The sequence below is a fragment of the Devosia indica genome (genome assembly GCF_003056405.1).
Taxonomy (GTDB): domain Bacteria; phylum Pseudomonadota; class Alphaproteobacteria; order Rhizobiales; family Devosiaceae; genus Devosia; species Devosia indica.
Window position 1 is genome coordinate 228141 of record NZ_PYVZ01000002.1, and the last position, 102646, is coordinate 330786.

Consider the following 102646-nt stretch of genomic DNA (forward strand, 5'->3'; position numbering starts at 1 on the left):
AGGAAATCGGCCAGGTCGAACATCTGCCCGGCGCGGTCCCAGCTTTGCGGCAAATGCCGCTTGAGCCACATCAGCTTGGGCACTTCCATTTCCGGCGACATGACGCCCCCGGCATAATGCAGCACCTCGTGGCCGGTGCGGGTGCATTCGTCGGCCTCGTCCAGCGCACGGTGATCGAGCCAGACAATGGTGTCCCAGCGGTCCTCGCCGTCGCGCGAGACGGTGACCGGGGCGCCCGATGCGTCCCGCACCACCAGTGAGCAAGTGGCGTCAAAGGCGATGCCGGAGACCTCGGCGGGCTTTGCATCCGCTATAGTCATGGCACCGCGCACGGCCTCACACACGGCCTGCCAGATCTGGCTGCTGTCATGCTCGGCGAAATTGGCATCGGTGCGCCGCATCAGGATGGGCACTTCGTGACGGCCACGAAACTGGCCATCGCGCGTGAAGACACCGGCCCGGGCGCTGCCGGTTCCTACATCCACACCCACCAGGAAGTCTTGCGACACGCCGCCCTCTTATGTTCGGTCCGGGCGGACCATAGCGAATGGGATTGCTAGCGACTAGAGGGGGAAAGGCGGAGGCAAAACCTAGTGCTGATCCGCCAGATACCCCTCGATCGTCCGGGCGGTGCCTTGGGTCCAGAGGGCGTTGAGGGCCTTGGTGAAGGCGGCGATGAAGTCGGGGGCCTTGGCCAGATCGCCGTAGATGTCGGCCATTTCGAGCCAGGCCTTGGGGTTGTCCCTGGCCTTGATGGCCTGGGCGTTGAGGCGGTCCCAGTTGGGGTCGTTCGGCTCGATCACCGCGCCGCTATCGGTGGTGCCGAAGCAGTAGCGGCACCAAAGGGCCGAGACGAGCGCCAGGCCGGTGACGCTCTGGCCATCGCGAATGCGATCAAGCGCCGAGGGGATGATGAATTTGGGCTGCCGGTTGGAGCCGTCCAATGCCAGGCGGCGCACCGTGTCGCCGATCTTGGGATTGGCGAAGCGCTTCTCGCACAGCGCGAAATAGGCGTCGAGGTCGGTATCGGGCACGGGGGGCACGACCGGAATGATCTCTTCGGCTTCGACTTTCTTGAGGAAAGCCGAGACCAGCGGGTGCTCCATGGCCTCGTGCACGAAATGAATGTCGAGCAGCCCGGCCGGATAGGCAATGGTGGCATGGCCGCCATTGAGGATGCGGATCTTCATGTGTTCATAGGGCGCCACGTCGGGCACGAACTGCACGCCGACCTTTTCCAGCGCCGGCCGGCCGGCGGGGAAATTGTCTTCGAGCACCCATTGCTTGAAGCTTTCGCAGAACACCGGCCAGGCATCGTCGATCCCAAACTGATCGGCGAGCAGTGTCTTCTCGCGATCCGAGGTGGCGGGGGTGATGCGGTCCACCATGCCGTTGGGAAAGGCGACCTGGGACTTCACCCATCCGGCCAGTTCCGGGTTGATCAGCGCGGCAAGCCCGGCCACGGCATTTTCGGTAACATGGCCATTGCCCGGAATATTGTCGCAGCTCATCACCGTGAAGGGCACGATGCCCGCCTCGCGCCGACGCACCAGACCAGCCAGGATCAATCCGAACGCGGTTTTCGGCGCGTCGAAGTGGGCTGCGTCATGAACAATGTCGGGATGGGTCGGGTCGAATTTCTGCGACGCAGGGTCGATATAATAGCCGCCCTCGGTGATGGTCAGCGAAACGATGCGAATGGCCGGGTCAGCCAGCTTGGCGATAACCGCCGCGCTGTCGCCGGGCGGCAGGTAGTCGATCATGGCGCCGGTGACATGGGCGGCGCTGGTGTCCGCTTCCTGCTCGACCACAGTGGTGAACCAGTCCTGGCCCATCAGCTTTTGCCGCATGGCCTCATCGGCTGCGCGCACGCCGGCACCCACCAGCGCCCAGTCATGGCCCTCGCCCAGATTGAACAGGGCATCGAGATAGACCGCCTGATGGGCGCGATGGAAATTGCCGACACCGAAATGCACGATGCCGGGGGTGAGGTCGGCGCGGTCATAGGCCGGGGTGGCAGCGGAGTTGATCGCTGGAAGCGCTGCTGCGGAGAGCCTGGTGGTCATGGTCGTTGGTCCTAAAGCGCCAGGCCCGCCGCATCGAAGCGGTAGATGCGGTTGGCATCGGGCGTGAGATAGACCTTGTCGCCATGGCTGAAGGTCTGGTCGCCATCGGTGCGCACGGTCATCAGGCCCAGGCCTTCAACCTCGACATGCAGGAAGGTGTCGGAGCCGAGCTGTTCGGCGACATTGACGGTACCGGCCCATTGCCCGGCTCCGGCGGTGGTCGAAAGGGTGAAGTGCTCGGGGCGCACGCCGATGGCATGGGCCTTGTGCTTTTCGGCCTCGGGGCCATCGACAAAGTTCATCTTGGGCGAGCCGATAAAGCCGGCGACGAAGCGGTTGGCGGGCTTCTTGTAGAGTTCGAGCGGAGAGCCGAACTGTTCGACATTGCCCGCATTGAGCACCACGATACGGTCGGCCATGGTCATGGCTTCGACCTGGTCATGGGTCACGTAGATCATGGTGGTCTTGAGTTGCTGGTGCAGCTCGGTGATCTCGAGCCGCATGTTGACGCGCAGCGCCGCATCGAGATTGGACAGCGGTTCGTCGAACAGGAATGCCTTGGGTTCGCGGACGATGGCACGGCCAATGGCAACGCGCTGGCGCTGGCCACCGGACAGGGCCCGCGGGCGGCGGTCGAGATAGGAGCCCAGATTGAGCGTGCGGGCGGCGTAGTCGACTTTCTGGTCGATGATGGCCTGGGGCGTCTTGGCCATCTTCAATGGGAAGGCGATATTGTCGCGCACGCTCATATGCGGATAAAGCGCATAGGACTGGAACACCATGGCCAGGCCTCGCCGCGCGGGCGGTGCGCCGGTGACGTCCTCGCCATCGAGCTTGATATGCCCCGAGGAGGTGTCTTCCAGCCCGGCGATCAGGCGCAGCAGGGTGGACTTGCCGCAGCCCGAGGGGCCGACAAAGACAACGAACTCGCCGTCTTTGATTTCAAGCGAAATGTCCGGGATGATTTCGACTTCACCGAAGGACTTGTTGACGTGTTCGAGGGTAATCGAGCCCATGATTTTGGTCCTTTATTTGACGGCGCCGAAGGTGAGGCCACGGACGAGCTGCTTCTGGCTGAACCAGCCCAGCAGCAGGATTGGGGCGATGGCCAGGAGCGAGGCGGCCGACAGCTTGGCCAGGAACAGGCCCTGGGGCGATGAGAACGAGGAGATGAAGGCGGTCAGCGTGCCGGCCCGGCCCGAGGTCAGCGTGATGGTCCAGAAGGCTTCGTTCCAGGCCAGGATCACATTGAGCAACAGGGTCGAGGCGATGCCGGGGATGGCCATGGGCACCAGCACATGGACGATCTCGTTCCAGAGTTCGGCGCCATCCATGCGGGCGGCTTCCAGGATATCGACCGGGATTTCCTTGAAATAGGTGTAGAGCATCCAGATGATGATCGGCAGGTTGATCAGCGTCATGATGATGGTCAGGCCATGCACCGTGTCGAGCAGCCGCAGGTCACGGAAGATCAGGTAGATCGGGATCAGCACGCCCACCGCCGGCATCATCTTGGTGGAGAGCATCCACATCAGAATGTCCTTGGTGCGCTTGGTCGGGGCAAAGGCCATCGACCAGGCCGCCGGAATGGCGATGACGAGGCCCAAAAGGGTCGAGCCGACCGATACCAGGATCGAGTTCCAGGCGTGCTTGATATAGTCCGAGCGGTCCTGCACATCGAAGAAATTGTCGAGCGTGAAGGTCAGCGGCAGGAAGGTGGGCGGGGCAGCGATGGCCTCGGCCTCGGTCTTGAAGGCGGTGACAATGGTCCAGAGGATCGGCGAGAACAGCAAGAGGGCCACGGCCCATGCCAGGATTGTGAAGCCGGTCTTGGTCTGGACGGATACGTTGCGGGCCATGATCTCGTCTCCTTACGCGTCCAGGTTCTTGCCGACGGCGCGCATCAGGAAGATGGCGACGATATTGGCGATGATGACCGCGACCACACCACCGGCCGAACCGGCGCCGATATCGTTGCTCAGAATACCGGTGCGGAAGACGAGGAAGGCGATATTGGTCGAGGCATAGCCCGGCCCGCCGCCCGTGGTGACGCGGATTTCCGCGAAGATGCCGAGCAGGAAAATGGTCTGGATCAGGATCACGATGGTGATCGCCCGGGCCATATGCGGCAGGATGATATAGCGGAAGCGGTTCACCGCATTGGCGCCATCCATCTCGGCGGCCTCGCGCTGCTCTTCGGAGAGCGATTGCAGGGCCGTGAGCAGGATGAGCGTCGCAAAGGGCAGCCATTGCCAGGCGACAATCACGATCACCGAAAACAGCGGATATTGCGCAAACCAGTCCACCGGCTCGAGCCCGAGCGCCTCATAAAGATGCCCCAGCATGCCATAGCCGGGATGCATGAAGCCGTTCTTCCAGATCAGCGCGGCCACCGGCGGCATGACGAAGAAGGGCGAGATGACCAGGATGCGCAAAATGCCCTGGCCCCAGACCGGCTGGTCGAGCAGCAATGCGAGGAACGTGCCGCCGATCACGGTGATCAGCAGCACCCCACCGACCAGCAGAAGCGTATTGAGCAGCGCCTGGGTGAAGCTGGGGTCGCCGATGACGTATTCATAATTTCCCCAACCGGCAAAGCCGGTCATCATCGGGTTGATCAGGCTATAATTCTGGAACGAAAACCAGATGGTCATGCCCAGCGGCACGGCCATCCAGATCAGGAGCACGATGACGGCGGGTGCCATCATGGTGCGCGCCAGGGTACGAGTCTGCCGGGTTGCCATCCATTCCTCCCAGGGCCGATCAGGTCTGCCCGATTTTTCCGGGTCCATCGGTCCTCATCGGATGGTCACCAGGGGTGGCCATCGGATCAGGCCCGCCAGCGTGCGGCAAGGCCGCAGTGCCGGGGACGGAGCCGTCCGGCGTCCTGAGGGGACGCGTTTGCCGGGCGGCTCCCGTTCGGGACGCAGATGCAAGGGAGGAACGATCCGTGCATAGGGTCCGGAGGAGGGCGGCCGGAAGAGAGGGTCCGGCCGCCTGAGGCTTTGGAGGAAGCCTTACTGGATATAGCCAGCCCGGGTCATGTCGCGGGTGGTGGCGTCCTGGGCCTGCGCCAAGGCCTCATCAGCCGACATCTGGCCGGCAAGGGCCGCCGAGAACAACTGGCCGACATTGGTGCCGATGCCGGCAAATTCCGGGATCGCCACGAACTGCACACCCACGTACGGCACCGGCTGGACGGTCGGCTGGGTGGGATCAGCCGCGTAGATCGAGCCCATGGTCATTTCCGCAAATGGGGCGGCAGCCTGGTAGTCCGGGTTTTCGTAGAGCGAGATGCGGGTGCCCGGGGGCACGTTGGCCCAGCCTTCTTCGGCCGCAACCAGTTCGAGATAGTCCTTGGAGGTCGCCCAGCCGATGAACTGCTCGGCAGCATCGGCGTTCTGCGAAGAGGCCGGGATGGCCAGCGACCAGGCCCAGAGCCAGTTGCCGCGCTTGCCCAGGCCATTGTCCGGTGCCAGGGCGAAGCCGACCTTGTCAGCCACGGTCGAGTCATCGGGGTTGGTCACAAAGGACGCGGCCACAGTGGCGTCAATCCACATGCCGCATTTGCCCTGCTGGAACAGGGTCAGGTTCTCGTTGAAGCCGTTGGACGAGGCGCCCGCGGGGCCGGCATCGGCCATCAGCGAGAGATAGGTGTCCAGCGTTTCTTTCCATTCGGGGCTGTCGAATTGCGGGTTCCAGTCTTCGTCGAACCAGCGGGCACCAAACGAGTTGGACATGGCCGTCAGGAACGCCATGTTCTCGCCCCAGCCGGCCTTGCCGCGGAGGCAAATGCCGTTGATGTCGTTTTCACGATCGGTCATGGCGCGGGCGGCCTCACCGATGAATTCCCAGGTCGGTGCTTCCGGCATTTCAAGGCCCGCGGCTTCCATCAGATCGGTGCGATACATGATGAAGGAGCTCTCGCCATAGAACGGCGCAGCATAGAGCTTGCCATCGACCGAGAGGCCATCGCGGATCGGCGGCAGCAGGTCGTCAACGTCATATTCGGCATCGGCGCTGAGGCCGTCGAGCGGCTTGAGCCAGCCCTGGCCGGCCCAGATCGGGGCTTCATAGGTACCGATGGTCATGATGTCGTACTGGCCGCCATTGGTGGCGATGTCCGTCGTTACGTTCTGGCGCAGCGTGTTCTCTTCCAGAACCACCCAGTTCAGCTCGATCCCGGTTTCTTCGGTGAAGGCGCTCGACAGGCCCTGCATGCGGATCATGTCGCCATTGTTCACGGTGGCAATGGTGAGCGTCTGCGCAGAAGCGGTGCCGACGAGGGCGAGCGTCAAAACGCCCGCGAAAAGCGGTGTCAGTCTCATAGAAATCCTCCCAGATGCCGAAACGGGCATTTGCCTCGGCTATGAGCAAATGTTCACAAATGCGGCGTGCGAGTCAAGCAGGCTTTTGCGCAGATTTCTGCCGTACGTGCGTCAGATGGCGCGAAGGCGAGGTGCAGCGGGGCTGGAGAAAGTCTTGGGCAATGTGGTGATCAATGGAGCTATTGCCCGAATTTGGGTGCGGGCAGCCGCAGCCATAGGCAAGTGAATGGCCCTCAGCGAAATTACTAGTGGCTGAATTGTCCCGGCGGATGGGGACTGCGCTCGGAGAACGCCTGTTCACCTTGTGACGTTGTGACTCACGACCTAACTTTGCGGAACTTGGAGGATGCCATGCCCGAAGCCCCAATCTTGCCGATTGATGATCCGCTGTTGAAGACTGTCTCGATGCCAGGCACGGTCGTAGATGATGAGGTCCGCGCGCTCGCTAAGCGCATGTTTGTTGTCATGGACCGCGCCAATGGCGCCGGTCTCGCGGCGGTTCAGATCGGCGTGCCCAAGCGGCTCGTGGTGATGGATGTTCGCGATGCTGAAGACAAGCATCACCGCTTGGCACTGATCAATCCGGAGATCATTGAGGCTTCCGAGGACACTGAGACCCAGAACGAAGGGTGCCTGTCTATGCCGGACTATGATATTCCCGTCAGCCGCAGCACGCGGGTCCGTGCCCGATATCTCGATCTCACCGGCCAGGAGCATGTGGTGAGCGCGACGGGCGGCCTGGCTATCTGTCTTCAGCACGAGATCGATCACACCAATGGGATATTGTTCACCGACAGAGTCTCCCGCCTCAGACGTGATCGTGCTCGTTCATACTTCGCCAAGGTGCGTCGGCGCGCCTCGTCCTGATAGGAAAGTGGTGCGGCACGTCACTGAAGCTGCTACGCGTTTGGATCGCTCCCTCGGCCTACTAGGGGCATTGATCCGTCCCGCAAGCCTCGCCCGCTGTCAGGCGCTGTGGGACTCTGCGCCGGGCTATCCTTGCACCAGACAAAGCCGATGCGAGCACGGCACGCATAAAATAATCCCCGCACCCAAAACCTCCCTCATACTCCCACCCATCACTCCCGCGCGGACGGACTGCAGCGAACTTTTGCGGGGGGAGCCGGTTGGGTGCTGGGTCGCTCCAGGGCCTGCCTGCTCGTTGGGTCACCTTGCGACGAGCGATCAATAGGGGCCACGACAGCAGGAGAAACCCGGCGTCCCGAGGCGGCGACGTCTCTATTACTTAGTTTTACCGAGACGCACGCGCCTCGGGACACGTCCAGTTTGAACCTGAAGCCGCAAGGGCCGGCCGGAGTTTCAGCGCGCCCTTTTTGCAAAGGAGTTCAATAGGCCATGAGCGATCATGCCGCTATGCCAGCAGCAATTCGGCCGTCTGTTCGTCGGTGATGATGCCATTGGCAAGGCGCCGCGTGAGCGCGGCGCGAATGGCGGCGGCCTTGGCCGGGCCCATGGCCAGGGCAATGACGCGGCCATTTTCGCGGCTGGGGATGGGGGCGGAGGCGACCCGGTCATTGGTCTGGCCTTCGATCAGCCGGCCCTCGGCATCGAAGACCCAGCCGCAGATTTCGCCCACGGCGCCGGCCTTTTGCAGCGCCTTATGTTCGGTCTCGGAAATGAAGCCGTCGAGCAGCAGCGGGGCATCCGGGCCCAGATGGCCGATACCGACAAAGGTGATGTTGGCGCGGGCCGCCAGATCGAGCGTCGAGGCGATCATGGGCTGGGTGTGGAGCATGGCGCGCTCCTTGGCCGAAGAGGCGATGACGGGCAGGGGCATGGGAAAGCTGCGCGCCTTGACCGTATCGGCCACGTTGAAGATGACGTTGTAGAACGCGGCCGAGCCGTCCGGGGCGATATTGCCGGTCAGCGACACTACGGTGTGGTGCGGACAATCCATGGGCTGGAGTTGTTCGATGGCGGCCTTGAGCGTGCGGCCGGTACCGATGGCGATGATCACCGGGTCCGGACTGCGCAGGCACCGCTCGAGCTCGGCGGCCCCGGCCTCGGCGATGCCGATAATGGTCGAGGAACTGCCCGGATCGGAGGGCACGACTTCGCAATGGTCGAGCGCATAGCGGGTGCGCAGCCGTTCGGCCAGGTCCAGGCAATGGCCGATGGGATGGTCGAGCCTCACCTTGATCAGCCCCTCGCTGACCGAGAGCGAAACCAGCCGCTGCGCCGACTGGCGCGAAATGCCCATCTTGGACGCGATCTCCTCCTGCGTGTTGCCGGCGACATAATACAGCCAGCCCGCCCGCGCGGCATCGTCGAGCCGGGTCGCAGAAGTGTCGTTACGCGCAGCCATTTGCCCTCATCCCTTGTCGCTCACGCGATTATTCCGATGCAGCGATCCACCGCAAGGGGCAATGGCGGAAAGCGGGCAGGCCGATTCGGCAGCTTTGAACAGGTCTTGACCAATCGACTTTATTGTAACAATAAAAGTTACAGATAGAATTGGAGGTGACGATGTCCGATTTCGCCAATGTTGCACAGCGCTATGCGGAGGGGCCGCCCAGGCAGGTGCCGGGGCTCGATGGCCTGCATCGGATGACTGATCTGCTGCTTGCCGAGCGCGTGCCCGAGGCGGGCCGGGTGCTGGTGCTGGGCGCAGGTGGGGGCATGGAATTGCGCAATCTGGCGGACCGCCATGCGGGCTGGCAGTTCGACGGGGTCGATCCGTCGGCGCAGATGCTTGAGACCGCCCGGGCGGCGGCTGAGCCTTTCGCTGATCGAGTGCAATTGCATGAGGGGACCATTGATGCGGCGCCGGACGGGCCGTTCGATGGCGCCACGTGTCTCCTCACCTTTCATTTCATTCCGCTGGACGAGCGGCTCGAAACCCTTGCGCAATTGCGTCGCCGGCTGCGGCCGGGTGCGCCGCTGGTCCTGGCGCATATGAGCTTTCCGCAGGATCCGCAGAGCCGCGACATCTGGATGCGGCGGCATGCCGCCTTTGCGGTGTCCAATGGCGTCGATCCGGCCCATGCGGAAAATGGCCGGCAGGCGATGCTGGAGCGGCTGCATCTGCTGTCGCCCCAAGATGAGGAACGGATGATGGCGGAGGCGGGATTTTCCGGTGTGAGCCTGTTTTATGCCGGGTTCGATTTCCGTGGCTGGGTCGCCTATGCCTGAAAGCGTGTCAGCTTTCCACCTCGGCATCGTCGCGGGCGCCCCATTCGGCCCACGAGCCGTCATAGACGGCAACCTGCTTTGCCCCGGCCTGTTCGAGCGCCAAAGCCAGGGTTACGGCGGTGATGCCGGAGCCGCAGGAGGTGATGATGGGCTGGTCCAGGCGCACACCGCGTTCAGCAAAGATCGCCTGCAGCGTTTCCGGGGATTTGAGGCGGCCGTTTTCCGTAACAAGGCTCACCGGCACATTGGTGCTGTCCGGAATGTGGCCGGCCTTGAGCCCCTTGCGCGGTTCGGGCACTTCGCCATGAAAGCGCGGCGCAGGGCGCGCATCGACCACCTGTGCGGCGTGGCTGCGCAGATTGGCCGAGACGGCCTCGAAATCGACCGCCGCATCGGGGTCGAAATTGGCCTCGAAGCGCCGCTTCTCCCGGTGCTGCAGGCCGGTTTCGGTACCGCGCTTTTCGGCGCGCCATTTCGGTCCGCCCCCTTCGAGCATCACCACATTTTCCGCGCCAAAGCTGCGGAACGTCCACCAGGCGCGTGGGGCGCTGAACAGGCCGACCTCATCATAAACGACGATGGTCATGTCCTGGCTGATGCCCAATGCGCCGACGGCCCGCGCGAATTCCGCCGGGCTGGGCAGCATGTGGGGCAGGTCGCTCGACGTATCGGCAATGCCATCAATGTCGAAGAACACCGCGCCGGGAATGTGGCCGGCCAGGTATTCAGCCTGGGCGTTTCGCGACGCATTGGGCAGGTGCCAGCTCGCATCGACAACGACCACGTCAGGATCTTTCAGGTGCTGGGCCAGCCAGTCGGTGGTGACGAAAGGGGACGTCATGGGGAACTCCGTGCCGCGTGGTGCTGCTAGTGGTAACGCCGCGTGGTGATGCGCTTCAAGCGTCAATCGGGCGATGGGGCAGTGCAGTGGGTCAATGCGGCAGAATCAAGAGGACGCGCCGGCGCCTTGCCGTCAGCTCTTAGGCGCAGGTCCCGAGCTTTCGCGCAACACCAGTTCCACCGGCCAGAGTTCATGGACTTCGGCCAGCGGCTTGCCGGCCAGGATCTGCATAATCAGTTCGGCAATGCGAGTGCCGGCCTGGCGGATCGAGGAGCGCGTCGTCGACATGGTTGGGTACATGTTGTCAGCGTTGAGATAGGGGAACACGTCGTCATGCGCGATCATGGAGACGTCGGACCCCAATTGCAGGCCCGCCTGGCGAATAGCGCGAAAGACGCCCAGGGCGGTCATCATGGAGCCGGCCAGGAAGGCGGTGGGGCGCGGGCGCTGTTCGAGCATGGCCTGGGCCATGCGGAAGGCGATTTCGTCGGTAAAGGCCGAGTTGCCCACAAGAGCCGGATCGACCGGCAGGCCACGCGCGGTCAATGCGGCGCGGTAACCGATTTCCCGGTGCTGGGCAAAAGTGCGGCCCTTGACGCCATTGAGCAGGGCAATCCGGCGGTGCCCCAGATCGAGCAGGTGGCTGGTGGCACGTTCGAGCGCGCTGGTGTTATCGATGTCAAGCCAGGCCACGGGATGGCCGATATTGGTGCGGCCATGCAGCACAAAGGGGATTTTGAGGTCCATCAGCAATTCAGCCCGCTCATCGCTGATGGTGGGAGAATGCAGGATAACCGCATCCACCTTCTGGCTGGCGGCCAGGCGGCGATAGGCGGCCAGTTCCTCTTGATGGCTGGCAACGGTGGAGACCAGCATATCGATCTCCTGGCTGGCCATATAGCTGCCGACGCCGGAGAGAAATTCGGACATGTGCGGGCCCAGCTCGTCGGCGCCGCGCAGCACAAGGCCAACGGCGCCGGCCCGTCCGGTGGCCAGGCGCAAGGCGCTGGCATTGGGGCGATAGCCGAGCAGATTGGCAGCCTCGGCCACACGACGGCGGGTGGCCTCGTTGACTTCAGGATAGCCGTTGAGCGCACGGCTGACCGTGGTTTGCGACAGGCCGAGGTGCTCGGCGAGGTCTTTCAGTCTCATTGCGGCGTTACGGCCCATAGGGTTTTGAGCTCCGGTCGCTTGTCCGCATTGGTGCGAAAAATCCGGTCGCTACAGCCATTAGGGCAGGCGTGTCCCTTTGAACAGGGAACTTTGCCATTCTCCTCCCAAAGCCATTCAAAGCGATTTCAAATTTTGAAGCAAGCCCCGGAAACCGTTTCAGCAAAATGAGGTGCGTACATCAAGGTTTCAAAGCGTGATTTTTGCCGCTGGAAAGAGTTGTCTCTGTTAAGCTTATGAATTTAAATGGTATTTTTTGTCACCCATGGAAAAGTTCCAAAAATCGACCTGGGCGACGCTTGACAGTTTTTCGAGCCTCTGTTTCCTTAACTTCCAAAGCGCTTTCAAACTGAACGGCTAAAACGGTTCGGCGAGGTGCTTTTGAGGGGGAGGAGATTTGGCCCGGCGCTTTGACGCAGGGTCAGTTCAATGCGCCTCTCCCGTAAGTTGTTTTTTCGGGAGGATTTCCAATGAAGATGAATCTGATGCTCGCCGGCCTGCTGACGAGCGTGACCCTGGTGGGTGGTGCGGCCCAGGCCGCCGAGCTGTCCATCGTGTCGGGTGACACCGGCAATGGCCTGGCGTTCCTGCGCAGCCAGCTCGACCGTTTCGAAGCCGAAACCGGCCACACGGTTACTGTGGTGCCAATGCCGTCTTCCACCACTGACCAGTTCGGCCAGTATCGGCTTTGGCTTGCCGCCGGCAACACCGACATCGACGTCTACCAGACCGACGTGATCTGGGCGCCCCAGCTCGCCGACCAGTTCCTCGATCTGACCGAGGCTGCCGCCGACATTGTGGACGATCACTTCCCCTCGATCATCGAGTCGCAGACCGCCGACGGCAAGCTCGTCGCCCTGCCTGCCTTTACTGACGCTCCGGCGCTTTACTACCGTACTGACCTGCTGGAAAAGCACGGCAAGTCGGTCCCGGCCACCTGGACCGAGCTGGAAGCGACTGCCAAGGAAATCATGGATGCCGAACGTGCAGAGGGCAATTCGGAAATCTGGGGTTTCGTGTTCCAGGGCAATGCCTATGAAGGCCTGACCTGTGATGCGCTGGAATGGGTGATGTCCAATGGCGGCGGCCAGATTGTTGAGGCCGACGGCACTATTTCGATCAACAACGAGCAGGCTGCTGCTGCGATTGATCGTGCGGCCGGCTGGGTCGGCACCATCGCGCCGGAAGGCGTGCTGGCCTACATGGAAGAAGAAAGCCGTGGCGTCTGGCAGCTCGGCAATGCCGTGTTCATGCGCAACTGGCCCTATGCATACGCATTGAGCAACGGCGATGACTCGGCAGTGAAGGGCAAGTTTGACGTCGCTCCGCTGCCTGCCGGCGACGGCGAAGGTGCCCGATCGGCTGCGACGCTGGGTGGTTGGAACGTTGCGGTCTCCAAGTACTCGCCCGATCCGGAAGCTGCCATCGAGCTGGCCAAGTTCCTGGCTTCGGAGGAAGTCCAGAAGGAGCGCGCCATTCAGCAGTCCAACCTGCCCACCATTCCGTCGCTCTACGAAGACGCCGACGTGCTGGCCGCATCGCCCTTCATGGCCAATTGGAAGGCCATCTTCGAACAGGCTGTGCCACGCCCGTCCGCTCCGACCAAGACCAACTACAACGAGGTCTCCTCGCTGTTCTGGAGCGCAGTGCATGACACGCTTTCGGGCAATGGCTCGGCTGCGGAAAACCTCGAGATCCTCGAGGCTGATCTGCAGGACCTGAAGGGCGACGCCTGGTAAGTCCTCCCGGCGGCCTTAGCGGGGCGGGCGGTCGGGGTTCACCCGCCGCCCGCCCGGCACTTTCGAAGATAATGTGGGAGGAGAACGAGTATGGCGACCGACGCCATGGCCCCGGTAGGGACGGCGGCCACACCCAAGATCAGGTCGGAGCTTTTGCAGCAACGTGCGCGCGCGGCGCGCTGGTTCCTGGTGCCGATGCTGATCGCCTTGGCGATTGTGGCCGGATGGCCGCTGATGCGCTCGATCTGGTTCTCCTTTACCGATGCGACGCTGAACGATCTGTACGGTGCCGAGTGGATCGGCATCGGCAATTATCTGCGCTGGCAAGTGCTTGAAAGCGGTACGGTGCGCTATCGCGGCGTGCTGGCGGATCCGGACTGGTGGAATGCGGTTTGGAATACCGTGCGCTTTGCCTTTTGGTCCGTGCTCTGGGAAACCGTGCTGGGCATGATTGTGGCGCTGGTGCTCAACGCCGAGTTCCGCGGACGAGGCATCGTTCGCGCTGCCATTCTTATTCCCTGGGCCATTCCGACCATTGTTTCTGCCCGTATGTGGGGCTGGATGCTGAATGACCAGTTCGGCATCATCAACGATCTGGGCATGAAGCTGGGTTTGCTCTCTGCTCCTGTGGCCTGGACGGCCTCGGCGGATACCGCAATGACCGCGGTGCTGATTGTCGATATCTGGAAGACCACCCCGTTCATGGCGCTCCTGATCCTGGCCGGTCTGCAGATGATCCCCAAAGACATCTATGAAGCTGCCGAGATCGACGGGGTGCATCCGGTCAAGCAGTTTTTCAGGATCACGCTGCCGCTGGTGCGACCGGCGCTGATGGTGGCGATCATCTTCCGCGTGCTTGACGCGCTGCGCATCTTCGACCTGATTTATGTGCTGACACCCAACTCGCGCTCGACCAAGACCATGTCGGTGCTGGCGCAGGAGAACCTGTTCCAGTTCAACAATTTCGCTGAAGGGTCGACTCAGTCGACGCTGTTGTTCCTGCTGATCGCGATCTTCACCATCCTGTATATCTGGATCGGCAAGGTGAACTTCGAGGGGGGAGACCGCTAATGGGCGCGACCTTCGATTATTGGAAGCTGACCAAGACCGTGCTGTTCTATGCGCTGGTGTTGGTCATCGTGGTGGTCTCGGTTTTCCCGTTCTACTACGCGATCCTGACCAGCCTCAAATCGGGTACCGACCTGTTCCGCGTGACCTATTGGCCGACCTCGATCAGCTTCGAAAATTTCCGGCAGGTGTTCTCCCAAGGTGCGTTCCCACGCAACCTGCTCAATTCGGTCTTTGTCGCTTCGGTCACTGTGATCCTTGCCCTGTTCCTGGCTGTGACAGCGTCTTTCGCCTTGAGCCGGGTGCGGTTCCGGGGACGCAGCTTGCTGCTGATGACGATCCTGGCCGTTTCCATGTTCCCGCAGATTGCGGTGCTGGCTGGCCTGTTTGAGGTGATCCGGTTCCTGGGCATCTACAATACCCCGTGGGCGCTGATCTTTGCCTATACGATCTTTACGCTGCCATTCACCGTCTGGGTGCTGACCACCTTTATGCGTGACCTGCCGGTTGAGATTGAAGAGGCGGCCATTGTCGATGGGGCTACGCCATGGGTCATCATCACGCAGGTGTTCATGCCATTGATGTGGCCGGCATTGGTCACCACTGGCCTGTTGGCGTTCATAGCGGCCTGGAATGAGTTCCTGTTCGCGCTGACCTTCACGGTCTCAAACGACACCCGCACGGTACCGGTGGCCATCGCGCTGCTTTCGGGCGGCTCACAGTATGAAATTCCGTGGGGTATCATCATGGCTGCATCGGTCGTCGTGACCGTGCCACTGGTGGCCCTGGTGCTGGTGTTCCAGCGCAAGATCGTTTCCGGCCTCACAGCCGGCGGCGTCAAAGGATAAGGAGAAGCCAAAATGGCATCAATCGAACTTCGCAATATCCGTAAGTCCTTTGGCGCTGTGAACGTCATCAAGGGCGTTGACCTGGAAGTGCGCAAAGGCGAGTTCATGGTTTTTGTCGGCCCATCGGGTTGCGGCAAATCCACCTTGTTGCGCTTGATTTCCGGGCTTGAGGACATCACTTCGGGCGAAATGCTGTTCGACGGCAAGGTGGTTAATGCCCTGACGCCTTCCAAGCGCGGCATCGCCATGGTGTTTCAGTCCTATGCGCTCTATCCGCACATGACGGTCTACGAAAACATGGCGTTCGGGCTCAAGCTGGAGAAGGGTCATAGCAAGGAAGCCATCCGGGAGCGTGTGGAGAAAGCGGCGGATATGCTTCAGATCCGGCAGTATCTCGACCGCTTGCCCAAGCAGCTTTCGGGCGGTCAGCGGCAACGCGTCGCCATCGGTCGGGCCATTACCCGGGACCCGAAAGTTTTTCTGTTCGACGAGCCATTGTCAAACCTTGACGCAGCCCTGCGTGTGCAGACCCGCATCGAGATTGCCAAGCTGCATGAGGGCATGCACGATGTCACCATGATCTATGTGACCCATGATCAGGTGGAGGCGATGACGCTGGCCGACCGCATCTGTGTGTTGCGTGATGGTCTGGTCGAGCAGGTGGGAACGCCCATGGAGCTCTACGAGAAGCCCGACAGCATCTTTGTCGCCGGCTTTATCGGTTCGCCCAAGATGAATTTCCTGACCGGTGAGAAAGCCGAAGCCTTCAAGTGCACAACCTTGGGCGTGCGTGGCGAGCATATGCTGGTCAAGCCAGATGGCATCTGGGAAGGCGAAGTGATCCATACCGAAAATCTCGGCGCGGATACCTACGTCTATCTTGAAATGGGCCAGGAGGAGCCGATCGTGGTTCGCCTGGAAGGCGCCATGCAGCATCCGAGCGGCTCGAAGCTGCGCGTTTCCCCGATGGAAGATCGCGTACATCGCTTCGATGAAGCAGGAAAGCCGATTCGATAGGGACAAATTTCAATGCGTGACGGCCCCGTTGCCGTCACCATTTCCAAAAACCGTGTCCCTCCTGGCGGGAACCTCAGTTGAGAAAACAGGGGTTCCCGATTTTGCGGGAATGACGCAGAACCAAGAAACACCCGGCGCCTCCCTGCCGGGCTATTGATATTAGGAGACTGTCATGCCGATCCGTACCCTGGTGTGGGGCGAAAACGTTCACGAACAGAAGAACAAGGTTGTCGCCGAAAACTACCCAAATGGCATGCATAACCAGATTGCTGCGCTGCTGCGGCAGGATGCCAATCTTGAGGTCAAGACCACCACACTACAAGAACCCGAGCATGGCTGCACCGAAGAGGCGTTGGCCAATACCGATGTGTTGTTGTGGTGGGGCCATGCGGCCCATGACAAGGTCGATGACGCCGTGGTCAAGCGCGTCATGGAGCATGTCTGGCAGGGCATGGGGTTGATCGTGCTGCATTCGGGGCACCACTCCAAGGTGTTCAAGGGCCTGATGGGGGCGCCCGCGAATTTGCACTGGCGCGAAGCGGGCGAACGCGAACGCCTGTGGGTGGTCAATCCCGGTCACCCCATTGCCAAGGGACTGCCTGCCTATTTCGAGCTGGAATATGAAGAGATGTATGGTGAGCCCTTCACCGTGCCGGAGCCGCTTGAGACAGTATTCGTTTCCTGGTTCCAGGGTGGCGAAGTGTTCCGCTCGGGCCTGACCTATCGGCGTGGTGCGGGCAATATCTTCTATTTCCGCCCCGGTCATGAAACCTACCCGACCTATCACGACGCCAATGTGGGCCAGGTGCTGCGCAATGCTGTCAACTGGGCCTATCAGGGCGATCGTCACGCGCACCTGATGAAGGCGCCGAACACGCCGGTTGCCGAAGCGATCGAGAAGATCGAGGAACGCGGCGCAAAGCTGAGCGCCGCCGACCATGCGGGTGAAGTGAAGAGCTGACCGACCTGCGGCGCTATTCCGGCCAAGCCAGGATGCGTCGTTTTAGACCTACAGGCACTCCCGCACTGGGCGGGGGTGACCTGCACAGACAACAGACGAGCGGCCGTCGGCGACGGCCAAGGATTTGACATATGCGTATCCTCATCCTGGGTACCGGCGGCATGGCCAATACGCATGCCAAGAATTTTGCGAGCATCGAAGGGGTCACCCTGGCCGGCGGGGTTGATGTCGACCCCTCGCGGGTAGAGGCCTTCTGTGCTGCACACAATATCGAGCGCGGCTTTGGTTCGCTCGACGCGGCCCTGGGCTGGGGGCAGTTCGATGCCGTGGCCAATGTGACGCCCGACAGTGTGCACTATCCTACGACCATGGCTGCCCTGGCGGCGGGCAAGCACGTGTTCTGTGAAAAGCCCTTGGCGACAGATCACGCGAGGGCCATGGAAATGACCGAGACGGCCGAACGGCTGGGTCTGGTCAACATGGTCAACCTGACCTATCGCAATGTTGCCCAGCTTCAGAAGGCCCGTGAAATCGTAAAGTCGGGTCAGGTTGGCACGGTCAAGCATTTCGAGGCCAGCTATTTGCAGAGCTGGTTGGTGTCTCGCGCCTGGGGTGACTGGCGGACGGAGAGCCAGTGGCTCTGGCGCCTGTCCAAGAAGCACGGCTCAAATGGCGTACTCGGCGATATCGGGGTGCACATTCTCGACTTTGCCGCCTATGGCGCGGGAAGCGACTTTTCCAAAGTGTTCTGCCGCCTGGAAACCTTCGACAAGGCACCAGGCAACAAGATTGGCGAATATGACCTGGATGCCAATGACAGCTTCGCCATGACGGCGCAGCTCGAAAATGGTGCGCTCGGTGTGGTCCATGCCTCGCGTTGGGCGACGGGCCATTTCAACGAACTTCGCCTGAGGGTTTATGGCGAACTCGGCTCGATCGAGGTGCAGCATCGCCACGACTGGTCCAAGCTCTATACTTGCCTGGGGCAGGACGCTGAGACCGGGACGTGGACGGAGGTCGAGGTCGATCCGGTGCCCACCAATTACCAGCGCTTCATTGATGCGTGCCGACAGGGTCAGAACCTGGAGCCCAGCTTCCGGCATGCCACCAATATCCAGAAGGTGCTCGATATGGCCACGGTGACAGAGCGGGAACGGGCTGAGCATACCGTCTAGGCGCAAGAGACAGGGGCCCCGGCAATCTGCCGGGGCCCCGTCTTCATTTCGATGGGTTAAGCGCGATCGTCAACATAGACGATTACGGCGCCATCGGCCTTGGTCTTGAGGCTGACGACATCCTCGACAGCATAGCCTTCCGTTTCCAGTTCAGCGGTGATTGCCGCGTTGTCGGAGATGCGGGCATGCAGGCCGGCCTGCGCGTCGGCACTGGCGGTCAGCGCCTCATCGAGAGCGGCACTCTCGGTCTCCGCATTGCCCTGCAGCGATGAGAGCAGCACGATAGAGATATCCGTCTCTTCGGTCACGGCAGACAGATCCAGATTGGCCGAGGTCTGGATGGAAGCCATCACAGAACCATAGGTATCGTCGGCCATCCCGCCGGCTGCTTCGACGTTTGCGTCAGAGCTCACGCCAGCGTTTGCATCGAGGCTGTCTTCAGCGTCGACTTCGGCACCAGCGTCCGCGCCAGCATCGACACTGACGCCGTCTTCGGACGTGTCCACGCCAGCATCCACGCCGGCATCAACACCAGCATCGGTCTGGGCGGTCAGCACATCGCTGTCGAGCGAAATGCCCGCACCGGCGTCAAGGTCAAGAGACGAGTTGGCGGCCATGGCCGGAATGGCGCTGGTGGCCAGAAGGGCGGTAACTGCAGATGCAATAATGGTCTTTTTCATAATTGGCTCCTGTTCGTGGGTTGTGCCCCCCACTTGGACAGCCTCACAACGAGCCTCTCCGCTTTGAGTTGCGACCTCCTCGATCACAAACCGCGATCAAATTTGTCCTCGGCGTTGCAACCAGTTGAGGCGATACCAATTTCTATGGTCAGCAAAAGGAGCGTCGCATGGGTATTGTCTGGGCCATCATCATCGGTTTTCTCGCCGGTCTCATCGCCAAGTGGATCACGCCGGGGAACAACAAGCCCTCCGGGTTCATTCTCACCACCGTGCTGGGCATCGTCGGCTCGGTCCTTGCGACTTGGCTTGGCCAGCAGATCGGCTGGTACAATCAGGGCGATGGCGCGGGTTTCATCGCCTCCATAGTGGGGGCCGTAATCATCCTGCTCGCCTGGGGGCAATTGGCGCGGCGCGCCTGATGAAGACGGCACAAAAAAGGGCGCCCGGAGGCGCCCTTTCACTGTCTGGTCGTTCGAACCTACTCGATTACAGTGATGCGGCCATCGGTATAGGGGGTGTATTCACCACCAAGTTCGGCGATGTAGTCGGCCACGACCTGCTCCAGCGGAGGACCGAAGTCGTAGGCATTGTCGCCTTCCGCGAAGGTACCGTAGCCGTCACCGCCGCCGCGCATATAGTTGTTGGTGACCACGATGTAGGTGGCGTCTTCGTCGATCGGCACCCACTGGTCTCCTTCGCCGGGAACCATCACATCGGAGATGCGCTCACCGGCCGGGTTGGCGAGGGTGTAGCTGTATTTCAGACCAGCAACCTGCGGGAAGCGGCCAGCGCCATTCTCGATATCGGAGACGCCGTTTTCCAGTGCCTCGATAACGTCGGCCCCGGAAATTTCCACCGTTGCCAGCGTGTTCGAGAAGGGCAGGACGGTCAGGACTTCGCCCATAGTGATTTCGCCGGCATCAATGGACGCGCGCAGGCCACCACCGTTCTGAATGGCAATGACATTGCCCTGATCGGCGACGCGGCCGAGGATGGCATCTGCTACCAAGTTCCCCATGGAGCATTCGACGACGCGACAGACTTCGCGTGAGCCTTCAATCGCATCGGTTGCGGTGCCGATCACCTCTTCCATAAGAGCGTTAATCGGCTCCTGGAGTTCGGCAAGACGGGCAACATAGCCTTCGTCCGGCGTGACCGATGCGTCCATGATGATCGGGGCGCCTTCGGCAGAAATCACATTGCCGTCGTCATCCCAGGTAACCGTCAGGTCGCCGAGATATTTTGCATAAGCGCCGGCGGTGACGACAGGCACTTCGTTGCCAGCCGGCCCGTTGACCATTGTGGGGTAGGGGCCGGCAGCGTTCTCGTCCGTGTTGGATAGCAGAGTATGAGAGTGACCGCCGACGACAATGTCGACATTGGGCACGTTGGCAGCGACCTGCAGGTCCTGCGCGTAGCCAATGTGGGTGAGCGCGATGATCTTGTTCACGCCGGCCGAGGTCAGGGCTTCTGCCTGCGTGGTCAGGCTGGTGATGGTGTCTTCAAACTCGACATTGTCGCCGGGGGAAGAGGTTTCATCGGTGTCTTCAGCCAGAGCAGACACGAAACCGATCTGCTCACCGCCGATCTCAAGAACCACTGTACCGGGCACGCGGCCTGCTAACAGGGGTTCGTTTTCGACATTAGTGTTGCCCGAAATGATCGGGAAATTCACAGCGTCGAGCAGCTTGGCCAGTTCCTCTGGCCCATCGTCGAATTCGTGGTTGCCCACGGCCATCACTTCGATGCCCAGGTCGTTGGCGAACTCGGCAATGATCTCGCTGCGATATTGGGTGTAGAAAAGAGAGCCTTGGAACTGGTCGCCTGCATCGACGAGCACGACATTCTCGCCTTCGAGTTCGGCGCGCTTGGCGTCAATGGCTGTCTTCAGGCGCGCAATGCCGCCAAAACACTCGCCAGCGGCATCATCTTCGGCGCTGCAGTTGGAGTCCGTACCAGTGATCGGACCAAAGCGGGAGTGGAAGTCGTTAATGTGCAGAATGTTCAGCGTGAACTCTGCATATGCGGCTGTCGAGAAGCCGGCGCAGAGTGTGAGCGCCGTTGCGCCCAGAAGCAGTTTCTTCATCCCTGATGTCCCTTGTACCTGTTGCAGTCGTCAGTGCATCTGCCAATCAGCCCGACGCCTGAAGGGCTGCCAGCAGTGTCATAAAACAACTAATCAGCTAATTGTGACAGTGGAAAGTGGACCTTTTGGTCAAATTTCCGGTCACAGTTTTCCGGGTGGGGTTCGCGGCGGGCAGCGTAAACGCGGTTGCAAGGGTTTACGCATATTGCTGGGCAAGCAAGCTGCCTACCGAAAGTGCCACCAATGAATGTCGCCCTGGAAAGTCTGATGCACGCGCATCCCGAGCAGGGGGCAACGCGCCCGGTCGGTGGTGGGGTCATGATGTTCTTCGTGATCGGCGCCTGCGCTGCCGCCAGCTTTGTTGTGGTCAGCACGGCTTTGATCTGGGTGCTGCCCATGGTCGAAAGCTGGCTTGTCAGCACGTTTTGCTATGCAGCATTCATCGTCCCGGTCTACCTGCTGCACCGGCGTTTCAGCTTCGGCTCCCAAGCGCCGCATGGGCAGGCGCTCCCGCGATATGTGGCGGTGCAGATGATGGCTCTGGCGCTGGCCACCATGTTCAGTTTCCTGCTCCATGGGACGTTCGCCCTGCCCAGCCTGATGGCGGCAGTCCTGGTGATCGCGCTGACCTCAGGGCTCAACTACGTTGTGCTGCGGGCCTGGGCCTTCAACCGAGACCGGCGGCTTGAAGCCAAGCCGGCATGAGCATGCAGTCCTGGAGCAAGCGCCTGCTCAACACTGTCCACGGTGCTTTGATCTTCAGGCGGCGCGTCGAGTCGCTGGCGGATAGTTTGGCTATTGCCATTCCGAGCGATGCCATCCGGGTGTTGGACCTCGGGTGCGGTGACGGGCAGGTAGCCAAGGCCATTATGCGACGGCGCCCTGAACTTGTGATCGAAGGCGTCGATGTGCTGGTGCGACCGCTGACGCATATCCCTGTCACCGTTTATGACGGGGGCAGGTTGCCATTTGCGGACCGGCAGTTCGATTGCGTCACTATCGTCGATGTCCTGCACCACACTGACGCCCCCGGCCTCGTCCTTGCAGAGGCGGCGCGGGTGGCTTCCGGCAGCGTGGTGATCAAAGACCATGTGCGCGAGGGCATGTTAGCTGGACTTACGTTGCAATTGATGGATTGGGCCGGCAATCGTGGGCACGATGTGCGCCTCAACTACAATTATTTCGATGCCAATCAGTGGACCGAGCTTTTTGCGACGGCGGCGCTCAAAGAGACGTACAGGCAGGCAAAACTGGGACTCTATGGCCCGCCGGTGAGCTGGGCGTTCGAGCGGCGTCTGCACTTCGTGAACAGGCTTGACCACATCAATCGCGCCTGATGGGCTTTCAATACCAGCCCAGTCGGGTATTCTCCGCGCCGTTTGATTTGCAGGGGAAATGCTCATGCGCAGTGCTTTGATTGTCTATGGTGGCTGGGAAGGTCACGACCCGGAGGAATGCGCCACCATCTATCGCCGCTGGCTGCATGAGGACGGCTATTCGGTGCGGACCGCGACCGAGACCAGTGCCTTCGCCGATCCTTCGATCGCCGATCTGTCGCTGATCATTCCGATCTACACGATGAGCAAAATCGAGAAGGAGGAGGCCGAGAACCTTGCCAATGCCGTGCGCGGTGGCGTCGGCCTCGCCGGCCATCACGGGGGGATGTCCGATGCCTTTCGCGACTCCGTGGTCTACCAGTTCATGGTCGGTGGCCAGTGGGTGGCCCATCCGGGCGACATCATCGATTACACTGTCGACGTGACCAAGCCCGACGATCCGATCATGGCGGGGATCAAGCCAAGCTTTCCCTATACCTCCGAGCAGTACTACATGCATGTCGATCCGATGATTGAGGTACTCGCGACCACAACGTTCAGCGGCGAGCACGCGCCATGGATCGAAGGCGCCGTGGTTCCTGTGGTGTGGAAGCATCGATATGGCCAGGGGCGCGTTTTTCACTCGACCCTGGGGCACTCGGCCAAGGAATTCGAAAACCCCAACTTCGCCACCATCATGCGCCGTGGCATCAACTGGGCAGCGCGGGACGAATAGTCCGGCGCTACCAGCGCAACAGGTATCGCCCGATGATCGCGCCCAGGAGTGCAGTCAGGGCGATGCCCAGGGAATACCAGGTCGCCATGAACATCATGCTGGTTTCCCCGCAGTAGAAGGCATAGGCCGCGGCGCCGAAGCCTCCGGCCAGCAGCCCTGCAGCCAGACCCGCCATTGTTGGCGAAGCGGGCGCAAAACGGCGCATCATGCCGAGCAAAACCGCCAGTAGCGGGGCCGCCGTCACGATGATCAGCCAGGGGCAGACAAGGGCGGTTCCGCCCATCAACACCGACATGGCCCAATCTGAACGCATCCAGCCCAAGGTGCCGACAATAAGGGCCAGCACGGCCAGCGCACCGGCAAGCAGCAGCGGCCAGATGCGATATTGGTCGGGACGGGACAGGGCCGGCACAGCGATTAGTCCAAGGGTGCCCAGTCCAATGGTATAGGCCAGCTTTCCCCAGAACATGGAGTTGCCCCAGGCTCCGCCAAACGGGCGGCCGACCAAAACGTCGAGCACTAGCGGGCCAATCAGAATGGTGCCGACAAGGCCAATGGAAAGCGCCAGCCAAAGACGCTTTTCCAACGCCCTTTCTGGTGTTGGCTCAAGTTCTGCGGAAAGGCGATCGATCAGTTCATTGGTCATTTGCTGCCTCCCGCAAACCTGTTCATCAGGGATTTGAGGCCGCGATGGATCGACACCTTAGCAGCGGTTTCACTGATGCCGTGGCGAGCGGCCGCCTCGGCGATGCTGGCGCCCTCGATGCGGGTCTGGCGGATGAGATCGGCAGTTCGTTCGGGCACCTCGGTCAGCACGGCGTCGACATCGCGTCGGTCGGCAGCGTGGGCGCTGTCATCGAACGCAAAAATGGGTGCGTCGTCATCGAGATGGACAGTGGGGCGGATAGCGTGGCGACGGACATGGTCGACGAATTTGTGATGTGCAACAGCATGCAGCCAGGCGGTGAAGGGCCGGCTGCGGTCGTAAGTCGAACGTTTGGTGTGCAAGGCAAGTAGCGTTTCCTGCACAAGATCCTCCGCGTGCGAAGCATGGGACGGGCTCAGGCGTTTCGCGAACCAGGGTCGCAAATAGCGCGTGAGCTCGGCCAGCAGCCGGCGATAGGCGGCTGCGTCGCCGTCGAGTGCGGCGAGCATCAACTCGCGCATCCGTTTCTCGGTCGCATCCGCCTGCATTGGTTCTCCATTCGCGCCGCTTGTACAGGAGGTTACACAGCGGGAACAAAAAAGCGAGCGCCGAACACGGCTGCGTGAACAGGTAACCCGATCTGAGGCTGAAGCGAATATGGTGAAGTCGGCAGTGCTGGCCTACCAGACTGTGCTCGAGACAATAACATCGACGTGATGGCGACGCTTCGCCCGATGCGGTAGCGTTACTGAAGGCAGGAATGCATCATATCCGCCGAGGGGGAAACATGACTGAAGACAAGGGCCTGCCGCCCGCCAAAGGTCCGCTGGTCTATCGCCAGTCCATCTGGACGCGGCTGACCCATTGGGTCTGGGCGATATGCCTGTTCTTTCTGCTGCTGTCCGGTCTGCAGATCTTCAACGCCCATCCGACTCTTTATATCGGCGAGCAATCGGGCTTTGAATTCGACAATGCCGTGCTCAGCATCGGCGCCGTCAACACGCCGAGCGGGCCGCGCGGGCAGACCACCGTATTCGGGCAGACCTTCGACACGACAGGCGTTCTGGGCATGAGCGGACCGGCGGCCAATCCAAGCTTTGTCGGATTTCCTGGCGCGGTGACGATTCCGTCCTTCCGCGATTTGGCGACAGGTCGGGTCGTACATTTCTTCTTCGGCTGGATTTTTGTCGCTGCGTTGTTCATCTGGTTCCTGGCCAGTTTCGTCAATGGCCATTTGCGGCGGGACATCCTGCCCAAAGGCCGCGACATCATCGGATTGCCGCGGGATGCGATCGATCATGTGCGGCTGCGCCTGCACCACGGCCGCAGCTACTCGCCGCTGCAAAAGCTGAGCTATTTCGCGGTCTTCTTTGTGCTGTTTCCGCTGATCATCCTGACGGGTCTGACGATGAGTCCGGGCATGGATGCCGCCTGGCCTTGGCTGCTGGATATTTTCGGGGGGCGGCAGACGGCGCGCACCATCCATTTCGTTGTGATGGTGCTGCTGGTCCTGTTCTTTGTCGTTCACATCATCATGGTGCTGCTGGCAGGACCGCTTAACGAGCTCCGCTCCATGATTACCGGCTGGTATCGCACCAGCCCCGGCACACCGCGTGAACAGGGAGACAAGCCATGAGCCGCCTGATCGTCAATCGCCGCAAGTTTCTGGTCGGCTCGGCGGCGCTGGGGTCGTCTCTGGCCCTTTCGGGATGCAACCAGTTCGACTTTCTCGGCCAGCGCGGCAATCCGGTGCGTCAGGCCCTGGAACAAGCCAATGTGCTGACCTATCAGGCGCAGCGTGCCTTGATCGGCGACCAAGTGCTGGCGCGCGAATACGCCGCGAGCGAGATCCGCCAGGGCCAGCGCCCCAACGGTTCAACTGATCCCACGACCGCGGAATACGTCTCCCTGCGGGAGGCCAATTTCGAGCCTTACCGTCTGACCATCAAAGGCATGGTGGATCGGGAGATCAGCTTTTCGCTGGCCGAGTTGCGCAACATGCCTTCACGCACGCAAATCACCCGGCACGATTGTGTTGAAGGCTGGAGCTGCATTGCCAAGTGGACTGGCACACCCTTGGGGCCGGTGCTTGACCAGGCCGGAGTGAAGCAAGGCGCGCGCTATTGCGTCTATCACTGCTACGACAATATCCAGAGGAGCATTTCTGGCGACATTCTCTATTACACCAGCTCGGATTTGGTGGACGCCTATCACCCCCAGACGATCCTGTCCTACGGGCTCAATGACGAGGTCCTGCCGGTGAGCAATGGCGCACCGGTTCGTCTCAGGATCGAGCGGGCATTGGGCTACAAGCAGCCGAAATATCTGCACACGATCGAGCTGGTCGATGACCTGTCCTCAATCGGCCGCGGCAAGGGCGGCTATTGGGAAGACAATGGCTATGACTGGTATGGCGGGATTTGAGGCCAGCAGCGGCGCAGCACACCACCCATGCGCCCATCGCGCTTGCCTTTTTCCACCAATTCCCCCATATGAACGCGACGTCACGGCGAAATGGCCGTTGATGGACTTCCCTTCTTACTCATGCGGTGAGCGGCGAAGTCGACCCGGATACCCCAGAATGTGCGGTCCGGGTTTGAGCCAGCACCCGCGCGATAATCCCATCGCCCGATTGCAAAGTTGATAGAAGCGCCACCCGCATTGCGGTTTGGCGCATGCGCAGTTTTGCGCAAGTTGAAAGACAAGAGTTTGAACGATTTTACCTCGCTCGGCCTGCCGACACTGATCACTGACAGCCTGACTGCCGGCGGCTTTACCGAGCCCACCAAGATTCAGGCCCAGGCCATCCCCAAGCTGCTTGAGGGCCGGGACATGATGGGCATTGCCCAGACTGGTTCTGGCAAGACTGCGGCATTTGGCCTGCCGATCCTGGCCGGCCTTCTCGAGCTGACCGGTCGCCCCCGGCCGATGACGACGCGCGCGCTGATCTTGGCGCCGACGCGTGAACTGGCCGTGCAGATCGACGAGAATATCCGCAAGTTTGCCGGCTCGAAGATGAAGCTCGATACGGTTCTCGTGCTGGGTGGCGTGTCGCGCTACCATCAGGTGCAGAAGATTGCCAAGGGTGTCGACGTGGTCGTGGCCACACCAGGCCGTCTCAAAGATCTGCTGGACGACAACAAGATCCGCCTCAATGAAACGCGCTGGCTGGTGCTGGACGAGGCCGACCGCATGCTCGATATGGGCTTCATTGCCCCTGTGCGGGCCATTGCCAAGGCAATTGGGCTGCGCCGCCAGACCATGCTGTTCTCTGCCACCATGGCGGCAGAAGTCGAAGATCTGGCAAAATCGTTGCTGAAAGAGCCAATCAAGGTCGAGGCCGCGCCGCAGGGATCTACCGTAGTCAAAATCGACCAGCGGGTGATCATGTCCGGCTCCAAGGCCAAGCGCGGCGTGCTCAACGATCTGCTCGGCGACGAGGCCGAGGGCATGGAGCGGGTTATTGTCTTTGCCCGCACCAAGCATGGCGCCGACCGGGTGGCCAAGAACCTCGCCATCGATGGACATGACGCCGCTGCCATTCACGGCAACAAGAGCCAGAATGCCCGCCAGGCAGCGCTCAAGGGCTTTGCCAGCGGCGGGGTGCGCATTCTGGTGGCGACCGATATCGCGGCGCGCGGCATCGACGTCAAGGACATCACCCATGTGGTCAATTATGACCTGCCGGATGATCCCGAAAACTATGTGCACCGCATTGGCCGCACGGGCCGTAACGGCGCCTCGGGCATTGCCATTACGCTGTGTGATGGTACGGAAAAGTCCAAGCTACGCGATGTCGAACGGCTGATCCGCCGGACACTTCCGGTGTCGGGCGATCTGAACCTGGTCGAAGAAGCCGCCGCGCCACGCCAACAGCGGAGCAATGCGGGCGCACCGGGCGGAGCACGCACGGCCCGCAACCCGAAGTCTAAAAGCCCACGCAAGTTCAATACGCCGCGCCCGGGTGGCGAGCGCAGCAAGACGGGCGAAGGCATGCCACAGTCTGCCCGGCCAGCGGGCAATAAGCCGACTAGTGCCAAACCTGGCAAGCCGCGCTGGAACAAGGGTCAGCGCGATGCAGGCCGTGCCCGGCGCGCTTCAGCCAACGCCTGAATCACATTTTTGGGTTGGATAGATGGGCGGCCTTCGGGCCGCCCATTGCATTTTGAGGGATTGCCATGACTTCCATCGCCATTGTCGGGCCGGGTGCCATCGGGGGAACCCTTGCCGCCTGGCTGGCCCAGAACGCCGATTTTGATGTGTCGGTCTGCGTGCGCACGCCGATCACCGATCTGTTGGTGGAAACGCCGGCAGGTGTAATCACGGCCACGCCGAAAGTTCTGACGGCCCCCTCACAGGCCCGGCCGGTCGACTGGGTGCTGATCACGACCAAAGCCTATAGTGCAGACGCGACCGCGCCATGGCTTGAGGCCTTGTGCGGGCCGAAAACGCGGGTGGCGATCATCCAGAACGGGGTGGAGCATGTGAGCCTGTTTGCGCACTTGGTGTCGGCAGACAAGTTGGTGCCTGTGATGATTAACTTGCCGGCTTCGCGCAGCGCACCTGGTCGTATCGTCCAGAGCCGGCATGGCATCATCGCGGTGCCTGCAGGGCACAATGGCGAAGCGTTGGCGGAGTTATTCGTCGATACGGAGATCGAGGCTGCGGCGCATGGGGATTTTGTGTCCCAGCTCTGGGTCAAGCTAACCGGTAATTGTGCGGCTATTGTTCCGGCGCTGACTTTGCGGGCCACCGGGCCGGTCTGGTCCAATGACATGGAAGCGATCATTCGCGCTCTCGTTGAAGAATGCGCCGCCGTTGGACGGGCAGAGGGCGCAGAAGTGCCCCAATCGGTGGTTGAGGCTGCTGTCGAAAACATGCGCACCATGAAGGAGGGCGCGATAGCCGGGTCGATTCATGCCGACCGGATGGCGGGCAATCCCATGGAAATCGAAGCTCGCAACGGGGTCATCGTGCGGCTGGGCGAGAAACATGGCATTGCCACCCCGGCCAACCGCATGCTGGTTACGCTGCTGGGGGCGTCTGGGACCCCATGGCGTTCGGAGGCGTAGCCAATTCGCTGGCGGAGCCGAGATAAAGCACATCTCGGGTTGCGCTGGGCTTGTCCGGTCCACCCTGGGTCAGGTGGTTGAGGAAGCTCACAGCCCAATCATCGACATTGTGCTTCTGCGCTGACTTCATCAGAGCCGCCCAACGCTGCTTGCGCTCATCGAGTGGCATGTCCAGGGCCATGCGCAGGGCCTCGGAGGTTTCATCCGTATCAAACGGATTGACCAACAGACCCTCGGAGAAGATCTCGGCGGCACCGGCAAAGCGCGACAGGACCAGCACGCCGGGGTCTTCCGGGTTCTGGGACCCGACAAATTCATGCGCTACCAGGTTCATGCCGTCGCGTAGCGGCGTGACCAGGGCCACACGGGCCATGCGGTAAAGCCCGGCCAGGCTTGGCTGGCCATAAGCGCGCTTGACATAGGTCAGGGGCTGCCAGTCGGGTTCGGCGAAATGCCCCATGACCCGGCCGCACATGGCGTCCAACGTATCGCTGGTTTCTTGGTATTCCTTGATGCTGTCACGCGATGGCGGGGCCACCTGCAACATGTGCACAGAACGGCGCAGCCGGGCATTGTTGGCGAGCAGCTTTTCATAGGCCTCGACGCGTTGCGGCAGGCCCTTGGAGTAGTCCAACCGGTCGACCCCAAGGATCAACCGCTGATCGCCCAGAACCCGCTTCATGCGATTCACCATCTTGGTGGCGGCGGGGCTGACGGAGAGTTTGGCGAAGGCATCCGGGTCCGAACCGATGGGGAAGGCCTCTACCTCGGTGCGGCTGAAGTCGATCGCCTGCACCTTGTGGCCGCCAAAGGTGGAGGGCGCCTGGTGCTCGGCAAACTCAGTGAAGGCTGCGACGTCGCGCTTGGCCTGCATGCCGACCAGATCATAGCGCGACAGGTCGCGCATCAGTTCTTCATGGTGCGGGATGGCATAAAGCGCGTCGGTCGTGGGGAACGGAATATGCAGATAGAAGCCGATGCGGTTGCGCGCACCGAGCTGGCGCAACTCGGACGCAAGCGGGATCAGGTGATAATCATGTACCCAGACCACGTCGTCGGGCTTGAGCAGCGGCAACAGCGCCCTGGCAAATTGCTGGTTCACCCGGCGGTAGCCCTCGTACCAGTGGCTTTCAATCGTTGCCAGGTCGAGGCGCAGGTGGAAGCTTGGCCAGAGAATGGAATTAGAGAACCCTGCGTAATAGGCGTGATGATCCTCACGGCTGAGGTCGATCTGGGCGACCTCAAGGCCATCGATGTCTTCGATGCGGGCTTCGCGGGCGGGCTGATCCGTCAGCTTGCCAGACCAGCCGAACCAGAAGCCCTCCCTTTCGCTCAGTACCTTGCGCAGCGCGACGGCAAGCCCACCGGCGGCGGGACCCTTGCCGGGCGTGCGGTTCGATACAATGACGATGCGGCTCATGTGGCTGGTGCCCCCGTGTCTGGTTGAACATAAATGTGTGCCGGCAGGTCCGGCGGTCGTCAGTTCAGTGTGCAGTCGTCTCCGCCAGGATCGGCGTTTCGTCTGCGAGATTGCTGGTTGCCTGTGGCCCAGTAACGATCTGGGTCAGGCCTTCAAGCAGCGCATATACGGACGCAACGTCGGCGATGCGCATGCGCGCAATCGTCTTGCCCGGTCCGAGCTTGATACCGACGCCACCGAGCTCCTGTGCGGCGCGAAAGCCATCCTCATCGGTTGTGTCGTCGCCGATGAAGATCGGTGTGCGGCCGGCAAATGGCTCTTCCTGCATAAAGGCCTTGAGGGCGCTGCCCTTGTCGAAACCCGCAGGTCTCGCCTCGATGACCATCTTGCCTGGAACGAGCGTGAATTCGGGATGCTTGCCAATGGCGGCCTGCATGGCGAGAAGGCAGTCTTCTTCCAGCTCCGGTGCCTGACGATAATGCAGCGCAACGGCACCGTCCTTGGGCTCCAGGATCAGTTCGGAGTGTTCTTCGAGCAATGGCGCCATGGCGCTGGCAATGGATTGAGCGGCCCCTGTAATTTCGGCATCGAGTTCGAGCATCGTGCCATCCGCTTTGCGCCGTTGGGCGCCATGCGCGCCGGCGACCGGCAAATGCAGCGGAGCAAGGAAGCGATCAATATCGGCAATTTCGCGGCCGGTAATGACGGCGAATGCATGATTGAAGTCGCGGGCAGTCCGGTCCAACTGATCCGCCAGATGGGCGGGCACGTCGACGGCGTCAGGTGTTTCGGCGATTTCAACCAGCGTGCCGTCGAAATCGGTGAAGATGGCGAGCAACGGTGCCGCGCCGCCAGACTGTGCAATCAGTTCGGACATGGCTACCCCTTTGGTTGCGTTGATGGTCACAGGTTGCAACGCACGGGGGCGCAAAAAGTTCGGGCCTCATGGCTGGTATGCGCCCGGCGGGATTTATGAATGACACATTAATGGTGCATTGGTCCTGCGTTCAAAGCGACCTGCGTAGAAGGAACCGAGAGCGGAAAGGGGTGAGCCCGGACCGCCGCGAATAAGAATGAGGGTCCTTCACATCATGTCGCAGCTTTTGCTTACCGCGCTGTTTGCCCTGTCGATCAGCTTCCTGACCTTTGCCGCCTCATTCGCCGAGGCCCCGCGAAGCGAGTTCATGCCGGCAGCAGCCGTCAGCCTCGACTAAGCCAGCGGAATGCCTTTGCTGCCCTTGTCCTTCTGATAGTTTTCGGACAATTCGGCATAGAGGGCGTTGAGATCGTCGATGCGCGCCATGAGCGTTTCGCGATTGCTGCGGGCGAGCCCGGCGATCATGTCCTGCAGGCCATGGCTGGTCCAGAAATCGTTGCTGCGGTTGTAGAGGTCGCGCCCCGGCGACACTGTGCCGGTTTCAGGCTCGGGCACCGCATAGACGGATTTGAGAATCTGTATGTCATAGGGAATGGCGAAGCTGTCGCGGCTGTCCTGATGGCTGAACAGATAGTAGAAATTGTCAAAGCCTGACCAGGTTATGCCGGAAAGGCACAGTGAGCAGGGCTCGTGGGTCGCCAGAAACAAGCAGTCCTTGGTGGCCGGCCGCTGGTCCGCTGGCAGTTCGAAGAAGCGCTTGATGGCATGCATTTCACCATGCCAGAGCGGATTTTCGATCTCGTTATTGGTTTCGGCTACAACCACTGATAGATCGGACTTCTTCAGGATTGCTGCACCGAACAGCTTGTTGCCACGCGCAACACCCTTGGCGGTGACGGGGGCAATATCCTTCTCGATCACGTCGAGCAGGCGTGAAATCAGTTCCGCAGTCTCCAAACCAGTCTACTCCGTGGTGCGCACAAGCCCGATGAGCGGCACACCGGCCGCATCGAGCAGCCGCAGTCCCTGACCGTCGAGTTCATAGGATGCCACGGCGGACAGCGCCGTGAAATAGGCGGTCTCTTCATTCATCAAATCAGGTGCGCAGGCCATGCGGGTGGCGGCGGCTGGGCCAAAGGACAACGCCTGAGCTTCGATGCTGGCTTCGGTGAAGTAATTGTTGCACCCGCCGAACCCACCCGCGCGATGGTCGGGCGCAATCGAGAGGGTCGGTGCCCGCGGCGCGGAGACCGGCCGGCCGCCGATGCTGGTGACCGTCCAGAGCGTGTCGAAGAGTTCTGACGGGGTGGCGGGAATAGGCGGTTCCGGGCTGGGTGGCTGGGTTGGCGTGCGATAGACCAAGATTGGCGTCGGCGCGCTATCTCCGATGGAAACGGGCACGGGACTGGGCGTGCGAAAGAGCACCTGTCCGGCGCTGGAAATCTCGGCGAGCAATCCATAGGCGCCATTGGTCTTTTCAACCTGCGAATGCACATTGAGCGCGAAGCCGATCGGCACCTGGCCCTTGGCTGGAATGCCAGCCGAAGCACCCACGACCGGGGCCATCGTTGTCAGATCCACCAGCGTGACACGGAGCCAGGCGTCTGCCGGCAGTGCCATACGCTCGCGATAGGTCACGGTGCCATTGAGCGTGGTCGCGGCCATGGCCGGCGGCGACAGGACCATCAGTATCAGCGCCATGGCCTGGATGAGCCTTGAAAGGTGCATGTCTGCCTCCATCCCTTTGCTGCACAAACTACAGCATGCGCCTGACGGTTGCGAGACAAGGACGCTTTCAGGGTTACTCGGGGCGGTCTGCCACTATGGTCCAGGGATGCTTGAAGTGGTGTTCTTCCAGGTTATCGCCGTCGCCGCCGCGATCAACAACGAGGAATTCGCTGGTCTTCTCGAGAGGCGTAAGCACGCCATGCCAGACATTGATAGCGATATTGACGCCTTGCCCGGCGGCGGGACGAAAGGCACGAAGGCGCGTCGGCTCGCCGCGATTGTCTTGGGCCACGATCACCAGCCAGGGGTGGGCAGAAAGCGGGACAAACGCCTGGCTGCCGAGGGGATGCCGTTCCATCATCAGCAAATCGAGCGGCAATGCGTATGGGCGTCCGCGGAAAATCGAGATCAGGGGCCGGGCCCCCTGGCCTTCCAGTTCAATCCGGGCCAGGTCGTGAAAACGCTCTGTCATGCCCAGATTGATCGGATAGTGATCGGCGTTCTCGGTCTGGATGACCTGGCCGAAAGGCGCAAAGGCTTCTGCGGTCAGCGGCTCGGTGAAGATCGTATTGTCGGCTGGCATGGCTCAAAACGGCAGTTTGGCGTGGCGGTTGACGTCCTTGTAGAGCAGGTAGCGGAACCGCTCGGGACCGGCGTAGCAGGCTTGGGGGCAGAAGGCGCGCAGCCACATGAAATCGCCCGCTTCCACCTCCACCCAGTCGCGGTTGAGACGATAAACCGCCTTGCCTTCGAGCACATAGAGGCCGTGTTCCATGACATGGGTTTCCTCGAAGGGAATGACGGCGCCGGGTTCGAGCGTGACGATATTGACGTGCATGTCGTGGCGGACATCATCCGGTTCGACAAAACGCGTGGTGCCCCAGCGCTCATTGGTATCGGGCATCCAGCGGATCGGCTGGTCGTTGTCGCTGGAGACAAAAGCCTCTGGCGCGGCGAGGCCCTCGACCGCTTCGTAGCGCTTGCGCACCCAATGAAAACGCACAGTTTCGGTGGATTTGTTCACAAGGCTCCAGGCGCAGCCCGGGGGCAGGAATGCATAGCCGCCCACTTCGAGCAAATGGGTCTTGCCTTCGATGGTGACGGTCATCTGTCCTGAGACCACGAACAGGACACCTTCGGCCCCGGGATTGTCTTCTGGTCGCTCACTCCCGCCGCCGGGCGACACTTCCACAATGTACTGCGAGAACGTCTCGGCAAAGCCGCTCATGGGGCGGGCAATGACCCAGAGCCGGGTATCGCGCCAATGGGGCAGGCAGGAGGTGACAATGTCGCGCATCACTCCGCGTGGAATAAGGGCATAGGCCTCGGTGAAGGTGGCGCGGCCTGTGTGCAGGTCCATCTGACCAGGCAGGCCGGCACTGGGAGAGGCGTAGGAAGAGACCATGACTCGTTTCGAATTGTGTCGTGCTGGCTCGAGCTTAGAGGTTTGCGCAGGCCGAGGCTATGGGGTAACGCCTCAGGCGTCGACCCTGTGTTTGAGTTTGCTCAGCATGGCGGCGGCATAGGCCGCATAGGGCCCGATCCAACGCTCGTGAATGGCGTGGACGGGCAGGGCGTCGAGATGATTCCAGCGCTCGCGTCCCCGTTTTTCAGCGACAACCAGCCCAGCCTCTTCGAGGACGCGCAGATGTTGCATCACCGTGCAGCGGTCAATCTCGGGGATGAGATCGCACAGCATGCCGGTGGTGCGGGATTCCGCCTTGAGCAGATCGAGAATGCGCCGGCGGACCCGGTGCCCCAGGGCCTTGAAAACTAGGTCATCTGCATCGTCATTTGACATGTTATAAAATTATAACATAAGGTCTCAATGTCAAGCAGATGGAGGGTCTGATGGCGTATGAATTTACGGTTCGAGGGCGCATTTCACGCCCGGTGCGTGAGGTGTTCGAGGCGGTCGCCGATCCGGCGCAGCTCTCACATTATTTCACGACCGGCGGCGCCAGGGGGCGGCTGGAGACTGGCGCGACGGTAACTTGGGATTTCCACGATTTTCCCGGCGCCTTTCCGGTGAATGTCGTCGAGGTCGTGCCTGATGAGAAGATCGTGCTGACCTGGGATGCGCCGCCGGATGGTGATCCTGCTGGCATCTATCAAACCAAGGTCACGATGGGCTTTGAAGCGCTGGAGGACGGGCGAACCCTGGTCTCTATCCATGAAGCGGGTTGGCGTGAGAACGAGGCCGGGCAAAAAGCGTCCTATGGCAATTGCGAAGGCTGGACTGGCATGCTCTGCGCCATGCGCATGTGGGTGGAGCACGGCATCAATCTGCGCGAGGGCTTCTACAAGTGATCGCCACAAAGATGCCCTCGAAAACAGTACGACGGGGTTGTCGCTTGTAGGGCGGCAGCGCAGAAGATTGAGCATGCGGTTATTGTCCGCGACGACCCAAATGGGTCATTGTCGGAGGTCATGAGAGCCGGGCCATTCTTCGGTCCGGCCAGTATTGTGCATTTGCCGCGACAGGGCGCGACGCGTCAGGGCAGGATGGCCTGCAGACGCAGCAGCGCGATACGCTCGACCTGGGCGCAGGCGGTGGCGAATTCTTCGGCGGCCGTATTGGCGATACGCGTCTCGAAGTTCTCCAAAATGGACTGCTTGCTGTGGTCCCGGACGGCAATGATGAACGGGAAACCGAACTTTTCGACATAGGCGCTGTTGAGCGCTGTGAACCTGTTGCGTTCATCATCGGTCAGCGCGTCGAGGCCGGCCGAGGCCTGCTCGGCGGTCGACTCGGCGGTCAGGCGCTTGGCAGTGGCAAGCTTGCCGGCAAGGTCCGGGTGTGCCTTGAGAACAGCCAGGCGTTCTTCGGGCGTGGCCATCCGGAACTGGTTGCGTAAGACAAAGTGCAGGCCGATTGCGGTGTCATTGGCCGGCCCCATTTCGGCCTCCCAGGCGCGCTCTGCGATCCAGGAAGAATGCTCGAAGATTGAACCATAGCGGGCAACGAATTCGGCGCGCTCAAGTTGGCTGGGGGTCACTTCAGGCGCCCTATAGGGATGTTCCCTTGCCCAGTGCTGGGCAATCTGGAGTCGGGTGGGCACCCAGACCTTGTCGAAACCCTTGATATAGTCGATGAATTTCTTGAGGCCCTGATAGCGGCCGGGTTGACCGACCAGGCGGCAGTGCAGGCCAATCGACATCATCTTGGGTGACCCTGCCTGGCCCTCGGCGTAGAGGCAATCAAAGCTGTCCCTGAGGAAGGTAAAATATTCCTCGCCATTGTCGAAGCCGGGCGCCGTAACAAAGCGCATGTCGTTGGCGCTGAGCGTATAGGGAATGATCAACTGGGGCTTGCCGCCGATCACCTTCCAATAGGGCAGGTCGTCGTCATAGGTGTCCGAGATATAGGCAAAGCCGCCATAGTCAGCAACGAGGTCAACGGTGTTGAGGCTAGAGCGGCCGGTGTACCAGCCGAGCGGGCGTGAGCCGGTGGCGATGGTGTGCAGGCGCACCGCTTCGGCAATCTGGGCGCTTTCTTCGGCGGCCGGCATGTCCTTGTGCTGCACCCATTTCAGGCCATGGCTGGCAATTTCCCAGCCCGCTTCCTGCATGGCTGCAAGCTGAGCCGGCGCGCGCATCAGGGCAGTCGCAACGCCATAAATTGTCACGGGCAGGTTTGCCTCGGTGAAGAGACGGTGCAGCCGCCAGAAACCGGCGCGAGCGCCGTATTCATACATGGATTCTACATTGGCATGGCGCTGGTCCGGCCAGGGGGCCGCGCCCAGCACGTCGACCAGGAAAGCTTCCGACGCGTCGTCGCCATGCAGAATATTGTTCTCACCGCCTTCCTCGTAGTTGAGGACGAACTGCACCGCGATATGAGCGCCGCCGGGCCAGTTGGCATGGGGCGGGGTTTGGCCGTAGCCATGCATGTCGCGGGGATATCGGTTCATGGATGAGTCTCTTCTACGTCAGGCGGGAGACCCAATGGTAAGCAGAAGCGCCGCCCCTGCGCTAGACTGAAGCGGGGCTTGTGTCCATAGAAGGACGTCAGCCGCCGATCGCTGCAACCGTTTCCAGCTTCTCGAGGAATTGCTTCCAGCCGGCATGGGCACCGCCGAAGGCTTGCTTCTGCTCGGGACGGAATCCAGCCTGCTCCACGCGCAGATGCGTGCCGGTGTCGGTTGGAGTCAGGGTGTAGGTGACTACGCTTTTGAGTGCGTAAAGGGGATCCTGATTGTCGTGATCCCAGGCATAGGAAAGAGAGCGTTCCGGCTCGATTGAAAGCACCTCGCAGTCCAGCACGCCACCCCATTCACCGCGTAGCTTGAATTTATGACCAACCCTGAGATCGAAATCATTGGCCATCAGCCATTCCGAGATCAGATGTGACTGGGTCAACGCCTTCCAGATTTTGGCTGGCGGATGCGGGATTTCGCGCTCGACAACGACAGAGCGGGTCTGGGTGGCGATGGTCATTCGGGAGATCCTATTTCCGGGCGCGTTTGGTGGCAATTTCGCCATTGGCCGTCGCAGCGGCCAGGATCAGCGCTTTGAAAGCGGCTTCGTCGATGCTCTCGCCTTCAAAAAAATCGATGGCGCGGCGGACATTGCCTTCTAGGCTGGAATTGAACAGGTGATTGGGATCTTCCAGTGAGGCGCCCTTGGGGAAGGTGGATTTCACTGTGGCCCTGTAGACTTCGCCGGTGCACAGGATTCCGTTGTGGGACCAGACGGGCTTGCCCCACTTCCACTCTTCTTCCACATCGGGCAGGGCCTCATGGATCAGCTTGCGAATCTTGGCCAATTTGTCGCCCCGCCAATCTGGCAGGTCGGCAATGCGCTTGTCGATCAATTCACCCGGCGTTGCGCCGGAGGCAAGGTCTGCGGCGCTGTCCTTGGAAAATGTCACAATCCAACTCCCTACAACTTCTCGCCGGGCAGCTTGCTGGCCTGTCTCACCCAGTCGGCGAACTGGTCTTCGTCCAGAATGTCGTTCTCGTAGATATCGAGATACCGCACCTCGGCCTGTTTCGAAGTGCCTGGAGGCATTGGGCGCAGTTGGGCGCCATTGTGGAAGGCCACTTTCACGTATTTGGTCATGCAGTGGTAGCTGACAATGTAAATGCCCTGTTCTAATCCATAAAACGGCGTGTTCCATTTCACGGCCTTGTGGATACCGGGCACGGTCTTTTCGATGATGGCGTCCAATTTGCGGCCGACCTCGCTCTGCCAGCCGGGCATGGCGGCGATGTATTTCTGAACTACTTCGTTGCCATAGCCCTTGGCGATCTGGGGATTGCCGCCGGAGAGCCGGACAATGCCGTCAGGTCCGGGCTGGAGCGGCGGACGCTCGGGTTTCCCCTCAGACATGGTTGAGGCCCGTGCGGCGGCGCGCGTAGTGCTGGACGAACATGAACAAGCCTGAGAACAGCAGGAGGAAAAGAGGCAGGAGCGGCGAGAAGGTCACAAGCGGGGGTACGCCGGCCTGACCCAGAAAGCCAATTGTGACGAAATTGACGATCACCGTCAGGGTAAAGACGATCGAGGTCCAACGGTGAAAAGCACGAATGAAACGGGTCATTGATCTATCCTTGTGAGCAAATTTTCGAGGGCATCGAGCCGTGCCTCCCAGAAGTTCGTCATTTCCTTGGTCCAGTCCATCAGCGGCGCGAGCGCCTGAACCCGCGCGGAATAGTGGGTCTGCCGGCCTTCGTGGCGATCGCTTACGAGGCCAGCCTGCTTGAGCACGGCCAGATGTTTTGAAACGGTCGGCTGAGCGACACCGGCAAAGCCGGTCAGCGTGCCGACAGTCTGTTCGCCCTGTCTGCAGAGCTGTTCGAATATGGCGCGCCTGGTGGGGTCGGCGAGCGACCGGAACAAGGCATCTTGATGCGTGTTCATCTAGATCCATTCATGAATAGCTATGGATTAAATCAATAGCTCTTCGGCTATGAATGTCAACCCAGCTTGTGTTCAAACAGCGCCGGGAAGCGAAAGGCTCTCAAAAAAAGTCTTGGCGTGTTCAAAGAAGATCGCCGGGGCCAGGTGAAGGGCGCTGCCCGATCGCACCAGAATTCCGAAGCGGTTGGTCGGCAGTCCGCCATCCTGCAGGGGGCGGAAGACGAGGCGGCCTGCCGCGATCTCGTTTTGGGCGCCAATCGGGGTCATGATCGAGGCATAGTGGCCACCCAGCGCCAGTTCGACCAGCAGGCGGATGGAGTTCACCTCGACCAAGGGCGGGGTGATGTTTGCTGGGGAATGGAGGAAGGGTTCAATGACCTCACGGATCGATATTTCCGGCTTACCGACGGCGAGGGGATGCTCAAGGCACTGCGCCATTGTCAGGTTTCGGACGCCCGCCAAGGGATGATCGGGCGCCATCACGGCGCCGATGGAAACATCCCGGCGAAAGGCCACGTCGACCTGCCGGGGCGGTTTGGCGATGAAGCCAAAGCCGATATCGATACGCTCCTCGACCAGGCGCTGGACAACCTCGGCCGAAGAAATGATGGAGACGTCGAGATTGAGACGCGGATAGCGCTTGCCGAAATCGCTGATGAGCTGGGGCAGGAAGGACAGACCAACGCTTTCGGCTGTTGCGATGCGGACCGAGCCGGCCCTGACACCGCGCAGTAATTCGATCTCCGATACGGCCGCTTCCATTGGGGCGGCAAGGCGGCGCGAATGGCGGAACAGAATTTCGCCGGCGGGTGAGAGGCGCAGGCGGCGTTTTTCGCGCAGAAACAGTTCGATGCCCAGCGCATCCTCGAGTTGCGCGACCTGCCGCGTCACGGCCGATGAGGCGATGTTAAGCCGCCGCGCTGCCTCGCGGATGGACAGATGGGTGGCGACGGCGTTGAAGTAAATCAGCGAAGGCTGGTGGAACACCCGCGCCAGCAGGCCTGCCGACAAGGCATGCTCGCGCGGTCTTTCAGGTGGTGTGCGCGGGTCCATGTCATTGTCCTCTTGTTGCCAGATTGGCAGCATAATGCTCCCAATTTGAGAGTATCAAGAGCAAGTGCCCGTGCTATTGTGCCTTTCGGGGAACGAATACGGAGCAGCAAGATGGGCGGAGCCCTGACCACCCATGTCCTGGACACCATGCATGGTAAGCCGGCGCGCGGCATGCGGCTGGAACTGCACTATGTGCACGGGGATCATACGCACCACCTGCTCGACAGCCATACCAATGAAGATGGGCGCGTGGATCAGCCATTGCTGAGCGAGGAGTTCCAGCATGGCGAATATGAGATCCGCTTTCATGTGGGACAGTATTTTGAACGTGTCGGGGTAGAGATCGAAACCCCATTCCTGGATGTGGTGCCGATCCGCTTCACCATTTCCGAGGACAAGCACTATCACGTGCCGCTGCTGGTCAGCCCCTTCGCCTACTCTACCTATCGAGGGAGCTGAGCCATGGTCGAAGTCGCCAATGCCCTGAAATTCCTGCTCAACGGGGAAGAGGTGACGCTGACCGACGTGCCGCCGGACCTGACCCTGCTTGACTGGCTTCGGCTGGAGCGGCGGCTGCGCGGCTCCAAGGAAGGCTGTGCCGAGGGAGATTGCGGCGCCTGCACGGTGCTGGTTGGACGGCTGATGGATGATGAGGTCATCTATGACTCGGTGACTGCCTGCATCCGCTTTGTCGGTAGCCTGCATGGCACTCATGTAGTGACCATCGAGCATCTGCGCGGCGCGAACGGTACGCTCCATCCCGTGCAGCAGGCCATGGTCGATCATCATGGTTCGCAATGCGGCTTCTGCACGCCAGGCTTCGTGATGAGCCTTTACGGACTCTGGATGCGCAATCCCGATCCGTCGCGGGCGGCCATCGAGAAGGCATTGCAGGGTAATCTTTGCCGCTGCACCGGCTATGCACCGATCATCCGCGCTGGCGAAAAGATGGGCACCTACGGCCGGCCGCAGGGCGATCCGCTCTGGGCCGAACGCATTGTGGTCAAGAACAGGCTCAAGGCGATGCAGGATGGCCGTTGCGTCGAAATCGGCGAGGGCAGCAATCGCGTCATCATACCGGCTTCGCTCGATGATTTCGCGGCCGCGTACGAGGCCAATCCGGAAGCACGGATCGTTGCGGGCTCGACCGATGTGGGCTTGTGGGTCACCAAATTCATGCGCGCCATTGGGCCGGTGATCTTCATCGGGCATTTGCAGGAGCTGAAGCGCATCGCCGAGAATGACAGCGAAGTGCGGTTCTATGCCGGCGTATCCTACTCGGAGGCGCAGCCAGTCATCGCGTCAAGATTTCCCGAACTGATCGAATTGTGGGATCGTATTGCGGGCGAACAGATCCGCAATATGGGAACAATTGGTGGCAATATCGCCAATGGTTCACCCATCGGTGACACACCGCCGCCCTTCATTGCGCTGGGTGCCAAGCTGCATTTGCGCAAGGGCGTGCACCGGCGCGAGATTAAGCTCGAGGACTATTTCCTGGCCTATGGGAAACAGGATCGTCAGCCGGGTGAATTCGTCGAGAGCGTAACTTTGCCCTTGTTGCCTACCGGCGAGAAGTTCGCCACCTACAAGATTTCCAAGCGGCGCGAGGAAGATATTTCTGCCCTCTGCGGTGCGTTCCGGGTCTTTGTCAACGATGCTGGCACCGTGGGCATGGCACGCATTGCCTTTGGCGGCATGGCGGCGACGCCCAAGCGCGCCAAGGCGGTTGAGGCGGCGCTGATTGGCCAGCCCTGGTCGATGGAGACTGTCGAGGCGGCCATAGCTTTCATTGCCGAGGATTATCAGCCGATCAGCGACATGCGCGCATCGGCAGATTATCGCCTGCTTGCGGCACAGAACCTGCTCAAGCGTTTCTTCCTGTGGACACAGGAGCGGGGTGAGCGCCTGGCGAGGGAGGTGGCGTGATGAACAAGCAGAGCAATATTTCTCTCGCCACGCTCCATGCGCCCACGCAGCATGACAGCGGCCCCAAGCATGTGACCGGCACGGCCGAATATATCGACGATATGATCGAGCCGGTGGGCACGATGCATGCTTATCTTGGGCTTTCGACCAAGCCGCATGCCGAGATCCTCGGTATGGACTTCTCCGAGGTGTTGGCCGCGCCCGGTGTAATCGGTGTGCTGACCAATGAGGACGTGCCGGGCGAACTCGATATCAGCTCGGCGGATGTGCATGACGAGCCGTTATTTGCCAATGGCAAAGTGCATTTTTGGGGGCAGCCCATATTCGCGGTGATCGCCGAAACGCGTGATCAGGCGCGCCGTGCCGCGCAACTGGCCAAGGTCGACTACAAGGATTTGCCTTTTATTACTGACGTGCGTTCGGCCCAGGCGGCCGGTGGGCAGCAGGTGACCAAGCCGCTCAAACTCGAACGGGGTGATGTCGAGGCCGGCCTGGCCGGTGCGCCGCGCCGTGCCAAGGGTGCCATCACCATTGGCGGGCAGGATCACTTCTATCTGGAAGGCCAGATCGCGCTGGCAGTGCCGGGCGAGGATGAAGACGTTACGGTGCATTCCTCGACCCAGCATCCGAGCGAGGTGCAGTTGATCGTGGCCCATGCGCTGGGCATTCGACAGAACGCGGTGACCATTAATGTGCGCCGCATGGGCGGTGGCTTTGGTGGCAAGGAAACCCAGGGCAATCTGTTTGCCGTGGTGGCTGCATTGGCCGCCAAGAAGTGGAACCGGGCCTGCAAGATCCGTCCTGACCGCGACGACGATATGAGCGCGACCGGCAAGCGGCATGATTTCGTGGTCGACTATGATGTCGGCTATGATGAGGACGGCAAGATTGTTGCCGTCGACGCAGTCTATGGCGCGCGAGGCGGGTTCTCGGCCGATCTGACCGGCCCGGTGACCGATCGGGCGCTATTTCATTGCGACAATGCCTATTGGTATCCGGCGGTGCGGGCGCGCTCCGAGCCGCTTTACACCAACACGGTGTCCAACACCGCCTTTCGCGGCTTTGGCGGCCCGCAGGGCATGGTGGCCGCCGAGCGCTGGGTGGAAGACATCGCCTATGCGCTGGGCAAGGATCCGCTGGAAATCCGCAAGGCCAATTTCTACGGGACCGACAGCAATAATGTGACGCCCTATCATCAGGTGGTGGAGGACAATATTGTCCATCGGGTGGTGGATGAGCTGGAGGTGTCGTCAGACTATCAGGCGCGGCGCCAGGCTGTGCTGGACTTCAACACGTCGAGTGCCGTGCTCAGGAAAGGCATTGCGCTGACGCCGGTGAAGTTCGGGATCTCCTTTACGGCCACCTGGTACAATCAGGCGGGCGCGCTGGTGCATGTCTACAAGGATGGTTCGATCCATTTGAGCCATGGCGGCACCGAGATGGGGCAGGGGCTCTATATCAAGGTGGCGCAGGTGGTGGCCGAGGCCTTCGGGGTCAATCTTGATACCGTCAAGATCATGGCGACCTCGACCGGCAAGGTGCCCAATACGTCGGCCACGGCCGCCTCGTCCGGCTCGGATCTCAACGGCATGGCGGCCTGGGACGCCTGCGAGCAGATCAAGGCACGCATGCTGGCCCATGCGGCCAAGTTGCATGACGCGGATGAGGTCGATTGCCGCTGGGTGACCGGTGGCCTTGATGTCGGCAAAAAGCACATCCCCTTCGCCGAACTGGCCGCCTCGGCCTATATGAACCGGGTGCAGCTGTCGGCCGCCGGCTTTTACAAGACGCCAAAAATCCACTGGGATCGGGCAACCGGGCGCGGCCATCCGTTCTATTACTTTGCCTATGGCGCCTCTGTCAGCGAGGTGACCATCGATACGCTGACCGGCGAGTACACGGTGGACCGCGTCGATATTCTGCATGATGTGGGCAAGTCGCTGAACCCGGCCATCGATATCGGCCAGGTGGAAGGTGGCTTCATCCAGGGCATGGGATGGCTGACAACCGAAGAGCTGGTCTGGGACGACAAGGGCCAATTGCGTACCCATGCGCCCTCGACCTACAAAATCCCGCTGGCCTCCGATGTTCCCCCGATCTTCAATGTGCAACTGGCCGAATGGTCGGTGAATCGTGAGCCGACCATCGGCCGTTCCAAGGCCGTTGGAGAGCCGCCGTTCATGCTGGCGATCAGTGTCGTCGAGGCGTTGAGCATGGCGGTTGCAAGTGTTGCGGATTATGCCATAGCGCCCCAGCTCGATACGCCGGTGACGCCCGAACGGGTGCTGATGGGCGTTGAGCGCCTGAGAAAGGCCCGAATTAGCTGACATGAGTGCATCCGCCGCCTTCGAAGCCTTTTTCGCTGCCAATCCTGATGCGATTGCATGCGAACTGACTTCGGTGCGCGGATCATCTCCTCGGGAGCAGGGCACCTGCATGCTTGTGAGCATGGGGGCGATCTTCGGCACCATTGGCGGCGGTGCGCTCGAATATATGGTCATTGAGCATGCGCGGCGGCTGATCGCCGAAGGGCGTGCTGAGGAGGTCATGGATGTGCCGCTAGGGCCCGAGATTGGGCAATGTTGCGGCGGACGGGTCACGGTCACGCTTCGCTATGCGGACGATGTCGTCCGACGCGAGGTAATGGCCAGGGTGATGGCCGAAGACGGCTCTGCTGCCTCAGTCTATGTCTTCGGTGCCGGCCATGTCGGGCGAGTGCTGGCGCAAATCCTTTCGCTGCTGCCGGTCAAGGTCGAGGTAATCGACACGCGGCAGGAGGAGCTGGATAGGTTGCCGCCCGGCATTCCACATCGGCAGGTGGCCATGCCGGAGGCGGTAGTCCGGTCTGCACCAGTTGGCAGCGCCTATGTCATCCTGACCCATGATCACGCGCTGGATTTCCTAATTGCCAATGAGGCGATGGGTCGCTCCGACTGTCCCTATGTCGGCATGGTGGGGTCACGGACAAAACGGGCAAAGTTCGCGAGCTGGTATATGGAGCAGGGGGGCGACCGGGTTGATCTGGATCGTCTGATTTTACCTATTGGCGCGCAAGGGCTTGGGGATAAACGACCTTCGGTTATTGCGGCACTGGCGGCGGCTGAAATTATGGTCCACATTGGGGCAAGGGAAGTTTCTGTCGGGCAGGTGTCCACCCCCAAAGGATTGGGGGTGACGAGTGGATTTTAATATGCCCAACCGGCTCGAGTTGAGCGGCATCACCAAGCAGTTTCCCGGCGTTCTGGCCAATGACCATGTGTCGTTCGCGGTCAAGCCGGGTGAAATCCATGCGCTGCTGGGCGAGAATGGCGCAGGCAAATCCACCCTGGTCAAGATGATCTACGGCATCATGCAGCCCGATGGCGGGGAGATTCGCTGGAATGGCGAGCCGGTCGTGGTGCCGAACCCCAAGGCCGCCCGCCGGCTGGGTATCGGGATGGTGTTCCAGCATTTTTCGTTGTTCGAAGCGCTGACCGTACTGGAAAACATCGCTCTGGGGATGGACGCGAAAATCCCGTCTCGTGAGCTTGAAGCGCGCATTCGCGAGGTCATGCAGACCTATGGGTTGCTGCTCGATCCGCATCGGACCGTGGCCACGCTTTCAGTTGGGGAGCGGCAGCGCATCGAGATCGTGCGGGCGCTGCTATTGAATCCGAAATTGCTGATTATGGATGAGCCAACCTCGGTGCTCACGCCGCAGGAGGTGGACCAGTTGTTCACCGTGCTGCGCCAGCTCGCCAGCGAGGGCTGTTCAATCCTCTACATTTCCCACAAGCTACATGAAATCAAAGCCTTGTGCGATACGGCCACGATTTTGCGGGGCGGCAAGCTGGTTGATACGTGCGATCCAAAGGCTGAAACCAGCCGCTCCATGGCCGAAAAGATGATCGGCACGGGATTGAAGGATATCATCAAGCCCGAAGGGCGTCGTTTTGGCGAACCGAAACTGGTGGTGAATGGGCTTACCACCAGGAAGACCGGCGATTTCGATGTGCCGGTGGCCGACGTCAGCTTCACGGTGCGATCGGGCGAAATTCTTGGGATTGCCGGGGTGGCGGGCAATGGGCAGAACGCCCTGCTCGATGCGCTTTCGGGCGAGCTCAAGGGTGAGGAGCGTGAGGCCATTTCCATTGACGGGCGCGCCATTGGCCTGATGGACACCACGGAGCGCCGCCGGCACGGATTGTGTGCCGTGCCAGAGGAACGAAACGGTCATGCCGCTGTGGGCGATTTCTCCCTATCGGACAATTCTGTGCTGACCGCGCGTGATCGGCTCGGCATGGTGGTGCTGGGGTTGATCAATTCGGGCGCAGCTAAGACTTATACGGGCAAGGTCATTGCCGATTTTGCCGTCAAGGCGCTGGGGCCGGCGGCGACGGCCGGGTCGCTCTCGGGCGGCAATCTCCAGAAATACATCATGGGTCGGGAAATCCTGCAGAAACCGACCGTGCTGGTGGTCAGCCAGCCGACCTGGGGAGTCGATGCGGGCGCAGCCGCGGCCATCCACCAGGCGCTGGTTGATCTGGCCACGGCTGGTTCGGCCATCGTGGTGATCAGCCAGGACCTCGACGAATTGCGAGCGCTCAGCGACACTCTGGCAGTCATCAATATGGGGCGCCTGAGCGCAAGCCGGCCGATTGGCGACTTCAGCGTCGAGGAAATCGGCTTGCTGATGGGCGGTGTTCATGGCGAGGAGGCCGCATGATGCAATTCCGCCTGGAAAAACGCCGCGAGCCGTCACGCTTCATGCTCTATGCCACGCCGGTCGCGGCGGTGGCTTTGACGATGATTATCGGCGCCGTCATTTTTTCTGTGATTGGCTATGACGGGATTGGCGCGGTGCGGGAGATCTTCCTGACGCCGCTGACCAATTCGTTCAAATGGCAGGATCTGGGAGTCAAGGCCGCGCCATTGATCATCATCGGGGTCGGGCTATCGATTGCCTACCGCGCCAATGTCTGGAATATCGGCGCCGAGGGTCAGTACATCATGGGCGGACTGGCTGCGACCTGGGTGGCATTGGCCAGCCATGGTGCGGGCGGCTGGTGGACCTTGCCGGCAATGATGCTGGCCGGAATGGCCGGTGGCGCTGCCTATGGCGCCATTCCAGCACTGCTCAAGACCCGGCTTAATGTCAATGAAATCCTGACCTCGCTGATGCTCACCTACGCATCGGTGCAATTGATCTATTATCTCGTCCGGGCGCCCTGGAAGGACCCGATGGGCATGGGCTTTCCGCAGACGCGACGGTTCGCCAGCGAGGCGCTGCTGCCCAATATCTTCCCGGGAACCATTGTTCATGCCGGCGTGCCGATTGCCATCATCGTTGCGCTGATCGCCTGGTTCATCATGTCGCGCTCGGTGTTCGGCTATCAGATGCGCGTTGTCGGGGCGGCGCCCCATGCGGCCCGCTATGGCGGGTTTTCGGAGAACAAGACGATCTGGCTGGCGATGCTGGTCAGCGGCGGCCTGGCGGGGCTTGCCGGCATGCTTGAAGTGGCCGGGCCGTTCCAGCGCATGGTGCCGGGCTTTCCGACCAATTACGGCTTCACCGCAATCATCGTTGCGTTTCTGGGGCGGCTGAACCCACTCGGCGTGATCTTTGCCGGTATTGTCATGGCCATCACCTTTGTGGGCGGTGAAGTGGCGCAGACCACCATAGGGCTGTCGAACTCCGCGACGGGCGTGTTCCAGGCCATGATGCTGTTCTTCCTGCTCGCGGGGGACATTCTGGTGCGCTACCGGCTCAAGCGGGTTGTACCGCAGGTGGAGGCAGGCGCATGACACTGGAACTGGCCATTGCCATCATCGTCACCGTGGTGGGCGCATCGACCCCAATCCTGATTGCGGCCCTGGGTGAACTGGTGGTCGAAAAGTCTGGCGTGCTCAATCTGGGCGTCGAGGGCATGATGCTGGTTGGCGCCATTACCGGCTTTGTCGTGGTCTTCACCACCGGAAATCACTATCTGGCCATTCTGCTGGCGGCTGGGGCCGGGGTGGCGACCTCAATGATCTTCGGCTTTCTGACCCTGAGCCTGTCTGCGAACCAGACTGCAACCGGTCTCGCCCTGACCATATTCGGTACCGGTTTTTCGGCGCTGGCGGGGCAGGGGTATTCCGCGCGCCCGGTAACGTTGCTGGGGCCGCTATTTCCCTCGGAACTGGCAACACACCCGATCTGGCGGGTGCTGTTTGGCTATTCCGCGCTGGTCTATTTCTCGTTTGCCATGGTGCTCGCTGTCTGGTGGTTCCTGAAGAAGACCCGCGCCGGGCTGATCCTGCGTGCGGTGGGGGAAAATGATCACTCGGCCCATTCCATCGGCTATTCGGTGGTCGCGGTGCGCTATGGAGCTGTGGCCTTTGGCGGTGCGATGGCCGGCATTGCAGGCGCCTGTTTCCCCTTGCTGCTGACACCGCAATGGGCCGAACGCATGACCGCCGGGCGGGGCTGGATTGCAGTGGCGTTGGTGGTGTTTGCCAGCTGGAAACCGTTCCGACTGCTCGCCGGTGCCTATCTATTCGGACTGGTGATGACCATGGAGCTCTATGCCAAGGCGGGCGGAGGACCACTGTCCGCCATCCCGGCCGAGCTTTGGGCCGCGATGCCCTATCTTGCCACCGTCGTCGTGCTGGTGCTGATATCGATCCGGCGTGATGCTTCTTCCAATGCACCGGCCTGTCTCGGCAGGCCGTTCTTGCCCAGCAATTGAGACGGCGAAAAACGACCGTTTCGATGAATAAATGACGTCAATCAGGAGAGAACAGATGACCCTAAACCGTCGTAACCTGCTCAAGATCGGTGGTGCCGCTGCGGCCTTGCCGCTGCTGGGCACCAAGGCCTTTGCCCAGAGCGAGCCGCTCAAGGTCGGCTTCATGTATATCGGCACCATCAACGACAATGGCTGGAACTACGCCCATAACCAGGGCCGGCTCTATCTCGAAGAGCAGCTTGGCGATGCGGTGGAAACCACCTATGTCGAGAACGTACCGGAAGGTCCGGACAGCGAGCGCGTGCTGCGTGAACTGGCCCAGTCTGGCCACAAGCTGATCTTTGCGACCAGCTTTGGCTACGGTGACTATGTGATCAAGGTGGCCGAGCAGTTCCCCGATGTCACTTTCGAGCATGCCACCGGTTACATGCGTTCGGCCAATGTTGGCACCTACAATGCACGCTTCCATGAAGGTCGCGCTGTTTGCGGCACCATTGCGGGGCATATGTCGCAGACCGGCAAGGCCGGCTATATCGGTTCGTTCCCGATCCCCGAAGTGGTGATGGGCATCAATTCTTTCGTGCTCGCTGCGCGCAAGATCAATCCAGATTTCACCATCACGCCGGTCTATATCTCGACCTGGAACGACCCGGCCAAGGAAGCCGATGCGGCCCGCGCCATGATCGATCAGGGCATCGACATCATCGCCCAGCACACTGACGGCCCGGCCGCCCTGCAGGTCGCTGAAGAGCGCGGCATTGTCGGCGGTTTCGGCCAGGGCGCCGATATGAGCGCATTTGCACCGCAGGCGCAGCTCACCTCGATCATCGACAATTGGGGCCCGCACTACGTCAAGACCGCACAGGCCGTCATCGACGGCACCTGGGAAAGCAAGGATAGCTGGCCAGGGCTGGCCGAGGGCGAAGTGCAGATCGGGCCCTATGGTCCGAAGGTGCCCGAAGATGTGATTGCCGCCGCCGAGGCCGTGAAGAACGGCCAGATCGACGGATCGTTCAACATCTTCACCGGTCCGATTAACGACCATACCGGCGCCGAAAAGGTCGCCGCTGGCGTGACTCTCACCGACGCAGAACTGCTCAGCATGGACTGGTATGTCGAAGGCGTCATTCCGCCAGCGTGATCGCGTGCGTGATGCGAATTGAGGGGGCGGGCCTGCGCCCGCCCCTTTTGCATGTCTCCGGGATGGAGACAGATAGGGCATACGGAGACTCTGATGGGCGATCTGGCGATTTTCTACGAATGGGCGATGTTTGCGGCGCGCTGGCTGCATGTCGTGACGGCCATCGCCTGGATCGGATCGTCCTTCTATTTCATCGCGCTTGATCTGGGGCTACGCAAGACCCCGAGCCTGCCGCCACTGGCCCATGGCGAGGAGTGGCAGGTGCATGGCGGGGGCTTCTATCACATCCAGAAATACCTGGTGGCGCCCGAATTTCTGCCCGAGCACCTGACCTGGTTCAAATGGGAAAGCTACGCGACCTGGCTGTCGGGCGCGATGCTGATGGCTCTGCTCTACTATGTGGGCGCCGATCTGTTCCTTGTTGACCGCAACATTCTGGACGTTCCGAGCTGGATGGCGATCCTGCTTTCTGCCAGCTCGATTGTTCTGGGCTGGCTGCTCTATGACACGCTGTGCAAGTCGCCGATCGGGCGGTCGACCACCGGGCTCATGCTGGTGCTGTTCGCTATTCTGGTGGCGATGAGCTGGGGCTATACGCAGCTTTTCACCGGCCGGGCGGCCCTGCTGCATATGGGCGCGTTCACCGCGACCATCATGACGGCCAACGTTGCGATGATCATCATTCCAAATCAGAAAATCGTTGTGGGAGATCTGAAGGCAGGCCGGGTGCCCGACGCCAAATACGGCAAGATCGCCAAGCAGCGCAGCCTGCATAACAACTACCTGACGCTGCCGGTTATCTTCTTCATGCTTTCAAGCCACTACCCGCTGGCTTTTGCCACGCAGTGGAACTGGATCATTGCCTCGCTGATCTTTCTCGTTGGCGTCGTCATCCGGCACTATTTCAACACCCGCCATGCGCGCAAGGGCAATCCACACTGGACCTGGGCCATCGCGGTGGTGCTGATGCTGGTTATTGCCTGGTTGTCGACGTCGCCAAAGCTGCCGGGAGCCGATAGCGAAGTGCTGGTGACCGCGAGCGGCGAAAAGTTCATGGCCACCGAGCATTTCGCGTCCGCCAGCCTGGCGGTGCAGACGCGCTGCGCCATGTGCCATACCCCCGAGCCTGTTTGGGAGGGCATCTATGAGGCGCCCAAGAATGTCATTCTCGACAATGATGTCGCCATTGCCAACAACGCCCATCAGATCGCTATTCAGGCTGGCTGGAGCCATGCCATGCCGCCGGGCAATGCTACCGAGATGACCGAGGCGGAACGCGCCTTGCTGGTCGAATGGTATCGTGAGGGTTCGGGCTCATGACGCGCACCATTTTGCGCGGTCGTGTGCTGAGTTTTGTGCGGGCCCCGCAGGCCCTCGATGATGTCGAGAGCTATCTTTACCTGGAGGACGGTGCCGTCAGCATAGCGGACGGACTGGTCGTGGCCGTCGGGGATTTCTCAGAGGCCGAGACGGCAGGTGCTGTCATCATCGACCATCGCCCCAACCTGATCATGCCAGGCTTCATCGACCTGCATCTGCACTATGTGCAGAGCCAGATGATGGCGTCTTATGCTGGCTCCCTGCTCGAGTGGCTCAACAGCTACACCTTTGTCGAGGAGCAGAAATTTTCCCAGCAAGGCCATGCCGATGCTGTTGCCGTCGATTTTTACGATGCCCTGATCCGCCATGGTACGACGACTGCGGTGGCTTATTGTTCCAGCCACCCACGCTCTGTGGACGCGTTTTTCGCCGAAGCCCAGCGCCGCAATATGCTGATGGTGGGCGGCAAGGTGATGATGGATCGCAATGCGCCAGAGGGACTGTGTGATACGGCCCAGTCCGGTTATGACGACACCAAGGCATTGATCGCGCGCTGGCACGGACGGGGGCGGGCCCTCTACGCCATATCGCCGCGCTTTGCCATCACCTCGACGCCTGAGCAAATGGAGATGGCGCGCGCCCTCGTGCAGGAGCATCCCGAGTGCTACCTGCAAACACACCTCAGCGAAAACGACGCCGAAATCAGCCTTTCAATGGAGCTCTATCCCGGCTCGCCGGACTATACCGGCATTTACGAGGATTACGGGCTGCTCGGACCCAAGACCCTGTTGGGCCATAGCATCCATCTCAACCATCGAGAAACAGCGGTTCTGGCCGAAACGGGGTCGGTTGCGGTTTTCTGCCCGACGTCGAACCTGTTTCTGGGGTCGGGGCTGTTTGATCGCGAACGGCTGGTGACCCACGGCGTGCGCGTCGGCATTGCCACCGATATTGGCGGGGGCACCAGCATGTCCATGCTGCGCACGCTGGACGAGGGCTACAAGGTACTGCAATTGCGCGGTCAGCGGCTCGATCCGCTGGCCTCCTTCTATATGGCGACGCGTGGCAATGCCGAGGCGCTAGGGCTGGCCGATACCATCGGCTCGATTGCGCCGGGCCGGGCGGCAGACCTGATCGTGCTCGATGCCGGGGCAACGCCCACCATGCGGATGCGACACGCCACGATGACTACACTGGCCGAAGAGCTGTTCCTGCTCCAGACCATGGGCGACGATCGATCCATTGCCGAGGTCTATGTGGCTGGCGCAAGGGCGAAGTCCACTTTGGTCGGGTTGTGAAGCAGGGCCGCAATGGCCTACACCTTCATCACAATTGCGATTGGAGAGCCTGCCGCCATGAGTGACTACCTGACCAAATCCGGCCTGTCCGTTCATCCGCTTCTCGTTGACTTCGTCGAGAAAGAAGCGCTGGCGGGGCTGTCGGTAACGGCGGATCAGTTCTGGGAAGGGCTGGCAGGTCTGGTGCGCGAACATGCGCCGACCAATATCAAGCTTCTGGCCAAGCGCGACGATATTCAGGCCAAGATCGATGAGTGGCACCGCAAATACGGGCCGGTGATCAATAATGCGCAGGGCTATGAATTTTTCCTCAGGGAGATCGGCTACCTGGTCGACGAGCCCGCCGACTTTTCCATCCAGACCGAGGGACTGGATCCCGAGATTTCCAGCATTTGCGGGCCGCAGCTCGTGGTCCCGGTGTCCAATGCCCGCTATGCGCTCAACGCCGCCAATGCGCGCTGGGGCAGCCTATATGATGCACTCTATGGCACTGATGCCGTCAGTCGTGACGGTGAACTGGCGCCGGGCGGGGCCTACAACCCAGCGCGGGGTGCGGCCGTGGTGGCTCGGGCGGCGCAATTCCTGGATGAGGCCTTCCCGCTGACCACCGGCAGTCATGCCGATGTCACGTCCTATGTGGTGGCCGAGCAGGGCGGCCTGGCGAATCTTGTGATCGATACCAAGGCCGGTCCGGCGACCCTCAAGGATGGTTCGGCTTTTGTCGGGTATGCTGGTGAGGGCGAAACGGCCGAGATCGTGCTGCGGCACAATGGGCTGCATGCGGTGCTGGTGATCGACAAGACGAGCCCAATCGGCGGCGCCCATCCTGCGGGGCTCAGCGACGTTATCGTCGAATCGGCGCTGACTACCATTCAGGATTGCGAGGACTCTGTTGCGGCGGTTGATGCCGAGGACAAGGTGGGGGTCTACCGCAACTGGCTCGGGTTGATGCTCGGTAATCTTGAGGACACTTTCGAGAAAGGCGGCAAAACAGTCACCCGCAAGCTCAAGGCGGACCGGGTCTATCGGGGTGCCAATGGCAGTGAACTCGTGCTCAAAGGGCGGTCACTGCTGCTGGTGCGCAATGTCGGGCACCTGATGACCACCGATGCGGTACTGCTTGACGGCAAGCCGGTCGGCGAAGGGCTGATGGATGCGGCCGTCACCGCTCTTTGTGCCATGCACGACAAGGGCAATAATTCGCGCAATGGCTCGATCTATGTTGTCAAACCCAAGATGCACGGCCCGGAGGAAGTGGCATTCGCCTGCGCGATCTTTGCTTCGGTTGAGCAGTTCCTTGGCCTGAAGCCCAACACCATCAAGATCGGCATCATGGATGAGGAGCGGCGGACCTCGGCCAATCTCAAGGCCGCGATTTATGAGGCGCGGCAACGCGTGTTCTTCATCAATACCGGGTTCCTCGACCGCACAGGCGATGAAATCCACACTTCGATGGAAGCGGGCCCGGTGCTGCGCAAGGACGAGATCAAGTCCGAGAGGTGGATCAATTCCTATGAGGACCGCAATGTGCTGATCGGCCTGAGTTGCGGGTTCTCGGGCAAAGCGCAGATCGGCAAGGGCATGTGGGCGCGACCGGACGACATGGCCGCGATGATGGATGCCAAGATCGGCCACCCCAATGCGGGCGCTAATACGGCATGGGTACCCTCGCCGACGGCGGCAACGCTGCACGCGCTGCATTATCACCAGGTGGACGTGTTCGAGGCCCAGAAACGCCGGCATAACCAGGCTCTGCCGGGGCTGTCCGACCTGTTCTCGATGCCAGTGCAGGCCCCCTATTCATTGAGCCGCGAGGAAATCACGCGCGAGCTGGAGAACAACGCGCAGGGCATTCTGGGCTATGTGGTGCGCTGGGTGCAGCAGGGGGTTGGCTGTTCCAAAGTTCCGGACATCAACGATGTCGGGTTGATGGAAGACCGGGCGACCTGCCGCATTTCGAGCCAGGCGGTGGCCAATTGGCTGCGCCATGGCCTGGTCAGCCGCGATGAGGTGACCTCGGTGTTCGAACGCATGGCCAGTATCGTGGATGCCCAGAATGCAGGCGACCCGCTCTACCGTCCGATGGCCGAAAATTTCCAGTCGGTCGCCTTCCAGGCAGCTCTGGACCTGGCCTTGCATGGCGCGGATCAACCCAGCGGCTATACCGAACCGCTCTTGCATGCGGCGCGCCGCAAAGTGAAAGCGCGCGACGCGCATTAGGGCTTTGCTTGCGGCCGGTCTAGAGCCCGCCTTCCGGCGGGCTCTTTGCTTCTTATTCGCAGGCGAAGCTTTCGTGGCTGGCTTCGTCGCCACCCTGATAGCGCGCGATGGCGGGGTAAGGGCACAGTTTGCGGGTGACGCCGATCAACTCAGGCACATAGGGATTGTCCGGTGTTGCCGTCGCCACCAGATGGGTTGGCTGCTCACCGTTCTCGACCCATTCGACCAGCTCGGTAAAAGCGTCGAACTTGTCGGCGGCCGGGCTGCCGGTGCCGTGGGTCATGCCCGGTATGGGGTAGAGCAAAGCGAAATCCTCGGCGTTGCCGCCATTATTGGCGTCGAGCTCTTCATACCAGTCGATGGTGTCGAGCGCCGAGAAGACCGGGTCACTGATGCCGTGAAAGACAATCATCTTGCCACCGGCATCTCGGAACCCGGCGAGTTCGGGATTATCCACATCTGTCGGCGTCATGAACTCCATGGGGGACTCGGCAAAGGTCACGTCGGTTGCGTTCACGCTGATGTCGGCGTCGAAATCGAAGTCGAGAAGATATTGCTCCAGCGCGGCCGGCGTGCCTTCGATTTCCACCGGCGGGTTGGAGAAGATCTGCGCTAGGGACGCGGCGCCCATGGTGGCGATCAGGGGCATGCCATCCCAGGGCGGGATGCCACTTTCAAGCTTCCAGAAGCGCCAGTCGCCACTGGCAATGCCGCGGTCCCAGGCCCAATCACTGTAGAGCGGTTCACCTGCCGAATTGGTCGGGCCGGCATGGATACGCTGCAGCGCCTCTACCTGTGCCGGGACGAGACAGGCATTGGCACCTTCGACGTCGCAGGTTAGCGTGGTGACATCGAAAGCGTCCTGGCAGGCAGGGTAGTCGGCAATGATGCCGTCTTCCAGACCATCCAGTCCATCGCAGGCCGCCAGGACCGCATCGGCAACCAGTGTCAGGTCTTCCTGGCTGAATGCGGTGCGGACATCTCCCGTAATGGGTTTGAAGCTCTGCACATCCCAGGCGTGCTGAATGGCGGCCTTGGGCAGGTTGAAGCCGGGATAGGCGGCAAGGATGCCGTCGAAGGCCTCAGGGGAGCGCGTTGCCTGCACCAGGGCGTGGCGCCCGCCATTGGAGCCACCAACGCCATAGCTATAGGCGATGCCTTCGCCATAATAGGCTTCGACCAGCTCGGTCGCGACAGGATTGAGTTTGAGGACTGCGGCATAGCCGTAGTCGCTGCGGGCTTCAGGATCGAAGCCGAAGCGGGCACCCCCGGCAAGTCCGGCCTCCGGATTGGCGCCGCCATCATGGCCGGCGTCGCTGGAAACGACAGCGTAGTTGCGCGCCAGGGCTGTGTCTGCCGGGTCGGACGTGAAAATATTGCCCATTGCAGGTACAACCGAGCCGTCATTGCCGCCATTGAACTGGTGCACGAAGCGTCCATTCCAGTCGTCGGGAAGGCGCAACTCAAAGCTGACCTTGTAGGTCTGCCCGTCAATGCCGATGCGTTCGCCGACATGGCCACGAACCAGGCAGTGGGCAACGGGCGCCCCCTCGCCGACCGGTTCGGCCACCGCGGAGGCAATGACAAGGTCGTCAATGCCGAAATCATGGCTGGTCAGGTCTGCGCAATTCAGCGCTTGGGCATGAGCCGATCCAGCCCAGCCAGTCGCAATCACCACCGTGCCCATAGCCACGGCGCTCTTCCATTGCAGTCGCATCTCATCTCCTCCATTGAGCATCAAGCTGCACGGCAAATTGTTATGTAGAATAACTAAATATGCAATGGGCAATCTGGTCTATCCAGCATGACGAGAGGCGATCGCGGGTCGCCGCGTTATTCTCTTGCGTTTTCAGATTGTTAGTATGACCGGCGGGCCTTAGGGCGATGTTTGCCGGCCGCAAACTCAGTCCAGTTCATAACCGGGTAATGTAATGCTGAGCGAGGATCGGACGACTTCGATGGTATTGTCGACCATGGTGGTCGCCGTGTTGATCGGTTCATCCGACCCAAGATTGCGTGCGAAGCGCGGATGCGCGCCTGAGGCGATGAGCAAGCGTAGGCGGTGGCCTGCTCGGAAACTGTGTGCGGTAGCATGCAGGGGGATGGTCAGGCGCCAGCACCCATTGGATAGCTGCGGCGTATCAGGCGTTACCCGGATGAAGCCGTCACAGATGTTTCTGGAGATGCCGTTCGGGTCCACATCGTTGAGCCGCACGAAGAAGTCGGCATGTGGCACCCGCGCGCGGGCTTCGAGCGTGACTGTGCACTGACCGATAATGGTCAAAGCCCTTGTGAGGACACCGCTGGTATAGGTCAGAACATCTGGGCGGGCCTCAAGGGGTGCGTTGTCAACGGCTCCGGCACCGGTAAAGGCAAAGATTGCGCCGCCCAGATTGGGCGTCGGGTCCGCGGGATCATAGTGATAGCGGTCCATGCCCGTGGCGCGCTGGCTGGATTGACTGAGCTTTCCTTCGCCCGAGACATGCCAGTTGGAGGGGTGGGATTGACCCGGCGGGTAAGCATCGAATTCATGCCACTCGTCCAGCCCCGATATGTGAATGCGTACCGGTCGCTGTCGCAGATCCGAGCTGTCGCCCATCAGCCATGTTCGCATCCAGGTCAGCGTTTCACGCAGATTGTCGCGTTGCAGTTCCTCGGCCACGTGGAACCACGTGCCAATGGTCAAATAGGGTTTGTGGCCGAGGGAAACCAGCTTCTGATAGTCGGCCAGGAGGGGATCAAGCATGAAGTCGTACCACCCCGAGATGAAGTGCACCGGTGGCGTCTTCTCGGTCAGGCGGTGGCGGTGATCCAGTTCGGTCCAGAAAGCGTCGTTGCCGATGGCATGGTCGAACCAATAGCGCCAGAACGCCACCTTGTGGCGGACGGCGACTTTGTCGGCCTCGTTCAATGGCAAGGCGGCGGCGGCCTTATCCGTACGGCGCTCTATGTCGCCCGAAAACATGCGTGCCGCCGTGGCTAGCGGGTTGTTGCGCAGACCTTCGATCACCTGAAGCCAACTCAGCCAGAGACTGAGGTGGAAGGCGCCAGAGGGAAAGACAACAGGACGAAAGTCTGCGGTCGTCACCTTGGTGGCCATGGCAGCGGTGGGGGGCAATGCATCACTGATAGCCCATTGTGCGTAGCCCAGATAGCTGGGACCGGTCAGACCGATGCGACCATCGAACCAGTCTTGCTGCTTGATCCAGTTGAGCGTCGCCAGTCCGTCCGCGCGCTCATTGGCGAAAGGGTCGAAGTCGCCGCCCGATTTTTCCGTGCCACGGCAGGCCTGGATGACCACGTGAAAGCCGCGTTCGGCATAGGCTTCGGCAATGCCGCCAAAACCGCGCCGGCCATAAGGCAGCCGCATCAGGATTGTCGGGTGCAGCCCCGGGGTGTCGGGGGCATAGTGGTCGGTCTTGAGGATCACGCCATCATCCATGACGAGGGGAAGACCGCGCCGCTTGCGCACGCCATTGAGCCGTGGCGGCAGGTCTTCTACCCAGGCCAGGTAGAGGGATGAAAGGCTCACCGCATCAACTCACAAAGTCGAACTTGTCGACGTCGAAAAGCCCCCGATCGGTCATTTTGAGATGCGGGATCACCGGGAGGGCGAGAAAGGCAACTTGCAGGAAGGGCTCGGGTAGCACGCAGTCGAGCGCCTTGGCGGCGTTGCGCAGGAGATGCAAATCTTCGGCAACGTCCTCGAAGCTCTTGAGACTCATCAAGCCTGCGATGGGCAGCGCCAATTCCGCCGTCACCTTGCCGCCATCCGAGACAACGAAGCCGCCCCCCAGCTCGATCAGCCGGTTGACCGCAATGGCCATGTCCGCATCGGTGGCGCCGACCACAGTGATATTGTGGCTGTCATGCCCGACCGAAGAGGCAATGGCGCCGCGCTTGAGACCAAAGCCGGTAACGAAGGCGCGGCCGATATTGCCGTTCTTGCCGTGGCGCTCGATGACGGCAACCTTGATCACATCGGCATCGAGATCGGGCTGCAGTCCTTGATCGGTCGAGGCGAGGCTGGCCTCCTCCCGGAAGGTCAGAATGAGACCTGGGCGAACGCCAATGACCGGTACGCGGTTCTGGCCCGCCCGGGGTTCGGTGATGAAGGCGTCTGGCGTGACCGGCTTTGCCTTGACGGAGTGGAGCCCGACCGGCGCGACATCCCCCCGCGTTTCGAATAATTCGGGCGTCACCAGGCGGCCGGCCGCGATGACGTTGGAGACGCGACAGTCTTCAAGGCTGTCGAGAATGGCAATGTCGGCACGCCAACCCGGCGCCACCAGGCCGCGATCCTTCAGGCCAAAAATGCGGGCGGCAGAATGGCTGGCGGCGCGGTAAACATGGTGCAGCGGGCGTCCCATGGCGATGAGGCGACGGATCGAGCTGTCCAGATGGCCCTCTTCGGCAATATCGAGCGGATTGCGGTCATCTGTGCACAGGGCCACGAAGCTTGAGCTGTTTTCGTCGAGGATTTCGGCCAGCGCATTGAGGTCCTTCGACACTGACCCCTCGCGGATAAGAATGGCCATGCCCTTGGCAAGCTTTTCTCGTGCTTCAGCGGCGCTGGTGGCCTCGTGGTCAGTGCGAATGCCTGCGGCGAGATAGCCATTGAGCGCCTCGCCCAGCACCAGGGGTGCGTGGCCGTCAATATGGCCGTCCTGAAAGGCGACAAGCTTGGCGATGATGCTCGGATTGGCGTTAAGCACGCCGGGGAAATTCATCATCTCGGCCAGGCCCAAGACCTTGGGGTGATTGCGGAAGGGCAGGAGGTCGTCGGCTTCGAGCTGTGCGCCCGCCGTTTCGAACGGGGTTGCCGGCACGCAGGACGAGAGATTGACGCGGACATCCATGATGGTGCGCTCGGCGCTGTCGAGAAAATAGCGAATGCCCTCGGCGCCCAACACATTGGCGATTTCATGCGGGTCGCACAGCACCGTGGTCACGCCATGGGGCAGCACGCAGCGGTCGAATTCCAGCGGCGTCACGAGCGAGGATTCGATGTGCAGATGGGTGTCGATGAAGCCGGGCACGGCAAACCGTCCGGTGCCGTCGATTACTTGCTCGCCCTCGTAGGAGGCATGGGTGCCTACGATGCGGTCGGCGACGATCGCAATATCGGTTGTGGTTACCGCGCCGGTGATGACGTCGAGCAGGCCGATATTGCGGATGACCAGGTCCGCCGGCGCCTTGCCCTGTCCGGCCATGATCATATGGGTGAGCAGGGCGGGGCTGGTCATGGTCTTGTTCTCATTGTTGTTCATGCTGAAAAGTCGACCTCACGGCAGGCGCCGTCAAGTCCCTGTGAGGAGCGAGTAAGGAACCGCATTGGCCGGCGTTCGTTGGTCCAGATCGAACAAGCACAGGAGCGTCACATGGAAACCTATGATCCGGACAAGAACACCACCGAAGTGCGTCAGGCCAACCCCCGCAAGATGAACCTGCGCGTGCTGGTCGTCTCGCTGATCGGTATCGTTGTGCTATTCGCCATTGTCTACTTGGTACTGGGCATGATGCAGCCGGCGCCGACCCCGGCCAGCTAGAACGGCGTCATAGCTTCCACGCTTTTGTCTGGGAACCGCCGCACACTCAAGGTGTTGTGACACAAGCGTCACAAATCCGGACGGGGTCTCATGGATATCGGCACTTCAATTGGTTGGGTGGACAGCCATCTTCCTGCTCATATCATCGCGATCCGCTTGGTCATTGCAGCCATTCTCGGGGCGCTCATCGGTTTTGAGCGGGAGATCAATACGGCCGAGGCAGGTTTGCGAACGCATATCCTGGTTTCGGTCGCGGCGGCGCTTTTCACCATTCTGGCCTTCGAGATATTCCACACCATACAGGGCGCCAGCCAGACTAATCCCGATCCGATCCGTGCCGTGGAAGCGGTGACGGCCGGCATCGCTTTCCTCGGGGCAGGCGCGATTTTTCGCAGTGGCGCCGGAGTCCAGGGGCTCACGACCGGGGCCGGCATGTGGTTGGCCGGGGCAGTAGGGGTTGCAACCTCGCTTGGGTACTACCTGATCGCTGCTGGGGTGGCGTTGTTGGCTGTCATCGTCATGGCCGCACTGCGCGCCTTCGCGCATCATATCGTGCGGGGCAACGAACCCAAGCCGGATTGAGACTGAAGAGGGCCGCGGGGAGAAGCAACAGGCGAGCCGTCTGGCGCTGAGGGACATGCGCCTCGGGCTATTTGCTTCTCCCCCCGTACGGATGTGACCGGGAGGTGCCACATCCGCGCCCATGCGTCGGGTCCACAAAAGGCAGGGACCGCGCGTGAGGGTTAGCGGTGGTGCAGACCGCCAACCTTTGAGGTCGGCGGAGAGGATACTTGGGAATGCATGCCGGTCCAGGGACCCGCGCGCAGCATCACTCTCCGCCTATAGGCATGTAACCTGTGGACGCAGGAGTCACATGCCAACCGCATCCAGGCGCTGATTGCGCGCCCAGAAACTGACTATGGCGGCCGCCTCGCGCCGATAGGCTTCGAGTTCGGCTTGCCGAAAAAACACTGCCGCGGCGCCTGCTTCCTGCAGGGCCTGACGGCCGACCCGGTCGGTGGTCTGCATCATAACGGCAAGGGGAATACCCTTTTGCCGCAGCAGAGCCTGATGGCGGGTCACAAACTCCAGATTTGCCCCGCTATGAGCCTTAAGATCCACGATCACCAGGCCTGGCCATTCGCGATCGACGTCGGACAGGCACTCGATTAGGAACGTCTCCCCTGCCTCGGCCGAGCCGACATGCCGGACCTGCGGCGCCCCATGTGCCACGAGCATACGGGTCAGCAGATGCGCAGAATGTCCGTCATCATCAATCAACGCGATGAAAGGCATATCGTCGGATACAACGTTCAAAAGTCACCTCTTCCCCGCCGCAAAGTGGGTGTTACGCAACAAAGCGCCAACGCTGTCCGAGGGCCGCCAAGGAACTTCGGGCAGGTGGTTTATTCGATTTGTAGAACTGGTCTGGCGGGGCCTGACCGCCTGGTAAACATGTCGAGATAGTGACGTCGACGGAGGGGCGTATGCTTGATGTCGGCCATCTCAGGGAGGCAAAATCGGGTAAAACAGGGGTAAGCCGCCCTTGTGTTTTACATGTAAAGCGCGTCAAAATAACCGAGGTGGCACGGGAGGTTTTGTGCGTTGGCGGAGAATCCGGACCGGCAGGGGGTAAATCGGGCGCTGGCCCGCTTGCTTAACTGGCCCGAGATCGCGCGTTCGCCACAACTGGTCCGATTCCTGTCATATATCGTTGAACGGCAATTGGCCGGCGAGGGGCAAGCGATCAAGGCTTATGCCATAGCCGTTGACGTTTTTGGCCGCCCATCCGACTTCGACCCGCAGGCAGACCCGATTGTTCGGGTGCAGGCGAGACGTCTGCGATCCCTGCTCGACCAGTACTATCGCGGCCCTGGAGCCGATGACGAGATTCAGATCCAGTTGCCGATTGGTCGCTACGTCCCGGAATTTGTCACGGCAGAGAGGACAGTCTCGTTCGAGGCGGCGACTGAGGGCTCCGATGCGAGCTCGACAGCGCCGGCGAGAGAAGAAGATCCTACCCAAGCAGCCAAAGCGCCGGCACCGCGCGGGCATGTCACAGTATCATGGTTTGTTCTCCTTATGCTGGCCGTTGGCGCAGCGGCGCTGGCCTATTCCCTCTCCACGGTCGACACGCGGCGCGAGCAGACGGTTGTGGTCAGCGGCACCCTGCAGCCGCCGCGCCTACGGGTCATGGAATTTCAGAACCTGACCGGGGACAGCAGCATTACCCCGACCATTTCAGCTCTCGCCATTGAGTTGGTGACCGATTTCGAGCCCTTGCTGATCGTGGATGTTTCTCTGGGCAGCCGGTCTGGTGGCGGGGGTACGGAGGATTTCTCGCTGACTGGAATTGTGCGTGACGATCCCCTCTCGCCGCAGAACTATCAAGTCGGGGCGATACTGACCGAGCTGGCAACAAACTCGATTGTCTGGAACTGGTCGATTTCGGTTCCGCACGATCAATTGACGCGCAGGGGTGGTGTTGATGCGATCTCGCAGGAGTTGATCCTGCTGCTGGGTGGAACGCGTGGACCGCTGCATGATCGGGCCAGGGAATTGCTGAGCCAGGGCAGTATTGCGGGGCGGGAGAATTTCTATCTGTGCGGTGTGCTGTTCAGCATGTACCGCACATCGGGATCGGTTGGGCTGGCCGAACGGGTTCGCTCCTGTATTGCGGGGTTGCCGGAGAGTGAGCGCAACAATGGCAATGTGATCGCCGGGTTGGCCAGTCTGATTGCCGAGGGCGTGGGCGAAGGTGACAACGCCCTGCTGACGCTGGATGAGCGGCTGGCCGAAGCCGATGAACTTATGGACCGGGCGGTGCTTTCCGATCCGACCAGCAGCTTTGTCTGGGAGCAGCGGGCGCGGCTCGATGAGATGCTCGGCCTGCATGATATTGCGGAAGCGGCCTATGGCACTGCGCTGCAGATCAACCCGTCCAATATGGATGCCATGGCGGCCCATGCGCGGCATCTGGCGCTGATCGGGCGTCTGGATGCGGCGATTCCGGCAGCGAGACGGGCGATGGAATCGGTGCCGCAGACCCAGATCCCGGATTGGTACTTCTGCGTGCCATCAATGGCCGCGCTGTACGAGGCCGAGTATCGCCGGGCGTTGTCCTATGCCGAGCGGTGCGCGCGCAGCGATGTGGAGCTGGGGAGCGTTCTCGCATTGCTGGCGGCGCAGGGGACAGATGATGCGGGCCTGGTCGACCAGAAACTGCCGCGGGTTCTGGAAGTGCCGTCATTCCGCCAGGCCGGGATCCTGTCGCGGATGCGGGAGCGGGCCACCGATCTTGCGCTGATCGAGCGGATCGCGACGGGCCTGCGGCAGGCCGGAGTGCCGGAAAGCTCGCTAAATTCCCCCTATTGAGGCGGGCGCCAGCCGCCAGATGAGCCGGCATGGCCCAGCCGGGCGCGGCAGAGTTCGACGAAATGGGCGCCGCGTTCCTCGAAATTCCTGAACTGATTGTAGGAGGGCGCGCCGGGCGAGAGGATCAGCGTGTCAAAACGAAGCTTTTGGACGGCGAGAGCGCTGATCGCGTGATCGAGGTCCGGCGCCTCGATGACCAGAATGTCGGGGCTGACGGAGCGGGTGGCCTTGGCCAGGCGCGAGCCAGTCACCGGCAGGGTGACAAGCGTGGTGACACCGCGTGAGGCCAACAGGCCGGCCAGTTCGGTATAGTCCTGTTCCCGCTCGTGCCCGCCAGCAATCAGGGCAATGCGGTGGCCGGGATAGGCGGCGAGAGCGGCCTTGGTCGCCTCAGGCGTGGTGGAGATGGAGTCGTTGACGACGACATGATCGCCAATGCGATGCTCCTCGAGGCGATGGGGCAGGGGGCGAAAGGCCGCGATGCCCTGCATGATGCCATCGAGCGAGCCGCCAACGCCCAGGGTAATCTGGGCGGCGAGCAGGGCATTGTCGAGATTGTGCGCGCCGCGCAGGCGCGACCGGGCCACGGCGTTTTCGACGGCGATACTGACCTCGGCGGTGAGGTCGGGCAGGAGGCGGCGGTGATCGCGCACGGCGCGCGCCACAAGGGCATTGCCCTTGGCTGCGGTGCCCAGCGCCACGGCGAAGCCGCCATCGCGGTCGATCAGATGGAGCTTGTCGGCGTAATAGCGCTCCACCGAGCCGTGCCAATCGACATGTTCGGGATAAAGATTGGTCAGCGCCGCCACGTCGGGCATAAAATTCATGTCGGCGGTCTGGTAGCTCGAGAGTTCAAAGACCACGACGGCGTGGCGGTCGGCGATTTCGAGCGGGGCCAGGCCCACATTGCCCGCCAGGCCCGCATCGATGCCCGAGCGGGTGAGCATGAGATGGGTCAGCGTGGCGGTGGTCGACTTGCCCTTGGTGCCGGTAATGGCAATGACCGTGCGGTCATGCCGGAAACTGGCGCCCCAGAGATTGAGGTTGGAGGTGACCGGAATGGCCGCATTGCGCGCCGCCTCGAAGATGGGCTTGTAGCGCGACACGCCCGGGCTCTTGATGATGAGGCCAAAGCGGCGCGCGGCGATGGCGGCGGGCAAGTCGGCGGCGGCTATCAGCTCGGTATCGGGGATATCGGCGGTGCCGCTATCGACCGTGACATAGACCTTGAGTTGGGGTTGCCGTGCCTTGAGAAAAGCCCGCGAGGACAGCGCCTCGCGCCCGGCTCCATAGAGCAGGACGGGTTCGTCAAACCGCATAGGCGGCCACCTTGGCGGCGAGCGCCGGGGGAATGTGGTGGTCGTGGCTATCGGTCAGGCATTCGGCCATGGCCCTCTGCAGCTTTTCCTCGCCATATTGGGCAAACAGATCCGCCTTGATGGCGCGCACAATGGCGTCCTCATGCCAGTCGGCATGGCGGGTGAGGGTGTAGAAGCAGGCGGCGGCCTCAAGAATTTCACCGACGCATTCCCAGGGCTTCTGGCCGGTGAGGCCGGCCAGTTCGCGGAAGGATTGCTCATGGGCCGGATCGTCGAGCAGGTTGCGGCCGAAGATCCGCAGCATCCGGTCCTTGGCCATGAAGGGGGCGAAAATCAGGAACACGAAATGGCATTTAGGGCATTCGCCGCACCAGAGCGGGCCGTCATTGCCATTGAGCCGGAAATTGCGATTGCAGCTCGAAAAGACGGCATCGAACTTATGCTCCTTGGTGAAGAGCGAGGCGATGCGCGCTTCCGAATAGGGGCGCAGCAGCGAGAAATATTTCAACGCGCCCCCTGTGGCATTGGCCAGAGTATCGGCGATCAGCAGTTCGAAACCGAGCGACTTGGAATATTGGTGATTGGTCTCGCGCCCGTCGAACATGACATTGCCCTCGCTGGCGGAGCGCTCATTGGAAAGCACGATCTGGTCGTAGCCAAACAGCAGGGCGCAGAGGGATGCGATCATCGAATTGATGGCGGTGGAGGGCACGTGGCCATTGTAATAGCCGGTCTCCTGCCCGAGGCGGATCATTTCGGGGTCGAGGGTCCGGGTGACATAAAGCGGCGGCGTGCCGATGGCGTCGACCGAGGTGAGGATCGGCCCCTTGGGATTGACCGCAAAGGGCGTGAAGGCCTCATCGGTATGGGTCAGCAGATCAACGCTGACCAGGGAATCCTTGCCCCCGCCAATAGGCAGCAGGGTTCGGCTGGGCAGGTCCGGGGCGGGCTTGCGCTCTGTTGGGTCATGCGGGGCGGTCAGCTCGAGCTTACCGAAGCGGGCGAGTTCATTGCGGGCGTAGAATTCGCCCAGGCCATTTTCATAGACATCGATGACGAAGGCGCGCTCGGCGGCGGTCAGCGCAATATCGGGTGCCTGGATGGCGAAGGGCGCGCGCAGCTTGAAATAGGACACACCGAGTACGATCGCGGTGAGGCCGAGCAGCTTTTCGAAGGCGGGCGAGGCAGCCGCGCTCTCGCTGGCACCTGCGGGCAGGACCAGCTTTTCGGTGAAGGCAAGATCGTTCAGCCTATAGGCAAGAACGGCCTCGCCACTGGCCGGGTCGAAGGTGGGGCGCTCTATGCGGAAAAATTCAGTCACGGGCAACTCGCTGGCTTTGATCCGACATATAGGTGATTTGCGCGCGTGGTGGGAGTGTGGCGGTGAGGATGAAATGCTGCCGCCATCCGGGCCTTGTTCGCTCGCATCACCATTGGTGCGATGTGCGCGGCAGGCATGGCTCGAAGCCGGTTGGCCGCAGGGCCTCCGGTTGTGCAATGGACGTGTCCCGAGGCACGTGCGTCTCGGTAAAACTAAGTAATAGAGACGTCGCCGCCTCGGGACGCTGGGTTTCTCCTGCTGTCGTGGCCCCTATTGATCGCTCGTCGCAAGGTGGCCCAACGAGCAGGCAGGCCCTGGAGCGACCCAGCACCCAACCAGCTCCTCCCGCAAAGTTCGCTGCAGTCCGTCCGCGCGGGAGTGATGACAGGGATTATGCGGGAGGTTTTGGGTGCGGGGAGAAGATTGTGGATGGCTTGTCGTCTCAAGGCGCTCAGAGCCCGGAACCCCCAGCCTGCTCGATTCAACGGACTTAGCTGACGCTAAGTCCTATCTCGCTTCCCTCCCCTCAAGGGGGAGGGTGAAGAAGGGCCGATCTGCCGGTGTTCAATGCCTCCCTCCCCCTTGTGGGGAAGGATCAAGGGTGAGGGTGGCAGGTGCCGACCCCGTTGCGGTCGTTTCAAGGCCGATTGCTTAATCCTAATAGCTGCTGCTATTTCTGCGAGCCCAGTCTTAACGCGTAGCGGAGGGTCGATGTCTGAACTACGAGTAATCATCGGAGCTGGAGATCAAGCGTGGGATGGATGGATCGCCACGCATCGCGATCAGCTAGACCTACTACGCCGCTCCACTTGGGAACGTTGGTTTGGCCTCAATCGAGCAGACGCGCTTCTGTGCGAGCACGTATTTGAACATCTTTCGGAGCAAGAGGCGCGCGATGCAGCCAGTATTTGTTTCGACTTCATCAAGCCCGGCGGCTTTTTGCGCGTAGCCGTTCCTGACGGATATTTCCCGGATGAGGGCTATCAGATGACAGTCAAAATTGGTGGACCGGGTCCCAGCGACCACCCCGCTGCCGGTCACAAAATAGTCTTCAACTACCGGACGCTATCCGACGTATTGCTCTCGGCAGGGTTCTCTGTCGATCTGCTGGAATTTTGCGACGAGTCTGGGCGGTTTCACTACAATCAATGGGATAGGTCGACCGGCCCAATATACCGATCGCTGTTGAGCGATCATCGCAACTCTCCGGACAAAATTGGCTTTGTTTCGTTGATAGTAGATGCTGTGAAGCCTGTACATCTGGCGGAATAAGCTGCTCAACTCGCTGAAAGCCGACAATCCAATTTCCACCCCCAAGTCGCCTGACGGGGTGAGCGTCCGGGGCGAACAAGTGTCGGTTGTTTGACAATGGCATCCCGGTGCTGGCTGAAAGCCATCACTGTCTCGGTCTGTTGAGCCAGAAGTTCGAGCCGTCACTGGATATTGAGGCTCGGAAAGGCCTATTGTGGTCTTCATGCCTGCTGCGGATGTGAAGGTCGTCCAGCCTCGGCGTGTGCGGGCCTTCAAGCCAGCTTTGCGCGCCTATTTGGCCCCAATCAAGCATCCTTAGTGAACGCTGATATGCCTGACCTGGAGGAGGAAGAAATGGCTGAAGCGATGCGGTTTCAAGACGGTGAGAGCTACGAATCCATGATGGGAGTCTGGAGCGCGCTGGTGGGCGCTCCGTTCCTCGATTGGCTCAACATATCGACAGGCGCCAAATGGGCGGATGTTGGCTGCGGGAATGGCGCCTCGACTGAACTAATTGTCGGCAAGGCAAAGCCAGCTTTGGTCGAAGCGATCGATCCCTCTGACGCGCAACTGGCCTATGCCAGGAAGCGGCATCAGGCGGGCCTTGCCAATTACACCTTGGGTTCGGCGTTGGACCTTCCTTATCCTGATGGCGCCTTCGATGTTGCGATCATGGCGCTCGTCCTCTTCTTTGTTCCAGAACCTGCGCGCGGGGTTGCTGAAATGCGGCGCGTCGTTCGCGGTGGTGGCTCCGTTGCGGCTTACGCATGGGACCTCGAGGGTGGCGGCTTTCCCTATGAGGATGTCCATGTCGCCCTGATTGATGCCGGTGTTGGGCCCTTGCTGCCACCACACCCGGAGGTGGCACGGCTGGACGAACTCAAACGCCTGTGGACAGATGCCGGCCTTGTTGATGTGGAAACACGCGAAATCACGGCTAGCCGGGCGTTCCCTTCCTTCGATGCATATTGGCTGACAGCCGCATCATCGCCCGGCATTGGGCAGGTGCTTTCCAAGCTCGGCCCTGAACAGGTCGAACAGATCCGCAAGAGTGCCCAAGGGTCGCGCCGCTCCGGGGAATTGGTGGTGCAGGGCCGCGCCCATGCGGTGCGGGGACGCGTGGCGGGCTGATCGGCCGCTGTCCCTGATAAGCAGGATGTCGAGACTTGCTTTGATCGCTCGTCGCGCTGGGAGCAGCCGTTGCGGCGGGTCGTTCTGCTCTCATGCTGCGTGATCAAAGGAGGCGACGATGAGGCCGATCATGACTGCGTTTGAGAAATCGCCCGATGGCGGGCAGGGGCTGGCGCGGGATATGCGGGTGCGCTGGGCATTCGAGGAGGTGGGGCAGCCCTATGAGGTGCGGCTGGTGTCCTTCAAGGGGCTGAAGGCCGAAGCGCATCGGGAGCGTAATCCCTTCGGGCAGATACCGACCCTGGAAGAGGACGGGCTGGTGCTGTTCGAAACCGGGGCAATCGTCCTGCGTATCGCGGAGCAGCATCCGGGCCTGCTGCCAGCCGACCCCGCAGCGCGGGCGCGGGCGATCATGTGGATGTTTGCGGCGGTGAGCACGATGGAGCCACCCATTATCGAGCGGGAGCAGGCCGGCTACAGCGATCGGGGCAAGTCCTGGTACAGCACCGAGCGGTTTGCCTTTCTCGAAGAGCGGATCGGGGTTCGGCTGGGTGAACTTTCGGCGCGGCTGGGAGAGAATGACTGGCTCGATGGGGATTTCAGCGCCGGGGATTTGATGATGGTGATGGTGCTGCGGCGGGCCGATGCGCGGCTGCTGGAAGAATTCCCGAACCTTCACGCCTATGTCGAACGCGGCAAGGCGCGCCCGGCCTATCAGCGGGCCTTTGCGGCGCAATGGCGGGTCAATGGCGAGGGGCCGGTGCCGGTGTAGTCAGAACAGCGGCTCGAGCCGGCCCTTGCGTTTGACGATGTTCCTGTAGTCCCACTGGATGGTGCGGGCTTCTTCGAGCCAGTTGCCAAGCGCATTGGGATTGATCTGGCCGGGGGCGGTCAAGCGGAGTTCTGCGGCCTTGAAGCTGCCTTCGGGTTCCAGGCCCGGCGTCTCGAAGGACTGGCCGCTCCAGAACAGCAGGCGGACGCATGATTTGAGCTTGGAATAGCCGACAATGGGATTGCCGGCGAGGAACCAGACCGGGTGAGCATGCCAGATTTTGCTTTCGGCGTCCGGCAGGTGCTGGTCGATGATGGTGCGCAGCGCGTCGCAAATGGCGCGGTCGGTTTCGGCCTGGGCGGCGTGATAGGCGAGAATGGTGGGCGTTGCCTGGGTCATGTGGCCAGCCTTCCTTTGCAACAGGATCATAGCGGGACGACGGGCGAAGAGTGAAGCGTTTGACATGGGCGGCTCCGTATTGCGCACGTGATGCGCCCGTTGCCGCTCTGGCACGCCGGTCCGGCATGATGGGGTAGTCTTTACCCTATGCAGGCTGGCCAGCGGGTTCGTGTGAAGCGCTTGCACGGCTGTGCAATGTCACCGGTCTGTCGCAGAACCTTCAACCGAGCGACAAGCAAGCTCAATACAGGGGTGCAGGCAGGTCGCAGCCCGGAACGGGCCGGCGAGTTGTGCGCCCGATGTTTCGGATGAGTTCAGTTCCATCCCGGCGCTCACACACAGACAAGGTTTGGCTGGAGCCGGGCAGCTACGAAGGCATGTGCCGGCCCATTGGGAGACAAACATGACCAATCTGAAGAAATCGGCGGTTCTGGCCGCCCTCGCGCTGGGACTGTCCACCACGACAGCCTTTGCGCAGACCGAAATCAACTGGTGGCATGGCATGGGCGGTCACCTCGGTGATGTCGTCAACCAGATCGCGACCGACTTCAACGCGAGCCAGGATGACTATGTCATCACGCCGGTGTTCAAGGGCTCGTATGAAGAGACCCTGACGGCTGCCATTGCCGCTTTCCGTGCCGGCGAGCAGCCCAATGTGGTGCAGGTGTTCGACGCCGGTGCCGCTACCGTGATGGGCGCTGCTGGTGCGACCATCCCGGTGCAGGACCTGCTGCAGGACAATGGCGTCGATTTCAATATCGAGGACTACATCGCCGGCGTGCGTTACTTCTACGCCGACACCGAAGGCAAGATGATCGGCATGCCGTTCAACTCGTCCTCGCCGGTCCTCTACTACAATATGGACGCGCTGACCGCTGCTGGCTTCGATGCGCCTCCGGCGACCTATGAAGAATTCGAGGCCATGGCCCCGGCTCTCAAGGAAGCAGGCTATATCCCGCTGGTCCAGACCCATCTGCCCTGGGAGTTCGTCGAGAACTTCCATTCGCGCCACAACCTGCCGTTCGCCACCAATGACAATGGCTATGAAGGCGCCGATGGCACCGAGATCCTGATCAATTCGCCCGAAATGACCATGCACTTCACCAAGGTGAAGGAATGGCTTGATGCCGATCTGTTCGGCTTCTTCGGCACCGGCTGGGACGACAACCAGGCCCACTTCAACGACGGCGACGCGGCCATGTATATCGGCTCGTCGGGCGATTTCGGTGGTCTGACCGCTGCCGAACTGCCGTTCGAATGGGCCTCGACCTACCTGCCTTACTGGGAATCGATCACGGCCGAGGGCTACCAGACCTTTATCGGCGGCGCGTCGCTGTTCGCCATGGCTGGTCATTCCGACGAAGAGAATGCTGCTACTGCCGCGTTCTTTGAGTACCTGACCTCGCCGGACGTGCAGTATATGTGGCACCGCGAAACCGGCTATGTGCCGATCACCACCGCTGCCTACGAGCTGGCCAAGGAAGACGGCCACTACGAGCGTTCGCCTGCCGCCGAAACCGCCATCCAGCAGCTCTCGCTGCAGGCCGGCGAGAATACCCGCGGCTATCGCATGGGCTTTTATGTGCAGATCCGTGACGTCCAGAACCGTGAACTGGCCCGTTTCCTGAACGGCGAGACCACGATCGAGGACGCGCTGGCGACCATCGAGACAGAAGGCAACGAGCTGCTGTCCCGCTTCGCCCAGACCCAGCAGTAAGCCTTTCGCCAATCCCTCGGCGGCCCGCCTGCGTGGGCCGCCGGTCCCTTGCAAAGCGGGGTTACGATATTGAAGCGCGCCGGGTTCGATTCACGCTGGTTGCCGATCCTGCTGCTGCTGCCGCAGCTCTCGATTATTGCCATTTTCTTTTATTGGCCCGCCGTCCAGGCGCTTCGGTCCTCGTTTTATCTCGAAGACCCCTTCGGTTTCGGCGCGACTTTCGTGGGGCTGGAAAACTATCTGCGGCTGTTCCGCAGCTCGGAATATCTCAAGAATGCCTGGTTCACCGTGATCTTTTCGGTGTCGGTTACCTTCCTGTCGCTGGCGATTGCCCTGTTGCTCGCGGTCAAGGCCGACAAGGTCATTCGCGGCGCCAAGACATACCGGACGCTCTTGATGTGGGTCTATGCGGTGGCGCCGCCGGTCGCCGGGTTCATCACGCTGATCATGTTCAACCAGCGCTGGGGCCCGCTGACCAATTTCTTCGAGCTGTTCGGCTGGGATTTCCGGGTCAGGCTGAACTACAATGACACCGCGATCGCCATGATCATTGCCTCGGTCTGGAAGCAGATCCCGGTCAATTTCATTTTCTTCCTGTCCGGCCTGCAGTCGATCCCGCGCAATGTCGTGGAAGCATCGATGATCGACAACAGGTCCAGCGTGAGCCGGTTCTGGACCATCACCTTTCCGCTGCTGGCGCCGACCGGGTTTTTCCTGCTGATCACCAACATCACCTATTCGCTGTTCGACACCTTCGGCACGATCGACACCATCCTGCGCAACAATCCCGGCGATAACCCGGTGACCCTGGTCTACCGGGTCTATCTCGACGGGTTCCGCGGCCAGGATATCGGCGGCTCCTCGGCGCAGTCGGTGGTGTTGATGGTGCTCGTGCTGCTGCTGACGGTGTTTCAGTTCCGTCTCGTCGAGCGTCGCATTCACTACAATTGAAAGCTGATCATGGCCGATTTGTCCCAGCCCCGCAGCGTCGCCTCTGAAACGCCGGCCCCCCGCCTGCCCGTGGCGCGGGTCAACTGGGGCGCGGTGGGCGACCATCTGATCCTGATCGCCGGCGTCGTCTTCATGGTGGCGCCCCTGCTCATGCTGGTGCAGATGAGCTCGATGCCGGACATCGAGACGATCAAGTCGGGCCCATCATTGCAGTGGGGCGACCAGCTTTGGCCGAACCTGATGAAGGCCCTGTTCGAGTCGATGAGTTTTTCGGGCGACAATACGGGCCTGAACATGTTCTGGAATTCGACCGTGCTCGGCCTGGGCTTTGCCATTGGCAAGGTCATCATCTCGATGATGGCGGCTTATGCCATCGTCTATTTTCGCATGCGCTTTGCCATGATTGCCTTCTGGCTGATCTTTACCACACTGCTGCTGCCGCTCGAGGTGCGCATCGTGCCCTCATACGAAATCACCCAGAAGCTGGGCTTGCTCAACAGCTATACCGGCCTGATCGTGCCGCTGATCGCCTCGGCCACCGCGACGTTCTTCTTCCGGCAATTCTACCTCTCGGTGCCCGAAGAACTGCTGGAGGCTGCGCGTATCGACGGGGCCGGGCCGATCCGGTTTTTTATCGACATTCTGGTGCCGCTTTCCCAGACAATGATCGCGGCCATTTTCATCATCATGTTCGTCTATGGCTGGAACCAGTATTTGTGGCCCACCATGATCATCACGGACGAAAGCAAATACACCCTTGTCCAGGGCATCAAGCAGATCACCCAAGGGCTCGAAGGCAGCCAGCAAGTGCCGGAGTATGGGCGATCCAACCTCCTGGCGATCCTGGCCATCCTCCCGCCCGTTGCCGTGGTCATCTTCTTCCAGCGCTGGTTCGTCAAAGGCCTGACCGAAAGCGACAAATAGTCGGGTCTCGTCTGATCTGGGCAGGCTGTTCCATGGCTGAGGCCGTGCAAACCGGGGTGATCGTGCACCAGCGGGCTGATCGAGGTCAGTAAATCCGCATCTGCATGCGCATGACGATGTCGGCGCCCAGGCGCTGGAAGCCGTATTCGCGCATGGTGCAGCGCCATTCCTCGCCGGATTTCTCGATGCGGAAGAGGTTGTAGCGGGCCGGGTCATCCAGCGTGCCGCCCTGGGCGGCGCTGGCGGCGGCAACGCCGATCACCGGGACCTCGTGGTTCTTGCCGGGAATATGGTGGATCGAGGAGCGGTGGGTATGGCCATGCAGGACCAGCTCGGCGCCCTCTTCGGTGATGACGCGGCGGAAGATGCGGTGGCCCTTGAGGCCGAAGCTGGGATGCTGCAATTCGGCATTGGGCGGGTGATGGATCAGCACGACGCGGAAATAGCCGGCATCACCCAGGAGCTTGAGAATACGCGAGAGGCGCGCGGCCTGCTTTTCCTCGAACCGCCCGATGGCGAAAAACGGCGCGGTTGGCACGGCGCTGGAACAGGAAATGATCGCCACTTCGCCCACGCGGCGGACGAAGGGGAAAGCCTGGCCTTCCACGGTTTCGCCCTTGAGATAGTCGCCCCATTCGCTCTGGGCATATTCCAGCGCGCCGGGGACATAGGCATCATGATTGCCGGGGCAGACCACGGTCTTGTCGGCGCCGCCGAGTTCGCGCAGCCAGCGGCCGGCGCGTTCGACTTCGCTGTCGAGCGCCAGATTGGTGAGGTCGCCGGTGACGGCGGTGAAATCAGCCTGCTGGTCCTGCATATGGGCGACCAGGCGCGCCAGCGTCTCGGTGTTCATCTCGCCGTGGCGCTTGAGCTTCCAGTTGAGAAAGCCGGTCAGGCGTTTGCCCAGAAGATCGCGAAAACCCACCTCGGGCATGGGGGACAGGTGGATGTCGGAAATGTGGGCCAGGGTGATCATCGCGGTGGGTTGTGCCAGAACAGATGGGGCAAGAAAACGTTCAATCGACACAACGCACGATTTTGTCGCGGGCCAAGCTCTGATAGCCAAGAGGCAGAGATGGAGCCAAAACCATGATGAATCGCTTCCAGCGCGTGCGCGCGACCGCCTTTTTGACCCTCAAAGGGCTCTGGCACCGGATGACCGTGGGGTCCCGGGTGATGGTGGTGGATGGCGACAAGGTGCTGCTGATCCGCCATACCTATGTGCCGGGCTGGCAGTTTCCCGGCGGTGGCGTGGGGCCGGGCGAGACCTTCGAGGAAGCCGGGGCCCGCGAAACGCTGGAGGAAACCGGCTATCGGGTGACCGGGCCGATGGAACTGTTCGGGCTCTATCACAATACCAGCCCGGTGACGAACCGGGACCATGTGGCGTTCTATGTGGCCAAGAGCTTCAATTTCGAATTCGAGCGCAAGCCGGACTACGAAATCGCGGAAGTGGGCTGGTTTGACCGCCACAATCTGCCCGAAAAGGTGACCCCGGCGACCAGCCAGCGGATCGATGAATATTTCGATGGCGTGGAGAAGCGGTCGATCTGGGGCTATTGAGGTTTACCCCTGCCCCGCTTTGCCACGGCCCAGTGGGCCCAGCGACGCTACCTCCCCTGAAAAAGGGGAGGTGAACGCCGAGGGTAACCGAAGACCTCAATCCAGGAACGGCAGCTCGGGGCCGATCGGCACGATGCGGTGCGGATTGATGGTGGTGTGGCTCCAGTAATAGTGGGTGCGGATATGGTCGAGATCGACCGTTTCCTTGACGCCCGGAACCTCGTAGAGCGCCTTGAGGTAATGGCTGAGGTTGGGGTAATCGGCGATGCGCTTGCGGTTGGTCTTGAAGTGGCCGACATAGACCGCGTCGAAGCGCACCAGGGTGGTGAAGAGCCGCCAATCGGCCTCGGTGATGGTGTCACCGGTCAGGTAGGCGGTTTCGCCCAGCAGACCCTCAACCCAGTCAAGCGCGTCGAAGAGCTTGGTGACCGCCTCGTCATAGGCATCCTGGGTGGTGGCGAAGCCGGACTTGTAGACGCCATTGTTGATGTCGTCATAGACGCGCGCATTGATCTCGTCGATGCGGGGGCGCAGGGCCTCGGGATAGTAGTCGTCGGTATTGCCGGTCAATTCGTTGAAGGCCGAATTGAACATGCGGATGATTTCCGAGCTTTCGTTGGACACGATGGTGCCGGTCTCCTTGTCCCAGAGCAGCGGAACAGTGACGCGGCCCGTATAGTCCGGCGCAGCCTTGGTATAGACCTGCCAGAGCTTTTCCTTGCCGAACAGGGCATCGCCGGTCGAACCTTCGCTCTTGTCGAAATTCCAGCCGGTTTCGTCAGGCATCTTGTGCGCGACGACCGAGACCGAAATCAGGTCTTCCAGTTGCTTGAGCTTGCGGAAAATCAGGGTTCGATGCGCCCAGGGGCAGGCCAGGGATACATAGAGATGGTAGCGATCCGCCTCGGCCGCGAACCCGCCTTCGCCCGAGGGGCCGGGGCTGCCGTCGGCGGTAATCCAGTTGCGGAAGCCAGCCTGCGAGCGAACGAATTTGCCGCCGGTCTTGCTCGTGTCATACCACTGGGTCGACCATTTTCCGTCGATCAACTGTCCCATTGAAACTGCCTTTCGGTCATCTTGCTGTCGGCATTTGCGGATTGAATGACCCTGCCGGTTGGATCGGTTTTCGCCCCTTAGCTATGGACTGAAGCGGCAAGCAAAAAGGGTCCTGACGGCAACACACTGTTGCGCAATCGCGAAACGGTTGCGCCGGACGCCAAGGAATTCGGAAGCATGGCCCCAATATTCCCATTTACGACCAACCGCGTGGGTGCTAATCGGGTTCCAGACGTGGAGGCGTCCAGGATGGTGAAGGTTTTGCAGATGAACCGACGACCCTAGTTGGTCGTTCAGAGCGGAGGGCCGGTGGCCGATCCGCACGTTTTCCTGCACACTTTCCCTGGATCAGACCCATGACCACGCTCGTTGCGGCCGAGGCCGCCTCTTCCCCTGCAGCCGGCCAATTGACCGTTCGGGCCGCTACCGCGGCCGATGATGTGTTTGTCGATGAACTGCAGGCCATTGCCTTCGGCCCGGGCCGGTTTGCGCGCACGGCTTTTCGAGTGCGGGAAATGTTTCCCATAGACCCGAGCCTGAGCCTGATTGCGGAAGTGGATGGCACTGCCTGTGGCTCAGTCTGGATGACACCGATCAGCGTTGACGGGCACAAGGGCTATCTGCTGGGGCCGCTGGCGACCCACCCCAATTTCCGCAAGCGGGGCGCGGGCAAGCTGTTGGCAAGGGAAGTGGCCAAGCTGGCGCTGGCGCGCGGCGAGGGTGAGTTCGTGCTGCTGGTGGGCGACCAGGACTATTATTGCCCGCTGGGCTGGGACATCACCACGCCGGGCAATATCCAGTTTCCCGGCCCGGTCGACCCAACGCGCGTCCTGCTGCTGGCCGAGGACAAGAGCCTGGCCAAGTCGCTCAAGGGTGAAATTGCTGCGTTTGACCTTGAGCCGTGAGGCCAAAAGGGGGTGCAGGATGGGAGCGGGATGACTACATTCCTCTCATTGCTATGAAATCATCCCGGGTGCGCCTTGGCTCCAAGTTCCGAAATTGTCCGGCTATTGTCGCCCAGGCTGCTGGTTGACCCGCCAGACCCGCCGCCGGCGCGGGGGCTGGTGCCCGACTGGCAACCTCTCAAGCCGTTTGAACGGGCGCCCGTGCCGGCAGCAGTGCTGATCGCGCTGGTGCGGCGCCCGGAAGGGCATACCGTGCTCTATACCGAGCGATCCCCCGATCTGCGGGCGCATTCGGGCCAGGTGGCCTTTCCCGGTGGCAAAATCGACGGATCGGATGATGGTCCCGCTGCGGCGGCCCTGCGCGAGGCCAATGAAGAGGTGGGCATGATGGCGCGTGATGCGACCATTCTGGGCTATATGGAGACGTATTATACCGGCACCAATTACCTGATCACGCCGGTGGTGGCCGAGGTCGATCCGACCGGGCCTTTCGTGCCCAATCCGGGCGAAGTGCATTCGGTGTTCGAGGTGCCGCTGGAGCGCATTCTGGACGCCCGGAGCTATGGGCGGTTCCGCATCAGCCGCGGCGGGAAAGAGCATTCGACCTGGCAGATCGACCATGACGGGCATGTCATCTGGGGCATTACCGCCAATCTGACCCGGCAGTTCCGCGATCTGGTGGTGGGCGAGGTGGCTGCGTGATACCGGATCGGCTGGACGGCGCGGAATGGCTGGATCGGCCAGAGGTGCAGGCGATATTCGCGGCGCTTGATGGCTCAGCAGGCAAGACAAGGGCCGTGGGCGGGGTGGTGCGCGACAGCCTGATCGGGCGGATGCGCGAACACGCCGATATCGACATGGCGACCGAACTGCTGCCGGTTGCGGTGATGCAGCGGGCCAAGGCGGCAGGGATCAATGCCTATCCGACCGGCATCGAGCATGGCACGGTGACCTTGCGTCTGGATGAAACGAGCGTGGAAGTGACGACGCTGCGCCAGGATGTGGCGACTGATGGCCGGCACGCCGTGGTGGCCTTTGGCACGGACTGGGTGGCCGATGCGGCGCGGCGCGATTTTACGCTCAACGCGCTTTACTGCTTTGCCGACGGACGATTGTTCGATCCGCTCGGTGGCGCCGGAGACCTCATCAATGGGCGGGTGCGCTTTATCGGCGATGCAACGCAGCGGATCGCCGAGGATGGTCTGCGCGTCTATCGGTTCTTCCGGTTCTCGGCCAGTCATGGGGGCGAACAGTTCGATCCTGAGGGGTTGGCGGCGTGCCAGGGTGCGGCCGATGAGCTGGACCATATCTCGCGCGAGCGGGTGGGGGCCGAAATGCTGCGCATGCTGGCCTTGCCGCGTGTTGCAACCACGCTGGCCCTGATGGATCGGCTGGGCCTGGTGCGTCTGGCGCCGGGCGCGGTGCCAGCGCTACAGCGCTATGAGGCGCTGGGCGGGCAGAGCGCGGCGGCGCGACTGGCCATGCTGGGGCGCGATGACCTGGCCCAGCGGCAGGCGGACTGGCGGCTGAGCAAGGCCTTGGTCGGGCATGCCGAACGTATTGCGGAATCATCTGCGCTGTTGCGGCGCGGCGATATTGGCTGGGCCGCCTACCGGTTCGGCGAAGATGCCGTGGAGGGACTGGCGGTTGCGGCGGCCGAGGAGGGTTGGCCGCGCGAACAATTGGCAGAGCTGGCCCGCGATATGGGGCGGCTGCCGGTGGCTCCATTGCCGGTTGGTGGCGCAGATCTGGAAGCGCGGGGCATGAAGCCGGGACCTGACATGGGCGCGGCACTGGCCATCATGGAGCGGGCCTGGGTGGAAAGCGAATTTTCGGCCAGTCGGGACGCATTGCTGGAGCGGATTTTCCACTAGCGCGGCGCGGGCCAATGAAAAGCCCCGGAAAACCGGGGCTTGAATGATCAGTGCCTGGTCTGGCGGCCCATGTCGTCGACATCAACAATACGCTCCTTGATGCGTTCGACCATATCGGGCCGCACTTCGGATTCGCCGTTGAGATTTCGCATGTTTTCGACCGCACGCCGCACAACTTCGGCCTCAGTTTCGGCTTCGGCGCGCCAGGTAGACCCTGGAATGAGTGTGCCGGAATCAAAGCGCTTCATGGCTGAACCTCCTTGTGTCACTCCCTTTGGCGGGTCTGACGGAACGCAGCGATGTCCAAAAGGTTCCCGCTATTCGTCCGGGAAGATGCCGATGTCCGAGAGTCCCTCGATCCAGGTTGCGCCATCGCGGCGGATAACGGTGCGCGGGACAATGCCGGTCTGATCGGCGATGGCGTTGGCCAAGGGCACGGAATGCGTGACCACCCACACCTGGCTGCGGGTTGCGGCGTGGGCGATGGCACGCGCCAGGGCCGGCAGGAGATCCGGGTGAAGCGAGGTTTCCGGTTCGTTGAGCGCGATGAAGGGCGGCAGGCGGTAGGCGAGCAGCGCACCGAGCAAGGCCAGGAATTGCATTGTGCCATCGGACAGTTCGGCCGGGCCGAATGCGCGATGCGGTATTTCGGGAAAGCTCATGGAAAAACTGGCATCGCGTTCCGGCGGCGGAACGTTCAGCCGGGCGCCGGGAAAGGCCTGGTCGATGGCTTCGTCGAGATCGATTGTGTCCCCACGGATGTGCCGAAGCGTCGCCAGGACGGCGCCCAGATTGCCGCCATCGGCATCCAGCGTTGGGGCGGTGACGCCCAGGGATGGGCGGCGCAGGGGCGAATCCGGATCGGTCCGGAAGCCGTGATAAAAGCGCCAGGACGCGAGCAGGTGGCGGACAGCGTCGAGTTCGGGCAGGGCGCCGCGCAAGGCGGAGAGGGCGGTTTCGCTGGCGAGCAAGGGATGATCGAGCTGGCGCATGCGTCCGTCCTGATCACGATACCAGGCCGCCGGCCCCTTGCGCTCGAGCAGCGTGACAGTCCGCCGGCCGGGCAGGGTGAGGCTCTCGGCCTTGATCTTGGGCTCCTCGGAGAAGATAGCCTCATAGCGGCTGTCGCCATAGCCAATTTCCACCGAATAGCGCGGCAGGAAGGCGGCCTCGTCGTCTCCGGGCAGAATGGTGTCGAGACCCACATCCAGAGCCAGACGTGGCTTCTCATTGGCGCGGCGCTGACCGGCCCACATGGCGGAGGCAAGGCCACCCTCGCGAGCAAGGGACAACGCCAGGTCGCCGGTGGCGGAAGCATGCACCAGTTCGAGCGCACGATAGAGGTTGGTCTTGCCCACGCCATTGCCGCCGACCAGCACCGTAAGCCGCCTCAATGGAAAGCGGATCGAGCGGATCGAACGATAGCCGGTGATGTCGAGATCGCTGATGGACATGACCGAATCCTAATGTCGCCGACCCGGTCGTGCCAAGCTTGGGAAAAGTATCAGGGCCACTTCACCGCGGGCGGCATGGAGGAGAGGATCGAATTGACGTTGCCACCGGTCTTGAGCCCGAAGGTGGTGCCGCGATCGTAGAGCAGGTTGAACTCGACATAGCGGCCGCGGCGGACGAGCTGTTCGTCGCGCTCGGCTTCGGACCAGCGCTTTTCGAAATTGCGACGGACCAGCTTGGGGTAGATGCCAAGAAAGGCCTCGCCAACGGCCTGGGTGAAGTCGAAATCGGCGTCCCAGTCGCCGGAATTGAAGTGATCGTAGAAAATGCCGCCAATGCCGCGATGCTCATTGCGGTGCGGCAGGAAGAAATAGTCGTCGCACCAGGCCTTGAAGCGTTCATAATCCACCCCGGGGCGGCCTTCGCAGGCGGCCTGCATAGCGGCATGAAAGTCGATTGAGTCGGGGTCTGTCTGGGTCCGGCGATTGTCAAGCACCGGGGTGAGATCGGCGCCGCCGCCCCACCATTGCTGGCCGGTGACGATCATGCGGGTGTTCATGTGCACTGCTGGAACGTGGGGGTTCCAGGGGTGGATGATGAGCGAAATGCCCGAGCTCCAGAACGCCGTGCCGGCCTCGGTGCCCGGCATCTGCTTGGCAAAATCCTCGGAGAAGTTGCCGTACACGGTGGAGATATGCACGCCGGCCTTTTCGAAGACCCGGCCATGCAGCATCGACATTTCGCCGCCGCCACCGGCCGCACGGTCCCAGGGGGTGCGTTCGAAACGGCCCGGGGCCATTTCGGCATGGGGTCCGGTGACTTCGGCCTCGATGGTTTCGAGTTCGGCGCAGATTCGGTCGCGCAGCGTCCGGAACCAGGCGCTGGCGGCGGTCTTTTTCGTCTCGATATCGGCAGGGAGGGTGGGGGCTGGCGCAGTCATGGCGGGGAAATGGACCTTCAGCTCTGTTCTGTAAAGGGCGTCATGCCGGGCAGGGTGCCGGTCTGGCGCAATGCTTCGCCCAATATCATGGCGCCGGCGATGGCCACATTGATCGAGCGCAAGTTGGGGCGCATGGGGATGCGCAACCGCAGGTCCGCGGTTGCGGCGACGCTGTCGGGGACGCCGGCGCTTTCGCGGCCTAGCAGGAGTATGTCGTTGGGCAAATAGGCGGCTTCATAGGCAGACTGACTGGCCCTGGTGGTCAGGAGGACCAGGCGGCGGCCCTGTTCATGTCGCCAGTCCTGGAAGGCGGCGAAGCTGTCATGTTCGGCAAGCGCCGCCTTGTCCAGGTAGTCCATGCCGGCACGGGTCAGGTTGCGGTCGGTGAGGGCAAAACCGGCAGGATGGATGATGTGGACCTTTACCCCCAGACAGGCGCCAAGCCGGAGCAAGGTGCCGGTGTTGGCGGCGATGTCTGGCTGGTAAAGGGCCAGGTCAATGGACATGTCAGGCGGCCTCACGCGTGATGGAGCGCCCGGAAATCCGGGCTGGCTCGGGTATAGTGTCGCAGTTGTGCGCTGTCACGGCACCTGCACTGGACAAGCGACCATGACAGTGCAAAAAGGACGGACCTGACGGGCCGCTTGAGGGCGCACGGCAGTCGATTCTGCGTACGCGATCGACCAGTCCGGGGCCGGCCCCGTCAAATGTGCATGTTACGGGGATACGGACCTTGGCCACGCAAGCAGAACATTCATCCACCAACCGGCGGGACTTTCTTTATGTCGCCACCGGCGCCGTCGGCGCGGTCGGCGCTGCCGCCGTGGTCTGGCCGCTGATCAACCAGCTCAACCCCGACGCTTCGACCCTGGCCCTGGCCAGTATCGAGTTCGACGTTGGCGCGATTCCCGAAGGGCAGTCTGTGACCATCACCTGGCGTGGACTGCCGGTGTTCGTGCGGCACCGGACCGCTGCCGAAATCGAGGAAGCCCGTGCGGTTCCGCTGGCCGATCTCAAGGATCCGCAGACCGATGAAGAGCGCGTCAAGGAAGGTCACGAGCAGTGGCTGGTGATGATCGCGAACTGTACCCATCTGGGTTGCATCCCGGTTGGTGAATCGGGCGATTTCGACGGCTGGTTCTGCCCCTGCCACGGCTCGCACTATGACTCGGCCGGGCGCATTCGCCGTGGCCCCGCGCCCGCAAACCTGGTTGTTCCGCCCTATGAATTCGTCAGCGATACGCTGATCCAGATCGGTTAGTGGGGGCTTTTCCGATGTCCGAACATTCTACCTACACTCCCGGAAATTCCGTCGAGAAGTGGCTCGATGACCGCCTGCCGGTGGTCCGTTTCGCCAAAGAACACTTGATGGACTTCCCCACGCCCAAAAACCTCAACTACTGGTGGACCTTCGGGGCCATCCTGGTGATGTGCCTGGGTATCCAGATCGTGACTGGCATCATTCTCGCCATGCACTACACGCCCAATGTCGCCATGGCGTTCGACTCGGTCGAGCATATCCGCCGTGACGTGAATGGCGGCCGCATCATCCAGGCCGTCCACGCGGTGGGCGCCTCGATGTTCTTCGTGGCGCTTTATATCCACATGTTCCGCGGTCTCTATTACGGCTCCTACAAGGCGCCGCGCGAGATCATCTGGATCCTGGGCGTGCTGATCTTCATCCTGACCGTTGCCACTGCATTCATGGGCTACATCCTGCCCTGGGGCCAGATGTCGTTCTGGGGCGCCACGGTGATCTCGAACATCTTCTCGGCCATTCCGGTGGTCGGCGAGAATATCAAGCAGCTCGTGCTGGGCGGGTTTGCCGTGGGCAACCCGACGCTCAACCGCTTCTTCTCGCTGCATTACCTGCTGCCCTTCGTGATTGCGGCCATTGTCGGCCTGCATATCTGGGCGCTGCACGTGCCGGGCAACAACAACCCGATCGGCGTAGAAGTGAAGGAAAGCCGCGACACCGTCGCCTTCCATCCCTACTACACGATGAAGGACCTGTTCGCGATGGTGGTCTTCATGATCCCCTTCGCCTGGTTCGTGTTCTTTGCGCCGGATATCCTGGGTCACCCCGACAACTACATCATGGCCAATAGCCAGGTGACGCCGGCCCATATCGTGCCCGAATGGTATCTGCTGCCGTTCTACACGATCCTGCGCGCCATCGACTTCAACGTGCTGTTCATCGACTCCAAGCTTGGCGGCGTGATCGCCATGGGTGGTGCTCTGGTCATGCTGCTCATCTTGCCATGGCTCGACACTTCCAAGGTCCGCTCGGGAACGTTCCGCCCGATGTTCAAGTGGTTCTACTGGCTGTTCGCGATCAACTTCGTGGCCCTGACCTATCTGGGTGCGCAGCCGGCCGAGGGCATCTACACGGTGCTGGCCAAGGTCTGCACGGCCTACTACTTCATCTACTTCCTGGTGGTGCTGCCGGTGCTTTCGCGCATCGAGACGCCGAAGCCGCTGCCGACCAGCATTTCCGAGAGCGTTCTCGGCAAGGCACACGCGTGATCGGGGCGATAGACATGTTCAAGACCAAGTTCATCATCGCCGCTGTCGCCGCCATGGTTGGTTTGACCAGCGTGTCGGCCCAAGCCGCCGAAGCTGGCGCACCGATCGAGCGCCAGAACTGGAGCTTCGCGGGTATCTTCGGCACCTATGACGAAAATCAGCTTCAACGTGGCTTCCAGGTGTTTCGTGAAGTCTGTGCAAGCTGCCACGGCGCCAGCCTGATCGCCTTCCGCAATCTGAGCGAACCGGGCGGTCCGGGTTTTTCGGAGGAGCAGGTCAAGGCGCTCGCCGCAGAGTATGAGGTTGAGGATCCAACGGCCGAAGGTGGCCGCCGCCCGGGTATCCCTGCCGACCGCTGGCCGTCGCCATTTGCCAATGACCAGGAAGCGCGTGACGCCAATGGCGGTTCGCTGCCCCCGGATTTCTCGGTGCTGGCCAAGGCTCGCGGCGTGACCGACCCCTTCCCGACCTGGGTCTTCAATTACTTCACCGGCTACCAGGAAGGCGGCGCGGACTATATCCACGCCCTGCTCAATGGCTATCACGACGAAGTGCCAGAGACCGCGCCAGAAGGTTTCGAGCTGGCCGAAGGCAAGTATTACAACGACTACTTCCCCGGCCACGCCATCGGCATGGCACCGCCACTGTCTGATGGCCTGGTGACCTATGAGCCGGGTGAAGATGGCGTGACCGTTCCTGAGACTGTCGAGCAGTATTCGACCGACGTGGCTGCGTTCATGATGTGGATGGCCGAACCGCACCTGGTCAGCCGCAAGCAGACCGGTTTCGTGGTGTTGCTGTTCCTGGTGCTGTTTGCCGGCCTGATGTACGCGACCAAGCGCAAGCTCTGGGCCGGCATCGAGCACTGATCACGGCGGTGCGTCGCGCCGCCAAAACGCACTACCGGGGGCGTCTTTAGTGGACCAAGCCGGGAGGCCACGCTCCCGGGGGATGCACTGAAGCTTTGAAGGGGCCCGGAAGGGCCCCTTTGCTTTTTTGCCTCGTCGCAATGAATTGCTCTTGCCGCAGCGGTCCGCCCCTTGCCTTTGCCGGTCTCAGTCGCGATATTGCGTCCAGTCCGGGTTGTTAGAGGAAACCGCGATGTCCGCCGTTCGCCTTGCCGTCACAATGGTCAGCACTGCAATAGCCGTCAGCCGCCATCCGGCTGTCCGTGCTGGCGTGCAGGCCGTGGTCAACAATCCCAAGGCGCGTGAGACGGCGATCAGCACCACGCGCAACGTGGCCTATAATGCGGGCGTCATTGCCCGGCACGTCCTGGGCCGCAACAAGACCTGACTTTCCATTCCAACTGACAAGGCCATTGATGTCGCTCGACCTGAAGTCGCTCGTCCGTACGATTCCGGATTATCCCAAAAAGGGTATTCTGTTCCGCGATATCACCACGCTGATCGAGCACCCCGAAGGATTTCGGGAGAGCGTGGAGCGGATTGCCGCGACATATCGGGGCAAGGGCATTACCCATGTGGCCGGGATCGAAGCGCGCGGCTTCATTTTCGGCGCGGGCGTGGCGATCGCGCTGGGTGCTGGCTTCGTGCCAATTCGCAAAAAGGGCAAGCTGCCCGGTGAAACCATCGGGCAGAACTATGCGCTCGAATATGGGGTCGACACGATCGAGATTCATGCCGACGTGGTGGGGTCGGAGCACAAGGTGTTGCTGGTGGATGACCTGATCGCCACCGGGGGAACCGCTATTGCAGCGGTCGGCCTGCTGCGGCGCACCGGTACAGTATGCGATGACGCTGCATTCGTGATCGACCTGCCCGAAATCGGCGGTGCAGACAAGTTGCGCGCCGAAGGCATCGCAGTGTCGTCCCTGATGGCGTTCGAGGGGCACTAGGGGCGCGATGGCGCCGGGTCCCGTGCGGTCGTGACCCTGCTACCAACCGGTGCGTCCGTCCAGTTGCGTCACCTCGATCCTGGACCAGTCCAGATCGTCGACGAGGCGGAGGTTGATCGCCTGCTTGCGCGTGGCCGGAATGGCCTTGGGGTCGTCGCCCTTGGGCGTGCCGTCGTCATTGTAGAGTGATGACCAATCGGGGGATTCGCCCCAGGTCTGCATGCCGCAAGTGCCGCAGAAATAGTGCTGATGCATATCCGGGTTGGTCGAGTACAGGCGTTCGCCGGCGCGCGAGAGGAATGTGAGTTCTCCGGGCGCATAATAGGACCAGACGGCGCCCGTGCGCGCACAATAGGTGCAGTTGCATTGGCTGCCATGGGCGGGGTGCCCGGGCAGGGCGATGCGCGTGGCGCCGCAATGGCAAGACAGTGTAAGGGTCATAGGTGCGCTCCTTCCGGCGAATGCAAGAAGGATGGCGCCAGGCGCTGACAGGCTGTGTCAGCACTCAGGCGGCCTGCTCAACCTCTCCGGCCAAATGATGTTGGCGCTTGTCGATCAGGCAGAACTGATTGCCCTCGGGATCGCGCATGACCGTATAGGTGGGCAGAACGCGGTCAACGGAGGCTCCCGCCAATTTCAGGCGCTCGACCTCTGAGGCCCGGTCTTCGACCTCTACATCGAAATGGACCCGATTGTTATCCGGACGTTGCCCGTCGACATTCTGGAAGCAGATGGAGGGGCCGGGGCCATCAATCATCAGGATTGCGGGCGCGTTGGGATCGAGGCCCAGAACCTGACTTGCGGCCGGATCCGTTTCGGGCTCGCGCAGGGTATACCCCTCCAGCAAGCCGGCCCAGAACGGGGCCAGGACGGATGGTTCAACACAATCAAAGACGATTTCATGGATGGCGCCCATTTGGCCTGTCTCCCTGTCGTTTGACAATTCGTTAACGGGCAAATGCGGCAAGACTGGTGCAAGGGCCCAGGTGGCCTCTCGGGGTCCTTGCACCGGCTCGGGAAGATGTCGCGCTATTGGGCGGGTTGCGGCGACGGGGTGCCGCTCCTGGGCACTGTGCCGCCCAATTGACGCTGCCCCAGAAGCACGGTTGCCAGCGCCAGGAATCCGGCAATGATGGAGACCCAGAAGCCGTTTTGGGCGCCATAGGTGTCAACGACCCATCCGGCCACGAAGGCCCCGAGCGCCATGCCGATACCGATGCCGGTGATGACCCAGGTGATGCCTTCGGTGAGGAGGGCGGCCGGAACGCGCCGCTCGATCAGGCCGAAGGCGGTGATGAAGGTGGGCGAGATGGCGATGCCGCTGACAAAGACCGCGAAGGCGAGCAGAATAACGGTATCGGCAAAGAGCAGCGGAATGGTGGTGATGGCCACCGTGCCCACGGCGATGGCCAATTGACGCTGCATGGGCATGCGTATGGTCATGGCCCCCATGATGAGGCCGACGACGAAAGATCCGGCGGCATAGACGCCGATCACCAGGCTGGCCGCGCCCGGTTCGCCGAGGGCCTCGGTGATCGCGACGGCGCTGACTTCGGCGGTGGCGAAAATGGTGCCGACAAAAACGAGGGCCAGGGTGACGATCTGCACGGGGCGTTGGCGAATAGCCGAGCCGGTCGTGCTATCCGCCGATGTCGAGGGCGTCGGTTCGGTGCCGCGCTGGGCAATGAAGGAAAGGCCACCCATGGCCAGGGCGGCCGTGCTGGCCAGCATGCCGGCTTCGGGAAAGAGCGCAACGCTGAGGCCGACCGAGAGCGAGGCACCGGCAATATAGACCAGCTCGTCGGCGGCCGATTCGAAGGCGAAAGCCGTGTTGAGTTCGGGCTGGTCGCGGAACAATTCGCTCCAGCGGGCGCGAATCATGGCCGGGAAGCTGGGCATGAGCGCCGCCACGAAGGCGGTCACATAGAGCGTCCAGATCGGCCAATCCTGGTTGACGGCGAGCATGAGCAGGGAGAATGCAACAACGGCAATGAGCGTTGTGGGCAGCAGGACCCGGGTCTGACCGACGCGGTCCACGAGGCGTGAAATCTGCGGGGCCAGCAGGGCGTTGGTCAGGGCGTAGGTGGCCGAGACGGCCCCGGCAAGCCAGTATTCACCATGGGCCTGGGACAGCATGGCGACGATGCCGATGGGCGCCATGGCCATGGGCATGCGGGCCAGGAAACCAGCGGCGGCGAAACCCTTGGCGCCGGGCGCGCGAAAGATTTCCGAATAGGGGTTGGGCATGTCAAAATCCTCGACATTTGATAAGCCGCGACCTAGTGCATATTTATACGCGGCGTATGTGAGTGGGTAATATCATACGCGACGTATGTCAATTGGCATACGAGACGTATGCATTTGAGGTTTGAATGGCTGTCAGGACCAGAGGCGAGATGATCGCCGAGACACGCGCAAAGCTGCTGGCGGCGGGGCGCAAGGCATTTGGCGAGATCGGCTATGCCGATGCATCAATGGATGATTTTACCGGGAAAGTCGGGCTGACGCGCGGGGCGCTCTACCACCATTTCGGCGACAAGCGCGGCCTGTTCGAGGCGGTGATTGCCCAGATCGACGCAGAGATGACCGTGCGGCTCAAGGCGCGTGCGGCCAAAATGCGGACGCCTTGGGAAGGCTTCATCGAAGAGGGGATCGGCTATATCGAGATGGCGCTGGAGCCGGAAATCCGCCGAATCGTCCTGCGCGATGGCCCCGCGGTGCTCGGCGATCCGGCAAGCTGGCCGACAACCAATGGCTGCATGACGGCGATGAAGGAGTGCCTGGCGGAGCTGGCCGAGGATGGCGTGATCCGGGATGTGGACCTGGAAGCGACGGCCCGCATGCTCACCGGGGCGTCCTGCTATGCGGCGACCTGGATTGCCAATGCCGAGGATCCGCAGGCCATATCAGACCGCGCGACGGCTGCGTACCGCCGGCTAGTTGAGGGGCTACTGCGAGAGCCGCAGTGAGCGAGCAGAAGACAGACAAACAGGAAATAGGCCGGCGTCAACCGCCGGCCTTTGTCTCATATTGTGAACGACGTTGTCCTCAGGGTTCCAACTGACCGGTCTTGGGCTGGTCTTCGGCGCTGATGTCGGGCTCGTTGCGCGTCTTCCAGAGCGAGTAGAATACACCGCCAGCCAGGATCGCGATGGTGACGCCAAGCGAGAGCATAGTGTCGATCTTGATGCCCAGGGGCACGAGGAAGATCTTGATGCCGATGAGCACCAGGATGATTGCCAGCGAGATCTGCAAATAGCGGAAGCGGTTCATCGCCGCGGCGAGGGCGAAATAGAGCGCGCGCAGGCCAAGGATGGCGAAGATGTTGGAGGTGTAGACGATGAAGGTGTCCTGGGTCACCGCAAACACGGCCGGCACAGAGTCCACGGCAAAGATCAGGTCGACGATTTCGACCATGATAAGCGCCACGGCCAGGGGCGTCAGCCAGGTCACCAGCTTGCCGGTCTTGGGATCGGGTTCCTTGACCGCGAAGCTGCGGCCGCGCAACTCATTGGTGATGCGGAAATGGCGCCGCAGGAATTTGAGGATCTTGTTGTTCTCCATGTCCGGCTCTTCGTCGGAATGGGAGAACATGCGGATGCCGGTGAAGACCAGGAAAGCGCCGAACAGGAAGAGGATCGCTTCAAACTGGTGGACGAGGGCAGCGCCCACACCGATCAGCACGGCTCGGAACAGGATCACGCCCAGAATGCCCCAGAACAGCACGCGGTGCTGATAGAGCCGGGGTATGCCGAGGAAGCCGAAAATCGTGGCGATGACGAACATGTTGTCCATCGCCAGTGACTGTTCGATAAGATAGCCAGTGTAGAACTCGAGGCCGGATTGTGCCCCGCGGCTGAACCAGACCCAGGCGCCAAAGGCGATCGCAATCAGGACATAAAAGCCATAGAGCAGCAGGCTCTCCTTGGCTTCGATCTCGTGCTCATCGCGGTGCAGAATGCCGAGGTCAAAAACAAGCAGAGCTATGACGATCGCGATGAACGCGACCCAGAAATAGGTTGGTGTGCCGAGAAAATCGCCCGAAAGGGCGGCAAGAAGCGATTCCATCGCCGGACCTTCTCCATGTAATTGAGTGGAGCAGTTCCGACATCGCCATAGCAAGGAGCTATGACCAGAGGGGCCCGGCACTGCCGCCTCTAAATGCGGCAAAAGACGAAAAAGTTCAACCCCTGCTTTTGGGGGAGAGCGGGGACCGGCCTAACGCGGATTGCAGAGCATGACGATGGCGTCGGCGGTTTCGAGCTGCAAGGCTGTACCAAAATTGGCGTCATCGACCAGCCGGCCAGCCTGGATGGCTGCATTGGCACGCAGATTGCCGTCGTTGAAACCCACACCGTCCTGATAGGGCGTCAGGGTGCCTGTGCCGGAATTGGGATCGTTGGCGACGCGCGAGGCCCAGCCATAGACCTGGCCATAAATGGTCAGGATGCCGGCGCGATTGGTGGTGGCATCGCGGCAGCTCCAATTGCCCTGATAGGCTTGGGCAAGAGCCGGCGTGACGGACAGAACGGTGAGGGCGAGGCAAAGGGCGAATCGGCGCATGGCCAGAGCATGCCGATGCACCGTGACACGATCAAGAGGCGCGTCTGATCAGCTTTCCGAGAACGGGGATCTTGGTGATCCCGAGCAGGATGCGCAGCTTGAGTGGCATGACATAGTCCCGCAGCTTGGAAAAGCCGACCAGATGGGCCTCATAGACCAAGTCGCCGCGCTGGTTGACGGCCGTGAGCTGGTTAAACAGCAGACCCCAGCCGGGAATGGAATTGGATGGGCGCTTGTCGGTCACAACCAAGGTGTAGGTGACGGTGTCGCCGGGGCGCACGGGCGCCTTGAAATCCATGGCGTTGACGCCGGGGGAGGGGCCGGAGACGCCGGGCTCCTGGCCCAGGCCGCGCAGGCGTTCCTCTTCGGCAAATAGCGCATCAACCATCTTGCGGTGTCCGACGCTGACCGTGTGCCAACCTGAGGCGATCAGGCCGCCGAAATGGCTGTGCTTGGCCAGTTCGGGGTCGGTGTGAAAATATTGCGGGTCGTAGAGCGTGGCGAAGCGGATGATCTCCTCGGCGGTGAAGGTGTGATCGCCGAGCGGAAAGGCTTCGTTGAGCGTGATGTCCTCGAACCAGCGGGTCATGCTGCCGCCTCCGGCGTGCGGCACTCAACCAGATTGGCCAGCCGCATAGTCAGCACCGGCTTGTCCTTCTGGTTGCGGACGTCGAAGTCGAGCGTGACAATGCCCCATTGGGGGTGGCTTTCGGAGCGACGCAGCCCGGCAATGGTGACTTTGCCGCCAATTGTGTCGCCGACCATGACCGGGGTCTTCCATTTCAGGTCGCGAAAGCCCAGGCCCCCGCAGGAGGCGATGGTCGAGAGGAAGCTGTCGACCAGCATTCTGAGGCTCAGCGCCCCGGTTTGCCAGCCACTGGAGGCGAGGCCGCCGAGCAGGCTCGCCTTGGCCGCTTCCTCGTCGAGATGAAAAGGAAAGGGGTCGAACTCGCGCGCGAAGGTGATGATCATGTCCTTGGAGACGGCGGTGCGGCCCAGATCGATGACTTCGCCCATAGCGAGGTCCTCGAAGTGACGCCGATCTTTCGTGACAGGATTGGTCATTTTCTTGCCCTATACGTCAACGATGCTTTTGGCATGTTGCGGCGACGGGGGCAAGGGAGGTACCCCTCATCCGCCCTTCTGGCACCTTCTCCCACGAGGGGAGAAGGGGGGCAATGTGCCTGTCCGAACGCCGGCTCACCGCTCGCCCCTTGTGGGAGAGGATGGATCGCCCGGAGGCCGAGACGGGTGAGGGGTTCGTCAAACATTGACATCTCCCCCAATCCGACCCAAGTGGAGCGCAACATTTTCCCGGAGATACCCATGGGCTTCAAGATGGGCATTGTCGGCCTGCCGAATGTCGGCAAGTCGACGCTTTTCAACGCATTGACCCGTACTGCGGCTGCGCAGGCGGCCAATTTCCCGTTCTGTACGATCGAACCCAATGTGGGCGAGGTCTCGGTGCCCGATCCGCGGCTGGAAAAGCTGGCGGCCATTGGCAAATCGGCGCAGATTCTGCCGGCGCGCATGAGCTTTGTGGATATTGCCGGCCTGGTGAAGGGCGCTTCGCAGGGGGAAGGCCTGGGCAACCAGTTCCTGGCCAATATTCGTGAGACTGATGCCATTGCCTATGTGCTGCGCTGCTTTGAAGACAGCAATGTCATCCACGTTTCAAACAAGGTCGACCCGCTTGCCGATGCCGAGGTGGTCGAGACCGAGTTGATGCTGGCGGACCTGGAGAGCCTGGAAAAGCGCCGGCCTGGCGTGGAGAAAAAGGTCAAGCAGAACGACAAGGACGCCAAGGTCACGCTGGAGCTAATCGACCGCGCGCTGGCCGTGCTGCGCGAGGGCAAGTCGGCCCGTTTCGTCAAGCGCGATCCGGAAGAAGAAAAGGCATTCAACGAGCTGCAGCTTCTGACCAGCAAGCCGGTGCTCTATGTGTGCAATGTGGACGAAGGCTCTGCAGCGACAGGCAATGAATATTCCAAGAAGGTGGAAGACTATGCCGCAGCCAATGAGGCGGGCGTCGTCATCATCTCGGCGGAGATTGAGAGCCAGCTCGCCCAGCTTCCCGATGAGGAGCAGGCGGAATATCTGGAGTCGCTCGGACTGGAGCAGCCCGGCCTCGATCGCCTGATCCGCTCGGCCTATGATCTGCTGCACCTGCAGACCTATTTCACCGTCGGCCCCAAGGAAACGCGCGCCTGGACCATCCATCGCGGTGACAAGGCCCCGCAGGCGGCCGGCGTGATCCATACCGATTTCGAACGCGGTTTCATCCGCGCCCAGACCATTGGCTACGAGGATTTCGTGACCCTGGGTGGCGAAGTGCCGGCCAAGGAAGCGGGCAAGGCGCGCGACGAGGGCAAGGACTATGTCGTCAAGGATGGCGACGTGATGCTGTTCAAGTTTAACGTCTGACCCGGTTGGGCATTATCGCATTGAGAGGAAGCCGGCGGCTGCGCGAAACGCAGTGCCGGCTTTCCGTTTTTTCGCGTGACGCGGTAGTCGACCAGATCGCCCCAGTCGGCCTGCCAGTGCGCCGGTTCCTCCAATAGAACGAAAATTGCCGCAAGGTCCTGTTGCAGGCGCAACAGGGCGGCGCGGAAAAGCACCAGGTCCGGCGCGCTTTCGAGTTCATCTGCATCGCCCAGGATAGAGGCAAGCAGTGTGCCGCCGTCCTGCCGGATGCGTACCAACACAGCCTGGGATGGCAGGTCTGCCGCGTCCATCAAACGATAATATCTGTCGCGCATGGCACGCTCCAATTGCCATGCGAGTCTGATCCGGTGCGGTTACGAACGGCCTATTCCGGCCATACGGGAAAATCCGCTGGTGGCTAGTGGGGGCCGGTGGGGGCTGGCTGGGCGGTGCCGCAGGGACCACCATCCATGTTGATGGCGATATCCATCTTGTCTCCAGCGAAACTGATGGCCTCATACCAGTGGCTGATTTCGACGGTGCTGGCCGGCACATAGTGGAAGATCAGCGAACGGCGGAAGCGGTCTGCGCTGGTATTGGGTGTCGAGCCGTGGATGACGCTGCCATTGAAAAAAAGCACATCGCCGGCCTTGAGGTTCATCATGCGTGGCTCATGTCCGGGCGGGGGCTCGACATGATCGGAGGTGAAGAACAGCGCCGGATCGGACGGTTCGGGGCAGGCAATGCCGAGACTGTTGGTCCCGGGCACGCACATCATGCCGCCATTGCCTTCGTCGGCATCGTCGACGGCGATCCATGCGGCCAGGCAGGTGCCTGGCTTGACCCGCAGATAGAAATTGTCCTGATGCAGATCCTGTCCACGGGCGCCGGGCGGCTTGAAATAGAACATGGACTGGCAGGCATAGGGCGCTTCGCCAAAAAGTTCGGCCAGAATTGGCTCAAGGCGGGCGTCGAGCATGTAGCGGCGGGCAAGCGGGCCGACCGGCTTATCGTCATGCTTGTGCGGATGCATCATGCGCGGATAGCGCGCCAGCGGGTCGTTGCCCGTCGGACTGCCGCTGCGCATGTCGGAGAGGCCTGGAACAGGGCCTTCGCTGGCCTGAGCCATGAAGGTTTCGCGGATCAGGGCAATTTCGTCAGGGGCGATCAGGCCGCGCAGGGCCAGGAAGCCGTCTCGCGCATAGGCGGCACGCTGTTGGCTGGAAAGGGTCATGGGCAGTCCTCCTGTGCTCAAACATAATGGCCACACGGAGCGGCGCCATGGCCTGGCCTGCCGAAGACATGTATTATCCTGCTATGAAAGCAACCGATGAAACCCCGCATGATGACGTCCTGCGCCTGCTGACGGGTCATTTTGATCAGGCCGCGGGTTATCGGGCCTATCGGCCCAAAGGCGTCGGAGATTGGCTTCTGGTTCTGACGTTGTCCGGCGGTGGGCGGTTTGGGCATTTGGGCGGCAGCTTTCACACCGCCCCCGGGGACTGGGTGTTGCTGCCGCCCGGAACGCCGCATGACTATGGCGTTGCCGACGACGCTGAGCGGTGGGAACTGGTATGGGCGCATTTTCAGCCACGCGCTGACTGGCATGACTGGCTACGCTGGCCGCGCGTGGACGGCGGGCTGAGGGTGCTGCGGCCTGAGGGAGACCAAGGCCCCCTTGTTGCGCAATTCCTGCAGGTGCACGACCTGCTCGGCAGTGGCCAGCGCCGCGCGGAGGCGCTGGCGATGAATGCGCTGGAAGCGCTGCTGTTGCAATGCGATATGCATAATTCGCCTGAAACGGGCGATCTGGATAGGCGCGTGCGGCGGGCCATGGCATTCATGGAGGCCCATTTGTCCGAGCGTGTGAGCGTTGAGGATGTCAGCCGGGAGGCCGGGCTGTCGCCATCTCGATTGTCGCATCTGTTTCGTTCCGAAACCGGGCAGAGCGTGCAGGGCTATCTCGAGGGCGTGCGGTTGCGACGGGCCGGTGACCTGTTGCGGCGTACAAGCTTTCCGATCAAGCAGATCGCAGCAGAGGTGGGATTTGACAGCCCATTCTACTTTTCGCGCCGGTTTAGCCGCGCAACAGGATACAGTCCACAGGCCTTTCGGCGCTGGAGCGGGCAGTCCCGCGGTGTCGCCGAGCAGGATTCTTAGAAAACCGGAATAAAGGCATTCTATCCCGGATTGCATCATCGGCGATGAACGATAGCATTGGGAACAACGCGGCAGGAGGAGCCGCAGGCCGGTCCCGGCCCACTACGGAGCATCCCCAATGGCAAACCCCAAAATCACCTTTATCGGTGCTGGCTCGTCCGTGTTCATGAAGAACATTGTCGGCGACATTCTGCAACGTCCTGCCCTGACGGGTGCGGAAATCCGGCTGATGGACATCAATCCGACGCGCCTGGAAGAAAGCGCGATCATTGCCGGCAAGCTGGTCAAGACGCTTGGTGTGCCGGCTACGGTCAGCACCTATTCGAACCAGCGCGAGGCGCTGGATGGCACCAATTTCGTGGTCGTCTGCTTCCAAATCGGGGGCTACGACCCCTCCACGGTGGTCGATTTCGAGGTGCCCAAGAAATACAATCTGCGCCAGACGATTGCCGATACGCTTGGCGTGGGTGGCATCATGCGCGGCCTCAGGACGGTGCCGCATCTGTGGAGCATTTGCGAGGACATGATGCAGGTCGCGCCCGATGCCGTGATGCTGCAATATGTGAACCCGATGGCCATCAATACCTGGGCGATCGCGGAAAAATACCCATCGATCAAACAGGTTGGCCTGTGCCACTCGGTACAAGGCACGGCCATGGAGCTGGCGCACGACCTCGATATTCCCTACGAGGAAATCCGCTACCGCTCGGCGGGCATCAACCACATGGCGTTCTATCTCAAATTCGAGCATCGCCAGCCGGATGGGAGCTACAAGGATCTCTATCCCGAGCTGCATCGCGCCTATGCCGAAGGCCGGGCGCCCAAGCCGGGCTGGAACCCGCGCTGCCCCAACAAGGTGCGCTATGAGATGATGACGCGGCTGGGCTATTTCGTCACCGAAAGCTCGGAGCATTTTGCCGAGTACACGCCCTATTTCATCAAGGAAGGGCGCGAAGACATCATCGAGAAATTCGGCATTCCGCTTGATGAATATCCCAAGCGCTGCGTCGAGCAGATCGCGAAGTGGAAGCAGACCAGCGACGACTATAAGAAGGCCGACCGCATCGAGGTCAAGGAGAGCAAGGAATATGCCTCGTCCATCGTCAACTCGGTGTGGACCGGGGAGCCCTCGGTGATCTATGGCAATCTGCGCAATAACGGCGTCATCACCTCGCTGCCCAACAATGCTGCCGTGGAAGTGCCCTGCCTGGTCGACGATAACGGCCTGCAGCCGACCTATATCGGCGAATTGCCGCCTCAGCTCACGGCGCTGATGCGGACCAATATCAATGTGCAGGAACTGACCGTGCGGGCGCTGGTGGAACAAAAGCGCGAGCACATCTACCATGCCGCCATGATGGACCCGCATACGGCGGCTGAGCTGGATCTGGACCAGATCTGGAACGTGGTCGACGACCTCATAGAGGCGCATGGCGAATGGCTGCCCGAATGGGCGCGCGGCCCGCGCAAGGCGGCTGTGGCGTAGGCAAGGATTGCAGGAGTTCAGGCCCCGGTGTGAGCGCGCCGGGGCTTTTTTTTATTCATAGCGTGTCGTATTGGGCATGCGAGCCTGCTACTCGCCCTTGGTGCCGAACAGCTTGCTTAGCATATCAGCCATGGGCCCCGATTTCGGGACTTCGGCCTGTGGCTTTGCGGGGCGGGCCTGGCGGATATGGCTCTGTGCCCTGGGGGCGACGGGATTTTCGCTTTTGGCCGGCTCGTCGCCCTTCACTGCCAGGGCGAGCTTGTTCATAAAGCCGCTATCGTCGCCCCTGAGGAGGAGTGGCGCCTGACGCGCGATTTCGTCGAGCAGGGGCGTGAGCCAAGCCTGGTCGGCCTTGGCGAAATCGCCCAGAACATGGTGGGTGACGAATTCCTTGCCCGGATGGCCGATGCCGAGGCGGACGCGTTTGTAGTCGAGGCCGATCTGGGGATCGATGGAGCGCAGGCCGTTATGACCGCCATTGCCGCCGCCGATCTTTACCCGCACCTTGCCCGGGGCAAGATCGAGTTCGTCGTAGAAGACGATGATGTCGGCAGGGTCGATCTTGTAGAAGCGGGCGGTCTGCTGGACGCTATCGCCGGACTTGTTCATGAAAGTCTGGGGCTTGAGGAGCAGGGCGCGTTCGCCGCCGATGCCGGCTTCGGCGATGAGGCCGGCATGCTTGGATTTCCAATTGGACACGCCATTGGCGGCGGCGATGGCGTCAATGGCCATGAAGCCGATATTGTGGCGGTTGCCCGCATATTGGGCGCCGGGATTGCCCAGTCCAACAAGCAATTTCATCAAACCAGCCTTTGCAAATGAATGAGGCGGCCATGGGCCGCCTCACACGATTCGTTGCTGAAGACAGGATTACTCCTCTTCGGCAGCTTCCTCTTCGGCGCCGTCAGCAGCTTCGGCGGACTTGAGGCCCGACGGTGCAACAACGGTCGCAATGGTGAAGTCACGATCGGTGATCGTGGGCTTGACGCCCTTGGGCAGGGTGACAGCGGAAATGTGGATCGAGTCACCAATCTCGGTGCCGGAGAGGTCGACAGTGACGGCCTCGGGAATGGCATTGGCGGGAGCGATCAGTTCGACGGTGTGGCGCACAACGTTGAGGGTGCCGCCGCGCTTGAGGCCGGGGCTCTTTTCTTCGTTGATGAACTCGACATGCACTTCCACAGTGATGGTGGAGCTGCCCGAAACGCGCAGGAAGTCGATGTGGACCGGCTGATCCATGACGACGTCGAGCTGATAATCGCGCGGGATCACCTTGTGCACGGTGCCGTCGACATCGAGATCGAGAACGTGCGACTTGAAGCCGCCCGAGTAGATGGACTTCAGCGCATCCTTGAATGCGACGGAAACGGTGACGGGGGGCTTCTTGTCACCATAAATAACAGCGGGAACACGTCCCTGACGGCGCAGTTCACGAGCGGCCCCCTTGCCCACTCCCTCACGCGCCTGTGCCTTGAGCACCTTGTTGGCAGCCATGGAAATCATCCATTCTGGGTTGGTGTATGTCGTTCCTACAACAACATACGCGCCCGTCCTCCAGGGGTGACGAGCGCTTCATGGCGCTGGGCTATAGAGGATTCAGGGACGCTGGGCAATAGATTCCCGTGTGCCAATAGCCCTTATGCGCCCGGCACGGGCAGGCAGGGCATGATCTCCACGCCCGTTCCCGGAAAAATCGTGAAATGCGGATGGTTCCGGAACATCTGCGCCGCTTCCTCGTGCGTCGAAGCTTCTACGATGACATAGGCCGCGATGGCGTTGCGGGTGGGGCTTATGCCCTCGGGCGAGGCCAGCAGGGTCTTGCCCAGGGGCGCGCCCATATCGACGATGACATGGCTGTGCCGCTCGACCCATTGGCCCCATTCGGTCATGGCACGTTGACCGCGCTCGGCTTTTTCGACCTCGGGAAGGCTGTCCCAGGCCTTCTGCACTTCGGAATTCTGCGTGCCCATATAGAGTGCAAGAAAACGGGGCATGGTCGGCTCCTCCTGTGCTGGTGAGCACAGGATAACGCCAGATGGGTGCGGGGGGATAGGTTTTGGTGTTGTCGCGAACTGGCGGCTAGTCGAACAAGCTGGAGACGCTTTGTTCGCTGGCGGTGCGGGCGATGGCCTCGCCGATCAGGGCATCGATCGACATGCGGCGGATATTGGCAGCGGCCTTGGTGGCGTCTGTCTCGAGGATGGAGTCGGTGACGACCAGTTCCTTGAGTTTGGAGGCGGCGATGCGTTCGGCAGCGCCTTCGGAGAGCACACCGTGGGTGATATAGGCCGAGACTTCCTTGGCGCCGGCCTTGAGCAGGGCTTCGGCTGCGTTGACCAGAGTGCCGCCTGAATCGACAATGTCGTCGATCATGATGCAGGTCCGACCTTCGACGTCACCGATGATGTTCATCACTTCGGAAACGCCGGCGCGGGGGCGGCGCTTGTCGACGATGGCAAGGCTTGCGCCGATACGGCTGGCGACATTGCGGGCGCGGACCACGCCGCCGACGTCAGGCGAAACAACCATGACGTTCTTGACGTCATAATTGTCGCGGATATCGCGCACCATGACGGGGGCAGCGGTGAGGTTGTCGGTGGGGATATCGAAAAAGCCCTGAATCTGGGCAGCGTGCAGATCAAGGGTCAGGACGCGGTTGGCGCCGGCTTCGGTAATGAGGTTAGAAACCAGCTTGGCCGAAATGGGGGTGCGGGGGGCTGATTTGCGGTCCTGTCGGGCATAGCCGAAATAGGGCAGGACGGCCGTGATGCGGCGGGCAGAGGAGCGGCGCAGCGCATCGGCGATGATGAGCAGCTCCATCAGATTGTCATTGGCCGGATAGCTGGTCGACTGGAGGATGAAGACATCCTCGCCGCGGACATTTTCGTGCACCTCGACATAGACTTCCTTGTCGGCGAAGCGTTTCACCGTGCAGTCTGTCAGGGGCAGTTCGAGGTAGCTGGCGACGGCCTGGGCCAGAGGTCGGTTGGAATTGCCGGTCACCAGCTTCATGGACGCGATCCTGTCTCAACCGGTCCCTCGGGAGTGGGACCTTCCAGTTTCGCGGGCAGCTTTAGCGGCAAGTGTCCGGCGTGACAACGGCACTTTGGGCTTAGCGGTAAATAAACCTCATGTCATTGCGATGACAGCGATCTGGCGGCCAGTTTTGGTCTGCTGGTGGGTGGCATAGCGATGGGAGAAGTAGCGCTTGGGGGCGGCATAGGTGCAGATGCCAAGGTTCTCGACCGGGCCGATACCGGCGGCGCGCAATTGGGCTTGGACGAAGCCGGGCAGATCGAAATGCCGCTTACCGCCAGCGGGCGTGGTGAAGAACGGCGCCCCATCGGGGGTGATGGCGAGGAGATCGGTTCGGAACTGGTCGCCCACCTCGTAATTGGGGCCGGAAATGGTGGGGCCGATGGCGGCGCGGATGCGGAACGGGTCGGCGCCCAAGGCCACCATGGCGGCGATGGTGTTGAGGGCAATGCCTTCGGCTGCGCCACGCCAGCCGGCATGGGCCGCGCCGATGACGCGGGCCTGCGGATCGGCAAACAGGATCGGCGTGCAATCGGCGGTAAGAATACCAAGGGCCAGGCCCGGCGTGGCGGTGACCAGGGCGTCGGCATCAATGCTGCCCGGGGCGATGGGGCCGGTGAGGGTCTGGACGCGGGTGGAGTGGGTTTGCTTCAAAATATTGATCGGGCCGAGGCCGATGGTGTCGGCAACGATCTGGCGGTTGGCCTCGACATGGGCGGGATCATCACCCATGGCGAGAGAGACATTGAGCCCGGCATAGTCGCCGGTGGAGACGCCGCCGGCCCGGCCGAAAAAACCGTGGCGGAGCGTTGGGATGGCGGCGAGGGCCGGGGCCTGTTCGTGCGGGGCGGTCATGCGGCAAAGCCGGGTGGCTGCAATCCGGGGCTGTGGGCGCAGAACACCTTGAACAGGGTGCCCATCTGGTCGGGTCCCACCAGCCGGTCGTGGGCAGTGCGGATATCGTTGGCCGAGCCGGGATTGGCGCCGGAAAGGGCTGCGGCGCGTTCGCCAATGCCGAGACGGGTGAGGAAATCGCCCTGGGTGGCCAGAGGCTGGGTGGCGAGGCCAGCGGCGCGGGCAACATTGCCCAGGGCGCCGAAATCGACATGGGCGGAAATATCGGTTTCGCCGGGGGCCTCGAGCACATCGGCAAAGGCGTGGCGGCGGACGCCCTGGAGGGTGTCGCCGGTCTGGGTGGTGCCATAGCCATAGTCGATGGCGAGGAGGGCCCCGCCCTGCTGGCCGATCACCTTGCCCAGGCGGGTGAGCACTTCGGCACCGGCGAAGCAGACTTCGAGCATGGTATCGGGTGCGGCATTGGCCACTGCATCGGGCATGGAGGCAGGCGGAATGGGCGTGGGCGAAAGGCCGAAAACGCGCTTGCCGTCCTTGAGGCCGATCTGGCGCTCGTGCCAGCCTTTTTCCTTGCGGACGAACTGGCGGATGGGCAGGGCGTCGAAGAACTCGTTGGCGACGATGAGCACGGGGCCGTCGTCAAAGCTCTCGAAATCCTGCAGCCATTTGGGCTCATAGACCTCGAGCCTGGCCTTTTGCTCGGCCATCAGCACCGGGCTGGTTTCGAACAGGCGAAGCTGCAAGGCATCGCGGAAGCCGGGGGCGCGGCAGGCGACGCGCAGGATATCGGCCATCAGCGTGCCGCGGCCGGGGCCGAGTTCGAGCATGGTGAAGGCCTTGGGCTCATCCATCTGCTGCCAGAGATTGACCAGCCAGAAGCCGATCAGTTCGCCGAACATCTGGGATATTTCCGGCGCGGTGACGAAATCGCCCTTGGCGCCGAGCGGTTCGGCGGCGCGGTAATAGCCCTTGGACGGGTGGGTGAGGCAGAGGCCCATATAGGTGGCGACCGAGATCGGGCCGGAGGTGGCGATCTGCAAGTCGATCTGCTGTTCCAGCGTCAGGCTGTCGAGCTTGGTTTGGGTGGGCTTATCAATCATGGGCGCAACGGGTTTTCGCGGCGGGTGGCCGCATAGATGACAAGGATCAGGCCGCCCAGCAGGATGGGGAGGCTGAGCACCTGGCCCATGGTGAGCCAGCCGCCATAGAGATAGCCGAGCTGCACATCGGGCAGGCGGACGAATTCGACGGCGATGCGCGAGAGGGCGTAGCCGATGGCGAAGATGCCAGCGACGAGGCCGGGCTTCCTGAGCGCGTAGAACACATGGGTGGCGACGCGGATGACGAGGAAGAGCAACAGGCCCTCGAGCGCGGCTTCATAAAGCTGGCTGGGGTGGCGGGCGACCTGCAGCGGATCGGTGGGGAAGACGACGCCCCAGGGCGCATTGGTGGGCGCGCCATAGAGCTCGGCATTGATGAAATTGGCCAGGCGCCCGAGCAGAATGCCGATGGTGGCGACGGCGCCGAGCAGATCAAGGCTGGAGAGCCAGTTGCCGCCCTTGGAGCGGGTGAACAGGATCGCCGCCAGCATGAGGCCGAGCATGCCGCCATGATAGGACATGCCGCCATCGAGCGTGTTGATGATCTGGGCCGGATTTTCCAGGTAATAGGGCAGGTTGTAGAACAGCACATAGCCCACGCGCCCGCCAATGACGATGGCGAGCATGGCCCAGAAGGCGAAATCCCAGATTTCGCTGGCCTTGAAGGGCGGCGCGCCGCGATGCCAGAGGCGCTGATTGCGCAAGAGCAGATAGCCATAGCCGGCGCCCAGAATGACCCCGAACAGATAGGCCAGCGCATACCAGCGAATGGCGATGGGCCCGATGGCAATGGCAATGGGGTCGATATTGGGGAAGGGCAAGGCTCTGTCTCCGTGAGGCCGACCGGCATGCCGTTCGATTATGGCAGCACCGTGAGTGCCGTAACCCGATGCGGGCGGCGGTTCAAGGCGCGTCTGGGCGGAGGGGGTGCCACCGGCCACTCAAGCCCAGCTTTCGTGGCGTTCTTACCCCCAGTCCCGCCACTGGCGCGCCCGGCCCGGTGGGACATCTCGAAGTGTCAAAGAGCGTTCCGCGATGCGTGAAGGCATGCCGAAAGGCCGGTCGGCCAGAGGCCTCCGGTTTTGAAGTGGACGTATCCCGAGGCGCGTGCGTCTCAGTAAAACTAAGTAATAGAGACGTCGCCGCCTCGGGATACCGGGTTTCTCCTGCTGTCGTGGCCCCTATTGATCGCTCGTCGCAAGGTGACCCGACTAGCAGGCGAGCCCTGGAGCGAATCCAGTCTCACCGGCTCCCCCCGCAACTGTTCGCTGCAGTCCGCCCATCGCGGGAGAGATGGGGGAATTATGGGGGAGGATTTTGAGACGGGGATTACTTTTTTGCCCGATCCCAATCAAACCTGCCGACTGTCACCCCGGCCCCCGGGTCGCGGCGCGCCCGAGGATAAACTCCGGCCGGGACCCATCTTGAGGTCCGGCGCAGATCACTTCTGGTGGTAAGTTGGAAAGCATCTCAGGATGGGCCCCGAGTCAAGCCCGGGGTGACAGTCGGTGAGGTGGACAGAACCAGGCAAAGCGGATGGTCAGTTTCCGTGAAGATCCTATGGGGATGGAAAGCGGCGAGCGCTCTGCCAGAGTGAGGTCGCCAAACATCACCTGGAGGTCAGCATGCAAGCCAACAGCACCAAAGCCCCGGCCGCTATCCGCGTCGATCTTGCC

At 61.5% G+C, this 102646-nt stretch carries 108 protein-coding genes (1 of these 108 running past the window's edge); 51 read left to right on the forward strand and 57 right to left on the reverse strand.

The window, feature by feature from the left end; all coding sequences use genetic code 11:
* From DDE76_RS02925 to DDE76_RS02950, 6 genes are all read right to left on the reverse strand, one after another.
* On the reverse strand, positions 1–509 hold the beginning of the coding sequence (locus tag DDE76_RS02925) for an FGGY-family carbohydrate kinase (protein WP_104893541.1). Its footprint begins 1078 nt before the window's first position; 509 of the gene's 1587 nt are visible here — the first part of the coding sequence; its start codon is at positions 507–509; the stop codon falls past the left edge of the window.
* An 81-nt stretch (positions 510–590) separates the two neighbouring features.
* Entirely contained in the window at positions 591–2066 is a 1476-nt protein-coding gene (locus DDE76_RS02930) for a mannitol dehydrogenase family protein (protein ID WP_104893542.1), read from the reverse strand.
* Between the two features lie 11 nt (positions 2067–2077).
* Complete coding sequence (locus DDE76_RS02935; RefSeq protein WP_104893543.1) at positions 2078–3082, reverse strand: ABC transporter ATP-binding protein; 1005 nt, start codon at positions 3080–3082, stop codon at positions 2078–2080.
* 12 nt (positions 3083–3094) lie between these two features.
* On the reverse strand, positions 3095–3925 hold the full coding sequence (locus DDE76_RS02940; protein ID WP_104893544.1) for a carbohydrate ABC transporter permease: 831 nt from the start codon (positions 3923–3925) through the stop codon (positions 3095–3097).
* A 12-nt stretch (positions 3926–3937) separates the two neighbouring features.
* Positions 3938–4810: a carbohydrate ABC transporter permease gene (locus DDE76_RS02945; protein WP_104893545.1), complete on the reverse strand. Its 873-nt coding sequence runs from the start codon at positions 4808–4810 to the stop codon at positions 3938–3940.
* Positions 4811–5083: 273 nt separating this feature from the next.
* The gene (locus tag DDE76_RS02950) at positions 5084–6394 is read right to left on the reverse strand and encodes an ABC transporter substrate-binding protein (protein WP_104893546.1); all 1311 of its coding nucleotides are present in this window, start codon (positions 6392–6394) and stop codon (positions 5084–5086) included.
* 351 nt (positions 6395–6745) lie between these two features.
* On the opposite strand from DDE76_RS02950, the gene def reads away from it, so the two are divergent.
* The gene (gene def, locus DDE76_RS02955) at positions 6746–7261 is read left to right on the forward strand and encodes a peptide deformylase (RefSeq protein WP_104894939.1); all 516 of its coding nucleotides are present in this window, start codon (positions 6746–6748) and stop codon (positions 7259–7261) included.
* A gap of 505 nt (positions 7262–7766) precedes the next feature.
* On the opposite strand, the gene DDE76_RS02960 is transcribed toward def, so the two are convergent.
* On the reverse strand, positions 7767–8720 hold the full coding sequence (locus DDE76_RS02960) for a sugar-binding transcriptional regulator (RefSeq protein ID WP_104893547.1): 954 nt from the start codon (positions 8718–8720) through the stop codon (positions 7767–7769).
* A 161-nt stretch (positions 8721–8881) separates the two neighbouring features.
* On the opposite strand from DDE76_RS02960, the gene DDE76_RS02965 reads away from it, so the two are divergent.
* On the forward strand, positions 8882–9547 hold the full coding sequence (locus DDE76_RS02965) for a class I SAM-dependent methyltransferase (protein ID WP_104893548.1): 666 nt from the start codon (positions 8882–8884) through the stop codon (positions 9545–9547).
* A 7-nt stretch (positions 9548–9554) separates the two neighbouring features.
* Here DDE76_RS02965 and sseA read toward each other — a convergent pair whose 3' ends face one another.
* Entirely contained in the window at positions 9555–10388 is an 834-nt protein-coding gene (gene sseA, locus DDE76_RS02970; RefSeq protein WP_104893549.1) for a 3-mercaptopyruvate sulfurtransferase, read from the reverse strand.
* A 132-nt stretch (positions 10389–10520) separates the two neighbouring features.
* Positions 10521–11540 (reverse strand): substrate-binding domain-containing protein, encoded by a 1020-nt coding sequence (locus DDE76_RS02975; protein WP_104893550.1) that lies wholly within the window; start codon positions 11538–11540, stop codon positions 10521–10523.
* A 494-nt stretch (positions 11541–12034) separates the two neighbouring features.
* Here DDE76_RS02975 and DDE76_RS02980 point away from each other — a divergent pair, with 494 nt between their 5' ends.
* From DDE76_RS02980 to DDE76_RS03005, 6 genes are all read left to right on the forward strand, one after another.
* Positions 12035–13297: an ABC transporter substrate-binding protein gene (locus DDE76_RS02980; protein WP_104894940.1), complete on the forward strand. Its 1263-nt coding sequence runs from the start codon at positions 12035–12037 to the stop codon at positions 13295–13297.
* A gap of 90 nt (positions 13298–13387) precedes the next feature.
* Positions 13388–14368, forward strand: coding sequence for a carbohydrate ABC transporter permease (locus tag DDE76_RS02985; protein WP_104893551.1), 981 nt, complete (start codon positions 13388–13390; stop codon positions 14366–14368).
* The gene (locus DDE76_RS02990) at positions 14368–15213 is read left to right on the forward strand and encodes a carbohydrate ABC transporter permease (protein WP_104893552.1); all 846 of its coding nucleotides are present in this window, start codon (positions 14368–14370) and stop codon (positions 15211–15213) included. Before DDE76_RS02985 ends, DDE76_RS02990 begins: the two co-directional genes overlap by 1 nt.
* 12 nt (positions 15214–15225) lie before the next feature.
* The gene (locus tag DDE76_RS02995) at positions 15226–16230 is read left to right on the forward strand and encodes an ABC transporter ATP-binding protein (RefSeq protein WP_104893553.1); all 1005 of its coding nucleotides are present in this window, start codon (positions 15226–15228) and stop codon (positions 16228–16230) included.
* A 172-nt stretch (positions 16231–16402) separates the two neighbouring features.
* Positions 16403–17191: a ThuA domain-containing protein gene (locus DDE76_RS03000; RefSeq protein WP_104893554.1), complete on the forward strand. Its 789-nt coding sequence runs from the start codon at positions 16403–16405 to the stop codon at positions 17189–17191.
* Between the two features lie 131 nt (positions 17192–17322).
* Positions 17323–18366 (forward strand): Gfo/Idh/MocA family protein, encoded by a 1044-nt coding sequence (locus DDE76_RS03005; RefSeq protein WP_104893555.1) that lies wholly within the window; start codon positions 17323–17325, stop codon positions 18364–18366.
* A gap of 56 nt (positions 18367–18422) precedes the next feature.
* On the opposite strand, the gene DDE76_RS03010 is transcribed toward DDE76_RS03005, so the two are convergent.
* On the reverse strand, positions 18423–19046 hold the full coding sequence (locus DDE76_RS03010; protein ID WP_104893556.1) for a hypothetical protein: 624 nt from the start codon (positions 19044–19046) through the stop codon (positions 18423–18425).
* A gap of 167 nt (positions 19047–19213) precedes the next feature.
* On the opposite strand from DDE76_RS03010, the gene DDE76_RS03015 reads away from it, so the two are divergent.
* Positions 19214–19465 (forward strand): GlsB/YeaQ/YmgE family stress response membrane protein, encoded by a 252-nt coding sequence (locus tag DDE76_RS03015; protein WP_104893557.1) that lies wholly within the window; start codon positions 19214–19216, stop codon positions 19463–19465.
* Positions 19466–19524: 59 nt separating this feature from the next.
* Here DDE76_RS03015 and DDE76_RS03020 read toward each other — a convergent pair whose 3' ends face one another.
* Positions 19525–21132, reverse strand: a complete 1608-nt coding sequence (locus tag DDE76_RS03020; protein WP_104893558.1) for a bifunctional metallophosphatase/5'-nucleotidase — start codon at positions 21130–21132, stop codon at positions 19525–19527.
* Between the two features lie 267 nt (positions 21133–21399).
* On the opposite strand from DDE76_RS03020, the gene DDE76_RS03025 reads away from it, so the two are divergent.
* From DDE76_RS03025 to DDE76_RS03035, 3 genes are all read left to right on the forward strand, one after another.
* Entirely contained in the window at positions 21400–21837 is a 438-nt protein-coding gene (locus tag DDE76_RS03025; RefSeq protein WP_157955636.1) for a GtrA family protein, read from the forward strand.
* Positions 21834–22469 carry a class I SAM-dependent methyltransferase gene (locus DDE76_RS03030; protein WP_198650821.1) on the forward strand — a complete coding sequence of 212 codons (636 nt, stop codon included), beginning with the start codon at positions 21834–21836 and terminating at the stop codon, positions 22467–22469. Before DDE76_RS03025 ends, DDE76_RS03030 begins: the two co-directional genes overlap by 4 nt.
* 64 nt (positions 22470–22533) lie before the next feature.
* On the forward strand, positions 22534–23184 hold the full coding sequence (locus DDE76_RS03035) for a ThuA domain-containing protein (protein WP_104894942.1): 651 nt from the start codon (positions 22534–22536) through the stop codon (positions 23182–23184).
* Between the two features lie 7 nt (positions 23185–23191).
* Here the strand turns inward: DDE76_RS03035 and DDE76_RS03040 are convergent, their stop codons facing one another.
* Both DDE76_RS03040 and DDE76_RS03045 read right to left on the reverse strand, forming a co-directional pair.
* Positions 23192–23830, reverse strand: coding sequence for an NrsF family protein (locus DDE76_RS03040; protein WP_104893560.1), 639 nt, complete (start codon positions 23828–23830; stop codon positions 23192–23194).
* Entirely contained in the window at positions 23827–24351 is a 525-nt protein-coding gene (locus tag DDE76_RS03045; protein ID WP_104894943.1) for a sigma-70 family RNA polymerase sigma factor, read from the reverse strand. The genes DDE76_RS03040 and DDE76_RS03045 overlap by 4 nt, the downstream gene beginning before the upstream one ends.
* Positions 24352–24617: 266 nt before the next feature.
* Here DDE76_RS03045 and DDE76_RS03050 point away from each other — a divergent pair, with 266 nt between their 5' ends.
* The 4 genes from DDE76_RS03050 (at position 24618) to DDE76_RS03065 (ending at position 28902) form a co-directional block, all read left to right on the forward strand.
* Positions 24618–25466, forward strand: a complete 849-nt coding sequence (locus tag DDE76_RS03050) for a cytochrome b/b6 domain-containing protein (RefSeq protein WP_104893561.1) — start codon at positions 24618–24620, stop codon at positions 25464–25466.
* Positions 25463–26254, forward strand: a complete 792-nt coding sequence (locus DDE76_RS03055) for a molybdopterin-dependent oxidoreductase (RefSeq protein ID WP_104893562.1) — start codon at positions 25463–25465, stop codon at positions 26252–26254. Before DDE76_RS03050 ends, DDE76_RS03055 begins: the two co-directional genes overlap by 4 nt.
* A 285-nt stretch (positions 26255–26539) precedes the next feature.
* Complete coding sequence (locus tag DDE76_RS03060) at positions 26540–27943, forward strand: DEAD/DEAH box helicase (protein ID WP_245891778.1); 1404 nt, start codon at positions 26540–26542, stop codon at positions 27941–27943.
* 65 nt (positions 27944–28008) lie between these two features.
* Entirely contained in the window at positions 28009–28902 is an 894-nt protein-coding gene (locus DDE76_RS03065; protein ID WP_104893563.1) for a 2-dehydropantoate 2-reductase, read from the forward strand.
* Here DDE76_RS03065 and DDE76_RS03070 read toward each other — a convergent pair.
* Complete coding sequence (locus DDE76_RS03070; protein ID WP_104893564.1) at positions 28856–30322, reverse strand: alpha,alpha-trehalose-phosphate synthase (UDP-forming); 1467 nt, start codon at positions 30320–30322, stop codon at positions 28856–28858. The genes DDE76_RS03065 and DDE76_RS03070 overlap by 47 nt on opposite strands.
* Positions 30323–30386: 64 nt before the next feature.
* Entirely contained in the window at positions 30387–31199 is an 813-nt protein-coding gene (gene otsB / locus DDE76_RS03075; protein ID WP_104894945.1) for a trehalose-phosphatase, read from the reverse strand.
* 214 nt (positions 31200–31413) lie between these two features.
* Between otsB and DDE76_RS20010 the strand changes: the two genes are divergently transcribed.
* Complete coding sequence (locus DDE76_RS20010) at positions 31414–31536, forward strand: hypothetical protein (RefSeq protein ID WP_281261851.1); 123 nt, start codon at positions 31414–31416, stop codon at positions 31534–31536.
* Here the strand turns inward: DDE76_RS20010 and DDE76_RS03080 are convergent.
* The 5 genes from DDE76_RS03080 to DDE76_RS03100 form a co-directional block, all read right to left on the reverse strand.
* Positions 31533–32156, reverse strand: a complete 624-nt coding sequence (locus DDE76_RS03080; RefSeq protein ID WP_104893565.1) for a nucleoside deaminase — start codon at positions 32154–32156, stop codon at positions 31533–31535. The two genes, DDE76_RS20010 and DDE76_RS03080, sit on opposite strands and share 4 nt — an antisense overlap.
* Positions 32157–32162: 6 nt before the next feature.
* Entirely contained in the window at positions 32163–32927 is a 765-nt protein-coding gene (locus DDE76_RS03085; protein ID WP_158672410.1) for an META domain-containing protein, read from the reverse strand.
* 73 nt (positions 32928–33000) lie between these two features.
* Positions 33001–33510: an ureidoglycolate lyase gene (locus DDE76_RS03090; protein ID WP_104893567.1), complete on the reverse strand. Its 510-nt coding sequence runs from the start codon at positions 33508–33510 to the stop codon at positions 33001–33003.
* Between the two features lie 3 nt (positions 33511–33513).
* A complete protein-coding gene (locus DDE76_RS03095; RefSeq protein ID WP_104893568.1) occupies positions 33514–34332 on the reverse strand; it encodes a bifunctional allantoicase/(S)-ureidoglycine aminohydrolase in 819 nt (272 codons plus the stop codon).
* 72 nt (positions 34333–34404) lie between these two features.
* Positions 34405–34728 carry an ArsR/SmtB family transcription factor gene (locus tag DDE76_RS03100; protein WP_104893569.1) on the reverse strand — a complete coding sequence of 108 codons (324 nt, stop codon included), beginning with the start codon at positions 34726–34728 and terminating at the stop codon, positions 34405–34407.
* Between the two features lie 50 nt (positions 34729–34778).
* Between DDE76_RS03100 and DDE76_RS03105 the strand changes: the two genes are divergently transcribed.
* A complete protein-coding gene (locus DDE76_RS03105) occupies positions 34779–35237 on the forward strand; it encodes an SRPBCC family protein (RefSeq protein ID WP_104894946.1) in 459 nt (152 codons plus the stop codon).
* Positions 35238–35422: 185 nt separating this feature from the next.
* Here DDE76_RS03105 and puuE read toward each other — a convergent pair whose 3' ends face one another.
* The 7 genes from puuE to DDE76_RS03140 all read right to left on the reverse strand — a co-directional run bounded on the left by puuE (position 35423) and on the right by DDE76_RS03140 (position 39845).
* Positions 35423–36841 carry an allantoinase PuuE gene (gene puuE / locus DDE76_RS03110; protein WP_104893570.1) on the reverse strand — a complete coding sequence of 473 codons (1419 nt, stop codon included), beginning with the start codon at positions 36839–36841 and terminating at the stop codon, positions 35423–35425.
* Positions 36842–36938: 97 nt separating this feature from the next.
* On the reverse strand, positions 36939–37367 hold the full coding sequence (locus DDE76_RS03115) for an SRPBCC family protein (protein ID WP_104893571.1): 429 nt from the start codon (positions 37365–37367) through the stop codon (positions 36939–36941).
* A gap of 10 nt (positions 37368–37377) precedes the next feature.
* Positions 37378–37800 carry a DUF1801 domain-containing protein gene (locus DDE76_RS03120; protein WP_245891779.1) on the reverse strand — a complete coding sequence of 141 codons (423 nt, stop codon included), beginning with the start codon at positions 37798–37800 and terminating at the stop codon, positions 37378–37380.
* An 11-nt stretch (positions 37801–37811) separates the two neighbouring features.
* Positions 37812–38261 (reverse strand): DUF1801 domain-containing protein, encoded by a 450-nt coding sequence (locus tag DDE76_RS03125; protein WP_104893572.1) that lies wholly within the window; start codon positions 38259–38261, stop codon positions 37812–37814.
* A complete protein-coding gene (locus tag DDE76_RS03130) occupies positions 38254–38472 on the reverse strand; it encodes a hypothetical protein (protein ID WP_104893573.1) in 219 nt (72 codons plus the stop codon). Before DDE76_RS03130 ends, DDE76_RS03125 begins: the two co-directional genes overlap by 8 nt.
* Positions 38469–38792 (reverse strand): ArsR/SmtB family transcription factor, encoded by a 324-nt coding sequence (locus DDE76_RS03135; RefSeq protein ID WP_104893574.1) that lies wholly within the window; start codon positions 38790–38792, stop codon positions 38469–38471. The genes DDE76_RS03130 and DDE76_RS03135 overlap by 4 nt, the downstream gene beginning before the upstream one ends.
* A gap of 72 nt (positions 38793–38864) precedes the next feature.
* Positions 38865–39845: a LysR family transcriptional regulator gene (locus DDE76_RS03140; protein WP_158672411.1), complete on the reverse strand. Its 981-nt coding sequence runs from the start codon at positions 39843–39845 to the stop codon at positions 38865–38867.
* Positions 39846–39956: 111 nt separating this feature from the next.
* Here DDE76_RS03140 and uraH point away from each other — a divergent pair, with 111 nt between their 5' ends.
* The 11 genes from uraH to DDE76_RS03195 all read left to right on the forward strand — a co-directional run bounded on the left by uraH (position 39957) and on the right by DDE76_RS03195 (position 54463).
* The gene (gene uraH, locus DDE76_RS03145; RefSeq protein WP_104893576.1) at positions 39957–40304 is read left to right on the forward strand and encodes a hydroxyisourate hydrolase; all 348 of its coding nucleotides are present in this window, start codon (positions 39957–39959) and stop codon (positions 40302–40304) included.
* 3 nt (positions 40305–40307) lie between these two features.
* A complete protein-coding gene (gene xdhA / locus DDE76_RS03150) occupies positions 40308–41774 on the forward strand; it encodes a xanthine dehydrogenase small subunit (protein ID WP_104893577.1) in 1467 nt (488 codons plus the stop codon).
* A complete protein-coding gene (gene xdhB, locus DDE76_RS03155; protein WP_104893578.1) occupies positions 41774–44101 on the forward strand; it encodes a xanthine dehydrogenase molybdopterin binding subunit in 2328 nt (775 codons plus the stop codon). Before xdhA ends, xdhB begins: the two co-directional genes overlap by 1 nt.
* 1 nt (position 44102) lies before the next feature.
* Complete coding sequence (xdhC, locus tag DDE76_RS03160; RefSeq protein ID WP_104893579.1) at positions 44103–44963, forward strand: xanthine dehydrogenase accessory protein XdhC; 861 nt, start codon at positions 44103–44105, stop codon at positions 44961–44963.
* A 1-nt stretch (position 44964) separates the two neighbouring features.
* Positions 44965–46479, forward strand: coding sequence for an ABC transporter ATP-binding protein (locus tag DDE76_RS03165; RefSeq protein WP_104893580.1), 1515 nt, complete (start codon positions 44965–44967; stop codon positions 46477–46479).
* A complete protein-coding gene (locus tag DDE76_RS03170; RefSeq protein ID WP_245891780.1) occupies positions 46476–47558 on the forward strand; it encodes an ABC transporter permease in 1083 nt (360 codons plus the stop codon). Before DDE76_RS03165 ends, DDE76_RS03170 begins: the two co-directional genes overlap by 4 nt.
* A gap of 2 nt (positions 47559–47560) precedes the next feature.
* Positions 47561–48484, forward strand: a complete 924-nt coding sequence (locus DDE76_RS03175; protein WP_198650827.1) for an ABC transporter permease — start codon at positions 47561–47563, stop codon at positions 48482–48484.
* 55 nt (positions 48485–48539) lie between these two features.
* Positions 48540–49625, forward strand: a complete 1086-nt coding sequence (locus tag DDE76_RS03180) for a BMP family ABC transporter substrate-binding protein (protein WP_104893581.1) — start codon at positions 48540–48542, stop codon at positions 49623–49625.
* Positions 49626–49718: 93 nt separating this feature from the next.
* A complete protein-coding gene (locus DDE76_RS03185) occupies positions 49719–50945 on the forward strand; it encodes a urate hydroxylase PuuD (protein ID WP_104893582.1) in 1227 nt (408 codons plus the stop codon).
* On the forward strand, positions 50942–52243 hold the full coding sequence (guaD, locus tag DDE76_RS03190; protein WP_104893583.1) for a guanine deaminase: 1302 nt from the start codon (positions 50942–50944) through the stop codon (positions 52241–52243). The genes DDE76_RS03185 and guaD overlap by 4 nt, the downstream gene beginning before the upstream one ends.
* A 57-nt stretch (positions 52244–52300) precedes the next feature.
* The gene (locus DDE76_RS03195; RefSeq protein WP_104894950.1) at positions 52301–54463 is read left to right on the forward strand and encodes a malate synthase G; all 2163 of its coding nucleotides are present in this window, start codon (positions 52301–52303) and stop codon (positions 54461–54463) included.
* Positions 54464–54515: 52 nt separating this feature from the next.
* Here the strand turns inward: DDE76_RS03195 and DDE76_RS03200 are convergent, their stop codons facing one another.
* The 3 genes from DDE76_RS03200 to ade form a co-directional block, all read right to left on the reverse strand.
* Entirely contained in the window at positions 54516–56180 is a 1665-nt protein-coding gene (locus DDE76_RS03200) for a tannase/feruloyl esterase family alpha/beta hydrolase (RefSeq protein WP_198650822.1), read from the reverse strand.
* A 186-nt stretch (positions 56181–56366) separates the two neighbouring features.
* Positions 56367–57995, reverse strand: coding sequence for a CocE/NonD family hydrolase (locus DDE76_RS03205; RefSeq protein WP_104893585.1), 1629 nt, complete (start codon positions 57993–57995; stop codon positions 56367–56369).
* Positions 57996–57999: 4 nt separating this feature from the next.
* Positions 58000–59709, reverse strand: coding sequence for an adenine deaminase (gene ade / locus DDE76_RS03210; protein ID WP_104894951.1), 1710 nt, complete (start codon positions 59707–59709; stop codon positions 58000–58002).
* 135 nt (positions 59710–59844) lie between these two features.
* Between ade and DDE76_RS03215 the strand changes: the two genes are divergently transcribed.
* Positions 59845–60012 carry a hypothetical protein gene (locus DDE76_RS03215; RefSeq protein ID WP_157290390.1) on the forward strand — a complete coding sequence of 56 codons (168 nt, stop codon included), beginning with the start codon at positions 59845–59847 and terminating at the stop codon, positions 60010–60012.
* Positions 60013–60102: 90 nt separating this feature from the next.
* Positions 60103–60594: an MgtC/SapB family protein gene (locus tag DDE76_RS03220; RefSeq protein WP_104893587.1), complete on the forward strand. Its 492-nt coding sequence runs from the start codon at positions 60103–60105 to the stop codon at positions 60592–60594.
* A gap of 288 nt (positions 60595–60882) precedes the next feature.
* Here DDE76_RS03220 and DDE76_RS03225 read toward each other — a convergent pair whose 3' ends face one another.
* On the reverse strand, positions 60883–61329 hold the full coding sequence (locus tag DDE76_RS03225) for a response regulator (protein WP_157955637.1): 447 nt from the start codon (positions 61327–61329) through the stop codon (positions 60883–60885).
* Positions 61330–61617: 288 nt separating this feature from the next.
* Between DDE76_RS03225 and DDE76_RS03230 the strand changes: the two genes are divergently transcribed.
* A complete protein-coding gene (locus tag DDE76_RS03230; protein ID WP_104893589.1) occupies positions 61618–63387 on the forward strand; it encodes a tetratricopeptide repeat protein in 1770 nt (589 codons plus the stop codon).
* Here DDE76_RS03230 and murD read toward each other — a convergent pair.
* On the reverse strand, positions 63381–64706 hold the full coding sequence (gene murD / locus DDE76_RS03235; protein ID WP_104893590.1) for a UDP-N-acetylmuramoyl-L-alanine--D-glutamate ligase: 1326 nt from the start codon (positions 64704–64706) through the stop codon (positions 63381–63383). The genes DDE76_RS03230 and murD overlap by 7 nt on opposite strands.
* Positions 64696–66027, reverse strand: a complete 1332-nt coding sequence (locus DDE76_RS03240) for a MurL-like N-terminal domain-containing (protein WP_157955638.1) — start codon at positions 66025–66027, stop codon at positions 64696–64698. Before DDE76_RS03240 ends, murD begins: the two co-directional genes overlap by 11 nt.
* Before the next feature lie 711 nt (positions 66028–66738).
* Between DDE76_RS03240 and DDE76_RS03245 the strand changes: the two genes are divergently transcribed.
* The 3 genes from DDE76_RS03245 (at position 66739) to DDE76_RS03255 (ending at position 69181) form a co-directional block, all read left to right on the forward strand.
* Positions 66739–67299, forward strand: coding sequence for a class I SAM-dependent methyltransferase (locus DDE76_RS03245; RefSeq protein WP_104893592.1), 561 nt, complete (start codon positions 66739–66741; stop codon positions 67297–67299).
* 333 nt (positions 67300–67632) lie between these two features.
* The gene (locus DDE76_RS03250; protein ID WP_157955639.1) at positions 67633–68409 is read left to right on the forward strand and encodes a class I SAM-dependent methyltransferase; all 777 of its coding nucleotides are present in this window, start codon (positions 67633–67635) and stop codon (positions 68407–68409) included.
* A gap of 118 nt (positions 68410–68527) precedes the next feature.
* Positions 68528–69181, forward strand: a complete 654-nt coding sequence (locus DDE76_RS03255) for a glutathione S-transferase family protein (RefSeq protein WP_104893594.1) — start codon at positions 68528–68530, stop codon at positions 69179–69181.
* On the opposite strand, the gene DDE76_RS03260 is transcribed toward DDE76_RS03255, so the two are convergent.
* Positions 69182–69580: a DUF1801 domain-containing protein gene (locus tag DDE76_RS03260; RefSeq protein ID WP_104894952.1), complete on the reverse strand. Its 399-nt coding sequence runs from the start codon at positions 69578–69580 to the stop codon at positions 69182–69184. It lies immediately after the preceding gene.
* Positions 69581–69983: 403 nt separating this feature from the next.
* On the opposite strand from DDE76_RS03260, the gene DDE76_RS03265 reads away from it, so the two are divergent.
* The 3 genes from DDE76_RS03265 (at position 69984) to DDE76_RS03275 (ending at position 73172) form a co-directional block, all read left to right on the forward strand.
* A complete protein-coding gene (locus DDE76_RS03265) occupies positions 69984–71297 on the forward strand; it encodes an extracellular solute-binding protein (RefSeq protein ID WP_104893595.1) in 1314 nt (437 codons plus the stop codon).
* Positions 71298–71366: 69 nt separating this feature from the next.
* Entirely contained in the window at positions 71367–72248 is an 882-nt protein-coding gene (locus tag DDE76_RS03270) for an ABC transporter permease subunit (protein WP_104893596.1), read from the forward strand.
* 132 nt (positions 72249–72380) lie between these two features.
* Positions 72381–73172 (forward strand): ABC transporter permease subunit, encoded by a 792-nt coding sequence (locus DDE76_RS03275; protein ID WP_245891786.1) that lies wholly within the window; start codon positions 72381–72383, stop codon positions 73170–73172.
* Positions 73173–73257: 85 nt separating this feature from the next.
* Here the strand turns inward: DDE76_RS03275 and DDE76_RS03280 are convergent, their stop codons facing one another.
* Complete coding sequence (locus tag DDE76_RS03280) at positions 73258–74199, reverse strand: metallophosphoesterase family protein (RefSeq protein WP_157955640.1); 942 nt, start codon at positions 74197–74199, stop codon at positions 73258–73260.
* Positions 74200–74261: 62 nt separating this feature from the next.
* Here DDE76_RS03280 and DDE76_RS03285 point away from each other — a divergent pair, with 62 nt between their 5' ends.
* Positions 74262–74735, forward strand: coding sequence for an NUDIX domain-containing protein (locus DDE76_RS03285; protein WP_245891781.1), 474 nt, complete (start codon positions 74262–74264; stop codon positions 74733–74735).
* 96 nt (positions 74736–74831) lie between these two features.
* Here the strand turns inward: DDE76_RS03285 and DDE76_RS03290 are convergent, their stop codons facing one another.
* Entirely contained in the window at positions 74832–75791 is a 960-nt protein-coding gene (locus tag DDE76_RS03290) for a glutathione S-transferase family protein (protein ID WP_104893599.1), read from the reverse strand.
* A gap of 356 nt (positions 75792–76147) precedes the next feature.
* Here DDE76_RS03290 and DDE76_RS03295 point away from each other — a divergent pair, with 356 nt between their 5' ends.
* From DDE76_RS03295 to DDE76_RS03305, 3 genes are all read left to right on the forward strand, one after another.
* Entirely contained in the window at positions 76148–76696 is a 549-nt protein-coding gene (locus tag DDE76_RS03295; protein WP_104893600.1) for a GNAT family N-acetyltransferase, read from the forward strand.
* Between the two features lie 75 nt (positions 76697–76771).
* Positions 76772–77398: a CoA pyrophosphatase gene (locus DDE76_RS03300; RefSeq protein WP_104893601.1), complete on the forward strand. Its 627-nt coding sequence runs from the start codon at positions 76772–76774 to the stop codon at positions 77396–77398.
* Positions 77395–78570, forward strand: coding sequence for a CCA tRNA nucleotidyltransferase (locus DDE76_RS03305; protein ID WP_104893602.1), 1176 nt, complete (start codon positions 77395–77397; stop codon positions 78568–78570). The genes DDE76_RS03300 and DDE76_RS03305 overlap by 4 nt, the downstream gene beginning before the upstream one ends.
* Positions 78571–78617: 47 nt before the next feature.
* Here DDE76_RS03305 and DDE76_RS03310 read toward each other — a convergent pair whose 3' ends face one another.
* The 4 genes from DDE76_RS03310 to DDE76_RS03325 all read right to left on the reverse strand — a co-directional run bounded on the left by DDE76_RS03310 (position 78618) and on the right by DDE76_RS03325 (position 81468).
* On the reverse strand, positions 78618–78818 hold the full coding sequence (locus DDE76_RS03310) for a DUF1059 domain-containing protein (RefSeq protein WP_104893603.1): 201 nt from the start codon (positions 78816–78818) through the stop codon (positions 78618–78620).
* 69 nt (positions 78819–78887) lie between these two features.
* On the reverse strand, positions 78888–80024 hold the full coding sequence (locus tag DDE76_RS03315) for an AAA family ATPase (protein WP_104893604.1): 1137 nt from the start codon (positions 80022–80024) through the stop codon (positions 78888–78890).
* A gap of 50 nt (positions 80025–80074) precedes the next feature.
* Positions 80075–80962: an oxygen-dependent coproporphyrinogen oxidase gene (gene hemF, locus DDE76_RS03320; protein WP_104893605.1), complete on the reverse strand. Its 888-nt coding sequence runs from the start codon at positions 80960–80962 to the stop codon at positions 80075–80077.
* Positions 80963–80979: 17 nt separating this feature from the next.
* Entirely contained in the window at positions 80980–81468 is a 489-nt protein-coding gene (locus tag DDE76_RS03325; protein WP_104893606.1) for a tRNA (cytidine(34)-2'-O)-methyltransferase, read from the reverse strand.
* 227 nt (positions 81469–81695) lie between these two features.
* Between DDE76_RS03325 and petA the strand changes: the two genes are divergently transcribed.
* The 5 genes from petA to DDE76_RS03350 all read left to right on the forward strand — a co-directional run bounded on the left by petA (position 81696) and on the right by DDE76_RS03350 (position 85346).
* Positions 81696–82223, forward strand: a complete 528-nt coding sequence (petA, locus tag DDE76_RS03330) for a ubiquinol-cytochrome c reductase iron-sulfur subunit (protein WP_104893607.1) — start codon at positions 81696–81698, stop codon at positions 82221–82223.
* 14 nt (positions 82224–82237) lie between these two features.
* On the forward strand, positions 82238–83488 hold the full coding sequence (locus DDE76_RS03335) for a cytochrome b (RefSeq protein ID WP_104893608.1): 1251 nt from the start codon (positions 82238–82240) through the stop codon (positions 83486–83488).
* A 14-nt stretch (positions 83489–83502) separates the two neighbouring features.
* Complete coding sequence (locus DDE76_RS03340; protein WP_104894954.1) at positions 83503–84357, forward strand: cytochrome c1; 855 nt, start codon at positions 83503–83505, stop codon at positions 84355–84357.
* A gap of 232 nt (positions 84358–84589) precedes the next feature.
* Positions 84590–84784, forward strand: a complete 195-nt coding sequence (locus DDE76_RS03345; protein WP_104893609.1) for a hypothetical protein — start codon at positions 84590–84592, stop codon at positions 84782–84784.
* Between the two features lie 28 nt (positions 84785–84812).
* Entirely contained in the window at positions 84813–85346 is a 534-nt protein-coding gene (locus tag DDE76_RS03350) for an adenine phosphoribosyltransferase (protein ID WP_104893610.1), read from the forward strand.
* Between the two features lie 39 nt (positions 85347–85385).
* On the opposite strand, the gene DDE76_RS03355 is transcribed toward DDE76_RS03350, so the two are convergent.
* The 3 genes from DDE76_RS03355 to DDE76_RS03365 form a co-directional block, all read right to left on the reverse strand.
* Complete coding sequence (locus DDE76_RS03355; RefSeq protein ID WP_104893611.1) at positions 85386–85787, reverse strand: GFA family protein; 402 nt, start codon at positions 85785–85787, stop codon at positions 85386–85388.
* 64 nt (positions 85788–85851) lie between these two features.
* On the reverse strand, positions 85852–86262 hold the full coding sequence (locus tag DDE76_RS03360; protein WP_104893612.1) for a VOC family protein: 411 nt from the start codon (positions 86260–86262) through the stop codon (positions 85852–85854).
* A 113-nt stretch (positions 86263–86375) separates the two neighbouring features.
* Entirely contained in the window at positions 86376–87593 is a 1218-nt protein-coding gene (locus tag DDE76_RS03365) for an MFS transporter (protein WP_104893613.1), read from the reverse strand.
* Positions 87594–87718: 125 nt separating this feature from the next.
* Between DDE76_RS03365 and DDE76_RS03370 the strand changes: the two genes are divergently transcribed.
* Positions 87719–88315 carry a TetR/AcrR family transcriptional regulator gene (locus DDE76_RS03370; protein ID WP_198650823.1) on the forward strand — a complete coding sequence of 199 codons (597 nt, stop codon included), beginning with the start codon at positions 87719–87721 and terminating at the stop codon, positions 88313–88315.
* 79 nt (positions 88316–88394) lie between these two features.
* Here the strand turns inward: DDE76_RS03370 and DDE76_RS03375 are convergent, their stop codons facing one another.
* The 4 genes from DDE76_RS03375 to DDE76_RS03390 form a co-directional block, all read right to left on the reverse strand.
* On the reverse strand, positions 88395–89414 hold the full coding sequence (locus DDE76_RS03375; RefSeq protein WP_104893615.1) for a TerC family protein: 1020 nt from the start codon (positions 89412–89414) through the stop codon (positions 88395–88397).
* 150 nt (positions 89415–89564) lie between these two features.
* On the reverse strand, positions 89565–89909 hold the full coding sequence (locus tag DDE76_RS03380) for a hypothetical protein (protein ID WP_104893616.1): 345 nt from the start codon (positions 89907–89909) through the stop codon (positions 89565–89567).
* A 31-nt stretch (positions 89910–89940) separates the two neighbouring features.
* Complete coding sequence (locus tag DDE76_RS03385) at positions 89941–90498, reverse strand: MaoC family dehydratase (protein ID WP_104893617.1); 558 nt, start codon at positions 90496–90498, stop codon at positions 89941–89943.
* On the reverse strand, positions 90495–90974 hold the full coding sequence (locus DDE76_RS03390; protein WP_104893618.1) for a MaoC family dehydratase: 480 nt from the start codon (positions 90972–90974) through the stop codon (positions 90495–90497). Before DDE76_RS03390 ends, DDE76_RS03385 begins: the two co-directional genes overlap by 4 nt.
* A gap of 261 nt (positions 90975–91235) precedes the next feature.
* Between DDE76_RS03390 and ychF the strand changes: the two genes are divergently transcribed.
* A complete protein-coding gene (ychF, locus tag DDE76_RS03395) occupies positions 91236–92333 on the forward strand; it encodes a redox-regulated ATPase YchF (protein ID WP_104893619.1) in 1098 nt (365 codons plus the stop codon).
* On the opposite strand, the gene DDE76_RS19480 is transcribed toward ychF, so the two are convergent.
* A complete protein-coding gene (locus tag DDE76_RS19480) occupies positions 92285–92668 on the reverse strand; it encodes a hypothetical protein (protein ID WP_157955641.1) in 384 nt (127 codons plus the stop codon). The two genes, ychF and DDE76_RS19480, sit on opposite strands and share 49 nt — an antisense overlap.
* A gap of 83 nt (positions 92669–92751) precedes the next feature.
* Positions 92752–93567 carry a phytanoyl-CoA dioxygenase family protein gene (locus tag DDE76_RS03405; protein ID WP_104893621.1) on the reverse strand — a complete coding sequence of 272 codons (816 nt, stop codon included), beginning with the start codon at positions 93565–93567 and terminating at the stop codon, positions 92752–92754.
* 47 nt (positions 93568–93614) lie between these two features.
* Between DDE76_RS03405 and araC the strand changes: the two genes are divergently transcribed.
* Both araC and melA read left to right on the forward strand, forming a co-directional pair.
* Complete coding sequence (gene araC / locus DDE76_RS03410) at positions 93615–94493, forward strand: arabinose operon transcriptional regulator AraC (RefSeq protein ID WP_157955642.1); 879 nt, start codon at positions 93615–93617, stop codon at positions 94491–94493.
* Between the two features lie 118 nt (positions 94494–94611).
* A complete protein-coding gene (gene melA / locus DDE76_RS03415; RefSeq protein WP_104893623.1) occupies positions 94612–95979 on the forward strand; it encodes an alpha-glucosidase/alpha-galactosidase in 1368 nt (455 codons plus the stop codon).
* An 87-nt stretch (positions 95980–96066) separates the two neighbouring features.
* On the opposite strand, the gene pth is transcribed toward melA, so the two are convergent.
* The 8 genes from pth to DDE76_RS19815 form a co-directional block, all read right to left on the reverse strand.
* The gene (gene pth, locus DDE76_RS03420; RefSeq protein ID WP_104893624.1) at positions 96067–96780 is read right to left on the reverse strand and encodes an aminoacyl-tRNA hydrolase; all 714 of its coding nucleotides are present in this window, start codon (positions 96778–96780) and stop codon (positions 96067–96069) included.
* Between the two features lie 69 nt (positions 96781–96849).
* Positions 96850–97473, reverse strand: coding sequence for a 50S ribosomal protein L25/general stress protein Ctc (locus tag DDE76_RS03425; RefSeq protein ID WP_104894955.1), 624 nt, complete (start codon positions 97471–97473; stop codon positions 96850–96852).
* Between the two features lie 143 nt (positions 97474–97616).
* A complete protein-coding gene (locus tag DDE76_RS03430; protein WP_104893625.1) occupies positions 97617–97973 on the reverse strand; it encodes a YciI family protein in 357 nt (118 codons plus the stop codon).
* Positions 97974–98058: 85 nt separating this feature from the next.
* Positions 98059–98991, reverse strand: coding sequence for a ribose-phosphate pyrophosphokinase (locus DDE76_RS03435; protein ID WP_104893626.1), 933 nt, complete (start codon positions 98989–98991; stop codon positions 98059–98061).
* Between the two features lie 117 nt (positions 98992–99108).
* A complete protein-coding gene (pgeF, locus tag DDE76_RS03440; RefSeq protein WP_104893627.1) occupies positions 99109–99870 on the reverse strand; it encodes a peptidoglycan editing factor PgeF in 762 nt (253 codons plus the stop codon).
* Positions 99867–100970: a class I SAM-dependent methyltransferase gene (locus DDE76_RS03445; RefSeq protein WP_104893628.1), complete on the reverse strand. Its 1104-nt coding sequence runs from the start codon at positions 100968–100970 to the stop codon at positions 99867–99869. Before DDE76_RS03445 ends, pgeF begins: the two co-directional genes overlap by 4 nt.
* Positions 100967–101791 (reverse strand): prolipoprotein diacylglyceryl transferase, encoded by an 825-nt coding sequence (gene lgt, locus DDE76_RS03450; protein ID WP_104893629.1) that lies wholly within the window; start codon positions 101789–101791, stop codon positions 100967–100969. Before lgt ends, DDE76_RS03445 begins: the two co-directional genes overlap by 4 nt.
* A 666-nt stretch (positions 101792–102457) precedes the next feature.
* A partial coding sequence (locus DDE76_RS19815) for a hypothetical protein (protein WP_210202705.1) occupies positions 102458–102646 on the reverse strand: 189 nt, incomplete at its 5' end.

Coding starts and splice junctions, on each gene's coding strand:
- DDE76_RS02930 (WP_104893542.1), bottom strand. CDS start 2,066: ATGACCACCAGGCTCTCCGCAGCAGCGCTTCCAGCGATCAACTCCGCT.
- DDE76_RS02935 (WP_104893543.1), bottom strand. CDS start 3,082: ATGGGCTCGATTACCCTCGAACACGTCAACAAGTCCTTCGGTGAAGTC.
- DDE76_RS02940 (WP_104893544.1), bottom strand. CDS start 3,925: ATGGCCCGCAACGTATCCGTCCAGACCAAGACCGGCTTCACAATCCTG.
- DDE76_RS02945 (WP_104893545.1), bottom strand. CDS start 4,810: ATGGCAACCCGGCAGACTCGTACCCTGGCGCGCACCATGATGGCACCC.
- DDE76_RS02950 (WP_104893546.1), bottom strand. CDS start 6,394: ATGAGACTGACACCGCTTTTCGCGGGCGTTTTGACGCTCGCCCTCGTC.
- def (WP_104894939.1), top strand. CDS start 6,746: ATGCCCGAAGCCCCAATCTTGCCGATTGATGATCCGCTGTTGAAGACT.
- DDE76_RS02960 (WP_104893547.1), bottom strand. CDS start 8,720: ATGGCTGCGCGTAACGACACTTCTGCGACCCGGCTCGACGATGCCGCG.
- DDE76_RS02965 (WP_104893548.1), top strand. CDS start 8,882: ATGTCCGATTTCGCCAATGTTGCACAGCGCTATGCGGAGGGGCCGCCC.
- sseA (WP_104893549.1), bottom strand. CDS start 10,388: ATGACGTCCCCTTTCGTCACCACCGACTGGCTGGCCCAGCACCTGAAA.
- DDE76_RS02975 (WP_104893550.1), bottom strand. CDS start 11,540: ATGAGACTGAAAGACCTCGCCGAGCACCTCGGCCTGTCGCAAACCACG.
- DDE76_RS02980 (WP_104894940.1), top strand. CDS start 12,035: ATGAATCTGATGCTCGCCGGCCTGCTGACGAGCGTGACCCTGGTGGGT.
- DDE76_RS02985 (WP_104893551.1), top strand. CDS start 13,388: ATGGCGACCGACGCCATGGCCCCGGTAGGGACGGCGGCCACACCCAAG.
- DDE76_RS02990 (WP_104893552.1), top strand. CDS start 14,368: ATGGGCGCGACCTTCGATTATTGGAAGCTGACCAAGACCGTGCTGTTC.
- DDE76_RS02995 (WP_104893553.1), top strand. CDS start 15,226: ATGGCATCAATCGAACTTCGCAATATCCGTAAGTCCTTTGGCGCTGTG.
- DDE76_RS03000 (WP_104893554.1), top strand. CDS start 16,403: ATGCCGATCCGTACCCTGGTGTGGGGCGAAAACGTTCACGAACAGAAG.
- DDE76_RS03005 (WP_104893555.1), top strand. CDS start 17,323: ATGCGTATCCTCATCCTGGGTACCGGCGGCATGGCCAATACGCATGCC.
- DDE76_RS03010 (WP_104893556.1), bottom strand. CDS start 19,046: ATGAAAAAGACCATTATTGCATCTGCAGTTACCGCCCTTCTGGCCACC.
- DDE76_RS03015 (WP_104893557.1), top strand. CDS start 19,214: ATGGGTATTGTCTGGGCCATCATCATCGGTTTTCTCGCCGGTCTCATC.
- DDE76_RS03020 (WP_104893558.1), bottom strand. CDS start 21,132: ATGAAGAAACTGCTTCTGGGCGCAACGGCGCTCACACTCTGCGCCGGC.
- DDE76_RS03025 (WP_157955636.1), top strand. CDS start 21,400: ATGCACGCGCATCCCGAGCAGGGGGCAACGCGCCCGGTCGGTGGTGGG.
- DDE76_RS03030 (WP_198650821.1), top strand. CDS start 21,834: ATGAGCATGCAGTCCTGGAGCAAGCGCCTGCTCAACACTGTCCACGGT.
- DDE76_RS03035 (WP_104894942.1), top strand. CDS start 22,534: ATGCGCAGTGCTTTGATTGTCTATGGTGGCTGGGAAGGTCACGACCCG.
- DDE76_RS03040 (WP_104893560.1), bottom strand. CDS start 23,830: ATGACCAATGAACTGATCGATCGCCTTTCCGCAGAACTTGAGCCAACA.
- DDE76_RS03045 (WP_104894943.1), bottom strand. CDS start 24,351: ATGCGCGAGTTGATGCTCGCCGCACTCGACGGCGACGCAGCCGCCTAT.
- DDE76_RS03050 (WP_104893561.1), top strand. CDS start 24,618: ATGACTGAAGACAAGGGCCTGCCGCCCGCCAAAGGTCCGCTGGTCTAT.
- DDE76_RS03055 (WP_104893562.1), top strand. CDS start 25,463: ATGAGCCGCCTGATCGTCAATCGCCGCAAGTTTCTGGTCGGCTCGGCG.
- DDE76_RS03065 (WP_104893563.1), top strand. CDS start 28,009: ATGACTTCCATCGCCATTGTCGGGCCGGGTGCCATCGGGGGAACCCTT.
- DDE76_RS03070 (WP_104893564.1), bottom strand. CDS start 30,322: ATGAGCCGCATCGTCATTGTATCGAACCGCACGCCCGGCAAGGGTCCC.
- otsB (WP_104894945.1), bottom strand. CDS start 31,199: ATGTCCGAACTGATTGCACAGTCTGGCGGCGCGGCACCGTTGCTCGCC.
- DDE76_RS20010 (WP_281261851.1), top strand. CDS start 31,414: ATGTCGCAGCTTTTGCTTACCGCGCTGTTTGCCCTGTCGATCAGCTTC.
- DDE76_RS03085 (WP_158672410.1), bottom strand. CDS start 32,927: ATGCACCTTTCAAGGCTCATCCAGGCCATGGCGCTGATACTGATGGTC.
- DDE76_RS03090 (WP_104893567.1), bottom strand. CDS start 33,510: ATGCCAGCCGACAATACGATCTTCACCGAGCCGCTGACCGCAGAAGCC.
- DDE76_RS03095 (WP_104893568.1), bottom strand. CDS start 34,332: ATGGTCTCTTCCTACGCCTCTCCCAGTGCCGGCCTGCCTGGTCAGATG.
- DDE76_RS03100 (WP_104893569.1), bottom strand. CDS start 34,728: ATGTCAAATGACGATGCAGATGACCTAGTTTTCAAGGCCCTGGGGCAC.
- DDE76_RS03105 (WP_104894946.1), top strand. CDS start 34,779: ATGGCGTATGAATTTACGGTTCGAGGGCGCATTTCACGCCCGGTGCGT.
- puuE (WP_104893570.1), bottom strand. CDS start 36,841: ATGAACCGATATCCCCGCGACATGCATGGCTACGGCCAAACCCCGCCC.
- DDE76_RS03115 (WP_104893571.1), bottom strand. CDS start 37,367: ATGACCATCGCCACCCAGACCCGCTCTGTCGTTGTCGAGCGCGAAATC.
- DDE76_RS03125 (WP_104893572.1), bottom strand. CDS start 38,261: ATGTCTGAGGGGAAACCCGAGCGTCCGCCGCTCCAGCCCGGACCTGAC.
- DDE76_RS03130 (WP_104893573.1), bottom strand. CDS start 38,472: ATGACCCGTTTCATTCGTGCTTTTCACCGTTGGACCTCGATCGTCTTT.
- DDE76_RS03135 (WP_104893574.1), bottom strand. CDS start 38,792: ATGAACACGCATCAAGATGCCTTGTTCCGGTCGCTCGCCGACCCCACC.
- DDE76_RS03140 (WP_158672411.1), bottom strand. CDS start 39,845: ATGGACCCGCGCACACCACCTGAAAGACCGCGCGAGCATGCCTTGTCG.
- uraH (WP_104893576.1), top strand. CDS start 39,957: ATGGGCGGAGCCCTGACCACCCATGTCCTGGACACCATGCATGGTAAG.
- xdhA (WP_104893577.1), top strand. CDS start 40,308: ATGGTCGAAGTCGCCAATGCCCTGAAATTCCTGCTCAACGGGGAAGAG.
- xdhB (WP_104893578.1), top strand. CDS start 41,774: ATGAACAAGCAGAGCAATATTTCTCTCGCCACGCTCCATGCGCCCACG.
- xdhC (WP_104893579.1), top strand. CDS start 44,103: ATGAGTGCATCCGCCGCCTTCGAAGCCTTTTTCGCTGCCAATCCTGAT.
- DDE76_RS03165 (WP_104893580.1), top strand. CDS start 44,965: ATGCCCAACCGGCTCGAGTTGAGCGGCATCACCAAGCAGTTTCCCGGC.
- DDE76_RS03170 (WP_245891780.1), top strand. CDS start 46,476: ATGATGCAATTCCGCCTGGAAAAACGCCGCGAGCCGTCACGCTTCATG.
- DDE76_RS03180 (WP_104893581.1), top strand. CDS start 48,540: ATGACCCTAAACCGTCGTAACCTGCTCAAGATCGGTGGTGCCGCTGCG.
- DDE76_RS03185 (WP_104893582.1), top strand. CDS start 49,719: ATGGGCGATCTGGCGATTTTCTACGAATGGGCGATGTTTGCGGCGCGC.
- guaD (WP_104893583.1), top strand. CDS start 50,942: ATGACGCGCACCATTTTGCGCGGTCGTGTGCTGAGTTTTGTGCGGGCC.
- DDE76_RS03195 (WP_104894950.1), top strand. CDS start 52,301: ATGAGTGACTACCTGACCAAATCCGGCCTGTCCGTTCATCCGCTTCTC.
- DDE76_RS03200 (WP_198650822.1), bottom strand. CDS start 56,180: ATGCGACTGCAATGGAAGAGCGCCGTGGCTATGGGCACGGTGGTGATT.
- ade (WP_104894951.1), bottom strand. CDS start 59,709: ATGACCAGCCCCGCCCTGCTCACCCATATGATCATGGCCGGACAGGGC.
- DDE76_RS03215 (WP_157290390.1), top strand. CDS start 59,845: ATGGAAACCTATGATCCGGACAAGAACACCACCGAAGTGCGTCAGGCC.
- DDE76_RS03220 (WP_104893587.1), top strand. CDS start 60,103: ATGGATATCGGCACTTCAATTGGTTGGGTGGACAGCCATCTTCCTGCT.
- murD (WP_104893590.1), bottom strand. CDS start 64,706: ATGCGGTTTGACGAACCCGTCCTGCTCTATGGAGCCGGGCGCGAGGCG.
- DDE76_RS03245 (WP_104893592.1), top strand. CDS start 66,739: ATGTCTGAACTACGAGTAATCATCGGAGCTGGAGATCAAGCGTGGGAT.
- DDE76_RS03250 (WP_157955639.1), top strand. CDS start 67,633: ATGGCTGAAGCGATGCGGTTTCAAGACGGTGAGAGCTACGAATCCATG.
- DDE76_RS03255 (WP_104893594.1), top strand. CDS start 68,528: ATGAGGCCGATCATGACTGCGTTTGAGAAATCGCCCGATGGCGGGCAG.
- DDE76_RS03260 (WP_104894952.1), bottom strand. CDS start 69,580: ATGACCCAGGCAACGCCCACCATTCTCGCCTATCACGCCGCCCAGGCC.
- DDE76_RS03265 (WP_104893595.1), top strand. CDS start 69,984: ATGACCAATCTGAAGAAATCGGCGGTTCTGGCCGCCCTCGCGCTGGGA.
- DDE76_RS03275 (WP_245891786.1), top strand. CDS start 72,381: ATGGTGGCGCCCCTGCTCATGCTGGTGCAGATGAGCTCGATGCCGGAC.
- DDE76_RS03285 (WP_245891781.1), top strand. CDS start 74,262: ATGATGAATCGCTTCCAGCGCGTGCGCGCGACCGCCTTTTTGACCCTC.
- DDE76_RS03290 (WP_104893599.1), bottom strand. CDS start 75,791: ATGGGACAGTTGATCGACGGAAAATGGTCGACCCAGTGGTATGACACG.
- DDE76_RS03295 (WP_104893600.1), top strand. CDS start 76,148: ATGACCACGCTCGTTGCGGCCGAGGCCGCCTCTTCCCCTGCAGCCGGC.
- DDE76_RS03310 (WP_104893603.1), bottom strand. CDS start 78,818: ATGAAGCGCTTTGATTCCGGCACACTCATTCCAGGGTCTACCTGGCGC.
- DDE76_RS03315 (WP_104893604.1), bottom strand. CDS start 80,024: ATGTCCATCAGCGATCTCGACATCACCGGCTATCGTTCGATCCGCTCG.
- hemF (WP_104893605.1), bottom strand. CDS start 80,962: ATGACTGCGCCAGCCCCCACCCTCCCTGCCGATATCGAGACGAAAAAG.
- DDE76_RS03325 (WP_104893606.1), bottom strand. CDS start 81,468: ATGTCCATTGACCTGGCCCTTTACCAGCCAGACATCGCCGCCAACACC.
- DDE76_RS03335 (WP_104893608.1), top strand. CDS start 82,238: ATGTCCGAACATTCTACCTACACTCCCGGAAATTCCGTCGAGAAGTGG.
- DDE76_RS03340 (WP_104894954.1), top strand. CDS start 83,503: ATGTTCAAGACCAAGTTCATCATCGCCGCTGTCGCCGCCATGGTTGGT.
- DDE76_RS03345 (WP_104893609.1), top strand. CDS start 84,590: ATGTCCGCCGTTCGCCTTGCCGTCACAATGGTCAGCACTGCAATAGCC.
- DDE76_RS03350 (WP_104893610.1), top strand. CDS start 84,813: ATGTCGCTCGACCTGAAGTCGCTCGTCCGTACGATTCCGGATTATCCC.
- DDE76_RS03355 (WP_104893611.1), bottom strand. CDS start 85,787: ATGACCCTTACACTGTCTTGCCATTGCGGCGCCACGCGCATCGCCCTG.
- DDE76_RS03360 (WP_104893612.1), bottom strand. CDS start 86,262: ATGGGCGCCATCCATGAAATCGTCTTTGATTGTGTTGAACCATCCGTC.
- DDE76_RS03365 (WP_104893613.1), bottom strand. CDS start 87,593: ATGCCCAACCCCTATTCGGAAATCTTTCGCGCGCCCGGCGCCAAGGGT.
- DDE76_RS03370 (WP_198650823.1), top strand. CDS start 87,719: ATGGCTGTCAGGACCAGAGGCGAGATGATCGCCGAGACACGCGCAAAG.
- DDE76_RS03375 (WP_104893615.1), bottom strand. CDS start 89,414: ATGGAATCGCTTCTTGCCGCCCTTTCGGGCGATTTTCTCGGCACACCA.
- DDE76_RS03380 (WP_104893616.1), bottom strand. CDS start 89,909: ATGCGCCGATTCGCCCTTTGCCTCGCCCTCACCGTTCTGTCCGTCACG.
- DDE76_RS03385 (WP_104893617.1), bottom strand. CDS start 90,498: ATGACCCGCTGGTTCGAGGACATCACGCTCAACGAAGCCTTTCCGCTC.
- DDE76_RS03390 (WP_104893618.1), bottom strand. CDS start 90,974: ATGACCAATCCTGTCACGAAAGATCGGCGTCACTTCGAGGACCTCGCT.
- ychF (WP_104893619.1), top strand. CDS start 91,236: ATGGGCTTCAAGATGGGCATTGTCGGCCTGCCGAATGTCGGCAAGTCG.
- DDE76_RS19480 (WP_157955641.1), bottom strand. CDS start 92,668: ATGCGCGACAGATATTATCGTTTGATGGACGCGGCAGACCTGCCATCC.
- DDE76_RS03405 (WP_104893621.1), bottom strand. CDS start 93,567: ATGACCCTTTCCAGCCAACAGCGTGCCGCCTATGCGCGAGACGGCTTC.
- araC (WP_157955642.1), top strand. CDS start 93,615: ATGGCCTGGCCTGCCGAAGACATGTATTATCCTGCTATGAAAGCAACC.
- melA (WP_104893623.1), top strand. CDS start 94,612: ATGGCAAACCCCAAAATCACCTTTATCGGTGCTGGCTCGTCCGTGTTC.
- pth (WP_104893624.1), bottom strand. CDS start 96,780: ATGAAATTGCTTGTTGGACTGGGCAATCCCGGCGCCCAATATGCGGGC.
- DDE76_RS03425 (WP_104894955.1), bottom strand. CDS start 97,473: ATGGCTGCCAACAAGGTGCTCAAGGCACAGGCGCGTGAGGGAGTGGGC.
- DDE76_RS03430 (WP_104893625.1), bottom strand. CDS start 97,973: ATGCCCCGTTTTCTTGCACTCTATATGGGCACGCAGAATTCCGAAGTG.
- DDE76_RS03435 (WP_104893626.1), bottom strand. CDS start 98,991: ATGAAGCTGGTGACCGGCAATTCCAACCGACCTCTGGCCCAGGCCGTC.
- pgeF (WP_104893627.1), bottom strand. CDS start 99,870: ATGACCGCCCCGCACGAACAGGCCCCGGCCCTCGCCGCCATCCCAACG.
- DDE76_RS03445 (WP_104893628.1), bottom strand. CDS start 100,970: ATGATTGATAAGCCCACCCAAACCAAGCTCGACAGCCTGACGCTGGAA.